Here is a 115,343-nt window from a genome sequence, read left to right as displayed (position 1 = left end):
GACAATCCCTCATCAAGATAATCAATTGACCCGATGGAGTCAACTGAACAGTACCTGGTAAAACTGGAGATGTTAACATGGAATCCAAATCATTTTCTAACAACTCATCCAAAGGAATTGCCATGCGATTTCGATCCCTAGAAATTGTAAAATCCATATGCAATAAATCACTCTGCTGTCTTTCTGATAAGAGATCAAAATCCGGTCCTTCGAAAGCATGAATCACTTTAGATTTATTCCAAAAAACAGACTGATTAACCGAAGTATATCTTGTCGAAAAATCAACCCTCTTTTTATAGGGAATGACATCATTTTTTTGAAGTCTAGATGAAGCAGTAATCATTTTATATTGAGATCTACTTTTTAATACTACTTCGGATTGAAATCCAAATTTTATTCCTACAAAACCACATACTCCATTTGTGATATTTTTAAGCTTTAAAACATCACCTTTTTTGATCTGCAATTGACAATTCATTTTCTTTTCTTCGTTATTCAAAAACGGAATACAAACTGCACCGGTAATTGAAATAATTGTGTTTTCATAAAATTTCAAAACTGGAGGTATCATCGTCCATTCTATAACAGCACAATTTTCATCATTATTCAAAATTGCATTTGCTAAAAAAAAGGATTGGCGATCCATCACCCCACTTCTTGGAACTCCAAATTCAGAAAAACCCTGACGACCACCATCTTGAATGGTAGTATATAAACCTGAAGAAATTACTTCTAAACTACCTATCATAAAATATCGCTTTCAAGTATATAATCACCTATTTTAAGTAAATTACTTATGTCGTTATATTCATTTTCTTTAATCGATATAAACTGAACTTTATCTCCGGATAAGGCAAAGCAAGGTTCTTCTGCATTAAGGTCAAAAAAATCAATGGGTGTCTTACCAATTACATGCCAACCTCCAGGACTATCACATGGGTAAATCCCTGTTTGATTTCCACCTATAGCAACAGATCCTTTTTCCAACTTTAAGCTTGGGGTAGATTTCCTAGGAGTAACCAACTTATCATCCAATCCACCTAGGTACAAAAACCCAGGAAGAAAACCGATAAAATAAACAATATATAACGGAATAGTGTGTAATGAAATCACTTCATCAATATTCATAGATTTTTTCGCAGCAAAAGAAGGGAGTTCTGGAGCGAGAGCATTAGAATAACAAACCGGTATTTTCCACAAACGTTTTTTTCTAGTTAAAACTTTAGCATCATTATAAAACAGTGATTTTAATGTTAAAATCTCACCATAGACATCTTCTATAGTAGATTCGTAATAAATTAATAGCGAGTTATATGATAGAATTACTTCAACAATTAGTTTATCATAAAATTTTTCAATGGATTTTTTGTAAAAAAGTAACGATTCTAATAGAATTTCATCAATTATAGACGGTCCTTGAATCAAAATTGCATTCTCGTTGAAGGGTTTGTATTGAAATTGAGTTTCTAAATTCTTCATTTCATCATAAAATTTAGTCTTAAAAACTCACTATATATATTCTCCAAAATTTGAACTGATTTTGGGTTATCGCCATGCACACAAATCGTATCAAAAAAAACTTGTATCTCCTCTCCTTTTATTGTTTTCACTTTTCCATCAGAAACCATTCTCCAGACATGATCGAAAACTTTTTTCGGATCCGTTAATACTGCCTCTTCCTTTGAACGTGAAACCAAGGTCAAATCATTATTATAATTCCGGTCTGCAAAAACCTCATGTTTTAGCTCCATATCTCCTTCACAAATATAAGAAATTAATGAATCTTTTGGAGTTATTATTGATAAACTTTTATCGATATTTATTACAGATTGAAGTATTGCTTTTGCTACTTGTTTATTTTTCATAGCTTCATTATACAAAGCCCCATGTGCTTTTACATGATGCAGTTGACCACCAGCTTCTTCTGTAAGAGATTTTACTTTTTGGATTTGATCCGTCAAAGTCAAGACGAGATGATCATATGAAATATCCATAACCACTCTTCCGAAATTTTCACGATCAGGATATGAAGGATGTGCTCCGATTTCTACTTGATGTTTCAACGCTAAATCAATCGTTTCTCTAATCACTTGATCATTGCCTGCATGAACTCCACAAGCGATATTACACCATGAAATATACGGCATGATTTGCTCATCAAAACCAGCCTCTTCTCCTACATCAGAATTTAATAGTATCCTTTTCAAAACTCCTACTTTTAATAAAGATTTTTCTTACAAATTTTCAATTACTTTCCACACACCTCTAAATCCTAAAAAACAAGTAATAAGCACTATCAAAAAACCAAGTACATTTTGCTTTAAAGAATTAGTAAAATTCCCCAAAATATTTTTCCGATTCATAACCCATAAAAGGAAGATTGCAATGATGGGTAAAAGAAGCCCATTGGCTATTTGTGCAAATCGAATAATTACTATTGATTTTATTCCTAAAGATGAAAACAAGACACCTAAAAAAAGTATGAACATCCATACAGATCTAAATGATGTACTCTTCAACCCATCGTTCCAACCCAGACATCCTTTTACTACATAGGCAGCTGCCAAAGGTGCTGTGATTGCAGAAGTGATTCCGGCTGCAAATAATCCCAATGACAATACATATTTTGCCATTGATCCAAAAACCGGTTCAAGTCCTTTTGCCAGATCAGCTGCATTATTAACTTCTGTTTGCTGTATGGCAGCTCCAGCAATTATTATTGCCATAGAAACCAATCCACCTAATACTATGGCTACAATAGTATCTTTTCTTGCTTCCGGTAGATCTTCTTTAGATTTCCATTTTTCACTTACGATAGATGCGTGAAGAAAAAGATTATAAGGTACCACTGTGGTTCCTATCAACCCAACAATTGTAAGTATTTTATCAGCTGACAGATCAGGCACAAAACCTTTAAAAAGCGGAGAAAGATCCGGTTTGGTAACAATTGCCGTTACGATAAACGCGATACTCATGAATAATACGAGTACTATTAAACTGCGTTCTAAGACTTTATAATTTCCAATATACAGTAGCACAAAGGCTATTACTCCAATAGTAAGGCTCATGTAATTAACCGAAATAGCACCTATCTTCACTATTGGTGACCCTAAAATGGTAGACAATCCTAATACTCCTCCACTAATATTACCTGCTTCGTATGCAGCATTTCCTATAAAAATAGCGGACAATATCAATACTATCAGTACCCATCTTACTATTTTATTGTCAAATTGAGATTTTAATACTTCACTTAATCCTTTTTGTGTCACTATTCCCAAGCGTGCTGCCATTTCCTGTAAAACAATACAGGCCACTATGGATAGTGCCAAAGCCCAAAGAAGTGAATATCCAAATTGAACTCCTGCCAATGTACAGACGGTAACTGTCCCAGGACCAATAAAGGCTGCAGTAACTAATGTTCCCGGGCCTATCTTAAAAATATTTTTCATCCAAAGAGTAAAATAATATTAGTATCAAAACTATGGATCGAAAAAGGCGTTAATACAACCTTTTTAATAAAAAAATCTTGGGAGATTAAACAAGATCCATTCTAAAGTATTGATTTCTCTATGGATATACATGGAATTGTTGATAAGATGATAAAATAGTTTATAAACTCTTATATCGTTACCATTTTACTTCTTTCGGGTATTCATTTTTAATACCATCTAGCAGTGTATAAAGTTGAATTTCTTTATACTTAGCAGCACTTGTTTTAAGGCAGGTAAATTGTACTTCATGCTATTTTATGATGTTTTTATAAATGATATAAACATCCTTTAACTATCATTATTCTTTTTATACTAAAGATTCAATAGAAAACACATCTATCTTGGATCTTCTAAAGCTTCTGGTTCTTTTCATAACGGCTACCCCATTTCTAGAACCTAGATGATTGGTATTCCCTTCTATCGTTTCTATTACATCTCCTTCAACCGCTGTTATTATACCGGTATGTGTCCAATCCAGACGCGATTTCTGAATTAGAAAAATATCACCTTGTTTTATTAAAGTTGGATCTATTCTAATTTTTTGGTACCTGGATAATAAACCTTTTTCTAAACCCGTATTACCAACGGTATCGCAACTGTAAGTTAATGGCATTAAGGTTTTAAAGTTTTTACCCAAAGCACTCGAAGCCTGATCAAGTACTGCTTGTGCAAAGCCCATACACCAGAACCAAGGTGATCCATCATGACCATCCATATAGCTTCGTACCCAAGGACCGCTATTAGATTGTCCTTGTATTTCCAACTCAAAGGGATGTTGTTTTAAATGATTTTCTGCAACTTCCACCATCAAATCTCTTAAATTATTATTGACTAATGGTTTTTCAAAAGCTTCTTTTAGATTGGATGATAATATATCAAATAGCTGTTGATCAACAGTTCCTGTTTTTGTTAGGTTATTAAATCCCTGAAAGTTTTTTACAGCTCTCTCTGTAGCCGGACCAAAATCTCCATCAATACCGGTTGCAGTTCCGCTACTAGGATTCTGCATAGAAAATAGCGTTAACCAAGATTGAATTTTCATAACATCCTTTTTGTTATTATTCGTTCCTCTTCTTTTTTGAGTGGCTTTAATAACAAGTTCTTTCTGATATGCTGTTTTTTTCATCCCATTCTGATTTAGAACCTAAATTTACTCTTATTTAACTGGTTTTCAGTGGGGTAAAAAACTAATCTTTTTAGGGGTATTTTCCTATAATCTTATTTCATTGCAAATTCAAAGTATAACTGGCATAATTACTCAATTCGATGCTAAGGAGTTGTTGAAGAACTTTTTACAGGTAATGAGATGTTTAATTTTTCCCAAGGCACAGGATCTCCTACATAAGATACATCTGGATTTGCATAAGCTGGATTTGTCATTTCCGAATCTTTTTTAAAACTATCCTGTCCTAACTTAAATATTACCCAACGCATCATGGTCCATACATTTTCATAGTACCTAAAACTAAACTTATTAGTAATATTTTTATTTCCTGTTTGTTTTATGGTATCTAATTCCTTGAAATAATCAATAGTTACATTAGTCAATATTTTATAAGGGTCGTATAGTTCTAAAACTTTCTTAATAGCATCAGTCTTAAACGCTGCATCATTTTTATCATCAAGAAGATTAAATTTTGTTTTCAATTCTCTCATCAGTTGAATGGTCTTAAGATGATTAACCCTTGTCACCTTATTTAAGGACAAGTATATCTTTTTTAGTTCTTTTGCTTTTTCATCCGCCTTATCTTTTTTACTCTTACTTAAAGTATGATAATTTTTTGGAAGAAATAATGTATTCGGAGTGGCTCTGTAATTTTTATACAGTCCTTTTTCACTAAAATCATCAATCTTTTTTATATCGAAAGCAGTAAAAGTTGTGTAATTTGCTAAAATTACACTAGGACCGATTCCTATAGCGGTAATATCTTGATCTATCTTACTAATGAAATTATTGTTTACTGACCAACCATATTTTAAATCTCTATCAATAATCCCTAAATATACATGATTTGGTACCCACACGAAATAAAAGTCAATATTTGCTTTAGTTCTTATTAGTGATAATTCGTACGCTGTTTGCATCGCAAAAATCCCACAATCTTTGAGTGCTTGTCCGGTAATCGATTCTGGATAATCACCACTAATAATATCTTTTTTAGTATCGGGAATATTATAAAACGTATGAATAGAAAATGCTCTTAGATAGTTTTTAATATCATCAATCAGAACTTGTATAGCATCTTCTTTACTAGATTTATTGGTTATTAGATGATCATATTTTAAATTCCAAAAAAGCTTTCTATCTGATATATTATGAATGTCTGGAGTTCTACTATGTTTGGTTTTAAATAATTCAACAATAGTTTTATCTCGTTCATAAAAATCAACCAAATTGGTTATTTGATTGGTTTTTACATTCATCATATCATGTATTCTTTGCATTCTATCCTTGAAAGGATTTGGATTCAAAATTAAGTCCATAGGACTTTGACCTGTATCATAATCCGTGACTTTCATTGATTTTGTAGCATCATTAGCATCCTGATACCTAGCAATAGTTGGATCATTGCTATCCTGATCCACCTTCGCTATTATAAAATTTTGATTGTTAAATCTTAGAAGTGCCGTTTCAATTCTTTTCATCCACTTTTTAACCAACTCAATTTTTGTAGTAGCATTAGCTCCACCAGATTTTAAATCAACTTCCACATCATTTATAAAGTGATCTATTATTTTTAACATACCATGCATGGCTTCATAAAATAATCCATCTATATCAGTTCTCTTATGTAGAAAACTAGAAAAGTCTTTCTTATTAATTTCTTCTTTATTAGCTTCAATCCATAAAAAGGCAAGATTAAAAATTGAAAAGGCATTTTCTATATCTTTTGATGTAATAGCTTCATTTCCTTTTTCTATCAAATGCTTAATTGTCTTATATCCATACGTGACCCCACTATTGTAAGACGGTTTGTAGTCTTTTGCCCCATCAACCAGTATTTCACTGGCAGAGGTCACATCACCTAATCTAATAAAAGCACTGGAAGCGTATATTGCGTATTTATCGGTTATCTTAGAATTTAGAATTAATTGTTTTACTTTTTCTAAGGATGTTGTTTGCTTTGCGATATCGCCATTTACTTTATGAAACTCAGGGATAGATATTAAGGCGTCAACGACTTTTGGATACATCTTGCTTGTAAAATGCTCCATATGGTTTGCATAATAAGTGCCAATCAACTCATTACGATCCATCCATTTAATAAGCCTTTCAAACAACTCAAAACTATGATCAATCTTATTGACCGCAAAAGCTTTTTTACCTTCTTCATAAATTAATGTAGCAGATTCCTGTGAAGGTCTTCCTCTGGAAGAAGTACCAAAATATGCACTTGAATACGCATCTAATATTTTAATTGCCTCATCGGTCATATCTAATCTAAAAAGTGCTTTTGCGGCTTCTAGCCCATACATCTGGCTTAATGCTCCTGTAGCATATGAAATTATTTTAGGAGTTAAAAGTTTTGCTTCTTTGGTTCTTCCATTATCCATATGATCATGAAGTTCTGATATATATCGCTTTAAGGTATATTGTACAGATTCAAATTGTTTTTTAGGAAGCGGAGCGCGTTGTATTATTTCATTATTACTTCGTTGCTGTACCACATGTGTCAGTTCATGTGCTAATAAATGTTTCCCTTCAGAACTTTGAGGGTTATATTTTCCTTGGTTAAAGTAAACATCCGAACCATTGGTAAATGCTTTGGCATTTAATTGTTGATTCATCTGTACGGCATTCGTATCAGTATGAATCTTAACATTAGAAAAATCTGCTCCTATACCTTGATTCATTTGCAATTGTGTGGATTCATCCATATACTGCCCGCTTCCTTTACTTTGTTGAAGTGAAGATTCTAAGTTTGAAACGGAACTACTTTCGTCCCTATACCCTTTCATTTGCAATATTTCCTCTTCTTCATCTTCCTGTTTCCGAACAATTGGAGTAATGGCAGTCTCTAAAGATTTAATTTGTAACTCTTCTTCTTCGCAAGCTTCACATTTTCGTTGAACAGAAGGTATTTGAGTTACAGGCATTCTCATCACGTGATCGGCCACCTGATCGGCTTCTTGTTCAAACCTATCATTAGGATGACCAATTTTGAGTTTGGGTTGGATGATATCTTTATGTCCTGAATTAAACATATTCCTAACTTTTATTCAACCATAATTTTTTTCGAATCAATTTTCTAAAATCAACATATACCATAACACATTCTATCTTAGAGAACCAAAACTTATGCTTTTTTTCTTCATCTTCTTTATAATTCCAAATGGTATTCATCATTCTTTAGAACAACGATATTATTAATCTTGCTAAAGCTTCCAACCCTGATTGTATAGCCGATGTTAATTGTCTTATTATTCTTTGCAAAGCAACCAATCCTGCCCGTATCGCATCTACAATAAGCTCTATTAAAAGGCAGATTATCCTAATAGCAACCTGTATTAGTAATACTACAGTTTCTAAAGCAACCTGAACCAAACCCAAAATTGTATTAACACTACCAATCAATACTGGTTTTAGAAACGATGGAATCCAGCTGCTTCCTTGTATTAGAGTATTTATATCATATCTCCTTGATGTAATAAAAGCAGGTATTCCTTCATGAACAATACCTCCTGTATCACAAACAATATGCATAAGTGTATCATAAGGTGTTGACAGCCCTCCATGTCCATCATATTGATCTGGAGTACCTCTGCAACCCGCATAAGGGTGGTTTGCATCAACCAAAACACCTGAATGATCATAGACGCATTCGTTCATAGGATCACTTGGTGTAGGTGCCCTGTTTTCAAGAATTGTTCTAAATCCACAATGAAACCATGATGTTGAATTGGGGTATGGCCTCCAATCAGTTGAAGGCATCTGTGGATAATTTGAAGGGCAAGCGAGCATGCGCTGTATCATTTTACCTTGTATAGTATTATTCTGCTGCACCACGTGCGTTAACTCGTGCGCTAATAAATGTTTTCCTTCAGAACTTTGAGGATTATATTGCCCTTGGTTAAAGTAAACATCCGAACCATTGGTAAATGCTTTGGCATTTAATTGCTGATTCATATGTATGGCATTTGTATCGGTATGGATCTTAACATTAGAAAAATCTGCTCCTATACCTTGATTCATTTGCAATTGTGTAGACGCATCCATATGATATCCACCTCCTTTACTCTGCTGTAGTGATGATTCTAGGTTTGAAACAGAACTGCTTTCATCCCTATATCCTTTCATTTGAAGTATTTCTTCTTCCTCTTCTTGTTTCTGAACAATTGGAGTAATGGTATTCTCCAAAGGTTTCATTTGCACTTCTTCTTCCTCGCATTTAGCACATTTACATTGAATTGGTGGAATTTGAGTTGTAGACATTCTCATCACTTGATCAGCCACTTGATCCGCTTCTTTCTCAAACTTGTCATTTGGTTGACCGATTTTGAGTTTTGTCTGGACGATATTTCTACTTGTTAGCTCAAACATATTTTTCTATTTAAACCCCCATTTTTTCGGAAGCAATTTTCCTACATTAACACCAATCATTACTTGTTCCACCTTAGGGGCATTATCGGGAGCTGAAGGAACAATTTTTTTCATATCCATACTAGTATATGTAACTGATACTGGTGTTCCTGGGATTGGAATTGCTACACCACTTAAAGGGTCTAATAAGGATAATCTATCTTCTCTTGGCATTGCCAGCAATCCCGCTACAGTACCTCCTGCTAGGGTTACGGCACCACTAATAACGCCTACTTTACCTCCTGTCGATAGTCCATTATAGGTGTCTTCTGCATATTTTTCTGCAGTTGCTTTTATCTCATCTAGTTTAGTTTTAATGACAGGAATTCCCATAATAGCTTTTACGATATCTCCTGGACTTCCTTTTCTTGGTTTTACTGCTTTTGGTTCTGGTTTTTTGGGAGTTGTTATGGGCGGTATATTGGGGATTAGCGATGGCCTATTAGCTTGTGGCGGCAGCAATTGAGGATTATAAGCTGGCGGCAATTGAGGACCATATATCATATTAATTTTTGGAGCTTGTTGCTTAAGAAGATCTATGGATAACATTCTTCTTATTTCCATCATCTTTATTTCGAATTCAATTTTAGGATCTAATTTTAATTCAGGAATACCGAAGCTAAGATTAGGTTTATAGGATAAACTACTTCCTATTTGTGGCATTGTTAATTGATACGGATTATCTTCTTCATATTCATCTTCATCTTGTTTTTGAATCATTACATCAGTAGTTTTCTGTATAGGTTTCATTTGTAATTCATCATCACATTCATTACACTTTCTCTGAATAGAGCTTTCCCCGGATGAATTTACTTTTACTACGTTATCAATAACTTGATCAGCTTGCTTTTCAAGCAGGTCATTGGATGCCCCAACCTTTAATTTTGATTGCAGTTTCTTTTCTTTTTTTAATATTAAAGTTGGTGATGCCATTTCTTTTTTATTGAATTTTAATGATTCGATATATGTTCACGCAGGTTTATTTTTAATACTGATTATTATATATATCGATTTTTAGCTTTGCCTCAAAAAATTCTTTCAAATTATCTAGCTATGTTATACATATGAAAATAAAGTATCGGTATAATTATTACATAAAAATAGTGTCACTATCTAGAGCTTCTCCTCCTTTTATCAAAATACCTTCAGGGGATTTAATCCAAGCTTCACTCTTAGGAAAAACACAAAACGATATTAACGTATCTTCTATATCTAAGTCAAAACGAATCTGAATACAATCATCCATTAAATAGAATAATGAGCTATTGCCACTTCCTCCATGGTATACCCAGGCACGATCTCTTGCCAACAAACCAATAGATTTTTCTATTTCAGTGAGGCTTGAGTTCGTGTGTTTTTCCTCTAGGTATGTTACCCACATAGCAATTACTTTGGCAATTTCTGGAGAAATCATAGTTTTATTAATTTTGTTCGACATTCACAAATTCTTTAGTTAATTAAGATGTTGCAACCATATCGCAATCACAGCAAAATGTTAACCTAACGATTTCTCGATTTGGATTTAACGTATGTGGATACGCGTCATGAAGACTTTGTAAAGGGTCTTGAATATTGGTCACCCGTTCTCTTCTATCCATTTTTGATTCCCAAGCCTGTGGTAAAGATGAACAATCTCTACCAATCATATGAAAATCACTCTGAAATACTGTTACATTTGTACCGCGAACTCTACCTATTGGCCATCTGTACAAGAAGACAATAATCTCTCGTTCTGAAGACGAACAATATGTCGAATTAACTCCAACTCCTCTCGAGCTAACGTATGTACAACCTGTAGGTATAAAATATCTTGCTCGATTCCAATTACCATTAAACCCTGGTCCATACGATCTACCATCAGAAGCCTCTCTGCCTAAGTTAGGCCAATTAACCCATTCGGTTCGATTACATAAAGATACACCGGCGCAATTTTGACTCGTTCCTTCTGTATCGGGTATAATGGTACCTCCTGGACTCGATGTTGTTGGAAGCCTAGAAGAACTATCTCCTCTTCTTATGTCTCTGCGAGCTTGAGCATAGCACTTATCATCCTTACCCTCTAAAGTATCTCTCTGAATTTTATTATTAACATTGGGAGATCCTATATGAGCTCCCTGTTGCACAACATGAGTCAATTCGTGGGCCAACAAATGTTTTCCATCAGAACTTTTCGGATTGTATTGTCCTTTATTAAAATAGACATCATTACCATTAGTGAATGCTTTTGCTCCAAGAGACTGATTCATCTGTATCGCCCTACTATCTGTATGAATCTTTACATTCGAAAAATCTGCTCCAATTCCTTTATTCATAAAAGACTTTGTAGTATTATCCATCTTTTGTCCACTACCTTTACTCTTTGCTAAAGATTTAGAAATAGTTGAGGATGCCATTCCTCCATTTGATTGTTTTTGGACAATAGGTGAAATTGAATCACTCAAAGGCTTCATTTGCAATTCTTCTTCCTCACACTGATCACACTTACGCTGGATCGAAGTATCTTGATGAGCAGACATTTTCATAACCTGGTTTGCTACTGCATCGGCCTCCTGCTCATATACGTCATTGGGCTGACCAATAGTTAGCTTAGGTTGAATAGTATCTTTATATATTCCTTTAATCATTTCAAACGTTCTTTTCTAGTATTAATTCAATAGTGTCTGTACCAATTTCTCCAGTCCAAACCTCTCATAGCTTCTCTTTTTATTTCTCTAAAAGGTTCCATCGCCTGATCTACTACCGCCGGAACAAAATCTACAGCTGTATGTTCTGCAACGCAATATGAGTTCCAATTGCACGAACCATCTGATTCTTTAGCTTCTGCAAGACTTGAACGATCTGGACTATCTTCACAATTTCCATCAGTATCAAAACAAACATGTTCTCCTGCGGGACAGGAGAAATAAGAATCTCTTGATGGAATTTGTCTATAGCATGTTTTTCCAGGATGGGTAGACGTACTAAAAGTATCATCTCTACAATAATTTGATGATGCACTATAATAGGATTCCTCTCGACAACTTCTTTGTACCATCTCTCCAGACCCTCCTTGTTGCACCACGTGAGTCAACTCATGTGCTAATAAATGTTTTCCTTCAGAACTTTGAGGATTGTATTGTCCTTTATTAAAATAGATATCATTACCATTAGTGAATGCTTTTGCTCTAAGAGACTGATTCATCTGTATCGCATTACTATCGGTATGAATCTTTACATTCGAAAAATCTGCTCCAATTCCTTTATTCATAAAAGACTTTGTAGTATTATCCATCTTTTGTCCACTACCTTTACTCTTTGCCAAAGATTTAGAAATAGTTGAGGATCCCATTCCTCCATTCGATTGTTTTTGAACAATAGGTGAAATTGAATTACTCAAAGGCTTCATTTGCAATTCTTCTTCCTCACACTGATCACACTTACGCTGGATCAAAGTATCTTGATGAGTAGACATTTTCATAACCTGATTTGCTACTGCATCGGCTTCCTGTTCGTATACGTCATTGGGTTGACCAATAGTTAGCTTTGTCTGTACAATCGGCGTATTATTTTCAACTGAAGATCTTGTAAAAACCATGACTTTTCTTTTTGTTATATACTTATATTGTTCTACCGTTTTTATGATATTCTCTTTTTATACCTTGCAAAATATCTCCCATCATAATTTCATTACTTGCTTTGTCTAATGTCATTAAGGATGCATATTGAACTGCATTAATAATAGAGCCACCAGCTAATTCATATGTATAGGCAAGTTCACATAGATCCACTTTTTTTTCTAACTTACATTTTTCTGAAAAGGCCTTCTGCCATAAATCATGTCTTTCTTTTGCTGAAGGAACTGGAAAACGAACCACCGTCTGAAACCTTCTTAAAAAAGCATCATCAATATTACTTTTAAGATTGGATGCTAAAATGACCAATCCATCATATTCTTCAATTCTCTGTAATAAATAAGATACTTGTTGATTAGCGTATCTATCATGAGCATCTTTTGTTGCTGTTCTTTTACCAAAAAGCGCATCTGCTTCATCAAAAAATAAAATCCAATTTTTACTTTCTGCTTTATCGAAAACTTTAGCTAAGTTTTTTTCGGTTTCTCCGATAAACTTAGAAACCGTCTGAGATAAATCGATTCTATAAACGTCAAAACCCAATTTCTTTCCCAATAAACTAGCGGTTAGAGTTTTTCCGGTTCCCGGAGGTCCATAAAAAAGTGTTTTATAACCAGGTTTTAATTTCCTTTTCATATTCCAATCCATCATCAATTGATGATGGTGTTTTAACCATATTTCAATTTCTTTAAGTTGAAATAGTGTTTTTTGCTCTAGTATCAGATCATCCCATTTCATATTTGTTTCTAAAAGTCTTGCCGGAAATTCACTACTAAAAATGGGTTTTTTAACTTCTCCAGTTGTAATCAGATCCAACACTTCTTGTGATATGCATAGTTGTCCATTTAAAAAACTTACTTGATTAGAAACTTCTGTTAACCATACTATTTGCTTTTTTGCAAATGGATGATCTCCTTCAAAAGGTTTTATTAAGGCAAATCTTCTTGCTAAATCATTGGCCGCCAAAATGAACATTACGGTTTCTCCAGTAGGTAAAAAACCTGAATGTTGCTCACTGATTTTCCCTCCAAATTCTGTATACAACTGATTTGTCGTCTTATTCTTTTGGATAAACACATCTAAGAGTTCAGGTTTTATGTAAGGAACAGCAGAAAGAATAATAATAAAACGTTCGACAAAATCAAATTCATGATCCCTAATTAACTGAGCGTATCCAGATGTACTCTCTGATATATCTGGAGGAATAATATCAAAAACATCTTTCACTGAAACCTTCTCATTAGCATTAAGAGCGGATCGGACCTTCAGGATTTGCTTTAACCAATTCAGTTCATTAGTTATATCAATTGCGTTTATACTTATTTTTTCTGTTACCATTCTGTATGAATCATATAATTGTTCCAGGGTAATTTAATTACCGAAATAGCCCACGTTAACCTGTCCAGTAAAATATCAAATGCTTTTCTTTCTATTTTCAACATCCATCCATTATCATTTTTCATTAACAAACCTTCTCGCATTAAGAAAGTCTTTCTTAGACTGTCTGGACTTGTCTTTTTTAATGCTGACCAATTATTAATGAGGGCTTTTAATAAGTTATCGCATTCCTCTTTCTCTATGCCACTTAGCTCCATTTTTTCGGGAACAAAATCGATTATTTCTACACCGCATAAAAGCTTATTAAGTACCCATTCAGTTTCATTACTTTCCTCTGTCTGAAAAACTAAATAATGTAATAAATGGATTGCTTTGGCGGTTTTCTGATCATCCAGAAATGTTTTTTCCTGCATAAGATCAAGTCCCGTAAAAAATGATTGTAGGTATGGCCAAACCAAAACTAGTCCTGCATTTTTAATGACTATACTTTCACCAATCTCTAAACTTTGTTTTAAACTTATCTCTTTTGATTTTATCTTTTCTTCAGAAGTACTTATATTGCTTTTTATGTTTACTATTTTTTGAGCATTCTTTTCTTTTCTTAAATTTTCTACAAACAAAAGTTCATCTTTATTAAATTTATTCAGCTTTTCCCATTCTATATTTTTAAAAAGAGCTTGTATTTTCTGATAATACTTTTTTGGCAATACTTCAATCAGGTATGTTGTTTTTTCTAAAAAAATAACAGATGATGAATCATTAGAATAAACTGAATCAACCAATTGTCTTATCATTTTATCATACACTTTATTTTTTGGTTTGCATATTTCTAAAAGAGGCTTAATATTGGCAGAAATTGATCTATTTTTAATAGGAACATTTGCAATACTATTTAGGGTACTCAATATCTTTTTCAAAAGAACAAACTCGGTCAAAACATTCTTTTTCTCATAACTCAATTTTTCCATAAGAAAGGAATGCAATTTTTCTTCTTCAAAAAAATGAATAGCTCTGGTTATACTAATTGCATTACTAAAAACCTGAACAAGTTCATAAGAGGTATTAATTTTTTTATTAGAAAATTCTGATTTCAGTTTTATAAAATTACCATCGTAATACCAAGGAATCAAACCTGTACGCAAATATTCTAACAGAGCATTTTCTTTATTCTCATGATCTTTTATTCTTTTAACGGAACCATTAGATCGAACAATTTCATCTCTGACTTCTTTATAAAGGGCTTCTTTTATAGATTTCCTAACAGCTTTTGGAAAATCCAAAGCTAACCTATCATATCTTAAACGACCAATATCTATAACTAAAGAATCAATTTTAACTACTCTATCAGCAGGGATCATCTCGTTACATATTTCCTCTAAAATACCCTCTATATTGCGTTTATAAATTTCGGAAACGACATGAGATGTGTCTTCCTGATCTTTTAAATTAGAAATGGTAAGATCAAGAACCTGTTGTTTAATAATATGTTTGGTGGTATCTATCAATTATTATATTTTAAAATTGTTTCTAATAGTATTGGTAATCTTATTACCCATTAATTTATCCTTAGTTGTAAACCATTTTTTCATTTCACCTTTCATCCCTACATTATTGGATTTAATCAACTTAGCTGTTTCACTTAACGTCTTTTTACTTATGGTACTTAACCCTTTAGGTTCTGTAAGAATCAATCGATCTAAATAGGCGGTAGTCATTGTTTTAAGACCTTCTGTTTTATTTTTTTTAGATGCCCCGGTTGCTACCTTTATTTCTGCCAATAAATTATCTCTGGTCTTAGAGAAAACTGTATTCATTTCATTAACAGTGAGACTACTATCTTTAGAGAACATAGAAAGTGCTTCCTCTACTTTAATTAAAGAAGATCGACGATCTCCTTCTTTCTCTATTAGTTCTTTTATCTTTTCTCTATTAGCAAGATCAGTTGTTCTAAAATCATTTACTAAGGCAATAGTACTATCAGCATTAACATCTGCCTCAATAACATTAATAAAATCTGTAAAAATTGGTGTAAAGATTATAATAGGAACTAGCTCTACAGTAACAAATGGAATATTATTATTAATAGTTACCGGAATTGTCTTAGGAAAATATCCATTAGCAAAAACGGTAATATCATGTATTCCATTCGGAAGAATATTAGATAAAGTAGTAATTGTAAAGTCACCGCTGTCTACAGAGGATGTTTTAAGATCCGGAAATTTATCAAATGCCACTGTAGCCTCCGAAATTCCTATTAAAACACCATCTGATCTTGTAATAACTCTTCCTGTTACTCCAACTTTTATTCCTTGCGTTCTAATTTCTATTATCGGAACTAAAATTGTGATCACAGATGAGTCAATTACTTCACCTGTTTGTTGGTGAATAATTTCATAAGTAAATTCGTCTATTAGATAAGCATCTTCAGAATTGTTTGCTACGGCTGCAACCTTATTTACATCAACAACATAATTTAAATATTGAATGTTCACATTTACATTTAAATCAGAGGGAGTATATTCTATGGATGCATCACCATATTTGGCTGAAGATGTAAGATTTGCTTTGTACCGATCTACTTCATACACCTCATGAAACAATTTTTCTTTTACAATATCATATTCAAAAAACACTATACCATTAGTAGGGTCAGTATCAACTTGTCTTATTGGCACTGTTTCGATAATAGGAGGAGCAAAAGGATCTAATTGCGCAGGTTGACTATCTATCTGATCGCAAGGAGAACAACACAGATATGGTAGTTGAAAATCGCCCAACACCTTACCTAAATTTTCTTTATCTATCTGATCAATTTGTCTTATAACATCACTACTAACTTCCTGCTCTTCTAGATATGCTACAATTTTGGGAAGTATAGACTTTCTATACTCATCCGAAAATTCTGTTTGATATAGCAATATATATGTCTGCCCTGGAGGAGTTCCCGCTTTATGTACAGTACCAGGATTTTGTTTTACGAAATTTGAAAACTCGTTTGACTCATTATACGTATCAATTTTAACTTTTAGTGTATTATATAAAATACGAATATCTATATATGGAAAAATTGCAAGATTTCTTATAAGTCCATGTAACTGACAAAACAATAAAAAATATGTGTTTAATTGAACATTTACTTGGCCTCTTTGATATCTTGTACTTAATAACTTTAGTATTTCTACATATATATTTAAAGGGCATTTATACAGTTCGAGCCATTTTTCAAAATCAAATGTTTTAAAGTCCTCTGGTGTATTTTCTCGCAATTGAATCATACAATTTTCTAGTTCCTGAAAAAGACCTGAAATCGTTTGTCTTCCAACTGCTAACGAAACCTGGTTTAGGTTTTCAGACACCCTATTTATGTTTTCTCGCTTATTCAAAGAAGAGGTTTTATGCAATACTTCTTCGACTACCATTGACCAATTATCTCTATTGATTTTTGTGCTAAAATTTTTAATTTTATTCAAATCATCATTTGAGAAAGCCGCTCTTCTTGCTTGATTTGTTTCGAAAGAATCATTAACTGCTACAAGATTATCGCCATTGGTTGCTGCAAATCTGGAAATATCAGTTAGTTTAGATAAACCAACCAGACAATAAATAAATTTATTTCTCCAGATTTCATAAATAGGTTGTAAATCATTGTAAATACAGTTTGGTCTAATTTTATGATCTTCTTCTAATACATCTCCAATATGAACTACTCGTACATCGTAAGACAAGTTTTTGAGTCTTTTTATTTTTTGAACAAAACTGTACGCATCACCCATATCTTTACCTAAAAGACCTTCAATTCTTAAAAAATTAAATTGATCTATATCAAAATCTAAAGGTGTGGTCAATGGAGTAATACGAAACTCCTTACTATTGTTGTTATCATAAGAAATATTGAGAGCATTGTTCTCTTTGTCTTCTATCTGACACTGTTTATAGTTCCTTTCATAACTCCATTCTAACTCAAGGTTTTCTAATTTCTCAAACTTACTTTTGCTTTTAGAATTATAATAAAATGGTATGCTTCTTAATGACAATTTTGATTTCTTTTCACAACTTGGTGTGACCTTCATTTCCAATTTTTCTGCATTTGCCAGTTTCTCGAAAGAGAATTTCTCTAACATTAATACTATTCTTTTGTGTAATGAAATTGTTTTGGCTAGTAAATAATTTTGATGATTATAAATCGGAGGCTGGGTAAAAGTATGCCTGTATATATCTATTTCACATTTATCTCTTTGCTCTGCAATTGCTTTACCTAACATTAAATGACGAGGAAACCTTGTCATATCCGGACAACATTGTAGCATCAAATCATATGCGCAATCTTTAAATTCTTTATACGCTAAAATGAGATCCTTGAAAAAGTCATATAAATATTGTATTCCCCTCCAGGCAGGTTTAAAACCTCCATCAAAATACTCTCCAAACATTTTATAAGCATCTTGTATTATGGGTGATTCAAATGGGTTGCCATCATAAATATCTTTTAAAATTGGCTCATAAACCACATAGGTTTCATTTAATAGTTTTCCCAATTCCGGGCCAATTTCATCTATAGCTTTTGCGTAGGAATTGGCAAGCGGCAAATAATGTAAAGTACTTATGTTATCAAAAAAAACTCTGGGTATGCTTATATCTTTGAGGTTATATTTTTTAATAAATAAGTCATCTTGTCTCCCTCCATTTGAACGCTTGTTTACTTTCTCAAGATCCGTAACATTTATCAATAACTTTCTTAAAGTAAATATCCTATCCACACCCAATTCGTCACAACTCTTTCCTAAACATGATTTTAGGTCTTTATCCAGGCATTCCAGAAATAACAGAACTACTTTATCGTTTAAAAATTCCTCTGTAAGAGGTGTTATTATATCTTCTTCATCCGTTTGGGCATTCGCTGTAAGCAATTCATGAAGCTCAATATCCTGCACAAATAATTCATCCTGAAATGGCGTATATACTATATTATTAGGTAACGTATATGGACGATATTGAACAGTGGTACACGATCTTGCTTCTGGACATAGTTTTATTAAAAAACCTTCGGAACTAATACCAATTCCTTCTTTAATAATGATAGCTGTACCTTCTCCTGTACTTACTTCTAGCTCCAGTCCGCAGGCGATTCCCATACCTATTAAGCAAGAACGAGTAAGTCTTGTTTGCTCATCAAGATATTTATTTAATTGATTGAGCTGCCCACTGGTGAGTACCTGGTTGTCTTCGAAAATTGGATAGTTGTTTATTAGAATACTCATGATTTTATTTTTAGGTTCCTAAGACGGAATTATTTAATATAATGGCACTTTCTAGCGATTCATCTTCATCACAACTGTGTAAAGTACCGGTTGGGTATACATTTCTACTAGCTGTTAACGCTTGTATAAATTCACTTAATGCTATAGATAAATTAGGTTTGTTCCATATGGGTTTGTTGATTTCAAAAAGCCATGCTTTATATTTTTGTTCAAAAGTTTCCATTTGTTCGCAATTGATCCAACATATATTAAGCATCACATGAGCTGGAGCTTCGAGTCTGATTGTCTTCTCTATAAATTTTCTAAAATCTAGATTTATAAAACGATCAGCCCAGTAAGGTAAAATAACTGTAGCAATACAAGAATAGACATCACTTAACTGGCATGATTTGCAATCTTGATCTAAATAAACAGGTAATAATTCATCCTGTACCCATTGTAACTTAGACATCAATCTTATATCCTGATTAAGATCAATTTCCTTAATCGTCTTAACAATAAAAATCCCGTCGTTTTCTTTGTTTTCCGGATTTTTAACTATCACTTCATCTCCTTCTTTGATTACTAATACTTGTGTATCACTAACTGTTATTGTATTTGTAACAGGTTTGATTTTCACAACGTCTGTTTGGCTTTTATACCTTACGGATCCATTATCGAATGGAGGATTCGGTAAATTGAACTTCAAATCTTCATTTAAGTGAATTCTCGATTTTCCTGCTTGTGTTGTTATCTTTTTAATTGTAAACTCTTGGCCGTTATAAGGTCCTTCTTCGATATAGATAATATTCCCACTGATTTCTGCTTTTATATTGTCAGAAACCAATATGGTATTGTTAGTAGCATTAGCACTTTGAATCTCGGTTCGTTTAGGAAAAACTAACTGAGCAGAACTTCCTCCTAAAGACACCAAATGTTTTGATTCTAAATCAACAAACAGCTCTTCATTAATCCTTGGTCTAAGTAAGGTATGTTCTATTAAATGCATACCTTCTTTTTTAATGAACTTATCTTGTACAAAATCAATTAATTGCTGAATGGCTTTTTCATCTTCTCCTGCTTTTACAGTTAATACAGTAAGATTAATAGCTACCATATCGAAAACGTGTTGATCTACAATTTCTCCATCTATTTCATCTGTTGGAATAGGTTCCCAAAATTTTAATATTGTTTTCCCTCCATCATTATCAATACTCCTTATAGTATATAAACCATCATTACTTGTAGAATTTCTTATTTCGAATACATCATTCACTAAAAAATTAGTACTAATATCCGAAGTGGCTTTTACCCATCTCTCTTCTATATTTATTTCCTGAATACTAAAAGCTTCTTCCCAAATAGCTTTCCCATCGAATATAGGAGAAGGTATATTACTAGTTAATTCGATTTCGATATTGGGACCTTTAGCTTCTGCAGTACTAATGGTATAATTTCCATCATTAGCAGAAGATTCAATTATCTGAAGTGTATTAGCACTACTGGTTTTGATTTGATCTGCCAATATTACATTGAAGTTTTCAGCCACACTACTTCCTATTACTTGTCCTTTTGAACTGCATAATTGAAAACGATATGGAGTCAGGTTTACATCCAATATATACTGACGTCTGTCTATAGCGTTATATATAATATCCCAAAACAATTTCTGGATTTTAGCTTCTCCTTTTTTAAGTACTTGTTCTTCTGTTAATGGTAATGTTTCGGTTTCTTCCAATACAATTTCTTCGGTAATTTCACCTTCCAGGATTTTGAACTCATCTGTAAACTGAAACGCTTTCGAATACATCACATACTTAAAAGTATATGTTGGTAAATCAGGAGGAACAGGCATAATATCAGCTGTTAGCTCATAGGTAAAGTAATTATTAAACGGACACGACAAATTCCTTCTATTCGATTCATGGTTATCAAAATACTCTCTTTTTAAAACTTTAATGAGTTCAAAAATTGCAGTATCCGTATCTCCTCCCGGCAGGTCTGAGTTATAATCGACTTTTGAACTAATTCCTAATATTTGGTCTTCACAAATTAATCGAAAAGAAAAATTACCTGCTTCTTCTAAAGCTATTTCATAATTACTTCTACATAAACCAGTCATTATAATACGCTCCAGTAATTCTTTTACCTCAATATCACTTTCTAAATTGTCCTTTTGTACTAGTAAAGGAACACTTAAGTCATCCAAGATTGTAAAACCAGCTATTGCAGGATCAATTAAAAAGTTATTACTAAAATTAAGAGCCGAAACCTCTCTTTCTTCGATTCCCGTTAAAAAAGAAACACGTTGTTCTACTCCTGAAACGTTATGGATATGCCACTGATAGCAATCTTGCAAATAATTAAATCCTTTTCCTCTTTCCGCACTTATAGCTGGATAGCGATCTAAAAACTGTAGTTTATCTTCAATAAGATCTAGTCCTGCTTTTTCTTTATCAATCTTGTGAGCAAGTATGGCATAATCAGTAAAAGTTTCTGCAAATCTACCTAACAAATGATCTAAAAACTTATTTCTTCTTTGGATATAGAGGTTTTCATCCTCTACTATTTTTTTTAGACTTACTAAATGTCCAGCCTGATCAACATATAACTCTGAACCGTTAGGAATTACATCATACAATACTTTTGAAAAGTATGTACGATCAATTTTATATTCTCCAAATTCATTTTTCTCTCCATTCATAGAGAAAAGATCTTTTACCTTATTTAATTGAGCCAATTCATTGACGATCAATTGATCAAAAAACGTAAGAAAGCCTTTTAGCTGTTTTACTTTTCCTTCTCGCTCAGCTTTTTTCAATCCTTCTAAAGAAGATAAATCTGGAATACCTGAAGAACCTACGCCATAGATATCCGGAAACTCTTCTTGCAATGAGACATAGTTTTCGATATCTTTAAACGCTCCTAATGGTGGATCAATATCCATTTTAGGATACCGAATTTTTTGTGGTCTATCGGTAGCTTCAAGTGCTTCAATTAATATATTAACCTCATCATCATCAGCTAAAAATGGCAATTGATCTTTATAGTAAGTAATCTTTGAATCACTTAGATTCAGTCTGGGAACATACTTATACTTCCAGGCTAGTTCTAAACACCATTTTACACTTTTCTCATCTATACCATCGTCATTATCTTGTGGTCTATTAGCAATTTGTATATTACGCACAGCTTTTACTCCTTCGATATCCATGATAATTCTGATCAAATCAGAAACATGAATAACTTTAGTTAGTTGAGCAGCTTCGAGCTCTTTCTCATCAATAAACCCATGTTTTAATTTTGGGCCTTCAAAAACCTCATCAACTGTTTTACAGAGGTTTTCATCAATTCTTCCCACAAATAAGATAGTATCTTCAGAGAAAGTATCTGAGATGATTTCTTCATCTATATGAATATCCGTAAAAGCAGGATTAAGATCATTTTCTTTTATACAATTAACTGTATATTCTCCAGAAATAGTTTCATCACCCGAAATAGAAACAGTGTCTTCACTACCTACATCTTCTTTTAGCTTCGTATTAATGGTTATTATTTTTTCTCCCAGGCTGATCGCCTCAATTGTATATTTATTTTCGATAGCGCACTTATTCAGCATTTCATCTAACGTATAGAAATATACTGTTGGAGAAAGAAAATTGGAAATTGCATAAAAAATTGCAGCTTCAGTCTCTTCTACATCCGCTTGATTATCAAGTTCTATATCAGTACATAGAATGATATCTTCAACTTTTAATGCACTAAAACGGAAAAAATCGTCACATAAATTTCTGTTTTTATGCAATTGAGTTTTTACCTCTTCTACTATTTGATGAATGATCACAATTTTCTCAACATATTTTACAATTAACCCTTCAATAGGATCATACATAAAATTGTTTATTTGGGTGATCAGATTTGCTAAGTCCGGAACAGGTTTTGAATTGGTATCTTCTACAAGAATTACTTGTTTATCATTAGACAGGTCATAATTAAAACCATAACCATCTGCTACATTCAAAAATTTTAGAGTAACATCACTCACAGAATCACGGACTTCATCATAATTAGACCAATCAATATCATCATCCCAATTTGGAAATGTAATCTTGATAGCAATTTTCAATCCTTGTAACTCTTCTAATGCAGGGAATTCGTATAAAACGAAATCTCCTTCGATAGTATTTTCATTTAAGTCTCCATACTTCTCATTTTTATCAAACTCTAATAGTACATCATATAGCGTTTTTACATAAAACATATTTTCTTCAGAAGAATTTGGTAATGGAGAAAGACTCAATTCACTTTTCTTCTTGTTTACATAGATAGCATGTTCGGCATCTGGAGATTTATCTATCCAAGCATTCTTTACACCGTAATATTGTGTCTCCTCTTCTGTATCATCTACTATTTCTACATCCATCATAATCTCCCGAAAATCATTAAAAGTCACAGGACAAACGGGTAATATTTCGCAAGCAGTATAGAAGTTCTTAATATCATAATAATCTGGACTCCCTAGTTTCTGTGCAAGAATATCTTTTATATCGTAGTTGATTCTATATCCGATATCAGTTAGCATATAGCTTAGCACTTCTAAAATGGTAATTCCAGGATCATGTGTATTATAATCTGTCCATAATGAGCCTGCAAGTTCCTGAATACGTTGAATACCTAATTCTCGCAACGTTTCATATTGCATGCTCTTTAAAGCTGGTAATTGTTTCGATATGGTTTGTGATTCATTCATTCAAACATTTTTTTAGCAATTATCAATTGCAGTCAACTCTTCTGTACTTAATATGATATTATCATCGCACTTACACTGATCAGCTTCACTGGCAGCAATTTCTTCTATGGTATGTGTTCTTGCTGAACCAATAATGGATACAGAGGTTTGTGCTAAGGCCTCATCTACTTCCGTAATGGATACATTGGAATCGTCTTTTATGATGTGAAACATTTTAAAACACGTTACATAATCTACATAAGATCTTTCTTCTACAAAGTTTAGAATAACAGACTTGTGTATTCTACCTCCAAATACAATATCGGTGGCACAGTCAGAGGACCAAGGAGAAAGGAAATGTCTAATTTCTTCTACTAATTTAGATATGTAATAGCCTGCGTCAATTCCCTGATTAAATTTCACTTTAAAATCTACTTTTATTTCTTCATAAATTGGGTTCTTCACATGCAGTATTACACAAGGAGGTTTTATCTTATCTATAAAAGATGCAATCTCACTAAGTTGGTCTAAACTAGCCAATGGACGTAATGGATCAACTGCATTTTTATTCTGAACATTAGCGATGACAACTACAGAAACATGTCCAGGTGCTGTCTCACTATAATCTGTTATGGTGCCATCAAAACTTGTATGATTCACACATTTTACTTTATAAACTTTTGGAAATTCCTCTAAGATTAAATGTTCATAATCCCAAATGGTAATTGCTCTGTTTTTATGTCGTAAACGTTCACTAACTCTTGTATAAAATGCTTTTTCTTTTTCTGGTGGTTTACCATCAGAAGAAGCATAAGGTTGTTCTATTTTTTTGACAGAGGCATCTGCATCAAGAAGCTTAGAAATGGTTCCAGCTTCTAATGCATTCTCAAGAAATTTTGGATCATTATCCTGATCTACAAAAGAAGCACTAATTGCCTGTGCTTTTATATCAATAATATCACAAACTGCATCAGAATATTTAGCTACACTAGCCTTTAGCCAATATAAATCTGGAGATAATCGAGAATTACCAATAGAAATAGTACGCTGAATATCTAATTTAATAATTCCGGAAGTGAGCAAACCATTGGTGCCATCACTCAATAAGGTATATTGGTCAAATGGTAGCCAATTATTCTCTGATAAATAATACCATGTTACTTCTTGCTTTTCTTTTTTAGGATTTGCGCTTCCTTCGGCTACCTGAATTAATAATGAAAGTGTTTGTGGAGAGTTTAAGTTTTCTAATCCTATAAATAAATTACCTTCTTCTTCAATTGTAGGAAATATGGTTTTGGAAACTTTCGTTTTAACTACCTCATAATTACCAAAAGGCTCTAAATGAAAAAATTGTTCGACTTCATTAGAAACAGGATTATTAAGATTAAACTCTACACTTGATTTATAATAAATAGAGAGTCCTTCAATTGTCGGAACATAAGGTGGATTTGGTAAGGTCCAATCAAAACCATTGGCTATTTTAATGGCATGATAAGAGTAAGAGTTTTGAAAATCTTTATGTCCGAATTCCGTTCCCTTTAATGAAAATCGCATAAAGCCCTTGGTTAGACTAGCATCAAATTCCTCGAAATCTTCGATTTCAGGGTATCTATTAATTTTACTTAAATTAATTTCAGAATTAGTGATTTTACTTTTTGATTCTGAAGATGGTAATAGTGTATTATCTGTAATATCTGTACCACTAGCATCTGTAAAAAGTTGTGCGTCACTAGAAACTGTTTCCCATTCTTTTTTTGTTAATACTTCGGTTTTTATTTTAAAAGTAGAATTATTTCTACTATTAGTTACTCCTGGATAATGATAATGCAAATAATAATCACTAAAACCTGCCGCGTCTTGAGGTAAATCTACCCATTGAAATTTTAAAGAGATGTAGTCTAACTTCTTTTGAAAAACTTCTTTAGAACCTATATAAAATTTACTTCCTAAATGAGGTTGACCTCCAAATATTTGTAAAGGTTTAGTAGGATCTAAAACTGACTGGTCGTTTTGAGCAATAAAATTTTGAACACCTGGTATATTATCTATTTCTCCATCAATTTCTACAGTAAGATTTATAGTGTCTACTGAAACATTAATCAGTTCTTTATAAAGTGATTCTTCTGTGGGATCTTCTGAGTTAATAAGTAACTTGAGGACAGGCCATTTTGTATTGATATTTTCTTCATAGACTTCATTATTATAAGCTAAAACAGCTGGTTGATCAACTTTTAAATGTGTTGTGATCATCATTTTCCATACTCCATCAATAAATTTTATGATAGCTTTATCACCTGGTAGAAACATTGTTTCAATCCATTCTTCTTTCCCAGATAACAATATCTGAATCTTATTTTGAATATCTATTTCATTATTTTCATCACCTTTAAAATCTATAACTACCTCCAAATCAATTTTTCTTTGTCCTTCTGCTAAAAACAGAATTGGGCTGGCAATAGCGAAACCAATTTCTCCTTGTTTTCTATCGGCAATTTTTAAACCCGTAGGATTGTCTTCATTATCTACAAATAAAGGTCGTCCAAACACTCTCCAATCTTTTTCTTCAGTTTCGATTTCTGCTCCCAGACCATCCGCAGAGTTTGCTATTGGTGAACTATAAACTCTATGATTAGTTGTTGGATACCTTGATTCACTTGCCCATTGGTCTGCTAAATTTGTGAATTGTGCTTTAATCTCTGCTACTTGTGCTTTATTAATTACAGTATCTTCATTAAGCTTATAAGTCACATTTGCCCCTGTATTATCTTTCCCAGCCTTTAATGCAGTTCCTGCTTTTAGCAAATGACTCTCCACGTGCTTAGCTAGTTCGAAAATGATAGAAACCTTATCTGGTTCTGCAGCTTTCTCTTCTAATTGTAATACTTCTTTATAATAAAAATCCAGATGTCTCTCTGTAATTGTATTTATGTCCTCCTGAACAATCTTAAACATGTATAAGAAACCAAAGAAAAGCGCTAAATGTGGTTTTGTAAATTGATCAATTTTTAATTGCTCCAAATATGCTTCTAATGAAAAAGAAGCCCAGTCCTCGTCTGTAATTTTAAAGAAATCCGCCCAATGACCATCTATCGCATTCGTGTCATCATAAAATCGGATTTCTTCTCCAAAAGCGTGAATAAATTCCATCACATCTTTCATGCTTCTTTCATCGACTGCAACATAAGACGGAAGCAACGTATTTAACGTTCGTTGCTGTTGGCTAGTGCCATCTCTTCTCAGTGGGTTACTATGTAAACAGTTCTCGCTCATTTTATAATGTTTGTTCCTTCATTTAAATAGAATGGAAATACCAAATTGGATCTGGTATTACTAGAAATAATAGTATAATCAATGGACACTTGTAAAGTACCATTTAACGATTCCTGAACTGCTTCAACTTTATCTACAAAAACCCTTGGTTCATGTATTAAAATTGATTTCTTAATTTCTTCTGAAATATATGTGGCTGTATTAGTATCAAGGGGTTCAAAAATCAAAGTTCTAACACTTGTTCCATAACTAGGTCGCAAAAGTCTACTTCCTCTAATCGTGGTTAACAGAATAATGAGACTTTCTTTTATGTCTTCTTCATGTTGTACCAATGAGACACTGTCATTGCCTCTGGTAAATTGAACAGGGAATTTCCATCCTCTTCCGAGAAATCCTTTATTATCAATTGTATTGTTATTTTCTTTAGTCATAATTTATCCTATTAAAACTGTTGGCTCTCCTACCACTGCAGAAGCTCCGCAGATACATGCATCACCAACTCTAATTGCAGGTTTACCACCTATTAAAACTGTTGTACTCCCCATAGGAAAAGGGGACACTGTGGGTTGGTGTGAAACTGGTGGTAGTACACAAGCGTGGTTGTCACCAAGTACTGCAGCTGGCATACCACCTATTAATACTGTAGGTTCTCCAGGACCGATAATCGTTCCTCCGTGATTAGTAGTATCTAATATTCTTGCTGCTGCTGCCATAATCATTAATTTATTTGAACTATTGAACCTTTTATTGTCGTTGAAGCACTTGAAGATACTTCTGCTCCTGAAGATCCTTCTGCTTTAAAAGCAGATTGTGCCTTAATATTTATATTGGCTCCTTCAATATTTACATCTCCACTAGCTTTTATGTTTACATCTCCTTTACTATCTAATAAAATCCCATCACCATCCAGTGTTACTTTATGACCATTTTCGTCCTCTATTTGAATGGCAGCTTCATCTTCGGATAGTAAAATTTTATTTCCATTTGGGGTTTCTAAAAGAATATGATTTTTACCATCATCAAAAACCAATTTCATTTCACTTCTGGTAACAATTCCTTTTTCGTCATTCTCTTCTGTTGCCTCAAAGGGAGGAGTTTTAGCACTGCTATGTAACATTCCGATTATTATTGGATTCCTGGGATCATCATTCAAAAAACCAACGATAACCTCATCATCAATTTCAGGTAGAAAGAAACTTCCTCTATTCTCACCAGCATCCAACGTTGCTATCCTCGCCCATGTTCCTTCTTCTTCTGTACTTATAAGTGGTAATTTTATTTTGATTCGATTTTCTCCTAAAGGGTCGTCATGAATAGCACTCACTTTAGCTATATGCAAACCACTAATAGCAGGTAATAATGATGAAGATGGAATTGCCTGTACATCATCATAGCATTCGGTTAAAAATTTTTGACTTAACCCTATCTGTAAATGTGTATTCCAATTAGATGCAAAAGAATGACTTACACTGGCCACGAAAGCTGTTCCGCTAAAGCGCTCACCTAATCCATCAATGGTTATTAAGTTTCCGGGCTTAATTTCATTATTTCCCAAAATTTTAATCCTTCCCATGATTTTTGACAATTGACTTCTAAGCATTCTTGCATTCGTCCAGGACTGTAATTCTTCTGGGTTTAACAAACCTGTATGTTGAAAATTTAAAGGATTTAACCCTATGGTATCCGAAAGGTCCGAAGATGTTATATTTCCTAATTCTGTTATATTTTGGGGTTGATTACTACTCGTTATTACTTCTTGATTACTGATATCCCAAGATCTTGTTTCGATTGTTGAGAACTGATTTCTCGCATCCATTTCGAAATCAAATTCTAAAATATTATGACCATATGCTAAACTCGCTACCGGTTCTTGAGCGTAATCAGGAGCCCCGGTTTTTATGGTAGCATCATCTACCGTGATAAGATGTCCGTTTGCCTCTGCTCGTGTAACTAAAAAATCCCAATCGGAACAATAATATTGAACCATTTGCTCTTGAGTATTAGTAGTTGCTTCTATTTCTATTGATATATCACTATAATCTCCTAAAATTGTTTCTATCATCTCACTATCGGTAACTTCAGAAAAATATCTATTTTTCCTCCCTACAGTGGTTTTTATTGCAAGATCCTTGGCTTCAATTATTAATAATGAGTTGGCATTAGTTCCTACCGTTTTAATTCCATGTTTTATAATAATTCCTTTAAAAACAGTTTCTTCATCTCCCTGATATCCCATTTTTATCTCCATTTCATTTCCCGGAATTAGGATATCTTCATTGCTGGATGTAAAATCTGCTGTAGCAACATTACCATCAAGTAGTTCTATATGAGCGGTCGGAATCTTATTGATGGCTTTAGTAGTAGCAATACTTCTTACGGTAAATGCTCCTTCTAACTCAGTCCCATCTACTAGAATTCTATACGTCGCTAACTCGGTACCCTGTGGAGTATTTAGATCAATTAATGCCATTTAATTATTTTGTTTTTCGACAGGTGGTAATATTATTTCTTGTCCTGGTTTGATATTTCTAAAATTCAATAAGTTGTTTGCTTTTGCTATCTGGATATAATATGATGGATTGCCATATACTTTATTAGCAATTAAAGGAAGGGTTTCTCCTGCCTTTACAATATGTACTTTAGTTAAATCAGATGAAAACAGCTTACTAAGTGCTGCGCGAAGTATTCTAAATTCATGTCCAATAAATGTTGCAGTGACCGTTGCTCTTAAGGGTCTTCCTATAGAACTGAATAGCGTATAATTTACTTGGGCACTTTTTAATTTGCAATTAAAAATGAATGTACCCCAAACCAAAGTTAAAACTCTGGGTTTGTGCTCTTCGGGATCCGGATTCATCAATTCTAAAAACAATTCTATTTCCAGATCGACTCCTCCTATGGCTTTTGCTACTTCTCCATTTATAGAATTTATCGACGTTCCTGTGGCATCAAAAAAGAACTCGAAAGTTACTTCGCCACTCTGATTACTATGATAACTCTGTTCCTGACCATTGTCTCCAGGTACGCATTGTGATTGATAGTTTACCGAAACATTTTTAGAGAATTTTTCTGGATTATACATCACAGGATATGGTATAGGAATACCTTTAGGCAATCCATTATCATCTGCATGAAAAGAAAAGATCATCATCTTTAATAATATGCCATCTAACAATCCCATTATCTCTCGTTTTTATTTTTCATCATTCGTAACACTTCATCTAGCTGTATCTGATTACTCTCAGAAGGTGAAGGAGTAGCGCAGTCTTCACTTGAAGAGCTATTCCTTTCAGGTTCATTTTGATTATCAATAGTAGTTCTAATGATTAATTCTTTTATTTCGACTGGCATAATGATTGTATTTAACTTGCTTCTAATCTTCTAAAATATTGAAAGCTTAATTCGATCGTTTCAATAACAATTTCGTTTTGTTGTGCATTAAAACTGGATACGGACCACTTTACTGGATATGCTTTCACAAAACTCCAGGATTCTAATGGCTCATGGTCTGCATTTAGCAAGGTGACCATTACGTCCTTAGGATCGAATGAAAAGGACTCTACTGCATCTTTAAACCAGGCTATTAGTTTTGACCCTATTAATAAGCCTCTTTTTAGAATAAGCTTTTCATATGTAACACGATCTGCTAACCGGTGAACGAATCGATTTTCTCCTCCTTCATTATAGGTGAATTCACCAACACTTGCATTTAATCCAGATACCTCTTGAAAACGAATATCGATTCCATCTGAAGTAATTCCATCAATATCAACACGAAAATGAAAACCGACTGGTGGATAGTAATCAGCCATAATTTCTATACAAATTCTATATTAAGACCTTCATGACATAACTCTATAGTTTCTACCGATACTTCGTTACCAGTAGAATTAAGAGATGGACCTTCTACTTTACACGGCCATGCTGATTTTATTTTCCAAACAGTAACTGGCTCATGATCTTCGTTTAATAGACTCACTGTAATATCTCTTCTATCAATAGAATTAAGAGAAACTGTATTAAGCCATTGAAAGAATTCGTTATCATCTCTAAACATTCCTCTTTTTAGCGTAATGTTAGAGAATTGTGGTATACCCGGCATTTTTGTTACTTGATATTCTGCTGCATTACCTTCTCTATAATCTATAGATTGTAATTCTACAGTTAAACCAGATACTTCTGTAAATCCAATACGTGTTCCGCCCCATTCTACCTGAAAATGAAAAACCGAAACGGGATAATTAATTGCCATAATATGTATTTTTAAAAGTTAATTTTATATGATTATTTTATGTGAATTAAGATTCTTGAAGTTTATGAGAAAACTTAAGGATGATGAATTCTGCTGGTCTAACAGCTGCTAACCCAATCTCTACATTCATTCTTCCTTCTAAAATATCTTGTGCAGTCATAGTTTCTCCTAAACCTACTTTCACAAAGAATGCTTGTTCAGGTTTTGCTCCAGCTAGTGCTCCATCTCTCCATAATCCTGTAAGGAAATTTTCGATCATAGCTTTTGTTCGTACCCAGGTTAATTTACTATTGGGTTCAAAAACGACAAATTCTGTTGCTTTCTTAATAGATTCTTCTACAAAAATGTATAACCTTCTCACAGGAACATATCGCCACTCATTGTCATTACCAGCTAATGTTCTGGCTCCCCAAATCAGAATACCCTTACCAGAAAAAGTTCGGATCGCATTAATAGATTTACCTGTAGACGGATCAACATTAAGGTTATCTTGCATTTCATTGGTAACCATTACCGTAGGTGCTAAAACAGAGTTCAACCCAACATTTGCCGGTGCTTTCCAAACACCTCTGTCTGCATCTACTCTTGCATATGCCCCGGCAACTGCTGGAGAAGCTGGAAGATCTATATATACTTTTCCTATTGCCGCAATAATAGATCGATATGCACTAGGGTTAGCTGTATTTATATCATCTATAGCTACTGCATTAAATTCTGGAGCTGGTGGAGCTGTCCCACCGCTATTAGTATGTGTCACTGTTACTGTAGTATTGTCATACCCATAATTTAAAGTAGTCTTTAACTCCGGGCCATAACTGGCTCCATACTTTAGATTATTCATACCTAATTCAGAACGGTAATTTAATACATCCGCATTATCTGTAATATCGCCGTGATAATCGGCAATAGTAAACCGATCTTGCACCTTAGCACATGATATTAATGCAGCTACTACTACAGAACCATAGTTACTCTGACTAGAAAGTTTACTTGCTTCTGGAAAAACTATTAAAGTGGGTTCATCAACTTTCTCAATAGCAGAGATACCGCCAGTTAACCCTCCTGCAATAGAACTCACAGAGCCATCTCCGACAATTACCGGATCATTATCACTTCCTACTGAGACGATATAACAAGGTCCTCCTCCATTAGCAAAATATAGACTTAAACTATGATACAGAATATAATCAGATGCTGTAGCCGTTGCACTATATTCTCTGGTTAATAAATCATCATCTACGTTATAAGTATCTACAATCGAAACTGCGATCGCATCATTCTTTGCTCCTCCAAATAATTCTACGTATTCTAGCATAGAAGTTATTCTTTGAGGTTTAAACTTTAGATCAACTCCATCTTCATCAGCAGTCAATTTAGTATAACCGATAAATGCTGGTATTGCGGTTGCAACTGGTGCAATGGAGGCTGGCAGTGTTGAAATCTCTTCTATATAGACTCCTGGTGTATTATATGTTGGCATAACTTATATTTTTTAAAGATTATGTATTATGATTCTTGTAACTTATGTGAGAATTTAAGAATGATAAATTCTGCAGGACGCACAGCAGCGACTCCTATTTCAATATTCATTCTACCTTCTAAAATGTCTATTGCTGTCATGGTTTCACCCAAGCCTATTTTTACAAAAAAAGCATGTTCAGGTTTCGCTCCGGCTAAGGCACCTTCTCTCCAAAGTCCTGTCAGGAAATTCTCTATCATGGCTTTGGTTCGTACCCAAGTGGGTTTGCTGTTTGGTTCAAAAATGACAAACTCTGTAGCTTTCTTTATCGATTCTTCCATGAAGTTATAAAACCTACGTACGGGTACATATCTCCATTCATTATCATTTCCTGCTAGTGTTCTGGCTCCCCAAATAATAGTACCCTTTCCGCTAAATAATCGGATCGCATTGATAGATTTTCCTGTAGTTGCATCTACATTTAAATTCGCTTGCTCTTCGGTTGTTATTGCTATACTTGGTTCATTGACCAAATTAACACTTACATTAGCCGGTGCTTTCCATACTCCGCGATCCCTATCCACTGATGCATATATACCTGCTATAGCACCACATGGATATAGGGTCACTTTATGTTTTTTTAATTCTTTTATAATTCGATTGTAGAGATTCGTATCTATGTATCGATCAACACCTCCGCTTAACTCAGAACCTGAAACAACAGCACCAATATTGGCTCCAACAGCGGTATATTGTAAAGGTATCCCATTACCTGCTGCTCCATCTGCAATTGCCGAAAGAGTAAGTATGTTATTGTCTATAGTAGCAGTTACACCTGTACTTCCTAATGCATTAATCGCTACTCTTAGATTCTCCGCAGAATCATTATTGGTTGCTCCTGCAGAAAATTCGTTAGGGTTTCCTGGTGCCGCGACTACAGTCAGCGTCTCAGGACCAATCAAAAAAGTATCTCCATCACTAATGTTAACAGTTTCAATTATTATTGTTGCTGATGCTACAAAAGGAATATCTACTTCAGTTGATGTTTGCCCAGTATGAATAGCTCCTAATCCTTGATCATTCCATATAGCACCATTGGCGCCTGTGGTAGTATCACTTATTAAAACACTTCTATCACTAAATGAAAATTCTATTTGGGTTTCTAACGATGGATAATAGGCTGCCCCGTATTTTAAATAATCTGGACCGATATTATCATTTCTAAAATCGTTACCGTCATCAAAAACTGTAGATGTTATATCTGCTTCTACATCGAATACAGCGAATCTATCTTGTAATTTATCGCATTGGATAAGCATAGCATCATACAATGTTTTTCGATTACCATCTGAAACCTCCATAGCTTCCGGAATAGTGAGTATCGTAATCTCATCAATTTCTTCGCAAGCATTAAGCCCTGCTTGTAGCGCACTATGATCGATACTTATTGAGTCGATATCTGCCTGAATAGTAGTTGCATCAGTTTCATCAATGTCACTGTAAGTTCCTACCGAAACCACATAACACGTACCGCCTCCATTGGCATAAAACATTCGAATTTGATAGTAAAGATGATAAGGTGTTTGGCTGGTTCCTATGCTACTCACATTGATAGCAGCATCAGATTCACCGGTGCCGGGATCACTTACTGCTACATCATAATACTCTTGAAAAGGTCCTCCAAAATGATCTATAAAATCAAGCATAGATGTAATTCTTACTGGAATTCTACTTGTTGAAGGGTCAATTGTCTCATTATCTACAATTGCTTTTTCTGTGTATCCAACAAAAGCTGGTACTGCTGTGGCTACAGGAGCTACTGATGCTGGAAGCGTATTTATCTCTTCGATGTATACGCCTGGTGTTTTGTAATCTGCCATGATCTTTTTTCTCTTTATATGAATACAAATATTTCTTTCTCTATATCGCCTCCATTTTCTTTTTCTACTGTATTGAAAGGAGGGTTAGGAAGGTGTTCTACTAATACTTTATCGTCTGGTGTTAATCGTAACTCTACATTAAGTTTAGGGTCTTCAAAAATCGGAATGGTATCATCTGATTTAAAAATTACAGTATCATATCCCTTTATCTTGGTTGTCGCATGAGGTTCATCACCTTCTCTAATGAAATTAACATTAGAATATGCCGCTCCTCCACCTGATATGGAGTCTTCAATGCTTAGACTGGTAGCTGGAATTGAAAGATCAATATTATTGGATTTATTGATTATAAAATATTTCCAAAAAGTACTTTTCCTATCGAATTGCAGTTTGTAAAATTCAGTATCTCCATAAATATGATTAAAAGCTGTATCATACTTAATATCTAAAATTCCGAGTATACTCTGATTGAAAGCTTCATTATCAATCAATACGGTCTCTTCTCTCAATGGAGGAATATCACCAGCCATATTTTTTATAACAATCTTATAAATTCCAGACGGTTTATTTCTTAGATCGATTTGTTGACTAAATACTTTTAAATTATCTCTGGTAAGCTCTATTGTTGTTGGCAAGTCATTACCATCAGTATCTTTTCCTATAGAAACTAATTGACCTTGATTATCTTCAACTTCTAATTTTGTTTTTATATGATTTGTAGATAGAGAAAAAGAATACGTAAATAACTTTCCAAATGCTTTATCAACAAGCGTATGATTTATTATTTCTGGAGCATCTTTATCCGATGAAGCCATTACAGGATCATTTGAAAAATAAAGTTTGTTCCCTGCTTCGTACTTTTTACCAGTCTCTAATTTTGTAATATTTAAAAACTCATCACTTCTATCGACGATTATATAGAATCTAAAATTAACATCCTTTCCTAAATCTATAAAAGGAGAAATATGATCACTCATTGTTTTATATAATACAATGAAACTGTTGCCAAGTGTTTTGAATAATAATTTCCCATTAGCCAAGAGTTCTTTTGTTTTAGAATCTGGCTTCAATTTTATATCCTCATTTATACCACTTTTATAATACTCATGGGTTATTGAAAGGTTAAACAATCTGTTATATTTAATATTCACAACTCTTTAGTTTTTGATAATAAATCAATTTCTTCTATTGGTAAAGCATCACTAATTAGTTCTTCTTCCTGTACTCTTAACAATCTTACTTTATATAAAACTGACGGAAGATATTTCGTGCCTAACACACTCCAGAAATTATACATTTGTTCAAATGAATAAGAATAAAGTTCTAATATGAGTTTTTTAATATTTGGATTCTCACTAGCCATAGAAGGAGTATTATCATTGGTAAATACATTCTTGGATTGAAAGAATGAAATGACATAAGATAATTGTTTTAACCCCTCGTAATAATCATCAGATGGGTCATCTATATCCTTATTCTGATAGTTTGCAGAAATCAAAATATATAAGTTCAATTTTAGTTCTGGATTCCTATATTCTACCGAACCATTTGCATTAATGAATGCTGTATTTTGTTCTTTGAATATCTTTTCTTCTTCAATATTAACTAAAGACAACCCAAGTGATTTATCCGGAATTGCAACACCAGATTCATCCGAAACATGTGTAAGGAAGATTTTATTTTCATCAAGACCATTTCTCATAATTAAATAATCATTGATGGTTCTAGTTAAAAATCTAAGAGATGAATGAATCATAATTCAATGTTTAAAATTTCATGCAAATCCCCACATAATATATATTACCTAAATACCACGGGATTAGTCATATGCCTACTAAAAATTGTTTACATCTAATAATTATTCCTATTTAAAAGGAATCTAAAATTATAATGGGGAGTGATTTTTTTAATCTATTTAAAGGGAAATTATATCTTAGATTAGGATGATATAAAGTTATGTCTTAGATACATAATTTGGTATAGCTAAAACACGGAATCTATACAGGAAAATAACTTTTGGGTAAAGGGTTAAATACCCCTAAGAAATTACTGTTTTATTGTACCTTGATTAATTAGGAGGTATAAATAACATGAATTAGAAGTCTCAATAGTTTCATTCCCTGAAAACAGTGAACACATTTTCACTATATGAGGTGTAATAAAAATCTGTTTTATTCTAAATCTTTGTAAGGATTAAAACCAAAAGCACTTTTATTATGAAAAAGATACTCTTTACACTACTGTCATTTTTAAATCTATTTTTCTTTACAAACGCTAACGCTCAGGAATTGGCACTTCTAACTAATAAAATTACTGATAGCACTTATTCAAATACCGGTAAACAGAAAAACATACAGAATACATTTTATTATAATAATGGTTCAATTAAAGAAATAAGGGAAACAACGGGTAGCAAACTAAATGGATCCTGGAAATACTTTTACACTAACGGAAAATTAAAAAAGGAAGGGGTGTTTAAAAATGATAAAACTCAGGGGCAGTGGAAAATCTATAATAAAAATGGAGCCTTAATCTTTATTGAAAACTATAACAATGGCAAAGAACACGGTACTTGGAAAGCTTTTTATTCTGATGGAAAGATAAAAATTGAAGGCGCATTTGTGAAAGGTAAACGACAAGGTCCATGGAAAGTATATAATCAATTAGGAGCGTTAGAAAAAATTGTAACGTTTGAAAATGATATAGAAAAAAGTGAATTAATTTTAGATCACCAACCAATGGATCTAAACTTCTTTTCTGTGAGTCAATCTATAGGTAATTACTAGGTCATCCATAAACTTCACAAAATCATGATAGCAATTATTTTATTGATCATACTCATCTCTATTATAGTAGTATACTATCAATCTTACTGGGCGAAAATTGAACGACATTATGAATGTATCAATTATGAAAACTATTCACTAATTAAAGAATCTCCTTTTTCTAAAGAGTGCAGCTCATATGAAATTCTACAGAAAGAAAACGAGATTTGGTTTAAGCGAGATGGGTATTCCTTGTTTTATATTCAGTTAACGTCGGGAGATTCAAAAAACGTAGAGTTAATTGGCCTAGATGGTTATGGGATTCGAAACATGGAATTCAAAAAATATGTTTGTAAACTGGTGCAAAAAATAAAAATAAAACATAATAGTATCTAAAAATAAAATAAGGGAGAAATTTAAATTTCTCCCTTATTTTATTTAAATATCAGAACGATGTAATGCTTACATCTTTACATCGGACAACTTCACTTCTTTAGCATCTTTATCTAACATTAATACCTCATCAAAACCAGCATTCTTAAATTGCTCAAATTGAGTGGCAGCATCGCCAATAACTAAATAAGCCATTTTGGACTCATCAAGATATTTGTTTGCTAATGCTTTATGTTGTTCAAGGGTCATTCCTTCAATAATTGCCTCTTCTTTAGCTATATAATCAGGAGCAAGATCGTATCGTCCCATTTCCTGTAATATTCCTAATAATGCCCCTTGAGTTTCAAATTTACGTGCATTTGATTTGATCAAAGCATTTTTAGTGAATTCTAAGTCTTCTTCAGAAATTCCACTTTTATATTTTTCGATCTCATCTTTAAATATTTTCACAGACTCAAAAGTGGTATTCGTACGCACGCTGGAAGAAGCTGTAAAAGTACCAGGAATTTTACTACCATTAAATCCTGATCTAGCACCATAAGTATATCCCTTTTCTTCTCTAAGGATTAGATTTACATTTCCGGAGAAAGATCCACCTAACTTGTAATTCATTACCGTAGCCGGGAAATAATCCTCATCTGTACGAGCCATAGAAAGATAACCAATATTGATAACAGATTGTTTTGCATTAGGAATATCTACAAAATATAAAGAAGATTTATCTCTGTTATTTACAATTTCATATTCTGGAATAGTCACTTCTTTACTTGCCCATTTACTTTCTAAATTTTTAAGGGCAGCAAGTGCCTTATCTTGATTTAAATCTCCTACAATCTGAAATTTACTCACAGAAGGAGAGAAATTATTCGTATAAAATTGTTTTAAATCATCAATAGTAATCGATTCTACAGATGCAACGGTTCCGATTGTAGGATATGCAAACATATGCTTGTCGCCATAAAGTACTTTATTATATACATTTCTAGCTACAACATTAGGATTAGCGGCAGATCTTTTAATATCATTAATCGTTTTTGTCTTAATTCTACTAAACTCCTCTTCATCCCATCTTGGCTCTAAAAGAATTTCTTCTACCAAATCCATAGTCTTCTCCAAGTTACGAACTAGCGTGTTTCCACTAATCACAATAGCTTCTCTTGTCGTATACATATTAATAGAAGCGCCTAATAATTCTATTTCTTCTTCTAATTGCTCTGGAGTTTTAGTAGCTGTACCTTCCATTAAGATATCCGTCATAAGGTTAGCAACACCTACTTTATCAAAAGAGTCTAGTAAGTGTCCGCCTGAGATTACCAAACTGAAATTAGCCAACGGAAGTTCATTTTGCTCAATACCGTAAATTTTCATTCCATTAGCTAGTGTAGTATTCCAAGAAGTAGGTATATTTAATTTAGGCGATTCTCCTTCTTTTGGCGCTACAGATCGGTCAAAGGCAGAAGGTGTTTTCTCTATTTCTTCTTTAGTTTCAGCCACAGCAGTTTCTACATTTTCCTTAATTTCTTCCTCTACCACAGCTGCTTTCACAGAATCATTTGCTGCTAAATCGGTCTTTCCTTTAGGTACAAAACTAGTAATTACATAAGGCCTATCCTTGATGTATGTATTATAAACTCTAATTACATCTTCTTTAGTAACCGCTTTGATGTTTTCTATATCCTCTGTAATAAATCCAGGATCTCCAGCAAATACGTTATACTGAGCTAATTGAAACGATTTTCCTAACACACTACTGATTCCATTATAGAATTGTGTTTCCAAACCTGCTTTGATGCGCTCAATATCTGTATCAGTGATTCCTTCTTCTTCGAATTTCTTAAATGCTTCAAAAACTCCAGCTTCTATATCTGCAAGGCTTTTACCATCATTAGCAGTTATATTAACTCTAAATTTTCCTGCAATCTCCATTGAACGGTTCCACGCATTTGTATCGGATGTTAATTCTTTTTCTTTTACTAATACTTTATATAAGGGTGCTTTTTTTCCTTCGGCCAATAACTCTCCTAAAAAATCCAATGCATATGCATCTTTAGTATATTGCTCTACAGTAGGCCAAACCATATTAAGCTGTGCAGTTGTAGCAAAATTATCCTCGTGCATAAACCTCTTCGTTTCTGATAAGGTTACATTCTGAACTTTAAGCTTTTCTACAGTTTGCCTTTTTTTAATCTCACCAAAATATTTTTCGATCATTGCTTTAGCATCTGCAGTTTCAAAATCTCCTGCTAGTACTAAAGTTGCATTGTTTGGACCATAATACTTATCATAAAACTCCTTTACATCTTCTACTGTTGCATTCTGAAGATCTACTAATTCGCCAATTACCTGCCAATTATATGGATGTCCTTCCGGGAAAATATTTTTATCAATAACCCAACTTGTATGTCCATAAGGGTTATTGTCTACACGCTGTCTTTTTTCATTCTGAACAACTTCTTGTTGATTCTTAAATGCACTTTCTGTAACCGTATTGATTAAGAATCCCATTCTATCAGATTCTAACCACATTACTGTCTCCATAGCATTTTTAGGCACTACTTCATAATATATAGTTCCATCCTGCCAGGTTCCTCCATTAAGCGTTCCTCCAACATCTTGAATTTTTTTGAAGAACTGATCCTGAGGTACATTCTCTGATTCCTGGAATAACATATGTTCAAACAAATGAGCAAATCCAGTTCTTCCTGTTTTTTCGCGATTAGATCCTACCCCATACTGAATCGCTACAGAAACAATAGGGTCTGACTTATCCTGGTGTAAAACAACCTGGAGGCCATTTTCTAATTCGTACTTTTCGAAATCGATAGACAACTTACCAACTTCTTCACTTTCTGATTGTCCTTGTACTTCTGTTTCTTTCTTACAAGAAACGACTACAAAAAATAAAAAGGACATTGCTACAAGGAGCATCCTAGATATCTGATTTTTCATGGTTTAGTTTTTTGATTAAGTGATAAAAGTAATTGAACACGATGAGTAAATGCGTTGATGGATTATTAAAAAAAAGTTAAAAAGACTACACAACTCATAATCATACCTTGATTTTTTAAAAAAAAATTACGAATTCATCATAAGATTCAGAGTTATCATAATAGTTGCCAAAAATAGTTTACTGATATAAATCATTTTTTATCTGTTTTAGTTTATTCAACTTCGAAGAGAATAAATGGAGCTATTTTTTATACAAATGCTAGTAAACATACAAAATGGGTGAACATTCGATTGATACAATAAATCATAGAGATAGACGAGCAGCATTCATTAGAAATCTGCTTGACGATATTAAAGCTTTAGAATTAATGCTCGAACAAAACTTAATCGAAGATGATATTGTTCGTATTGGTTCAGAGCAAGAATTTTGTCTTGTTACTGATTCTTGGCGTCCAGCTATAAACGCCGAAGAGGTTTTAAAATCAATCAATGATCTTCACTTTACAACAGAACTCGCAAAATATAATTTAGAAATAAACCTTGACCCTGTAGAATTAAAAAATAATTGTTTCGATCAGGTTGAAAATCAATTATCAACATTACTAAAAAAAGCATCATTACACGCTGAAAAATTAAATACAAAAGTATTATTGACCGGTATTTTACCTACGATTAGTAAAAACCAGTTAAGCTTTGATTATATGACACCTAGTCCAAGGTATTGGGAGTTGAATAAAAAACTAAGAGAATTACGAGATGCTGATTTCAGGTTGCATTTAAGAGGAGTTGACGAACTAACTACAGATCATGATTCTGTACTTTTTGAAGCATGTAATACTAGTTTTCAATTACATCTTCAAATTCCTCCTAAAGATTTTGTCTCAAGTTATAATTGGGCACAAGCAATTTCTGCTCCGGTTCTTGGAATCTGTACCAATTCGCCCTTATTACTTGGACGAGAGCTCTGGAGTGAAACCAGGATAGCCTTATTTCGTCAAAGTCTCGATACTCGTAGTTCTTCATATGCTTTAAAGGATCAAACTGCTAGGGTTTCGTTCGGAGATAATTGGGCTTCTGGATCTATTGTAGAAGTATACAAAAATGACATCGCAAACCACAAAATACTTTTGGCCAAAGATATTGATAAGAATTCCTTGGAAGAACTGCGCAAAGGTAATATACCAAAGTTACCTGCACTTTCTTTACACAACAGTACAATATACAGATGGAATAGACCTTGTTATGGAGTTGGAAATGGAAAAGCTCATATAAGAATCGAAAATCGTTATATACCTTCAGGGCCAACCGTTAAAGACGAGATGGCCAATTTTGCATTTTGGGTGGGTTTAATGGTTGGCAGACCTGCTAAGTTTGACCAAATATCCGATTATATGGAATTTAAAGATGCAAAAGCAAACTTTATCAAAACTGCCAGAATGGGAAAAGATTCCATTTTGCATTGGATGGGAAAACAAATCTCAGTACAGGATTTAGTAATAAAAGAATTATTACCAATTGCATATTCAGGTTTAGAAAAAATGAAGATTGATAAACAGGACATAGAAAAACTACTAGGGATTATTGAAAGTAGAACTAAAGGAATTTCTGGATCAGAATGGCAAATTAAAAATTATCGCAAACTCTGTAAAAACTATAAACAAGATGAGGCATTAAGAATATTAACGAAAGTAATGTATCAAAATCAACAAAGTGATTCTCCCGTGCATCAATGGCAAGGAATAGAAAACAAATCTGAAGTATGTAATACTTCACCTCATCTCGTAGGACATATCATGTCTACCCGCTTGTTTACCGTAAATCAAAACGATATCGCCAGTCTTGCAACCAGTATAATGAAATGGAAAGATATTCATCACGTTCCGGTAGAAGACAATGCCGGAAAATTATGCGGCCTACTTACCTGGACACATGTTAAAAATCACCAGAAGTATACTCAGGATAATAAAGATCAAATTGTAGCAGATATTATGACGAAGGAAGTAATTACCATACCTCCAAAAACTACGATCGTAGAAGCTATAAGAATTATGAAAACAAATGAAATAGGATGTGTTCCTATTGTGCAAGAAAACGATTTGGTAGGTATTATAACAATTAAAGATGTAATCAAATTTGATAATGGTCAAAATATATAGTAAGGCATTAGATCAATCTATTGATATTGAGCGCCTCATTGGTCACTATAAAGGTAATCAACCTGGTCCAACACTAATTTTTTTTGGAGGTATTCACGGTAATGAGCCAGCAGGAGTATTTGCTCTAAAAAAGGTTTTTGAAAATTTAGAAAATTCAGAAACGCCAATGTCGGGAAATATGTATGGAATCAGTGGGAACTTATGGGCTTTAGAAAACGGTGTCCGGTACCAAAAAAAAGATCTAAATCGATTGTGGACTAACGATACTCTAAAAGATTTATATACAAATAAACCTCATCATGATAATAAAGATAGTATCCAGCAATTAGATATTTATAACACTTTAAAAAAAATTCTTGATAAAGAAAAAGGACCTTTCTATTTTTTTGATCTGCACACTACTTCTAGTAAAACAATACCATTCCTAACGGTTAATGATAGTATGCTAAACAGGAAGTTTACTATGCAATATCCTATACCCATGATTTTGGGTATTGAAGAATACTTAGATGGTCCACTATTAAGCTATATCAATGAACGTGGATATGTTTCTTTTGGATTTGAAGCGGGTCAGCATGATGATCCGAATTCGGTAAAAAACCATATTTCTTTTATTTATCTCACCATGGTTTTCGCGGGAAACGTTCTTAAAAATGATGTGAATTTTGAAGAACATTATAAATTTCTGCGCAGTACCTTAAAAAAGTCTCATAAAACCTATGAAATCTTCTACCTCTATAAAATTAAAGAAGGTGAAGAGTTTAGCATGAAAGATGGTTTTATCAATTTTCAGAAAATTGACAAAGGGCAAAACCTAGCTATTAGTAATGGTAAAAACATTGTAGCTAAAAGCAAAGGAAGGATATTTATGCCGCTGTATCAAGGAAAAGGTAATGATGGTTTTTTCATTATAAAAAAGACACCCTATTTCTTTTTGTATCTATCCGCAATTTTACGAAAAATAAGGTTTGATCACATTTTACCTGCACTTCCTGGAATACATTGGATATCCGAAAAAAAAGATGCTTTAATGGTAAATTTAAAAGTTGCTAGGTTCTTTACAAAGCAATTCTTTCATCTACTTGGGTATCGAAGTAAAGAAATAGATAAAACACATCTTATCATAAAAAATCGTGAAACTGCCTCCAGAAAAGAAGACTATAAAAATGCTTTTTGGAATAGGAGATGAATATTGTTATTCAATTATGGTTCTTTTTTTTATAAATTATATCGAGAATATATTGAAGAAAAATGGAGGTTTTTATCCCGAATAAGTTTCTTATATAAAACAAAAATCGAAATCATATCCCTAAACGTTTTAAAAAACCCTTCTTATAACTTTCACCAATAGGAATTCTTACTGTATCAATTAGTATTCTATTTCTTTGAACTGAATCAATATAATTTATATTTATAATAAATGATCTGTGAACTCTCAAAAAAACATCCAAAGGTAGTTTAGTTTCAATGTCTTTAAAACTCATTAAAGTAAGTATGGGTTTTCCTGTAGAAATATGAATTTTCAAATAATCTTTAAGACCTTCAATATATTTTATCAACTCTAACTCTATTTTTATATTTTCATATTCTGATTTCACAAAAATAAACTGATCAGGAGCTGTAATTGATTGCGTAGGTTTCTTTATTGTATTGGGTGTTGTTAAATTGTCTTTTTTTAATTCAAAAATTTCTTTTGCCCTATTGACTGCTTTTATAAACCTTGGAAAAGGTATGGGTTTCACCAAATAATCTATTGCATTTAGTTCAAATCCTTCTATAGCATATTGGGAATAAGCAGTAGTAAAAATGAAAAGAGGTTTGCGGTCTAAAGCTTTCATAAAATCAATCCCATTGATTTGAGGCATTTCGATATCAGAAAAAACTAGATCAACGTTGGTATTATTAATAATATCTAATGCTTCTAATGCATTTGTAAATGTTCCAATAACTTCTAGAGTACCTAAATCCTCACAATAGGATTTTATAATATTAAGTGCCAGTGGCTCATCATCAATTATAATACACTTCATTCTATTTAAGTGTTAATGTTAAATCAACTTTATAAAAGTCCTCGTCTTCCTTTATAGTAAGAGTATAGGCATCTTTATATAAAAGTTCTAAACGATTCTTAATATTGCTAAGACCAATACCCGAAGAATCTTCATTCTTCTTATAAGCTCCGATGATATTACTTATGCTCATCATAAGTTTACTTTCGGTGACTTCAATCGTTATGTCTATAATGGTATTTCCTTTAAAATCCGTACCATATTTAAAAGCATTTTCAATAAAAGAAATCAATAAAAGAGGATAGATTTTTTTGTCCTCATAGTTTCCTTTAATCAGTAATTTTACTTGTTCACTATTAGCTAGTCTTAGTCGCTGTAGAGATACATAATTTTTTATATAATCAATTTCTTTTTTAAGAAACACTATTTCTTGATTAGCCTCATACAACATATATCTCATTAATTCGGATAATGTAATTACTGCTTCTGGAGCTTCATTAGACTTGTTACGTACTAATGAATATACGCTGTTCAATGAATTAAACAAGAAATGTGGATTTAATTGAGTTTTTAGAAATCGAAGCTCCGTTTCCGTTCGTTTTACCTCTATTTCTTTAGCAATTTGATCTCTTTTATAAAAATCCACAATAAGACTAAAGATGCCTCCTAAAAGAAAAAAGACAAAAGAGAAAATTGCAGGAACGATATATTTCAAATTTTTTATCGGACGGAATTCATTTTCTAATTCCAAATATTTATCTAAACTCTCTAATGGTGGGATTGGATAAAAATTTCTAAGAAGGTAATTAAAAGAAACCAAAACACTAATTGAAAGTATGATGTATAGAAGGATTCTTTTCTTTAGAAGTAACCTGGGAACTAATAATAAATAATTAATATAAAATAGACCTGCACTACTAAATCCCCTATAAAAAAAATCTAATCGTATTTGATCTAATTCTGGAATCGCGATTATTATAGGTAATGTAAAAAAACACAACCAGATAATTACGTGAATCCAGATCTCTTTAATTTGAAAGCTTTTTTTCAAAGCAACTACTTTTTTATATGGATCAAGATAGTTATTTTTTGAAAGTGATATCATACTTCTTTAGTTCATTTAATGATATCATTGGCATGTTTCCAGATTTTAATTTAGTAATTACCAACGTTCCAATTTTTCTGGCCTCTTCTTTCGATTTAAAATGTTGTATACCAGAAACTCCCGGAATAGTTTCTTGCTTTATAATTAATTTAGAATCTGAATACACTTCATAATACCATTCTTTTTCTGCACGTTCATTGATCTTCAGCGTATATACGTCATCATTTTTTAATGTTTCCTTTTGGAGAAAGAAACTCAATACTAAAACACCTGTGACGATTGTTATAAAGACAATTGTATATTTAAGAAACTCTTTCATAGTGGTTTAAAATAGATCAGACAGTATTTATGGAGGGAGATTTTGGAAAAAAGAAGAATACTGCCTGATCGTAGCTAATAATTATTAATCATCTTCATCTTCGGTTTCAAATGGGAAAAACTCTCTATTATCGTCCAGATATAAAGTTCCGCTTCTACCCAATCCAACAAAAGCGCGTGATCCATTATAAAAGGCAATAGCATCTTCTCTGGATATACCTTCGTATTCTGTTTTCTCTACCCAAAGATCAGTTGCAGGATTATATTCCCATATTGAGGTCGATGGACCAAGACCACTATTTCCGCAGGCAACATACCCTCTGTTTCCTATACTAAAGCCTACAGCATTATTTCTTGTAATTGTATAGTCATCATTATCATCCAGATCCCTTAGTACGCTCCAGATTTCTGTTGTAGTATCAAACACCCAAAAATCTTCCTGATTTATACCGTTAGAAATACCCGTTCCCAGATATACTTTATCTCCGATGGAAAAGGTCATCGCATCTCGTCTTTTATCTCCCCCAAAACCGACTAACTCTGTCCACTCATCAGAAACAGGATTGTATTTCCAGAAATCCTTTTTGTCATTATCACCATCAAAACCGGTCCCTACGTATCCAGAAGAATCAGAATTAAATGCAATAGCACCTCGCCTGTTCCCTCCTGTAAAATCAGCAATAGGAGACCACATATTTGTTGAAGAATTATAAAGGTAAAAATCATTTAATTCATTGTCGCCGTCAAAACCGGTACCTACATATGCATCACTGCCAATTGTAAATCCCACGGCAGCACTGCGTTCTACTCCAGGAAAATCTGCCAATTGACTCCAGAAATTCCCTTCTAGATCATATTTCCAGAAATCCTTTAGATAATCATCGCCATCAAATCCCGTACCCATATATCCTGTATTATTAATAGTAAATGCTACAGCACTGCTTCTGGGAGTTCCATCAAAAACGGATCGTTCCACCCAATTTCCTAATAGGTCATCATCATCATCATCAGAACAACTAGTGATGACAACTACCATTAGTGATGCCAACAATATTTTTTGTAATTGGAATGGATTTATTAAAAATGGATTATTTTTTGTTTTCATTTATTGTTTTATTTAAGTTAAACTTTAATCCCATAGATATATAAAAGGAACTATCTGATCCTATATCATATAGCTCGTTATTGTCATTGTCTAGTATTTTTAATTGGTTCCAAGGTGTATAACCCAGACTAATGGTAGTTGTCCAATTGGGTTGTATTCTATAATTATATTGGATCCCGGTATTCAGTGAATTATATTGTAATTTTGTGTTTGTTTGTAAACTACTATCAGGTAAAATAGCAGATGAAGAGGCATTTCCGAAAAGACCATTAAAAGTTGCTTTCCCCGAAAAAGTATGTCGCTCTCCGTGATTATAATTTATACTTGTTTCTGGAATACCTAATATGTAATTCCAATTAGAATTTATTTTTTTCCTAAAAGAAATAGCAGGAAAAAATTGAGGTTCACCAAATGGGGTTCCAAAACCTAATCCGAATGTTAGTATTGAAAAAGTTTCATTATTACCCCATCTTTTGGATACAGAAAGTATAGAGTTTATGATGAGATCATTACTGCTTAAACTTCCTTCTAAGTTGGAGGATATAACAGGCGAAAACATAATATTTCCTGACCAGGAATCATTAATCATATACCTATAAAACAACCGGAATCGTATATTATGAATCCTTTCATAAGGAGCTAGATCAAAATCGATAAAAGAATCCTTCTTATATAAAAAGTCATAAAGAGTATAGGAAACACCAAAACCTACCATACCTTTTCCTAGTCTAGTTCCAAAATTTAGATTTGCAGTGTATTTATCTATCTGGGTATCGCCAATATCAGGAATAACCGAATATTCAAAACCTCCTATTTCTCCTTGTGGATTCTGACTCCATAATGTATTAGCTATTCCTGAAAGCATTATTATTAATGTAAAATGACACCTCATTTCATACGAGTTTTGAGTAAAAATAGCATAGCATAAAAGCATCAAAAAAAAAGATATACCGGTATCCCTTTTTTATATACCAAAATAGGGTTTACCTCGATGAAACTTTGTTTATTAGATTGGTAGAGCGAAAACAGGAACTGGTATAGAGGTACTTGTAATTAGTAGATTATAGTTTTCTAATTCTGAAAAGTCTCTTTGTTTTGTTATTCAAATAATAAAACAAATGAGGGAACTATCAGGTTTATTAATAATAATATTGTCTATAATTTCTTGTTCCGATCGAGAAGGAGATATTCCTACACTAGAGGTAGGACAAGATTTTACAGATTCTAATGTTCGTATTATATCCATTGATACTTTTGCTGTCGAATTATCAACATTTAAGTTTGATAGTATTAATAGTTCAAGTAGTAATAGATTATTATTAGGACAATACAAAGATGAGTTTTTTGGTACAGTACGTGCTTCTAACTATTTCGAGTTAACAGCATTTGGCTACAGTCTTCCAGATGACGCCGAGCTAGATAGCATTGCATTAATTTTAGGATATGATCGATATTTTTATAGCGATACCACTAAGGTTGCGCAGGTAAATATTCATGTCCTTACAGATGAAGTTAATCCAGAAGACGATGTGTTTTATAATACCAGTTTACTCCCTTTTGAAACTACACCAATAGTTACACGAAACTATATTCCCGAACCATTTGATGAAGATTCTTTGCATATATCCTTACCAATTGAATTTGGTCAAACATTATTTGATTTGATACGTGATGGAGATATTAATGATGATGATGAGTTAATAAGAAAATTCAAGGGATTTACTTTACAACCTGGAGATGATGATGATGCTTCTGTTTTAGGCTTTTCAAAAAATAGTGGAAATACGTATCTCCGTTTTTTTTATTCTGTTCCAGGAGAATTTGGAGACGATGAAGAAACGTTCGATTTATCTATAAATTCTGCTACAGTTACCCCTAAATCCTTTAATAATATTAGAAGCAATGTAACCGGTACTTTTCTTGAACCATTGATTGATCAAGAAATTAACTTGTTGTCCAAAGACAGTGAAAATAGAAGCTATATTCAAGCGGGCATTGGTTATGCTACTCGTATTCAGTTTCCCACTATTCGTAAAATATATGATATCTCTGGTACCGGAACTATTCTTAACGCAACGCTACAAATAAAACCACCTCCACAAGTTTTTAGTGATGTGCTTCCTATTAGAGATTCACTTTTTGTTGATATAGCAGATCAAAATAATGAACTGGTCGATAGATTGTTCAACGGACAAGGAAATGTTTTTGCAATCATTAATGAAGAAAACATAGAGTTTAACGAAGTTATATATGAAATACCTATTGGGTTTTATTTAGAGCAGGAACTAGAAGAAGCTCCAATTATAGATAATGCCTTAGTACTTTTTTCACAAAACTTTAATCAAACCGTAGATCGCTTTATACTGGAAGGCGAAAGTAGCACTGACTTTAGAGCTCGGTTAATATTGACGTATGCCATTTATGATGAATAATAATTATTTAAAAATATTAGGAGTGTTATTTTTTTGGATATCTACCATAAAAGCACAAACCAATTCTTTAACAGGGTCTCCATATTCTTTGTTTGGGTTAGGTGTACAAACCAATTCTAATATCGGAAGAAATAGTGCTCTAGGAAAAGGAGGAATTGCTTTAGAAAGTAATTACTTATTAAATACACTAAATCCAGCATCTTTTACAGGTATTCCTGAAAAGAGTTTTTTATTGGATATAGGTTTTCTAGGAGAGCTAAATAATGTTTCTACTAATGATAAAGATGAAAACAGGTTTTCGTCTAACTTTTCTAATCTGGCAATGGGATTTAGTATTAATGAGAGATCTGGTATGGGTATATCTATAGTTCCCTTTACGGACGTCGGATACGCTTTAATCGGAATTGCAACTAACATTGAAGGATCTCAGGATCAATTTATTAGCAACATCATAGGTTCTGGTGGTCTCAATGACTTAAGCTTACATTATGGATACAGAATATATGACAATCTAAGTTTAGGTATGAAAGCTTCATTTTTATTTGGTGTTATTGATCAGACAGAGAACATCATTTTTGAAGAAACCTTTCTAAATATAGCGGAGGAGAATTATTACAACGGTTTCAGACTAGGATTTGGACTGCAATATAAGATAGATGACCAATATACTTTGGGCTTTACAACTGATTTCCCTACATCCCTAAGTGGATCACAGGACAGAAGTGTTTTCAAAAGTCTTGACTTTATTCCTACCGAGGTAGAAGATGAAAATGATCTAGCTATCGATAGTTTTGAACTACCACTGGAATTAGGTTTTGGAGCTAGTGCCAGATTTTTCAACTCACTTACTGTTAATCTTGACTATAAGGGCAATCTATGGGGATTTACGAAACAAAGTGATGACATTGGTGATTATGTAGACCAAAGTATTATTAGCCTTGGAGCTCAATATAGAGCGAAAGAGATAGGACTAAAATATTGGGAAAATATAGAATTCAGAGCCGGGTTTAATTATGATTCAGGATATCTAAAAGTGAACGACCAGACAATTAACAATTACAGCGTAACGGCAGGAATAGGTTTTCCAATTAGCATTAGAGGAGGTTCTATGATTAATATTTCATATGCGACCGGTCAACGCGGAACTGTTTCGGGTATTCTAGTAGAAGAAAAATTTAATATGATTAATGTAAACATAAGTCTTAAAGATATATGGTTTAGGAAACTAAAGTTTAACTAAAAACAAATAGATGAGAAATAACATTCTAACGGTAATAATAATTCTTGTTTGTAACATCAGCACTTTTGCACAACAAAAAATGAATGCAACCGAAATGGCTGATTATCAAACACAGCAAATGGTTGAGGAGTTAAACCTTAATAAAGAGCAAGCCGAAAAAGTAGAAGTAATCAATCTAAAGTATACAGAGAGAATGGTTGTTTTGATGGAAGCAGAAGGAAGTATGTTTGGTAAAATTGGAGAGATGAATGAAATAAAAAAAGGAAAATTTTCTGAACTGGAAAAAGTATTGTCTCAGGAACAATTAGAAAAGTATGAGGACGATGTAGCTCCAAATATCAAAAAACATCTGAGAAAAAACATGAAAATGTAGACCAAAATGAGAAAATATGTTAGCATTATTATAGGAGTTTCAATCATGATTCTAGGCATTTTGGCTTTTAATTTATTGAATACCGAAGACAACGAAAAAAAGGAAGAAGTCATAGCCGAGACATCTAAAAAAGTAATTAAAGTAAAACGAGTAGAATTAACTAATGTTCCTTATGCTATTGAAGCGACAGGTATACTTCATGCAAAAGAGAAAATAGAATTATATAGTGAAGTGCAAGGTGTAATTCGAAAAACAAATACAGCTTTTAAAATCGGTAATAGGTTTAGGAAAGGACAAGCTCTAATTGTTATGGATAGCAAAGAACATACCGCTCAAATTAAATCTGCCAGAAGTGATTTAATGAATCAAATTGCTACTATGCTGCCAGATATGGAAATAGATTATCCTAATATTTACAAAAAATGGGAAGTTTATTTAGAAAACCTTAGTGTGAATTCAAAAACTCCGGAACTACCAAATTTTAGTACTAATGAAGAGAAACTTTTTGTATCCGGAAAGAATATTTATAGTGCGTATTACAACATTATAAATTTAGAAGAACGTTTGAGTAAATACTATATCAATGCCCCTTTTAATGGAATAGTCACAGAGTCTACTGTAAATGTTGGGACTTTAATTAGAAGTGGCCAAAAAATTGGCGAGTTTACAGATGATTCCAATTTTGAACTCAATCTTTCGATACCCGCGTCCGATAATAAATATCTTAAAAAAGGAATTACCGTTCATCTTAAAACAATGGATGATTCTCAGTCATTTATTGGACAAATAACACGAATAAACGGAAAAATAAATCAGGATACACAGAGTGTTAACGTCATTGTAGAGGTTAGTAATGGAGACCTAAAGGATGGTCAATACCTAAAAGCCCAAATAGATGGCGGCGATTTAATAGACGCCTTTAAAATAGATAATGCGCTCATTCTAGAAAACAATATGGTCTATGTTGTAAAAGACAATCTGTTAGAATTGAAGCCAATAAATATTGTCAATTATCAAGGTAATACTTCTGTTATAACTGGTCTGGAAGCAGAAACTCTTATTGTAAACCAAAGCATTGCGAATGCTTACCCAGGTATGCCAGTAGAAATTTTAGAATAATTATGAAAAACTTTCTTGGTTACTTTATAAAATACCCAGTTGCTGTAAATATTTTTATAGTAGGCTTTTTAATTTTTGGCTTTCTAGGATATCAAAAAATGAATTCCTCATTTTTTCCTTTATCTGATGCTAAAACCATACAGATTACAGTTACTTATCCGGGAGCCTCTCCTGAAGAAGTTGAAGAAGGTATCGTCGAAAAAATTGAACGAAACCTTAAAGGTATTATAGGTATTGACAGAGTAAGTTCTGTTTCGCAAGAAAATAGTGCATCTGTAACAATTGAAATTCTGTCTGGTTTTGACATCAATTTGGTATTAGATGAAGTAAAAAACGCAGTCGACAGAATTCCTTCATTTCCAAAAACTATCGAACCTCCGGTCATAGAAACAATTAAACCAACACGACCTGCTATTTCATTCATTATTACCGGTAAAAATATTCCTTTGCGAATTTTAAAGGAGTATGCACAAGATATAGAAAATGACTTACTTAGGATTGATGGAATTTCGCAAATTTCACTAACAGGTTTTCCTGATGAAGAAATAGAAATTTCTATTTCCGAAGCTAAACTTAGAAATTATAACCTGACATTCGAAGAAGTTGCAAAGTCTATTGCAGAAGCTAATATTAGTATTTCCGGAGGATCCATAAAAACTAAGGATGAAGAATTTTTAATTAGGGCAAATAACAAAGAGTATTTTGCAGACAACCTTAAGGATGTAGTTATAAAATCCTCTATTGATGGATCAAAAGTATACCTTAGAGATATTGCCAAATTAAATGACACCTTTAGTGAAAACCCTGATAAACTCTTTTATAATGGAGAACAAGCAATTCAAATCGACTTAAAAAACACGAATTCTGAAGACTTAATTAGTAGTGTCGAAAGTGTAAAAAACTATATAAAAGAGTTTAATGCTACAAATAAAAATATTGAATTAAAATCAACTTTCAACACCGCAGACCTTATAGAAGATAGGATCTCGCTATTACTAGAAAATGCCCTCGTAGGGATGTTACTAGTTTTAATACTTTTATCTTTCTTTTTAAGACCTAGTGTAGCATTTTGGGTAGCTTTTGGATTACCAATATCTTTCTTCGGAATGTTTATTCTTTTACCTAATTATGGAGTTACTCTAAATATGCTTTCCATGTTTGGGATGATTCTGGTTATAGGTATACTCGTTGATGACGGTATTGTAATTGCCGAAAACATCTATAGTCGACGAGAAAAAGGAGAGTCTCCAATACAAGCCGCTGTAAATGGTACATTAGAAGTACTAAAACCTATCCTTTCTGCCATTGCCACTACAATATTGGCATTTTCGGTATTCTTCTTTTTAGACGGTCAAATAGGTGACTTTTTTGGAGATATTGCTCTTGTAGTTACATTAACGTTACTTGTATCTCTAATCGAAGCTTTATTAATTCTTCCGGCGCATTTAGCACATTCTAAAGATATTAAGAACATCGGTAAAGTAAGCAAGTTTAATAAACTGGGGGAACGATTCATGGATTATTTACGGGATAAAATATACAGTCCTGTTTATAAAAAATGTCTACAGAACAAGTTTTTGTCTTTTGCTATCATATTATTCTTGTTCATAATCACAATTGGTGCTTTTACAAGTGGTATCATAAAATTAACATTTTTTCCTACGAACGCAAGTGATCAAATTGTTGCAACAATAAACACACCCAAAGGAACAAGTGAACGTGTTACAGATTCGATTGCCACTTACATAGAAAATAATGTTTGGAAAATCAATAAAGATTTAGGTCCAAACGAGATAAACGAATCTCATATTACCGGTACCGTGAAGCGTATAGGTCCAAGTAGTTCATCCAGCAGTATTACAATAAATCTATCCCCTAGCGAAACACGTTCTATTTCTTCTATAGAAATTACAGATAAAATTCGAGCTTCTGTAGGTAATATTCCGATTCTCGAAAAACTATCCTTTAATTCTGGTGCTAATGTTGGTGGAGCGCCTATCTCGGTATCCTTACAAGGCGAAAATATTGAACAGATTAATAAAGCCAAGGAGATCATATACTCCGAATTAAAGAAGAACCCTAATGTTAAGGATATTGTGGATTCAAGTCCTAAAGGTATCAAAGAGATTAATTTGAAACTGAAGGATAACGCACAACTGTTAGGTTTAAGTTATAATAGTTTAATGACACAAGTTAGAAACGCTTTCTATGGAAATGAAGTACAGCGAATTCAGCGAGGTCAGGACGAAGTAAAAATCTGGGTACGATACGATAAACAGAACAGATCAACAATCAATAACATTAATACAATTGAAATCAGTACGTCAAATGGACGGATTCCTCTATCAGAAGTAGCGTCCTATACTATTGAAAGAGGCGAAGTAGCCATTAATCATTTAAACGGAATTCGAGAGGTAACTGTAGAAGCGGATGTTGATAATGCTAAAGCCAGTGCTGCAGATATCATGATAGATTTACAAACAAGAGTTGCTAAACAAATAGAAGATAAATACCCTGAAGTTACAGTTTCTGCAGAAGGTCAAAATCGAGAAGTTAATAAAATTGCAGACTCAGCAACTGCAGTTTTCCCTGCCATTATTTTTCTGATATATGTAGTTATAGTATTCACTTTTAGATCATTCAGTCAGCCATTTATATTGCTAGCACTTATACCCTTTAGTATTATAGGTGTGGCTTGGGGACATTACTTACACGGCTTTCCTATGAGTATTTTATCGTATTTAGGTATTGTTGGTTTAATAGGTATTGTAGTAAACGATGGTCTGGTATTTACTAATAAGTTTAATTCATTTTTAAAAGAAGGATTGAAATTTGAAGAAGCTCTTTACGAAACCGGGAGAGCACGTTTTAGAGCCATTTTCCTGACTTCGATAACTACTATAGCTGGTCTTGCTCCTTTGATGTTAGAAAGAAGCCTTCAGGCACAGTTTTTAATACCAATGGCCATTGCTATTTCTTATGGAATAGCGATTGCAACCATATTAACACTATTCATTCTTCCCGTTTTTCTTTCGTTTTCAAATACAGTTAAAGTCTATATAAAATATGTAAGAACAGGTAAAAAACCAACCAGAGAAGAAGTAGAACGTGCAATCATAGAACAAAAAGTAGCAAATGAAAAATTTTAAAACTTTAACAATACTATTAGCTATTCTTATTATTTCTCCAGCAGTCTCACAAAATGTACTTACTGTGGATGAAGCTATAAAAATTGCGGTAGAAAAGAACTATGACGTGCGCATTGCAAAAAATAATACAAAAGTTTCTGATATTGAAAAAAGAGTATTAAATAGTGGTTATCTGCCTACAGTTTCACTTTCGGGTGGTATAAACTATTCCGATGAAGCTCAAAATGTAACTTTTTCTGATGGTAGTAACACTAATATAACCAATGCAATAACAGAATCCTATAATGCTTCCGTTACTGCAGAGTATACAATTTTTGATGGATTGGAACGTAAATTCAACAATGAAAAAAACAGTGAAAATTTCAATCTTAAAAAAATTGAAGAGCGACAATTAATAGAGAATACTATTGTCTCATTATATGATACTTATTATAATGTAGCATATCAAAAACAGATTACTGAGAACCTCCTTCTAAATATTAAAAACTCTAAAGATCGTCTAGAACGTACAAAAAAGAAATTAAAATATGGACAAGGCTCAAAATTGGATGAACTAAACGCACAAGTAGATCTTAATAATGATAGTATTTCATACGCTTCTGCGTACAAAGATTTTAAAAACCTAAAGCGCAACCTAAACCTACTATTAGGTAGAGATATTATCACTGAATATGCTGTAGACACCACGGTAGTTTTTTTAAAAACACTTAATGAAGATAGCATCTTACAAAATGCAATTAATAATAATGTAACCTCTTTACTGAATAGGCAAAACATATTATTGAGCGAGTTAGATATTAAAATAAATAAAGCTAAATTTCTTCCTAAAGTTAATGGTAGTGCAAGTTATAATTGGAATGAAAGTATGAACCCTGTAACCTCATTCGCGCTTAATAACGAAACGTACGGTGTTAATTTAGGACTGAATTTGTCCTGGAATTTATTTGATGGAGGAAAAAGTAAAACGAAAGTTCGAACATCTAAAATAACAAAACAAAATCGAGAAATTGAACTTTATAAGGCTCAAGAAGAATTAAAAACAGAAGTTTATAACGCCTATGAAGACTACTTAAATAAGCAATTTACTCTTAAAGCTGAAAATCATAATATAGTAACAAACCAACTGAATTTTAATCGTACACAAAAGCAATTTAGTCTTGGTCAGGTATCTGCAGTCGAATTTAGGCAAGCACAAATCAATTTATTCAATGCCTTAAATAATAATGCAAAAGCAAAATATGATTTAAAGATTGCTGAGATTACTTTACTTCAATTAGGAGGAATCTTGTTAGAATAATAAATGATTTGTTTGTTTCGGTAGATTTATAGTGTGATTTTTATAACTAATTTATGCTCACTAGTTTTTCAGATCAATCTCTATAAATCTAAGTTAGCCCGTAGTTTTGTATTACGGGCTTTTTTTATTTTATGAGTTAAAAAATATATAAAAACTGGAAGAAAATTAAAAAATAAGCAAAACGTCATTGCACTAAACCAGAAAACTTTGCACCACGGAAACCTTCTCTTTTTCTACCCCAACCTACCCCAACCATCCATCACGATCCAGGCTACGATATTGTATTGCTTCAGAAATATGATCTCCTTTAATCGATTCTGCTCCTTCGAGATCAGCAATGGTTCTGGAAACTTTTAGAATTCTATCATACGCTCTGGCAGAAAGATTTAATCGTTCCATAGCTGTTTTTAATAACTCTTTAGAAGCCTCATCTAATGCACAATATTTTCGGATTTGTTTAACTCCCATCTGAGCGTTGTAGTGAATTTTTTGAGATTCAGAAAATCGAGCAGTTTGAATATCTCTTGCTATAGTTACCCTTTTTCTAATATCCACACTACTTTCTCCTCTTCTTTCTTCACTCAATTTATCAAAAGGTACAGGAGTTACTTCGATATGAATATCAATACGGTCTAACAGAGGCCCTGAGATCTTACTAAGATATCGTTGCATCTCTGCTGGAGAAGAGGTCACTGGTGCATCAGGGTCATTAAAATATCCTCCTGGACTAGGGTTCATGCTTGCTACTAACATAAAACTCGATGGATAGGTCACAGTAAACTTTGCTCTTGATATTGTTACCTCTCGATCCTCTAATGGTTGACGCATCACTTCCAATACTTCTCTTTTAAATTCTGGGAGCTCATCCAGAAACAAAACTCCATTATGTGATAATGAGATTTCTCCTGGTTGCGGATAACTACCTCCGCCTACTAATGCAACATTTGTTATATTACTAAATGTGGAGGTTATAATTTAATTTATTATTTACATCGCAAAATTTAGTTTAATATATCTAAACACCTATCCATAACTTCCTCATTGTTAATAACTACAATACTTAATTTCTTTCTTGTTCGTGTCATAATTTGTGACAACATTTTTGTTGGATGATAATACGATTGATATCCTTTAGTTGATAATTGATTTGTAGAGTCATAGAAAAAATAAGAGTCTATAACCGCCACTACAGCATCATACTCTTGACCAACCACCTCGTGAGTACTATCTTCACCCAATATTTTGTAACTATCATAAGGCAAAATATATATTGATGGTGTATAATTAACAATTTTCCATCCCTCGACTCCCAATTGTTCGATGTAAATACTTGCATCTTTAGTATTACTAAAATAATTTAATTCAATGTTAGAAGTGTTACTTTTATAGTTAACCCCCTTATCTAATAAAGAAATAATGAATGCAGCGATTTCTTTATTAGTTCGAATTTTTTTAGTTAACTTGAACACTTTAGAAGCTGTTTTGTCTTCAATTTGCTTTTCAATATCGTTATTTATTTCCCATTGGTGTAAACATTGAGATTTGTCATAAGAGAAAACACAAACTGAGTTATTAGCTTTAGCATTATCGATTATATTTTCTAATTGTGTTGGGTATATCCTTTGAGTTTCATCTACAACAACAATATCATAATTCTTTAAATCATAATCCCTTAAGTGTTTTGCAGGAATAATTCCCCATTTATATTTATCATTTAGAACTTTATGTCCTCTATTCAAATTGCCACAATGAACCAATAAAACTCTCTCTTTATTTTCTATTAAATATTTTACAATATCATAAGTAACTAAAGTCTTTCCAGTTCCTGCTTTACCACTAATTGAGATAAATGAAGCCTTCTTTTTACTTAAAGCTTTTATAGATTCCTTTTTGATTTGTTCTTGCTGATTGGTCAAAAAGTATTTGTTTTTTATAAACTTTTCTGTAGAGTTAAATGGAGATACTAAGTAGTTTGAAGGATTAAATAAACTATCTACATTAGAGATTTGTTTTAAAATTTGATTTTCTAAAAGATGTACTAATTCTTTTAAATCTCTAACCACTAAATTATCGGAATCATCTAAAGTATAAAGTTTCTTTTCGCTTGAAACAAAAGTATAATAATGAGTATCTGTTCTCAAAAAACCTAAATAATACTTATTTCTTTTTAGTTGATTAATTATTTTTACCCCAGTATTTTTACTTTTTAATTCAACATTTATATTGTAGTTTTCTCCAAACCTTAACAAGTCGAATTCTTTTCCAATTTGCGGAATGTTGTAACCAAAATAATAATCTTTTAAGTTTTCAATATTATTATCAACCTTAAACAAATGTGACACAAATAATTTTAAATCATCTAATTCGGTAGATTTAGGTTTGACATTGAAATAATCAAAATATTTAATGTATAACGGTCGATTAAGTTTATTGTAAGCTTGGATAATGGATATTAAATTTACTTTTTTCAATATGGTTCGTTTTTAGTTTTTGAATATAATATCAAAATTAACGTTTTGATTAGAACTGTAAATACAATTGAGTAAATAGGATGTCTATCATAAAGTATTTAGTAAGTTCAAATAGATATATTATTTTTAACCATTTTAATTTTTAAAATTAATTTTGTGTCAGTTTTACGGAACTACCATTGTCAAGACCCCATTGAATTCCAAATAATACTACACTATTACCTTCACTCTTAAAGTTTTCCCCAAATCCACCATTAAGAGTAAAAGCATCATTTATTTTGTATCGGATAGAACCAATTGAACGTGATTCATCGTTATTTTCACTATCACGGGTTATGTATTCATATGCGAATGATAACCTTTTAATTTCAAATTCTATTTTCCCTCCATAATCCGTTTTATCTTCCGAAAATAATTCATTCGTTTCTTCATTTAAATTTATCCCATCTTTTAAAAATCTGAAAATCCCATAAAAATGAAGGTAACTTCCTTTACTAATATCAGAAGTCTTTAAAGCAAAATCACCTGACAACCATATTCCAAATCTACCAAAAGTATCATCAAATTCCTGTTCTTCATCTCCTAAGAAATAGCTATATGCAATCGCCATATCTAAAACAAAAATAGGTTTCTCTTTAAACAAATCATCAAAATTATCACCTATAGTCTTATATGTTGGTAGATTAGCTATTTGTTCATTCCTTTGCTCATTTGTTAAACTGCGTTTTGCTAAAATATCTTGTACAGCTTGAGTATTTATAAATTGAGAATGTCGTTGATACAATGACTTCATTTTAGTTTTATAACTGTTTAATTGTGATTTCGTTCTTATAGAAATTAGCCTTGTACGTGCTCCAACTGAAATATACGATTGGGGTTGATTGAAAACTTCGAAATCTCCATTTAACAAAGCTAAAGAGAATGAAGCTCTTTTCCATAAATCTCCAAATATGTCATAACCGTCATAATCATCTGCATTTGTAGGTGATGGATTACTACTAGTTAAGTTATTGTATTTAAAAAAATTCATGTTTTTTCTTGTAACATACCAATAAGGCTGGAATTCTATAGCATAATTATTGTTGGATAGACCATTATTAGTATTTCCAGAAAAAGCATTTAAAGTTTGAATAGAGAAAGACTGAATGTTTTCTGGTACAATAATATTTGATGGAGTAACATCCATTAGAACAAAAGCTGGTGAGTTAGGAGGCGCTAAATTTTTTAAAGAGACACTTGGCTCATTAACCTGAGAATAAACATTAAACCAAAAGAATATTACTAAAAATATCAATAAAAGTTTTTTCATAACAGTATTTTTAAATTAATTTTAGTTCACTTTCCACAAAACAAGTCTTGGTTGAATAGAATGATTCTACGGTAACTTCCGTTTTATATGGTGATGGATTTCCTCCTTTAACTTCTGAAGTATAGGTATTCTTAATTTGCTCTATTGCCAAGTTAAAAGTTTCCTCATTTGATATATTATTATAGAATTTGAAATAAGTTATAACTCTGAAAATTTTGTCCTTAACTACATTTCCCTTATCTAACAATTTCCAACCAGGATTTAATGTAGGGTCGAAAGGAGAAATGTTTGAATAAGGAGTTTCATCTTCAGATGAATTATACAAAAAACCAGAAGTCATAGATATTGCTTCGGTTTGTACAGATACTTTTAATTTTATTGGTGTATTATCCCCAACATTTAGATTATCCATATGTGCTAAATTTTAAATTAATAAATATATCATCCCTAATGAAACACAAAAAAATGCTCAAAATAGAGAATACAATTCTTCTAGATAAAAATACGGTGGGGTAAAAAATTCTTTTCGGGGGAAATTATAATTAGGGGTAAGAAATTTATTTATAGCAATTTACAAAAAAATAAATAACAGCACAAATAAACAGGGAAAATACCTCCTTATTATTCGTGCTATAAAATATTAACTCTATTTTAGATTAATAACTTGTAGAATTAAAAGCCATATCTTTTGACCTGCTTCTCAGTATGAACTGCTCCACAACCTTTGCTACATATAAAAGATTGATATGGAGATTGTGTTAGTACCCATAAGCCTGTTTGTTTTTCTTCATAACCTCTACCTACAAATCGTCTACCACAGATGTTACAAGTATTCTTAACAGATTCACCATTTGAAGCAACTGAGTTATTAGAATATTCTTCAATCTTTTCATCTAGAAAAACAAGCACCTCATCATTATAGCGATTCGCAAAACCTCTTGATTCCAGTAATGCTTTATATTCTAACGTTTGTTTTCGTTGTTGTTTTAAATCGTGTAATATTTTTTTAGAATTACGATAAGTAGAATTTTCTTCTTTATTAAGAATTCGTTGCATATTACTATTCAAAGAACGTTTAGCAAATTCAATATCATTTGGTAATTTTTCTTTACCACATCCAATTGTTAGGGTAATAATAAAAATTAAATAAATTATTTTTCTCATAATATCTTATAGTTTTTCTTCAACTGTAAATAATATAGCATCGCTTGCATTGTCTCCATCCTCTGGAAAATATACTCCGAAAAAGATTGTGCGTTTTCCTGATATTATTTCTATTAATCCTGCATCAGTAATATTACCATCACCTTGATAACATAAATCAGTGCATTCATCTAGTATGATTACATCTTCAAAGGATTTACCAGTCAACACTATATCAGGCTCAATATTAGCTCCTGTAATTCTAACATTAAACATTCTGTTTGATTCAGAAATAGTTACTTCGACAGGAACACCATTTTGTATACCTGCATCCATTACTGCGGAGAAACTACCTGTAAACTGATTTGAATTAACTGAATTACTACTATCATCAGAACTACAAGAGTTTATAGTAACAACACAACTAACTAGAAGAATTATTTTTTTCATTTTTATAATGTTTTAAAGTTTTTTCAAATATAATAAATTTTGCCGAGCAAACAATCCCTTACTTGCACGGATGAATACCTAGTTTACTACCAGTAAATAATTAATAATGGCACGAACTAGAAAAACACCAATACCCGAAGTAGTACTTGAATTTGGAAAGAGAATAAATAAATTAAGATTAGATAGAAAAATGTCTCAAATGGACGTAGGTGCAGCTTTAGGAATAGATAGAGAAAATGTACGGAAATATGAGAAAGGGTTACAAGAACCCAAATTGTCTACAATAATAAAGTTTGCTGAGGTATTTGAAATATCTATAGATGAATTATTAGGTATTAATATTGGTGAATCTAAATAGTTATAGATTCATATAAATATTATCTAATTCGGCTTGTCTTATACCTAAATAGGTTCTAGTAACCTTTGATGATGAATGATTAAATAATTCTGATAAATAAATTAAACTTCTTTCACTTTCACTATCATTAGCCCAGACTCTTCTACCAAATGACTTTCTTAAACTATGGGAACTTACCTTACCCTTAAAATATTTTTTAATTAATCTATTTACGTGTTGAATACTATAAACAGTACCTTTTTGACTTTTGAAAGCTCTACCTTTTATATCACTATCAAAATAATTTAACGCAGTTTGTATATGTTCATTAATAACTAGGCTACGTTTCTTTTTAGTTTTACCTTCAATAATCTCTATTTTCTCTTGTCTCAGGTCATCAAAAGATAATTTTAATAAATCATCAATTCGTAAACCTAAATTAACACCTACCACTATTAAAAGACCAAATGAAGGATTTTCATTTGATTTAATAAGTTTCATTCCTTTATTAAGTGCTTTATCAAAATCTATATAAGTAGAACCTGTCATAATTATTTGCATTAGAACATAAATATAATGTTCATTTATGAGTTTTAAAAATATAAATGAACTTATTTTATATAATTACACTTGAAAACCCTTGTAAATACTAGAAATGTTCATTTAGTATATAAATGAACATTATTATAGTACTTTATTACTCTATTATTATATTAATTTCTATTGTTAGAATCCCTTCTGGTACTATTATCTTTACTTTTAAAAATTAAAACCTATTTATATATGATAGAAATAACTAAAATAACAGAAGAAAATATTACTACAGATGGTGATTTAAACATTTCTCTTCTAGTAAATGAAATAAACAATAGATTGGGAAATTTAGATAAAAACATAAATTCTGTTAATACCAAATATGTAAATTTAAGAAAGGCTTTTGTTAAACTTAAAGAAGATATTGCTGAGCAGTTTGAACAAACTAATCAAAATATAACTAAACAAATAGAAGATATAATTAAAGAACATTTTGATGAGGAAAAGTAATAACTATAATAACAGTATTAACATTAATAATATTAGAAGTATTAAAACTAACACTAATAATATTAGGAAATTTAACAGGGAGTTAAAGTAAAACTTAAAATATAGTTACTATATTTGTATAAATAATTAAACAATTATAAAATAAAAATCCCCTATACAAAGTATAAGGGATTAAAATAAAGTAGAGTCTGCGGTGGGATTCGAACCCACGAACAACGACATGCAACATCGAGACCTTAAACCACTCGGACACGCAGACCCTTAATAATAATCGGATATCATTGGCGTGATGTCCGATTTTGTTTTACAAATATACGAAATTAATCAGCACCCTCATTTTACAATTACCTTGCACTTATTAACAATACATACCGAGTTATTGACCTCCTTTCTGTAGATAAATCATCTTTTTTAAGTGACAATTAAAAACTAATAATCCTAACTATTATACATTTTTTTGCAAAGGTGGTTTTATTAAAATAATGATTGAATCCAATTTTCCCATATACCCCAAAGAACAATAATAACTATAGCAATACGAATAACCCATTTACCAATTGGGTGATAAAATATCCACATTCTAGGGTCATTCTTTTTATAATTCTTCATACTTATCTAAATAAAATAATAAGAGCCGTAAAACACGACTCTTATTATTAATACCTTAATTTATAGTAAATTAATTAGCTTTCAAATACTACCGATTCTTCACCAAAGATTTTTACAATAAACTCTTTTAATGATGGTGCTAATATTTTATACATTCCTAATTTATCCTCTGGTATGTCTTTTTCGGAAACAGTAAGAAAATATAGAATACCTTGAGGTACTCCTAAAACTTCACAAATTTTCTCCATTGTGTCTGGATTAGGTTTATGCACCCCTTTAACTATATGAGATAAAGATGTTGGGCTTTTACCAATTCTTTTAGCAACTTCCAACTGAGTTAAACCTCTTTTTTTGATTAGCAAACCTATTATCTGTCCTATTTCCATAATGTATGATTTATCCAGAATCACCGCCTAAATCAGTAAGTAAACTGATAATTTTAATAATTTTAATAAAAGTATCAAAATACTCTACCTCTGTTTTAGCTTTAGAAAGCTCCTGTTTTATTTCTTTTAGTAATTCTTTGTTTTCAGAAGAAGTATCTTCTTTTGAGATAGCTTCATCAATTCTTTTTAATAATGTGTTTTTTTCTAACATTACCTTGATTTTTAATTAAACTAATTTTTAATATCAAGGCTTAATAATATTAAACCCTAATAACTTATGGTGATAGTGTTAACTAAAGTCAAAGGGTGGTAGTCATCTAAATTTTTAAAGTGAAAACTATGTGTTTTGGTGAATGCTTCTCTTAAATTTCTTAATCTTTTTTTAATACCATTAAGAACAAAATCAATTTGTTTCTTTAATACTTGAACAAGCTTATACTGTTTCTTAACTTCTTTAAGCTCTTCCAAAAGTTCAAGTAAGTCAATTTCATCTGAAGGATTATAGTATCTATATTTTTCAATCCTGATATTATCAGTTAATCTCTTTACTCTTTTAAATAAAGTCTCAAAATTAACATCTAAAATTGAAGCTTTCTCATCTACTGTAGGGATTCTGCATTCAATTCTAGAAAAAGGTTTTCTTTCCAATACATCTTCTAAAACCTCTGCACTTAAATCATATTCTGAAATCTTTCTCGAAAGGGAAGATATTTTCTTTGCTAAGTTATTCTCCTCTCTATTCTTTATTTCAATTAAATAACTAACAGGTCGGTTATGCGAGATAGTTAAATTGGAAAAACTACTATTAATTTGATTAGAATATTTAGAAATCTCTTTAGCTTGTTTAACAACAGCCATATCATAACTAAGCACAGGCATACTATTGGTAACAGCATCAGCAATTTTAGCCATAGCCAAATCAGCACCATTTATAGGTAGTTTATCAATTTTTTTCTGCCATTTGATAAGGTTATCAATTGACTTACTATTAACTATTGATGCTGGAGGTTTTATTTTGGCTGCCATAAATATTACAATTACATTACAAATTTAAGTATAACTTAAATAATATCCAAATTTATCAAAAATTTTATTAGAGTTAAGCTTATACCTCAATATCAGAAGCCTCTACCGTATCGTCCTCTACTTTTATATCAAGATGTTTGAATAATAAATCAAATTTATTGGTCACATTATCTTCAAGCTCTGTTAATCTATTATCCAATAAATTTTCAATATCAGTTTTAACTTCATTAACATCTGATTTTGTAGCATAATCATTTTTAATATCCAATATATGACCATGTAAAGTTTCAACCCTTTTCTCAACACTATCTATTGAAAATGAGGTGCTTTTAAATCCTTTATTTATCTCTTTTATTAAATCTTCCATTATTTCTATTTTCTTTTTATCTACTATAATTGTTTTCATATAAATATTTCTTTTTTCCTAAATGTTATTATTTATTATCCTGTACAATTCTGTGAACCGTGTTAATTCATCCATAGAATCAAATAAATTATGTTCAAAATTGTTCGACCTATCGGATAGTAAGACTACCAATGGGATTTTTTCTTTATTCTCCACTTCACCATAAAACTCATAACCCCATATTTCATTGGGGTTAATGAGCATATTTTTTAAAATATCTGATGTTCGAACTCCATCGACTTTTTCATCAAAATTTTGGTTACTCTTATTGGTATCTTCTAAAATTAGTTTTTCTTTAAAAACTTTGATTAAACTAAAAATAGGGTTGATTTTAGGTGCTTTTAGTGTGTTCGATTCTTTATCGTACCAAATTCCATCAGGAAAGACTAATTGTTGTAGTTTGACCTTAAATTTATAATCACAACTTGACCATATTGAAGATAAATCACTAATTAAATTAAGTGCTTTTAAGGTATTATTTTTAATTTCATCTATACCAACCCTAACATCTCCCAGTTGTTCCTTTAAATCGGTTAACTTATCATCACAATCAACAATTAATTCTTTATATAATGATTTATCCTCTGGATAAGAGTTCATATTTTTTATTGCGGAGAATCTTTCTTTTTCGGTTTTGTTTATTGAAGTTGTGATACTTCTTTTCAATAAGGTATTTGATTTATTTACAGCTTTAAAAACCTCATCTAATGTATTTTTAAGTTGAGGTATATAACTTTTATTAAATGATAATGTATCTAATAGCTCATTATATGATTTATGTACAATCTCATTTTTAATATTAACATTGCATCCTTTACTACGGCATTTATAATAAAATAATTCTTTTCTTTTGGAAGCTGGATAACCTGTTAGTTTTCTATTACATTTTGAACAAAGCAGATGTCTTCTTAATGGTAGTTGGTCAATTTCGTTTCTTTTAATTTGTTTTTTTCTTGCTCCACCTATATCATTAATAATTTTATGTTCTTTCCAAGTTATTAATTTTGGGTGGCGACCTTTTGCAACACCATTAGATTCGATTAACCTTTTGTCCTTTATATAACCAAAGTAATAAGGGTTTTTAAATGCTCTACCAAGTGCCTTGTAATGTATATCTAGTCCTCTAGATTTCATTATTTCAGCAATCGCAACATTACTATAATTGTACTCTAATTTTAATTTAAAAGCCTCCTTTAATAACTTACCTTCTTCTGTAATTATAATTTTTTGTTCTTTATTTCTACCTCTACCATTATTAATAAGTTTATAACCTCTAGGCGGTTTACGCATTGTATAACCTTGTCTAAGCTTTTCTAAGATAGTTGCATTAATAAATTTCTTTCTAGTTACATTATCTTCTTCTGCATCATAAAATGCTTCTATTTGTCTTAATCTACCTGTTTCGGTGAAAATATCATTAGGGTTATTTAAATCTATAAATCCAACCCCTCTTGCTATTATCTCATCTAAAAACTGTGCTCCAAATATTCCATCTCTTGTAAATCTATTGGAATGAAACACAACTATTGCGTATATTTTATGCTCAGTTTTATCAATATATTCAAGCATTTCATCAACCGAAGGTCTTGTAGCACCTCTTTTGCTACTTTCTCCCAGAACTTCAAAATCTTTTACAATTTTAAATTCATTATTTATACCAAATCTTTTAGCATTATTCAATTGCATTTCAGTAGAATCATTTTCTATCTGTTTCTTATCTGATACTCTACAGTATGCAATAATGTTTTTACTGTCATTTTGTTTTATGACCTTATTTGTTTCTCCTACGTAGTGTTGTATTTCTTCAAATTCTTCATTTTTTTTATTCGACATTGTTTTCTTTAATCATTAAGTATTCATACAGGATATGAGCAAATCGTTTTAGTGATTCTTTGACATATTGTTGCTCATCATCAGGTACGTTATTTTTATTTTGGATAGCCCCCATAATTATTTGTGTGTTTAATATTTGCACCAAAAAAGTGCTTATTGGTTAACACGATAAAATCTAGATAAAATTGAAATACTTGTAAATGATAAAACATAAAATACTTGTAAGAAGATTCTTCCCCCCCTTCCTTACGGGGGAAGGAGGGCGCAAACACCCTCCCTATGTCTTTGAAAATCAATTTATTGGATTGCGGTCACCTTTCTTATAAATGGGAAAAATAATTTTTCAAAAAAAGTACTTCGGATTGATTAAAAAATTTTTGGCAATTTTTCCCATGAAAAACAGGGTACTTATTTAATAATTGAAACAGAAGTAATAATAAAGGAAGAAAAGTTTTTATTAAAGAATAAGTCCATATTACTGTAAAAGTTTTGTAAACGAATAGTACACAAATAGTATATAGTTTGTAAACATTTTGTTTATAAATAAAGTTTTATTCTAAAATAAATGTTTGTTTAAAAGAACATAAACATATAATTTTGTTATAACAAAATAAGAAAAAGGAGATGCTCTAACACCTCCTTTTAATTGATGAGAATTTAAAAACTCTAATGTGATTTTTAAATTGCCGTAATATTTATTTGTTACAGCATGCCATCTACACATCTTAATGAAGAAATCTAATAAGGCTGCCTCTGGTAGCCTTATCCGTTAATGATAAATCAAAGATAATCTTTGTTGTAAGAAAGCTCACAAAAAGGTTGCAAACGTTTTCAACAAAGTTTTCAACACGGAGAGAATTAACAGTAAAAATTGTGGTTATTCAAAATTATCATAAACATATGATTACCAGATAATTAAGAAGCTTTAGAAAGATATAAACATTGTTGTTAGTAACCTCGGAAACTCTACTACCATATGACCTTTACAGATATTCTTACATACTAATTTTTTCACTTATAAAACACAATTTTTACGGTAAAACCATTGTCGGATAATATTGATTTTTTTAACATTTATTAACACTTAATTCAAATAAGTATTTAAAATTCTACGAAACATAGAACCTTAAAGTTGAAGATAAAGGTCATTGTTTAGTCGAATTCTATTAAATCTTGCTTTTCTAATACTATAATACCTTGTTCTGATTCTAATAAACTTGAGCCATTAAAATCTTTCTTTTTAGGGTATTCTAAAAGTTCTTGAGAACTCATATCATCATTCAATTGGGTGGTTATCCATTTCCATTTTATCAACTTATTATCTGTGATATACAATGATGAAGTACCTAAATCTTTAAAATCAATAACTACACTATAGAATCCTTTTTGTTTACTAGCCCCTTCACTAATAAAAAGTACACGTACGTTTTCATTTATTTGCCTAACTTGAGATTGAATTGTTTTAAAATTATTTTCTACCGAAAAATTATTTATTAATCCCTCTAAAACTCCTAATCTATCCGTATTTTTTTCTGTTTCAATCTTATTTTTAAGATTCTTTATTTTAAGACTTATAGCAGTTAGTTTTCCTTTGGTTGAGGTATAATCATTAATCAAACGCTTATCTTCTTCTAATGCTTCGTTAAGTAGTAATTTATATAACTTGTCTTCCTTTTTCTTTATTTGTTTTTGTTCTACCTCAAATGCTTCAAGTTGGTTCTCCATTTTTTTTAATGCATCACCGTTTTTTATTTGTTCTGCTAGATATTGAATATGACCAGAATAAAACATTAGTTTAATAATGAAGCTTTCAATTTTAGTTATATTAATACCTCTATTACCACAAGTTTCGTAACCTTTTCGGATGCTACTACATTTATATACATGGTCTTGTCTATATGCTCTACCTTCCTTTGGCATTCTACTTCTACCAGCATAGTTTCTACCACATTTACCACACCTTATTAAGCCTTTCAATAAATATTTATGTTCAACACGTTTACCGCTATTATTTCTATTCTTAGGTAGGTTTTTATTTACCTTTTCCCAATGATAAGGTTCTATTATAATTGGATATGGGTAAGCTTTTCTTTCTTCTTTCTTTCCTAAATACTTAATTCCTTTGTAACACTCATTTTTTATTATACCGCGTATGGTGGCACCTGCCCACTTAATGTCTTTTTTCTTAACAGTTCTTTTCTTTTTAGTGTCCTTATGAGTGAAGGTTATAGTACCATCCATTTTACTGTACCTAGTTGGTACATTCTCTTTATTTAGGATTTCGGCTATTTGAGTTGTACCAATACCTTCTAATGATAAATCATAGATTCTTTTAATAACCTCAGCTTCATTGCTATCAATAATTATATAACCCTTTTCATCTTTACTATAACCATAAGGCATAATACCTCCACGGGTTCTACCTTCTTTTAAATTACCGTGCAGTGCTTTTTTTGTAGCTACACCTTGTTCTATGCGTTTTTTAGTATTATATAGACTATCTAATGATGTTCTAAAGAATGTATCAGGGTCATTATAATCAATCAATTTATCTGCTATATAAATCGATATGTGCTTTTGCTGCACAAGGTCTACAAAGAAATGAAAGGTTAATTGATTACGTTCTAATCTATTTTGGTCACGAAACCATACAGTAGTTATTTTGCTTTTTATAATATCTTCTATAAGTTCAGAAAACTTGGGTCTATCTTCAATTTTTGCTCCACCACTTATCCCCTGTCCTTCATCATAGATTTTATAATCTTTAAATTTGTTTTTTTTAGCAAATTCTTTACCTTCTCTTTTTTGATTGTAGATACTGTTATTTGCTTCATCTTCTCTACTAAGCCGTGTATATATTGCTAACATAGTTGGTGTATTTAGTTTAAATTTAGTAATTTAAATACACCTCCACAACTTAATATATTACATTAGATATTGTATGGTGCGGACTACGAAATGGTCTTTGAGCCATAAGCCCTACATTATCTTTAATTCTACCCACTACACTATGAATTTTGGTAGTTTCCAGCGCTTCTTGTAGAGACATTGGTGGCAAAATACTAGGCAAACGCTTACTAAGCATGGTTTTACCGCTTCCAGGAGGCCCTACTAAAATGATATTATGTCCTCCTGCTGCAGCAATCTCCATACACCTTTTTATGCTTTCTTGTCCTTTTACATCTGCAAAATCAAACTCTGGATTATCCAATTCTTTGAAGAACTCTTCTCTGGTATCCACAATCGTTTGTTCCAATGTTCCTTTTCCATCAAAAAAGTCAATGACTTCTTTAATGTTTTCGACACCATATACCAGAAGATTATCTACTATCGCTGCTTCTTTGGCGTTTTGTTTAGGTAAAATAAAACCCTTAAACCCTTCTTCTCTTGCTTTGATAGCAATTGGCAATGCTCCTTTTATAGGTTGAAGACCACCATCCAGGGAAAGTTCTCCCATAATTAAGTAATCAGAAATACTTTCTCCTTTGATCTGTGAGCTGGCCGCTAGAATTCCTAGAGCCAATGTTAAATCATATGCAGATCCTTCTTTTCTAAGATCCGCAGGAGCCATATTAATCGTGATTTTCTTGCCCGGAAGTTTATACCCGTTATTCTGCAATGCTGCTGCAATCCGGAAACTACTTTCTTTAATAGCATTGTCTGGTAACCCAACCAAGTGATACCCTATTCCCTTATCTATATTAACTTCTACTGTAATTGTTGTCGCCTCAACACCAAAAACTGCACTTCCAAAGACTTTAATAAGCATATTCTCTTTTTTAATTAAAGCTGTAGCATTATCTTTCTTGTATGTAATACTACTGTCATTAGTACGTGTTTGTTATTGGATACATGTTACCTCTAAATAGATGATTTTTTTAATAAATTTTAAAAACCCTAAAAAACGACATTACTACTTCATCGTTTTAATAGTATGGAATGGATATAAATCTGTAAGTAATAGGCTATTGTAAATAGTTGCCTGAGATTAGAAATAGATAATTGGAAATAAAAAAGGAAAAAAGTGATTTCTAAAAGAAAATCTTCACTGTGGTATCATTAAAAGAATTTATTGAAACACAAAAAGTTTAATAAAGGTAACTGCAACAATCGAATAAAAAACAAATAAAACAATTTCTAAACGATATTTTTCTACAATTCTCTTTAACATGATAACGAGTTTATGTTTCTATATATAAAACAATTAATTCAAGATATACCCTATATTTCTTAAAAAAATCCCAACATGTTTATCTGTTGGGATTTAATAAAAATAAAAATTTTAATCGTAGTGGAGTTTTTTACTGACTATAGAAGTTAATAAGTATTGCCTAAGTGCTCTCACTTTTTACTCATCGTGTACAACAAACAATTTAAAGAACTACTTCCTGATGAGTAAGAAACAATTTCTCATTTAAAAACCTAAGGGTTGGTATTTTGTCTTTTGTTTCTACAAGAATCGAAATATTATTATTACTTCCTCCATAAGAAATCATTCTAACCGGTATATAATTTAATATTTCAAAAAGCTTATGGGAGTTTTTATCATTAATAACGGATTCGCCGACAACACAGATGATACTATGATTTTGCTCTACTGTTACTTCTGCATACCCTTCTATTTCCTTTACAATATCATCTATATATGTAGTATCATCTATAGTTAAAGAAATGGCAATTTCTGAGGTAGTAATCATATCAATTGAGGTATGATAATTATCAAACACTTCAAAAATTCTTCTAAGATATCCATGCGCCATCAACATCCTATTTGATTTAATCTTAATGGCGGTAATACCGTCTTTTGCAGATATTGCCTTTAAACCTTTTCTATATGTTTTATTCGAAATAATAGTACCGGAAGCTTCTGGATCAAATGTGTTTTTTAATAATACAGGAATATCCATATCAACAACAGGTGATACCGTCTGTGGATGTAAAATTTTTGCTCCAAAATAAGCTAATTCCGCTGCCTCATTATAAGTAAGATGAGATATAGGGTTTGTCCCTTCTACATATCTAGGATCGTTATTATGTAATCCGTCAATATCAGTCCAAATCTGTATCTCATTTGCATTTAATGCTGCTCCAATTATAGTGGCTGTATAATCGCTTCCTCCTCTTTTTAGTGTACTTAGCTGATTCAAATGATCCTTACAAACAAATCCTTGAGTAATATATATTTCAGAAGGATTGGTATCTAATATTTTATTAAGCTTTTCAGAAACTTTCTGAATATTAGGATTATCTACGTTATCCACATACATGAACTCCTTAGCACTAATCAACTTGTTAGCAACTCCAGTAGCATTTAAAAAGTTTGAAAAAATATAAGTCAACAATGTTTCTCCAAAAGTTAGCACTGTAGCGTTTAAAACTTCAGAGTACCCTTGATTCGATAATTCTAACATCTCAGTGATCATAGACGATATTCCATCCTTAAGGTCATTTCTTAATTCAGTATCTTCGATCAATTCATCGATAACATCTATGTGCTTATTTTCTAATTTATGTAGATTTCTGGTAATTGCTTCTGCATCCTTTAACTTGATATAGGCTACTAAATTTACTAACTGATCAGTCACTCCTGACATTGCAGAACATACCACAATTTTTTGGTCATTATCACTAATAAGAATATCTTTTACTCTGTATAAATTCACTACAGATCCAACAGACGTTCCTCCAAACTTTAAAATCTTCATTACATTATCTTTTTTAACGGTACATAATTAAACAATAGTGCATAAAGAATAAATATTTTCATGAAAAAAGTATATATTTACACAATATGTTAAATATCTAACAAAATGAAAACTATAACAGATTGTGTTCATAATATATTAAGGCATCAACCATTTTTAGAAGATGCATTATCCAGAGATATCATTAATTTTAGTTCTCTTGCTACCGACTTATTACCTCAGGTAGAAAAAGAAATGCGAAAACCTGTAAAACCAGGATCTATTGTGATGGCACTACGTAGATACCATCCCAAAAGGATTAAACACTCTGAAAATCTTGGTAGTTTAGGAGATATAGTAGTGCGATCCGGAATTACTGAATATACTTTTCTAAATTCTAATACGATTCTTACCAGTCAATCTAATCTATTAAATACTGTAAAAGATAAGACAAAAACCTATTTTACGTATTCGAGTAATTTCCAAGAAAGTAATATACTAGTATCTTCATCCTTAAAAGAAATTGTAGAAGATCATTTTAAAGATGAAACTTGTATTTCTGTGGCCGACAATTTATCCTCTATGTCGATTGCACTGCCTGATGATAGTTCTAGATCTATTGGACTATACTTTTATATTTTTAAGCTTTTGGCTTATGAAGGTATTCCGGTTTTTGAAATTATATCAACTTCTAATTATTTTACATTATTTCTGGAAAAAGAATATGTAAACGATGCTTTTTTATTGATGAACGAAATAAAAGAAAATTAAGAACAAGTATAAAAAAGCCCTGTTTCCAGGGCTTTTTACTATTCTTACTTATCGGTAATTTACCAAATATTCACTCGTTTCTCTGGAGCTAAATACATTTTATCTCCTTCTTTAATATCAAAAGCATCATAAAACGACTGAACGTTTAACAAAGGCTGTATAGCTCTTGTTGTCCCTGGAGAATGAGGGTCCGTCTTAATCTGCGTTCTTAATGCATCTTCTCTAATTTTTGTTCTCCATACGGTAGCCCAAGACATAAAGAATCGTTGCTCTGGAGTAAATCCGTCAATATCCTCCGGTCGACCATTTTCAGCTAAATGCATTTGCAATCCATCATATGCTCCCAATACTCCACCTAGATCTCCAATATTTTCTCCAAGTGTGAATTTTCCATTGATAAATACACTATCTAATACTTCTATAGCACTATATTGCTCTGCAAGTGCTCCACCTCTTTCTGTAAACTGTTTAAGATCATCATCGGTCCACCAGTTAGAAAGGTTACCTTCTGCATCAAAACGAGCACCGGAATCATCAAAAGCATGTGATATCTCATGACCTATTACAGCACCAATTCCACCGTAATTCACCGCTTCATCTGCTGTATAGTTATAAAATGGAGGTTGTAATATTGCAGCTGGGAATACAATCTCATTAAACAGTGGATTAAAATATGCGTTTACTGTTTGCGGAGACATTCCCCATTCAGTTTTATCTACAGGCTCTCCAATTTCATTTATATTTTTCTTGAATCCCCATTCTGAAACGGCCATCATGTTTTCAAAATATGAGTTTCCATCTTTTACAGCTAAAGTAGAATAATCTTCCCACTCATCCGGATATCCAATTTTTACTGTGAACTTATCCAATTTCTGAATAGCCTTGATTTTAGTACTATCACTCATCCAATCCAGTACTTCTATTCGTTTTTGGTATGCTTTGATTACATTAGCAATCATCTTCTCCGCTTTTGCTTTTGCTTCTGGTGGAAACTTGGCATCTACATATAATTGTCCGATTGCTTCTCCTACAGAACCATTAACTCTTGCTAAAGCTCTTTCTTCCATAGGCCTTTGCTTAATTGCGCCATTCAGTGTTTTGCTATAAAAATCCCAATTTGCTTTTTCGATTTCTGTAGAAAGAGCTCCTGCAGCATCATTTAATGTAGCCCAACGCATTACCGTTTTAAGATCTTCAATATTAGTTCCTGTAAGAACATTTTGTAGTTCTTTCATGTATTTAGGTTGCATCACAATTACAGAATCTAATTGCTTTTTTACACCTATATCTTTCATCAATTTATTCCAATCAATAGCCGAAGTTATTTCTGAAAGTTGTTCCATTGATCTCGGGTTATTAAAGTTTCTAGTATCTCTACTCTGAACTTTGTCTAATCGTGGTTCTGCTAACTTAGTTTCTATTACCAAAATAGTTTCTGCATTTTTACGAGCCTGTTTCTCAGTTTCTCCTATATACTGAAGCATTCTGGTAATATGATCAACATATTGACCTCTGATTTCGACAGATTTTTCATCCTTATCTAAATAATAATCACGATCTGGTAACCCTAATCCTCCGGTAGCGATATATGGAGCATTGATCTCACTGTTACTTAAGTTAGGAAAAGAAACTAATCCTGCAAATGGAGCTGAAGCTCCTATTTCTGTAGCCAAAACTGTTTGTAAGTCACTTAAATTCTTTATTCCTGCTATTTTATCCAAAGTAGGTTGTAATGGGGTCACACCTGCTTTATCTCTTGCCACAGTATCCATAATAGATTCATAAATCAATAAAGCTTTATATTGATCTGTTCCTGCAGCATATTTACCACTAGACTTTGCTTTTTCCAGAATCTCGAGTACATCATAGTCTGTCTTTTTTCTTAATACACCAAAACCTCCCCATCGAGTTCTATCTTCTGGAATTTCTGTATTTTTCATCCAACTACCATTAACATAGTTGTAAAAATCTACTTTTGGACTAATAGTAGTGTCCATGTTATCTAAAACAATACCTGGTACTTTTTCCACCTTTGCTATTGTTTCAGTTTGATTTTCACCATCTTTCTTGGCTTCATTCTTGCAACTGACAAATGCAATTATGAATGTTGCCAAAAAATACACTTTTCTCATTTTTTTAATCATTTTATTAGTAAATTAAGTTTAGTTCTTTTGAATATGACATATAAATTGAGGATTCGTTACTCATACTCAACCCGGCAAGATATATAAATTGCAAAAATGTAGGAAATTCTTTATAAAAATTTAACTTATAATGACTTAGAGAACAAACTCAAGCTACTGATTCACAATACTTAACATATGTCTAAACTTTATTGATTAACAAAACATTAAGCTTAAATCATTAAAGGAACGAGGTAATTCTATTGTATAAACTGATATTCATAACCTTAATTCAAATATTAAATTATCAATAAACTCCAAAATCTACTTTAGGAGACGAGTATCAAAACTAAAAGGTTCTATTTCGATCAGTTTTACCAAATTAAAATCAGGGTGCAAAGGATTAATAAGAAGATTTTGCTCTCTGGGTACTATAATACTAGGCACCTTTAATCCTAATTGAGTATTCTCTGATATCCAATTCATTGCAAAATGTTGAATACCTGTGGATGGAGGGATTTTATTCCAGTCCTTTGGTAATTCTTTAATATCGATTGTAGAAGTCAATTCATCCGGTAATTCTATCGTAGCGATTGCCATATTATCAGGAAAATATGCTGCTGGAAGGTGGGCCAGTACTTCGAGAATGGAAAGCGCAACAGTAGTACTAGTGTATAAAACCGCAACTCCCTTGGGATTCCATCTACCACCAACGGTTTTTGCTCCAATACCAGTTAAGTCTTTTATATACTTTTGTTTAGCAATTCTATATACCAGCATTATGCGAAAATTCCGTGCTCAATACGAACTAACTCTTCATTCAATAACTGAAATCCAAATGTAGTGTCAAGAAGTTCTTTGGGTTTTTTGGTTGCTAATGCTATATTGGGATGTTCCATCCATCGCTTGAAACGGTCTAAATCACCAAAAATATTCTCGCCTTTAGAATAAAGCTTAGCTAATTGTAGTGCTTTGGCACTTGCCTCTGTACTCAATTTTTTGTTTAATTCATAGCGTTGTATCGTGCGCTCAGACAAATGCAATACGTGTGCTAATTCACTCAGATCAAAATCGATCGTTTTTGCAAGATGTACTAATGCTCTTTTATCTATACCATTACGAGATAATTCTATAAAATCGTAAATATTATGTAAAGGAATATCCAAATTAAGATACCTCAACAAACCTTCACTTTCTAAACCATCGTAATCTAATGGGGTTACTGCGCTCATAATTCAAATGAATTTGTTACGACAAAAATACAAAAAAAAATGACAAATGACTTTATTCTTCTATAATTAAATCCAATTCTCCTCTAACCTCATCTAATCGAGCCTCCATTGACCGAATTGCAATGGTAGATAAATACCGTCCAAGAGGTAAAACCGGTTTAATAGCTAATTCTTCTTTATCTCTATCATTAGATAATAAAGACGCCGAATGCGGTGTTATCATAGTTTGCTTTAAGTTAATAATATAATCACTTTCCAATCTCTTCAAAATTTCCTGAGTATGTCCATATCGTACATTTCTTAATGTAGTTAATGGAGCTTCAAGTTGTGTACTTGTTTTGGCGATTTTACGCTCTTCTTCATTAGCTATAACTAAATGTTTAATTTTCACTTTTTCTTTTAGATCAGGAAAAGAATCATTTAATACCTTTTTTAACACCTCTTCTATGCCTCTGGATACTCTACCTCCAATATTGTCATAATATCCGGCATCCGCATATTGGTCAGACTTTAATTCATCCGTTTCTGTAATTTTTCTAACCTCACCTACCGGTGTTATATAAGGGAAACTGGCATTAATACGCATAGCCGTAGAGAGCGTGATAGAATTATTAGGATAGCTGGATTGCACATTATCCAAAAAATCATTCATCCCTGTTAATGGCCTTAAATGGGAATACCTTACCGGACTGATAATATTATAATTTCCTGTTTGTGTATGTGTTGTATTAATTAATAACAATGGTGGAATTTGCTGACTGGTATTATCTATAGTATCACTTGGAATATTTTCATAAAAAGATAAAAACTCTTTATCAAGAATATTTTGACCTTTTTGATCATAAAAATACTTTTCATGAGCCTGGATCCATTGTTCTTCCAATAGCTGTCCTCTATTTTTAAAGTTAAACAGGCTGGTAACCTCTTTAAACAAATCTCTTCCTAATAAAGAAAGTAATGCTACTGATAGGTAGTTTTCTTTATATATGATACTAGCCTTATATTTAAGATCAGGATATGCTATATCTTCATTAATCCTGAAATTAGACTTTTTATTATCAAGACTGGTATTTCTCGCTTCTGCAAAAAACATAGAATTGCCTACACTACCGCCCGAAGCACCTGTTAATGAAAGTAAATTTTCTTCGAAATAAGCTCCATTAGACTTTTCATACAAATAACTATGTACCAAAAATGACCAAAGCCCGGCTCTCGATCCTCCTCCTTCTGCAGAAACCATTATAATAGGAAAAGCTTTGTCATTATTTTTAATAATCTCCTCCCTACTCTTTAACCAATGATAAATATAAGTGTCTAATGGTGGCCTAAGGACCGTAGTTTCTTTTAAGTTAAGCTGATAATGATCCGATGTATCAGAAAAAAATCTAGCAGAAAAAACACAGAACACGGTAACAATAGAAAGAAGCGGGAGCTTAATCTTTTTTCCCATTAAAATTAATACGAAACAAATCATAAAAAGGCTTAGCAGAGAAAGAATCAAGATAGATAAGGGATTTACTCCACTCGCCAGATTAGGATAGAAATTCAGAATTAAAAATGTAGCTAACAGTATAAACCCAGATGATATAATCATTCCATAAAACAGTTTCTTAGGAAAACCATTAAGAAATCTGTAGCTGTTAAATGATAAGGTAGAAAACAACAGTGCCAAAGCACAATTAGAAAGAAATAGATTACCTAAATCTTTCTCAGCTTGTGTATTTAAGGTTCCTAATGATATAATTAAAAGCACTAATCCAATGGATACACCAAAAAAAACAATCGTTGTTTTAGAACTTTGATTAAGAAAACCTTTTAGTACTTTATAAAGTTTAGGTTCAGATAATAACAACAATAAAAATATAACCAGTATTAAAGAATTTGTTGGATCTAGAAACTTTGTATAGGTGTTTTCTAACCCAAATAACTCCATTGCATTAAGAATACTAAGTGCTGATATTACTAATAATAAGATAGCCAGAATTCTTGGCAGTGTTTTTCTCATATGAATTCTCGTCATATAGGGATAACTGGCGGATTCACTTCTATCCTGAAATTTATAATGTTGATTAGGAATAAAACCTATAAGATTAGAAAGAGAAATATCTTTATAATTATGAAAATAAAAGTATTTAGGAGCATTCCATATTAAGAAGGCAGCGATTATAAGTAAACTAAAATATAAAGGAACTTCTAATAAAAAAGTATCCGCCTGATTAAGAATCAACAATAGATCTACCGTTTGAGGAAAATGCCATAGTGCCAGATAAACAGCCCCAATAAAAAAAATACTAATCATATTATTAGTTAATTCTCTTAAAAGGTTTTTAAACCAAACACTGAATCCTTGGAAAAATAATAATAGTTTGATGATCATTATAATCAAATTTAGAGCTAAATATCCTTAAATCATTATTCAATCTAAAAATAACAACTAAAAAAATAGATCATTGCTATTTTCTATGGTTTGAACCAAAAAAGCAATAAACTAATAATCAATATGTTAATGAAAATATAAAATTTAACATTTGTCTAAACACCTGTATTTATAGGTCTGACGAGGTTTTTTGAAAAATTAATGTTATAAAAATCAATATTTAAACTAAAAAAATACGGTTTTAACATAAAAAAAATGTATCTTGTCGTTGATTATGTGTTTTACAACGATAAAAACACTCTTAACGTAAGATAATACTTACTTTTTTAATTACAGTTTAACCCAAAAACTGAACCTTATGAAAAAACTATTACCCCTATTAACATTACTTTTTGCAAGTGTAACATTTGCAAACGTAAAAATCGACATTTCTTATAAATTAATGTCTGTGACCGAGAATACCGTAATTAACGGATTAGATGAAAATACTGAAGAAGGCGTAATTTTTATAACAGAAAGTTTACATATTGAGAACGGAGTTCGTATTAAGATTAGAAATGCTTGTTTAATCATCTTAGGAGATATTTCTGGAAATGGAATTCTGGATGTAGATGAAACAGCAACCGTTACTTTAGAAGGAGAGAAAAAAGGAAGAGTTACCTTTATCGATAGATTTCTAGCAGACTCAACTTGCCAGCAAGATACTGGAAATAAAATTTTTAAACATGTAAGAGAAATACCAACTGGTACTAAATATAGCCTTTATACACTTTCTGGAAGATTGTTAGATAGTGGTATAATTGATGAATACATTCATAATTATGTGGATCCTAAAACATATCTTATTAAAGTAGAAGGGTATAAACTAAGAAAAATAGTTTTTAAAAATTAAATCAATCATAAAAAGTAAGGTTTTATGATAGCACGGCAGTAATTGCCGTGCTTTTTTTATACTACACTTCAAACTTCTTTTTTGTGCAATCTAAAATTTAGGTTTCTTCCAAACAAAGCAATATTTTTGAAACAAAATAATTGCATATGATTTCTGTATCGACGGCGTTATCCATAATTTCAAAAATATCCTATAGCCCAACCATCAAAACTGTAGCGTTAAAAGATGCAAACGGATTACTTCTTGGTGAGGATATCATCTCTCACATTCACATGCCTCCCTTTAGACAATCTGCAATGGATGGCTATGCATTATTACTTCATGATAAAAATTCTTATCAGATTATCGGTGAAGTAAAAGCAGGAGATGCAGATAATTACTCCTTAGAACCAGGACAAGGTGTTCGTATTTTTACCGGAGCCAGAGTTCCGGATAATGCAAATACCGTAGTAATTCAGGAAAAAGTAAATAGATCAGAAAACACCATAACCATTGATAGCGAAATACATCCAAATCAAAATATTAGAGCGGTAGGAGAACAAATAAAAAAAGGAGACACTGCGTTAACCAAAGGAACAAAATTAACTCCTGCTGGCATTGGGTTTCTGGCCGGATTAGGAGTAACTAACGTAAAGGTTAACGTTCCTCCTCGTGTCGCAATTATTACTACTGGTAATGAACTCATCACTCCTGGAGAAAAACTTACCAAAGGAAAGATTTATGAAAGTAATTCTATACAATTAGAGACTGTACTACAACAATTACATATCAAACAGATTACTAATTATATCGTACAGGATGAGTATGAAAGTACTAAAGAAACCATACGGCAAGCTATAGAAAATAATGATCTGGTATTAATCAGTGGTGGTATTTCTGTGGGAGATTATGATTTTGTAAAAGAAGCTTTATCAGAACTACATACCGAAGAATTATTTTATAAGATTAAACAAAAACCAGGAAAACCATTGTTTTTTGGCACTAATAATAAAACTATGATTTTTGCCTTACCTGGTAATCCTGCTTCTTCACTTACTTGTTTTTATATCTATGTGCTGCCAATTATCCAAAAAATGATGGGAATTACTACAATAGGCCTTAGCAGAACCACAAAACTTATAGCTAAAGACTTCGTTAAGAAGGGAGATAGAGCACAGTTTCTTAAAGCAAAAGTATCTGGCGAAACCGTAGAAATTCTGGAAGGTCAAAGTTCAGCCATGTTATATACCTATGCCATTGCCAATGCATTGGTGTATATCCCAGAACATGTAGGTAGTATTGAAAAGGGAAATGCAGCTGAAACTATTTTATTACCTCAGTAACTTTTTCTCTTTTTCAAAAAGAATACAGCATTAATTTCTGTTTAAATCATTACGCTCTTTTATTTTTGAAGAAATCATAAAAATTTCTGAAAGAGTTTATTCTTTACTTTTTTCGTTATATCTTGCAAGAAACAACGCTTTCATGTATCATATAAAAAGTAGAATCTGGATAGAAGGAGAAGAAGGGGTTTTTCTTGGAGAAGGACGAATTAAAGTTTTGAAGGCAATTATGATAGAAGGCTCTCTTTCTAAAGCTGCTAAATCTCTGGGAATGTCATATAAAAAAGCTTGGAATTTAGTTGATTCTATTAACAAAAATGCCTCAACTCCTGTAATTATTACTAATACTGGTGGTAGCGGTGGCGGTGGAACAGAAATCACAGCGTACGGAATAAAAATGATTACTGCTTTCGAAAACATTAATAAAAACTGTTGGGATTTTCTGGATCAACAACTAAAAGAGCTACAGCTATGACTTTAGGAAAAGATCAGGATATAACGGGAATTATACTCGCTGGTGGAAAAAGCAGCCGAATGGGTCAGGATAAAGGGTTGAAACTTCATAATGGAAAGCCTTTTATACAACATATCATACAGGCAATAGAGACGATTACTAATAAAATTCTAATTATTACGGGTAGTGCCGACTACCAAACATTTGGCTATCCCTGCGTTCCTGACATTATTCCTGATCAAGGTCCTGTCGGCGGTATTTATACTGGTCTAAAGCATACTAAAACAACACAGAATTTAGTTCTGAGTTGCGATGTCCCTTTTGTTAAATCTCTTGTTCTTAATAATCTTATTTCCGAATATGAGCCCAATTATGATGTCATAACCTATGAAGATATCCCTCTTATTACCTTATATGATAAGTCGGCAGAAAGAACCTTTTTCGAAAGTATTCAAAAGCGACGTCTTAGTCTCAGAAAGACGCTTTCGGCATTAAAAGTAAAAAGTATACCTATTGAAGAAAGTATAGCTCCATACGTAAAAAACATTAATACACATCAGCAGTACAAAGAAGCAAGTCAATGGAATTGAAAGTTTTATATTTCGGCATGATTGCAGAAGCTACAGGTCGTAAGGAAGAAGTTATTTTATTGCAGTCCGGCAGTACTATAGATCAACTAGAAAACCTGTTAAAAGATAAATATGAAAATTTGCAGCATTTGTCATTTAAAGTAGCAATTGACAAAGAAATTTCGGCAAATGACACCTTGCTCAATCCTCATAACGAAATAGCATTATTACCACCTTTTTCTGGCGGTTAAAAAAATAAAACAATGAATAAAAGAAAAACAGTTTTTATAGAAGGTCCCATTACCCCTTCTTTTATAGCGAATTCTATAGAGAAACATCAGACCAAAACTACGATTGGTGCTCACGATATATTTTTAGGCCAAGTACGAGCAGATGAAATCGATGGTAAAATTGTTCAGGCAATTGAATATTCGGCTTATACTGAAATGGCAGAAAATAAATTTCATGAAATTCGCGAAGCTACTTTTAGCAAATATGATCTTACCTGTATGCATATATATCATAGCTTAGGTAAAGTAAAAACTGGTGAAATTTGTCTTTTCGTATTCGTTTCTGCTCCACATAGAAAAGTTGCTTTTGAAGCATTAGAATTTTTAGTGGAAGAAATAAAAAAAGACGTGCCTGTATTCGGAAAAGAAGTTTTTGAAGATGAAACACACGTTTGGAAAGTAAACAAAGTCTAATATATTTAGAAGTGGAATTGTTAAAAAAGTTTAACTGTAAATTAATAAAGGGTAATACCTAAAAACAACATGTATATCTTTTCATTTGAAAAACTTAATAGTTGGAAGGAATTAGGTTTTATTGATGACACAGTATTTAATGAAGTTAGAAAACGAATAGAAAAATTAGCAAACATGCTAAATGCATTGAAAAAATCACAATTGCAATCCCAATAAACGATTAAACAAAAAAACGAGTAAACAAAAAACAATTGAACGATTAAACATTATAATGGTAGACATTACACATAAAAATAATACTCTTCGTACAGCAGTAGCGCAAGCGATCGTTAAGGTTGGAAGCACAGAAACCATCGAAGCTATTGTATCCAAAAACATCCCAAAAGGTGATGTTTTTGAAATGGCAAAAACTGCTGGATTATTTGCTGTAAAAAGAACCAGTGATATGATTCCAGATTGCCATCCATTGCCTATTGAATATACAGCCATAGATTATAAAATCAATAATCTCGAAATCACAATTGAGATGACCGTAAAAACAATCTATAAAACTGGTGTAGAAGTTGAAGCAATGCATGGTGCATCAGTTGTTGCACTAACAATGTATGATATGCTTAAACCTGTAGATAAGAACGTAGAAATACAACATATCAAACTACTACGTAAACAAGGTGGTAAATCCAGTTATAAGGATAGCGGAGAACCTTTTACTGCAGGAGTAATAGTCTGTTCGGATTCTATAGCAGCAGGTCATAAAGAAGATAAAGCAGGTAAAGCTATCATAACTAAGCTGGAAGAATGTGGAGTTACTATCAACACCTATACAATTATTCCAGATGAAACAGATCAGATCCAACAGCAAGTAAAACAATTAGAAAAAGCTGGTAATGATCTCATAATTTTTACTGGTGGTACAGGATTATCGCCTCGTGATGTAACACCAGAAGCTATTTTACCTTTAATCGAACGTCGCATTCCAGGGATCGAAGAAGCCATTCGTAATTATGGACAGAATCGTATGCCATATGCCATGCTCTCCAGAAGTGTAGCCGGAGTGATTGGAGAATCAGTAGTGCTCGCTTTGCCAGGTTCTACTAATGGTGCCAGAGAATCCATGGAAGCAGTTTTTCCAGCTGTACTACACACCTTCAGAATTCTGAAAGGTGCAAAACACGATGGAAACTAAAAACAATTATGTAAACATAAAAAAACAGCGCATGCTCACAGATAATTTTGGTCGTAAACACACGTATCTTAGGATTTCATTGACAGAAAAATGTAATCTTAGATGTACGTATTGCATGCCTGCTAACGGGATTCCTCTAAGTCCAAAATCACATCTGATGTCTGCAGATGAAATCTATACGATTGCCAAAGAATTTGTAGGATTTGGGGTTAACAAAATCAGATTAACTGGTGGGGAACCAATGGTAAGAAAAGATTTCCCTTTGATATTAGAAAAGCTAGCTAGTTTACCTGTCGAATTAGGAATTACAACCAATGGAGTATTAGCAGACCGTTTTATCCCACTCTTGAAAGATAATGGAGTAAAGACAATTACAATCAGTATAGATTCACTTCACAAAGATAAGTTTGAGAAAATTACACGCCGTAATGAATTCGAAAAAGTTTGGAGTACGATACAGCTTTTTCAAAAAGAAGGTTTTAAAGTCAAACTAAATATCGTTTTAATAAAAAACTTTAATGAGGATGAAATTATTGATTTCATTAATCTGACCAAAGATCGAAATCTTGTCATTCGTTTTATAGAATTTATGCCATTTGATGGAAATCAATGGAATATGGATAAACTTGTAACACAACAAGAAATCTTAGATAAGGTAAATTATACTTTTCCGTTACAACTAAAACGATTAGACGACGCTCCTAATGATACTTCTAGAAACTATAAAATTACTGGATATATTGGTAGTTTTGCAATTATTAGCTCTGTTACCAATCCTTTTTGTGACACCTGTAATCGTATCCGTATCACGGCTGATGGTAAATTAAAAAATTGCTTGTTCTCCGGTAAGGAATTCTCATTATTAAAACCACTAAGAGCCGGACAACCTATATTTCCTGTTATACAATCTGCATTAGAACATAAGTTTGCTACCAGAGGAGGAATGGATACTCCCGAAAAATTAAAAAACCCTGAATTACATTCTAAAAACAGGAGTATGACTAGTATCGGTGGTTAATTTCTGAATATTCTTTTAGCATACATTTCCAAAAAACCATTATATTTAGACTTATATCCCAATAAGGCCCCAAAATAACCTTATCTGAAGATTAACTAACGTAAGATCTTAGTACAAAAAATAATCTATGAATAGAAAATCATGGTTAAAATCTGAAGCTGCTACATACACACTATATGGAGTATTATTTGGATGTATGTTTCCTATTTTGGCTACTAGTATAGATATTTCCAAATTAGGATTAGATTTTTCGTGGGACTCTGTCATGCTCGTACAAAAACAATATCCAATTCATTACATTATTGATACCGCTCCCATATTTCTTGGTCTGTTTGCTATGTTTGGAGGACGTAACCTGGACAAACTCAAAGAGAGGAACAAGCAAATCCTACAAGCTTCAAAATTTAAACAGGATTTCTTGGCTAATATGAGTCACGAAATTAGAACACCTATGGTGGGTGTAATAGGTATGATTGATTTGCTTTTTAAAAATACGGAGTTAAATGATTTACAAAAAGAGTATGTAACCACAATTCATCAATCTTCACAGAACTTATTAGATATTTTAAATCAAATTCTTGATTTATCTAAGATCGAGGCGGGAAAGTTTACGCTATCGCCCAAAGGAATTAATCTTAAAAAATTGATCAATCAAAATGTAGATCTATTTCTTGCGAATAGTAAAGCAAAAGGAATTGATCTGATTTCTGAATATCCTGATACGCTGCCAGAACATATTTATGCAGATGATAACAGGTTGACACAAATATTATCCAATCTTATCGGTAATGCCATCAAATTTACCAATGAGGGTACCATTACCATAAAATCATCTTTAGTTTCCAAAAAAAATGAAGAGCTAACCATTAAAATAGAAGTGATTGATTCTGGAATTGGTATTAGCAAACAAGATCAGGAATCCCTTTTTAATCGATTTAGTCAAGTACATAACGATGCTATTCTAATTGGAGAAGGAAGTGGACTAGGACTTACTATCAGTAAAAAGTTAGTGGATTTAATGAATGGAAAATTAGGTGTAAATAGTGAAGTAGGAAAAGGAAGTAATTTTTGGTTTACTTTCAAAACTAAAATATCTGAAGCTGTCGCACCAACAATTGATAAGGTTTTTGATAAAAGTAGAGATCAAAAGTTTGATCTTCATGTTTTATTGGTAGAAGATTCTGACACAAACATCCTTGTTTCTAAGCAAATCCTTAAATATCTGGGCTGCACAGCTGATGTTGCCAAAAACGGGAGAAAGGCTGTAGAAATGTTTGAAGAAGATGTCTATGACCTTATTTTGATGGATATAAATCTTCCGGAATTAGATGGTGTAGAAACCTGTAAATTGATACGTAAAGGCTATAAAAAAGTACCTCCTGTTATTGCAATTACCTCTAATGCCTTACCTGGTGATGCAGAACGATTTATTGCAAAAGGACTGGATGATTATATAACCAAACCTTTTACTACAGAAATACTTAATATAAAACTTAGAAATTGGTTTGGTGATCACAGTGGATATCATTGACATTAAAAAAACCTTTCTTCAGTATAAAAGAAAACACATATTACAAACACAATCGTTTTAAAACATCTTATTAAGGAAACATAATATTTCTTTATAAAGAACAAAAAGACTACCATATTAGTTCATTTTTAACTATTGTATTCTAAAAATCATCTGTAATTTTAGTATCTTGTATAATCGACATTCTACCTCAAAAATTAAAGAATGCAATTATTAACTGAATGAATCTGATATGGACAAAAAAAGTATTTTTTTACGTAAAAATGGTATCACATTTTTATTCTGTATATTTCTAATTATTGGATACTCCAATAATCTGCAAGCATTTAGCTTTTTTCAAGACACCGATATCCAGAATGGTGTAAATTATGATGAATATAAAGGAATTGTAGTAGATATAGTCTCTAATGACCCATTAGTATCTGCAACAATTTTATTGAATGGAACCAACATCTCGACGATCACCAATAGCGAAGGTGAGTTTTTGTTAAAAGTGCCGAAAACTGCTGCAGATGATAAAATCACTGTGTCTTTTCTGGGATACAAAGATCAAGTGGTTTCACTTTCTTCGTTAAAAGGTAATAAAACAAAAATTAAATTAAGTGCAACGATAACAGAACTATCAGAAGTAAATATCGATCCCACCGACCCAGAAGCTCTTATCAAAGCCGTTATGAAACGACGTGGTGCAAACTACCAAAATGATAATACCATCATGACCGCTTTTTATCGCGAAACTATAAAAAGAAGGAGAACTTACGTATCACTTTCTGAGGCCGTAGTTGATGTATATAAAAAGCCTTATGTTTCTGGTAAAACTGATATTATTAAGTTATACAAAGCTAGAAAAAGTGCGGATTATAAAAAGTTGGATACACTGACTTTAAAGCTTCAAGGAGGACCATCAAGTACATTATTTATTGATGTGATGAAAAACCCCGATCTTCTTTTCACAGAAGATATTTTAAAAATATATGAGTTTAGTATTGATAAATCCACTAAAATTAATGATCGATATATTTACGTTCTTAATTTTAAGCAACGTCCCAATATAAAAGATCTTTATTATTATGGAAAATTATATATCGATTCTGAAACATTGGCATTAACAAAAGCGGTTTTTAGTTTAAATCTAGAAGACAGAGATAAGGCCAGTAGATTATTTGTTAGGAAAAAACCAACTAGAGCCAAAGTATATCCTACCGTGGCTACCTATAATATGAATTATAGAGAATCAAATGGTAAATGGTACTATGGTTATGGAAAAATTGATTTGGTTTTTAAAGTAAATTGGAAAAAGAAATTATTTAATTCTACTTACAAGTTAAATATCGAAATGGCTATCACCGATTGGAAAAAGAACCCAAATAACGAAAATGTAAGACCAAAGGATCGTTTGAAATCCTCTGTCGTTATTAGTGATGAGGCTTCAGGGTTTTCTGATCCAGAATTTTGGGGAGAATACAATGTAATAGAACCTGATAAACCTATAGAATCTGCGATTCGCAAAATAAAGAAACAATTACGAAAATTGAATTAATCATATTTCAATAAAATTCGAAAAAACAGGTGCTACGAAAAGCACCTGTTTTTTTGTTGTTAATAATAACTACTTACCGCTAATTTATTACATTTACATCTCAAAAAAACAAGGGGTTGTAACATCTTTTCTTATAAAAAGTCTTTATAGATTATATATTAATAATTATCACATGAATCGCATTTTGTGTATTGTATTTTCGCTCATCATATCCACTACGCTATTTGCTCAGAAAAATCTATCGCTGGAAAAGGCACAAGAAGATTTTAAAATATTTGAAAACGTATTAAAAAAAGGACATCCTTCACTTTATGAATATATTAGTGAAAGTGATCTGGATTCTGTTTTAGGTGTTACCAAAGAATCAATAACAGAAGAGATTTCTGATATCGAATTATTTAAGAAAATGCAAGAGGTTACTGACCAGATTAGAGATGGGCATCTGTTACTTTTTGCACCTAATACACTTAATACTACGCAGTATTATTTTCCGCTGATTATGAAGATCATACAAGCAGAATTTTATATAGATACGGATGATTTTGGGATACCTATAGGTTCGAAAATTATCAAAATACAAGGTAAATCTACAGTACAAATTCTGGAAGCTCTAAAAAAATACACTCCTACTGATGGCTATAATCTTACCAGAAAATACAGAGATATCGAACTAAAATTCGGCCTGTTTTATACGTATGAGTATGGTCTACAAAAAGAATATACCATTGATTATATAGAACCAGATGGTACGGAGAAAACAATCACACTGGCAGCAGAATCTTTCGTCAATGCAAAACACCGAAATATTAACCGAAACTCTTATTTTTCAAAATATCATCAGGAAAGAGATAAAGTAGCTTTTTTTTCAAAACATATCAATACGAAAGAACCCTTTGTATACTATAAAAAAGATCTTAAAACTGCGGTTTTGGTTGTCAACTCTTTTGGAGTAGATATTAGAGCATTTAAAGCTCGTTTGATTAAACTCTTTAAGGAAATTAATAAAAAGAAAATAAAGCATCTCATTATTGATATACGAAACAACGACGGTGGTTTTAGACCTAATTCTGTACATCTTTTTTCTTTTGTTACTAACAAATTATATAAACAAAGAACCAGTGCTTTTGTTTCATCACTAGAAGTTCCAGAACGAAAATATGTGACCAGAACATATGGCGAGAAAGAGTTTTTAAAAGATAAGTTCTACAATCATCCCAAATATGATGGATGGAAACTGGATTTTGATGATTTAGAAACCATGATGGTTCCCAATAGAGATAGATTTCATGGTAAAGTGTATGTATTAGCTGATGGAACAACTTTTTCTGCAGGTTCTGCCTTAGCATTATTAGCTAAAAACGATCCAGATATTCTTTTGGTAGGAGAAGAAACTGGTGGTGGTTATTATTTTCATACAGGTCAATTTCCAGTCTATTATGAGTTACCTGGTAGTAAGATTATTATGGTAATGTCTATGGAAAAAATAACACATTATGTTAAAGACAAAACCGTTTCCAAAGGCTCTGGTGTTATTCCGGATCGCACAGTACTGCTTTCTGTAGAAGATCTGATGCAAGGAAAAGATAGTCAGCTGGATTATATTCTAAAATTGATCAAAGGATAGAAACTATCCCAGAGCATCTAACATTTGCTCATAATCATATTGTAGATCTTCGTGCAGAGTAGTTATGTTTTTTTTAATACTAGCTATTTGACGTTCATAAATCCCTAGCAATACGTTGTTATTTCTAATAGAAGGACGCATATTTTTTAATTCTGAACAGAAATGAAGTAATATTTCTACCTCTGTTTCTTTTTTGCCAGAATATCGGATATACTTTTTACTGATACGTAGAATTTTACGAACACTTTTTTTTATGTAGTAATAACTACTGGTATTAATAAGACCGAACTCTTTGGTAATTTCTTGTCGTACTTCTGCTATATAATGGTCTTCATCAGATGCTTCGTAAAGCAAGTAGGTAAGTAATTCTTTATTTTCCTTTTTGAACTTAGATAATCGTAAACAAAGTGTTACCAATTCCTGTTGAGAACAATTGTTTAGTTCTAGTTTTAATTCTCTTACTGTAGCTGCTTTCATCGCAATGTAACAAGTTAATTGTGTATTGCGAACTTAGGGATAAATATTAAAAAGATATCAATGTTTGTATGATAAACAATTATCATTTTAGTTATAGCATACTGAGCAGCGGTAACCCATAACAGGAAACGGCAAGGTAATACATTACTTTAACAATCTTTCAGCTTCTTTTAAGATGGGAACAATTTTTGATGCGAATGAATCATCAATTTTATATTATGAAAAAACACTATCCAACATTGTTATTAGCTTTAGTTATTATTGTAACATCCTCCTGTTCTAAGAGCAATAAAGAACCTTATCAAATTCCTGAAAATTCTACCGAGCTTATTGCAGGAACATCGGGTAAAACCTGGAAAATAGCAAAAAGACATAATGATGGTACACGAATGAATATGGCAGGCTGCTTTTTATCATACAGAACTACCTATAATCCCGATATGACTATGAAAGATAATAATGGTGAACAACACGATTGTGGCCCATCTCTTATTGCCAATTGGGAAATCACACAAAGTAAAAAAGGGCATTACTTCATCAAACTACAAAGTGATCAACTACCTAAAATGATGAATATAGAAAAGAATTATAAGTCTTTTCAGATTACGTATCTAAGTAAAGACAGCCTACAATTACGCTACAGACATGCTCAGTTTTCTGGTCAGGTTCGTACGATTGTTGATTTATATGTTCAAGAAGATGTTATAGCTCCTAATCGAGATTTTCATAATAAATAACAGCTTATAAAGAACAATAGTACTTAAACTATCTCTAAGGTCATTTTCTCAAATCTATCTTTAGAAGATTCACACAATGCACATTGATAAGTTTCTGGTAAATCTTCAAACTCAGTTCCTGCTGAAATATTTGACACTGGATCGCCTATAGATGGATCGTATATCGTCTGGCAATCTTTGCATTGAAATACTTCGATCTCTGTTTTCTCATTTTTAGCTGGAATCCCTGCAAAACTTTCTTCGTCTCCTTCTCCCAAATTCTGGAAATAAGCTTTTGTCAATTCTAATAATATTGCGGGCAAATCCATTTGGTCTATATCCTGTGCATATACAATATAATTTCGTGTATTAGGGTCAAATTTCTTAGCATATAGAACATTATAGGTAGGTCTGATGACAAAATCTTTTATGGCCTCGGGTGTTTTATTTTCTTCTATAACAACCGATGTGAAATATCTTTTTTGATTACGCCTAATACTTATCGTAAAAGTCATACCGTAGGTACTAATATCATTTTGGTCAAAATTCATAACCAAGAATTTTTTTAGATCCAGTGCCTTCTGACTGGCTACCGGCAAATGCCAATTTAGCTCTAATGCAGAATGACGAACATTAATCCCAAACTGTCCCAAAAGTTTTTCCAGAGGTAATTTACATTCCTTCGGAATTCCTTTTATGATAAAGGATTTCCAAGGGGTTAAACATATTTTACCTATTCGATATTCGATACAAAATTCACAAAGTGCTTTAAGGAATTTTAGATCATATTGATTATTTCTCCAATACAGTCCCAACCAATATTGATTGATCCCCATTTTATTCATTCCTTCATAATACGGAAATGGTTTAAAACTAACACTTAGTGATTTTTCTATAACTCGATTATTAGTATCGATACTCTCATTTAGAAACTGAAAAAGTTCATCAACATTATTCACTTTCTGATATATTCTTTCGATTTCCTGAGCTACTTTTGCGATATCCCAGGTAAATATCAAAACCGGATAAAACACTTCTTCCCAACCTGGTAATTTTAGGAATAAATACCAATAATCTTCGTTTGCAGATGCAATAAAATTAAGATCTCCTGAGAATAAAGATACCATTTGTTGTTGTGGATCCGAAATATTAATTTTTAGCTTAGGTTTATATCTAAACTGTTCCAAAATGTATAAATATGTCGTACCACGTAACCAAACAGTAGAGTTAAAAATATCTATAGAAACGTAAGAACAGCTTATATTCTGTTCTGTTTCCGGAGCGAAAAAATCAGTATTGAATGATTCGTGTTCAGTGACTATATTTCCTTTAGCATCTTTGGATGGAAATATGATGTCTTGTCTGGATCCAAAATGAAAAGTTTCTAATCCTAGATCTTCTGCATACATAATGATTCGTTGCAATTCACTAGGTGATAAAATTCCACCTTTGATATTTACTCTATGCATAAATTCTTCCATACCTAAGCTAATTGCATTACGTTATTCAACACTTCTTTTACTTCGGGCTTACAACTACCACAACCTAATCCTGCTCCTGTTTTAATACACAGTTCTGAGAAATCTTCGCAGCCAGATTTTATAGCTTCTTCTAGATTACCTTCGCCCACCTGACTGCAGGAACAAATCAGTTTACCAAGTACAGGTTCATCGGGTTGTGATGATCTAAGTAATTCTTCTCTCTTTTCTGATAATTCTATTTTCTCTTCGATCAGCCTTTTAAAATCTGCAAACTCACTCTTATCTCCCATCAAAATTGCTCCTACTAACCAATCGTTTTTAACAATACATCGCTTATAAAATCGCTTGCCTACATCCATGAAAATAACTTCTTCGTAGGTGGGATCATCTTTTGGCATATCAATATTACCAATACTACAAAGATCCAAATCTTCAAATTTCAGAATATTCATAAATACAGACCCTCTATAAATTGCACTAAAATCTCCTAAAAGATACTTTGCTACCACATCAGCTTGTTGTTCTGCTGCAGCAGTAATTCCGAATAAATTACCTTCGAATTCGGCAATCTCTCCTACTGCAAAAATGTCTGGATCACTAGATTGTAAATATTGATTTACTACAATTCCACGACGACAAGTGACACCTTCAGCTTTCGCTAAATCAATATTAGGAATGGTACCAATAGAATAAACTACAGCATTACAAGTAAATGATTTACCTGATTTCAGGTTTACTAATAATGATCCGGAATCCTTATTAAATACGGTATCCACCTCATTATCAAAATGAATTTGTATCCCTTTTTCGCGTACATCCTCTGCCAACAAACGACTGGCTACAATATCTAGCTGGCGTTCCATCAATCGATTTCCTCGTTGTATAATAGTAATTTTCACTTCCTTTTTACGAAGTGCTGCTGCCAGTTCCAGACCTAATAGTCCGCCTCCCACAATAGTTACATGTTGTTCCTTTTCGGGCAAACCGGTATCATCGAGATATGTCTTTAGTTTATCCGCATCACCACGATCTCTCATAGTAAATCTCCCTGGCAAATGGATGGGTACTTCTTTTGGCACAAAAGCACGACTACCTGTAGCCATTAGCACCATATCATACTGATGTTTTTCTCCTTTGCTATCTACAAGATACTTTTCTTCTCTATTAATCTCAGCAACTGGATTACTTGTAGATAAAGTTACATTAAGAGATTCCATGCTACCTTCTCGCATCTTTTGTAATTGCTCCCAAGTAAGTTCTTCACTCACATATTCTGGTAGCAAAACACGGTTATAAAAAGGATACGGTTCTTTAGAAAATACGGTAATCTCATCTTCCATATTATGCTCTCTATACGTTTGTATAAAACGATATGCAGCAGTACCCGCTCCAATAATACAAATCTTCTGTTTTTCTTTTACAAATTTTGAAACCTGAACTGCAGAGAACTTAAAATCAGGTTCTTTGGAAATAGGATCAACAATACTGGTTGTTAGATTATTAGCTCTTCCATAATCATTTCCTAATACTTTACCCCAATGCATTGGTAAGAATACCACTCCCTTGCCAATAGTATCGCTGACCTTTACCTTAACCTGTACTTTTCCTCGTTTACTTTCTACTACAGCAATATCACCATCTTTCATCTTTCTGAGAAAAGCATCTACTTGATTCATTTCCAGGAAAGGATGTGGGATATGTGTTAATAATCTATTTACCTTACCCGTTTTGGTTCTAGTATGCCATTGATCACGAACTCTACCCGTTGTTAAGATCAATGGATGTTTCTCCGTTAATAATTCTGAAGTTGGTTTGGTAAATCTTGGCACTATAAACTTTGCATTACCTGTATCCGTATAAAAACGCTTATCCTCGAATAAACGTGCAGTTCCTAAATGATTGCTTTCTGGTACTGGCCACTGAAAACTACCTTCGCTTTTTAGTCGATCATAATTCAACCCAGTAATATCAATATTCGTACCCTTAGTCAATCGACAATGTTCTTTGTACACCTCTTCTACCGATGTGTAATCAAATCCGCGGTATCCCATTCGTTGTGCAAACTTCCAAAGAATTTCTGAATCCGGTAACGCTTCTCCAGGAGGATCAACTACCTTATTCAAATACGTAATACGGCGCTCACTATTGGTCATCGTTCCTTCTTTTTCCGCCCAACCTGCAGCGGGCAAAACTAAATCAGCATATTCTAAGGTTTCTGAACGATGTGAAATATCCTGAACCACGACAAACTTGGCATTTTGTAAAGCTTTTTCTACCTTATTGGCATTAGGTAGACTTACTAACGGATTTGTACAAATAATCCATACTGCTTTTAGCTTTCCACTTTCCAGAGCATCAAACATCTCTGTAGCTGTTAATCCAGGTTTCTCAGAAATTTCTTTTCCTCCCCAAAAATTAGCAACTTCTGTTCTATGTTCTTTATTACCTAAATCTTTATGGGCTGCCAGTAGGTTCGCCATTCCTCCTACTTCTCTACCTCCCATCGCATTAGGCTGACCTGTTAATGAAAATGGACCAGATCCTGGTTTTCCGATATGACCCGTAAGTAGGGATAAATTTAAAAGCGCATTATTTTTATTGACTCCTATGGAACTCTGGTTTAATCCCATCGCCCAAAGTGTTATAAACCCTTTAGCATTGCTTATGTAAGAAGCTGCTTTCTTAATATCAGCTACAGTAATTCCACAAACTTTTGCGGCTTCTGTTAATGAAGTGGACTGCAAAGACTCTTTTAGCAATTCGTAATTATCTGTGTGGTTTGCTATAAAATTTTTATCAATTTTTCTTCGATCGATTAATCGTTTAGCAATGGCATTATATAATACAACGTCTGTACCAGGTATGATTTGTAAATGTAAATCCGCAATATCGCAAGATTGCGTTTTTCTTGGATCCACTACAATGATTTTAGTATCCGGATTTTGTTCTTTATGTGCTTCAATTCTTCTGTATAAAATTGGGTGGCACCAAGCAGGATTAGCTCCAGCAATCATAAAACAATCCGCTAATTCTATATCATCATACGCAATCGGAACGCTATCTTCGCCTAACGCCTGTTTGTATCCCACAACCGCAGAACTCATGCATAATCTAGAATTAGTATCTACATTATTAGTCCCAATAAATCCTTTGGTCAGTTTGTTTACCAGATAATACTCTTCGGTAAGACATTGTCCAGAAACATAAAACCCTACACTATCAGGTCCATATTTATCAATAATAGTATTAAAAACTGCCGTTGCACGATCAAAAGCCTGATCCCAGGATACTCGCTGACGCTCATGTCCTTTACTCCATCGCATTTCTGGATACAAAATCCTATCACTCTTATCCTGAACTACATGATGCAAGTTCATTCCTTTAGAACATAACATTCCTTTGTTCACAGGATGATCGGGATCTCCCTCTACGGTAATCACCCCCTTAGCATCCTTTTTAGCTATTATTCCACAACCAACACCACAATACGAACAGGTAGTCTTATAAGATTTAAATGCCATAAAAGAGTTTTGTTACAATTAAACACAATCACAAAATTAAGTATTATTACTTAAAACTAAACCAAATTATAGGAGAAGACTTCAAATAGCGTGGTGAATTATGAAATCCATAAAAGAATATATCAAAAAAACACTTTTCGAAAAAAAGTAGCATAATGATTCACTAATATTTAAAATTAAAAACCAACTCAAAGCACTGTATTATATATAAAAAACAAATGACTACAATCTTTCGCCCAGGTTTAATCTCATGTATTCCGCAAGGCCTATATGTTGCGTATAATTATCATTTTTGCAAAAAAAGAACAGAATAAAACGATTATCACAAAACGTACAAATTAAGTTCAAATACGTATTTTTAAGAGTAATGTAACATCGCAAATTTAAAATTGATTTATTATCAATAAAAAAGTTAAATAAACTAATTATAGTCAATATATATAATTTTTATAGACAAAAAATAGACTTTAAAACATTTTTATTGAATATTTCATATTTGTGTTTTACTAACTATTCGAATATATTTGAAACAAAATTAAGTATAAGTACTTAATTTTGTTTCACTTTTAAAAAACGTAATTATGGAAAAACGCACAATTGAATTGGTACAAACATCCTTTAGTAAAGTTGCACCTATTGCGGAGGTTGCCGCAGGAATTTTTTACGATAAACTTTTCGAATTGGATCCTGAATTAAAAAAGATATTCCCAGCTGACGATGCAGAAGCGATGAAAGGACAAGGAAACAAATTAATGACTATGCTTTCTTCTGCAGTAGCAGGGCTAAGTAATATAGATAGACTTATACCGATATTACAAGATTTAGGAAAAAGACATGTTGATTACAAAGTAGAATCTTCTCATTATGACACAGTAGGCGCTGCATTACTAAGTACTTTGGAAACTGGACTTGGAGAAGATTTTACACCAGAAGTAGAAACGGCCTGGGCTGATACCTATGGCGTTATGGCATCTGTTATGAAAACCGCTGCATATGGAGAGGTTGCATAGAAATATTAATAAAAGTAATTAACATAAAACACAACAAAATGAATCATCTAAAAGCAAAGGGAATATTTTTATTACTAGTAACAGGATATTCTGTTATTCTTCAATCCTGTGGCGGCGTACCAGAAGAAATGGCATCTAATGAATCATCAGACAAAGTACTAGCTGTTGCAGATGTACTTACGTTAGTTTCAGAAGAAAATGATATCACAAGAACATTATACACTAAAGGAATTGTAGGAGCTGGAAAAAAACAAGGATTAAAATTCGATGAAGACTGGCAGGATGACGAAGTAGAAGCTGGTCCGCTTCCTGCGTTATTTTTAAGAGGAATTTCTTCTGATATTCGAAAAAGTGATGTACCGCTAGGACTATACTTAGGTTCTGATTTCCCTATTAATGCGTCAAACAAATTTCAAGGAAAGCAAGCAGAGCTATTTGCTAAAATAAAGACGGATCAAAAACCACAACATTTCTACGAAGAAGATCAGAAATTATACACTTCTATGTTTGCAGATCTTGCTGTAGCTGCTCCTTGTGTTAACTGCCACAACGATCATAAAAGCACCACAAAAACCGATTGGAAACTAGGTGACGTCATGGGAGCAACAACCTGGCAATACCCTTCTGACTCTTTATCATACAAAGAAGCTATAGGGGTTATAAACGCATACAGAAATGGCACAAAAGCTATCTACAATGCCTATCTCGAAGAAATAGCTGCTTTTAAAAACGATAGCACAAAACCACAAATCGGTAATAAATGGCCTTCTAAAGGTTTCTATCTACCAACAGCAGAAGTATTTATTGACAGTGTAAGAAAATTAGCTTCCTATCATAGTCTTGAGAAATTATTGCTTGCTGACAACAAGAAAACAACCAAAACAAAAGACTTAGCTTCTAATTAAAAATGAATAGTTCGGATAGAGTGAAAAAATCATATAGTTTTTTGTTTATTGGATGTAGTCTATTTGTGTTTTATATCCTCCAATACCTTTTAGATCTAAAGTGGCAATGGTTATACGATCTACAACTCGATGAAGAATACAAACGATGGTCTGGAGTATTTGTTGGAGCATTCATACTGTTTCAATGGATACTTACCCTGACCAGAGTTTCCAAAAAATTAAGAAAACATGCTATCCGTTTTACAACCTTACACAAGTGGATTGGGGTCGTTTCACCAATATTTTTCTATATACACGCATTAGAGTTTGGATATGGATATCTGGCGCTGTTATCCTATATATTTTTCATTAATATGATTTTAGGCACAGTCAATCTCGATATTATTAAAAGTCAGAAAGAATGGATCTTTAAATCCTGGATGGTCACCCATGTACTACTCTCTGTAGTAATTACATTTTTAGTAGTTTTTCATATTGGTGTTGTGTTTTATTACGAATAAAAAAAACAAAGTATTATGCTGTTAACTGTCAAAGAGATAATTCACGAAACCGAAGATGCCGTTAGTGTTATTCTTAACAAAGGTGGATTCTTTAACAAAATCAAATACAAACCAGGGCAATTTCTTACTGTAAAAATCCCAATTGAAAATAAAATTGAAAAAAGAGCCTACTCTTTTAGCAGTAGTCCATTCACAGATAAATTTCTAAGAATAACTGTCAAGAAAGTACAAAAAGGATTAGTTTCTAATTACATCTGTGAAAAATTAACAGCAGGACAAAAAATAGAAATTGAAAAACCCGCAGGTAGTTTTTACATAGAACCTGATAAAAAAGCAAAACACAACTATGTCTTTTTTGCTGGAGGAAGTGGTATAACACCAATATTTTCTATTATTAAAACTGTTTTAGAAAAAGAACCTCTATCCAAAATCGTTTTGATTTACGCCAATAAAAATGAGGAATCTATCATATTCAAAAAAGCACTTGAAGATCTTGAAGAAAAGTATCCAGAACGCTTAAGCACTCAACACGTACTAGAAAAAAACAACTCTAACAAATCAAACTACCATCAAGATTTGTTAAATGAAGAGCTTATTACGGAAATTATGGAGACACATATGCTAAACTACGCTGATGGGAAATACATGATGTGTGGCCCACAAGGTTTTATGGATAAAGCCAAAGAAATATTAGCAAACAATGGTATTACTAGAAATCAAATTAAACTAGAAGCCTTTAGTGCCAATTTTGTAACATCCAGTGATGCTAAAGACTTAATAAGCAATGTAGTTATCTACCAGGAAAAAAAGAAGCATCAGATAAGTGTTCCGGGAGACAAAACAATCCTGCAAGCGGCAATGTCAGAAAACATTATGCTACCCTACTCTTGTAGATCAGGTATGTGTAGCAGCTGTAAAGCAAAATGTGTAAAAGGAAAAGTAAAAATGATAGATGGTCACTTTTTATCAGAAGAAGAAGTTGCTAACGGAGATATTTTAACCTGCATAAGCTTTCCAGCTTCTAGCAACGTTAGCATCAGCTTCCTAAACGACTAAAAACTATATGTTTAGCAAAAATCCACTACGAAAAAGACAACGGATTGGCTCTATAATTGGAATCACCATCGGTATCATTATATATATTGTTTTACCACTAAAACAAACAGAAGACTTTTTAAGCTTGGGTCCACTTAATACAGGTCATGAAGGCTTGTCTTGTAACGCGTGCCATACCGATGCAAAAGGAAATTTAATGCAACAATTACAATCTAATATAGCTTACACATTCGGAATGCGTAAAACCAAAGCTGATTTCGGAACTGAAAATGTGGACAACAAAAAATGTCTGGAATGTCACGACAGGCCTAATGACCGCCACCCTACGCATCGTTTTCTGGAACCTAGATTTAAAGAAGCAATTGCCAATATAAACGCTACAGAATGCGAAACCTGTCACAGAGAACATAATGACACCAGAATAGTTCTTAAAAATGCAGCATTTTGTGTCAATTGCCACTACGACTTAGAAGTAAAGAATGATCCTATCGATACACCGCACGAAGAACTGATTGCCAATAAACAATGGAATACTTGCTTACAGTGTCACGATTTTCATGGGAATCACATTTATAAAGTAGCAGAAAAAATGAAAGATACCATTCCTTTAGAGAAAATTCAGGAATACCTAAAAGGAGGAGTTGATCCTTTTTCTAACAAAAAGAAACATCAACCATTAAGTGAAGAAGAATGGTTAAAAATGAAAAAGAAATACTCCGTCAAATGACGCCCTAAAACATTTGAACCAAAAAAAACACAACATGAACTCAACTGACATAATCAAACTAACATTCATATTAGCACTGTTTATTACTTTTTCCTCTTGTAACGGAGAACCAAAACAACAGTGCAATATCCCTAAAAATACAACTTACAAAGAACAAATAGCATCACTAATTGAAGTTCATTGTTTTAAATGTCACGCTCCGGATGTCTATAAAGAAAAGGCCTCAAGAAATAAAATTTTTGACTACCAGAGCTTAAAAAAAATGGGAGAAAGCGGACAATTGATAGGGTCTATTACCCACGCCCAAGGATTCATTCCTATGCCTTATCGAAAAGGATTTAAAATCGATAGCTGTGCGATAGAAGTGATCAAAAAATGGGTTGAACTAGGCATGCAAGAATAATGCTATTGATATCAAGAACAGAAGGAAGAGATTAAAAGATCATAGGATATAAAAAAACCACTATTGAAACACGTATTAAACATACTTTTTTCTAATCGCACAAGCGGAATATTATTGATTGTATTTGCAATTACAATGGCTTCAGCAACCTTCATAGAGAATGACTACGGAACCGAAACCGCCAAAGCACTGGTTTACAATGCAAAATGGTTTGAAATATTAGTACTTCTTCTTGCTTTTAACTTTATAGGTAATATTACTAAATACAATCTTTTTAGCTGGGAAAAAGCCCCTGTCTTTTTATTCCATATAGCATTCATTATAATAATTCTAGGTTCTGGAATCACTAGATACAGAGGTTATGAAGCATTAATGACCATAAAAGAAGAAACTGCCAGCAACAGGATGATCTCAATAGATAGTTACCTGCAACTGGAGGCAGGTAATGGTTCACTTAACAAGAATTTTACCAGCAACCCGATTTTTATGAGTGAACTTGGGTTTAATAATATTAGTGAGCATTACGATTTTGAAAATAAGAATATTAAGGTAAACCTAAAGAAATATATCCCCAGAGCACATTACAGCCTCAAAGATACTACTCAAGGAGCAACTTATCTACACATTGTAATTGCAGACAGTGATGAGCGAAAAGATTTTTACGTCAAAAAAGGAACACGAGAAACCATTTATGGAATCCCAATCGCTTTTGAAAGCTCACATAAATCAAAGAATGATATTTTTATCACTAAAAAGAATGACACTTGGTTAGCATCATTTCCAGAAGACACGAATTACTTTTCTATGACATTAAACAAAGCCAGTTTTTATCCCAAAGACACTCTTGTACCATTACAATTTAAAGCACTTAGCGAAATCAACAATACACCCATAGTTTTCAACCAAATATCGGAAAACAAATATTTAGAAATCATTTCAAAGGAAAAAGATTCAGAAATTAAAAACCCGGAAGCCGCTATCATAGTATCCTTAGAATCGGGTAAAGAAACAAAGGAAATTACATTATTTGGAGGTCCTGGATACATGAATCCCTATAGCACCTTATTTATAAATGGTATTCATATAAACCTGCGATATGGTTCCAAACCCATTAAACTCCCTTTCTCTATTTTTCTAAAAGACTTTATACTAGAACGGTACCCAGGATCTAATAGCCCATCAGCTTTTTATAGTAATGTAGAAATTCAAGAAAAAAACAGATTTTTTGATTACACTATTTTTATGAATAATGTCCTGAATCATAAAGGATATCGCTTTTTTCAATCTGCTTATCTTCCTGATGAAAGCGGTACTATTCTTTCTGTAAACCGCGATTATTGGGGAACGTTCACTACCTATCTTGGTTACGCATTATTAGCTCTGGGAATGCTACTAAGTCTATGCTGGAAAAGTTCTCATTTCGGATTAACACTAAAACTATTAAGTTGAAAAAAAACGTCCTATTTAGTGTTTTAAGCCTTCTACTGCTTTTTGTAAACCAAACACAAGCACAACAATTACATTACTTAGAACCCTATGAATTAATTAGCAGACAACTCATTAAAACTACCCATACAGAAAAATTTGCCACTGTTCAGGTTCAAGATTTCCAAGGAAGAATAAAACCAATTAGTACATTATCATTAGAATTGATCAGAAAAATCCATGGCAAAAGCAGCTTCAGTTATATTGATAAAGAAAACAAAAAACAACAACTTACCCCTACGCAAATATTCTTAGGAATGCAGTATAAGCCAGATTCCTGGCAATTGATAGAGTTTATTAAAATTGAAAAAAAAGCAATTAACGAGCTAAAAGAATTAATAGCCATCAATACCTTAGGGTATACAAGTGCTTCACAGTTTTTTGATTTTCAGGGCAACTATAAACTTGAATCTCTGGTTAATAAAGCCTATGCAAAAGCTCCGGGGAAACGTTCAGTTTTTGACAAAGATATTATTAAAATCGACGAACGCATCAACATTATTTGGGGGATCTTCAATGGGCAATTTCTTAAGATTTTTCCTAAAAAAAATGACGCATCCTTGAAATGGTATGCGCCGACAGATAAAGAAGTAACATTCCATGAAGATGATCACCTTTTTTATTCAAAAATCATCCCTACCTACTTTACAAATCTTACGATTGGTATTAAAAATGGAGATTGGCAAAAAGCAGATGAAACTATTGAGTTAATCAAAAGCTTTCAGAAAAATAACGGAACAACAGTTATAGTATCAGAGACAAAAGTAAATTTAGAGATCTGGCTTAACAACAACCCTATATTTTTATGGTGTCTTATCGGATATTCTTGCCTGGGAATAGTATTGATACTTCTTAGCTTTGTAGCAATATTTAAACCTAACAACAACCCACTCAAAAAAATCATTGACTGTGCACTCTTTTTGATATTTATTCTATTCATCTTACAAGGCTTAGGTATCATGCTACGTTGGTATGTTTCAGGACATGCACCATGGAGCAATGGTTACGAAGCAAGTATATTCATTGCATGGATAGGAATGCTTGCAGGATTCATTTTTTACAAAAAAAGCTCATTTGCTCCAGCTGCATCATCCATATTAGCTATCTGCTTAATTGGTATTGCCCACGGAAGCTTAATGAATCCAGAAATCACTAATTTAGTTCCTGTGCTAAAATCATATTGGCTGCTAATTCACGTGGCGATCATAACCGGTAGTTATGGTTTTTTAGCTCTGGGATCTCTTCTTTCATTAATTTCTCTGCTACTAATGTGCATTAACACCTTTTCTGACCGTACGGAGACAGAAAATACAATAAAGAAACTTACCAATATTAATCAAATCACTAGTACAATTGGTTTATACATGTTAACTATCGGTACTTTTCTGGGAGGTATTTGGGCAAATGAATCATGGGGAAGATATTGGGGTTGGGACCCAAAAGAAACCTGGGCTCTGATAAGTATTATTATCTATTCATTTGTACTTCATATAAGAATCATGATTCCTAAAAACTACATATATATCTACAATGTATGTAGCTTATTCGCTTTAGGAAGTCTTATCATGACTTTTTTTGGGGTAAACTATTACTTATCGGGATTACATTCTTATGCAAAAGGAGATCCTTTTCCCATCCCTTATTGGATATATATTATCATACCTGTAGCTTGTATTATTTCGATAATACCATTAATCAAAAAAAAAAAAAAGTATTATAAAAAAAGCCGGTTACAACTTCTCATAACCGGCAACACAAGAAACACTTAAAGCTACTAGTCTTTAAGGTTTCAAACACTAAATCATTTAGGATAAATCCTATATATTTTTTATAAATACTAACGTACGTATTGTTTTATCAAATAAGCAAAAGTTGTTTCTTTACAGAAGGTATTTCCCATTCTTTAATGAGTACAAAAAAACCATATCCAAAGAAAATAAGCTCTGCTTGTTTCAATATTAGACTAAATATACCAATATTCCACAAACAGAGCTTATAACTTATTCCTTTTTGGAAAAATTTATGAACTATAACGTTACAGCTTAAGCAGCTTTTTCAATTTTTCTCAATAAACCGATTTCTATATACTCTTTTATCTTATCGGCTTTTTTAATTTTTCCAGTATCGATCGGCAACCATCCATCTATTTTAATCATGTCATTAGGATTACTACTAAAAAACATTTCATACTCATACGCATCCGAATTATTATTTACTCCATATGACTCTGGACTATTTTTGACTTTATTAGTGATCCGTTTTTTTACGATTTCTATTTTTGATGCAAAATTCAGATTACCAGTATCTCTGCTTACTTCTACTTCTAAAAACTCTGTAATAGCTTCGGTGATTAATTCATTTACTTTCATTATTCATCTCATTTTTGGGTTAAACTTTATTTAATCATGAAATTGGTTAAGCACACTATTTTATTAACGAAAATTTAATAACTAATGTTTGTTAGCTTAAGGAGCTTCCGATCCTTCTTAGTAATCCAATTTCTATATATTCGTCTATTTTATCAGCTTTTTCAATCCTACTAGTATCAATAGGAATCCATCCATCAATTTTAATCATATCATTAGGATTACTGCTAAAAAACATTTCATATTCATATCCCTCGAAACCGCTCACCATTCCATAAGCATCTGGGCTATTTTTGACTTTATTAGTAATACGCTTTTTTACGATTTCTATTTTGGAAGAGAAATCAAGATTTCCAGTATCCCTATGTACCTCAACATCTAAAAACTCCGTAATTGATACCATTATCAACTCTTCTATATTCATACTCCTTCTTTTTTATTTTTCCTAAACAACTATCCCTAATTTTTATAGGGTATTTTTGATAAAAATTAAACTTAACAGCAATATACCCCTATAAATATGATACAAATCTATACATAAAACACATAAAAAAACAAATGACCCCTAAAAAATTAGGGGTATACTATAAATTATTGCGTTTTAACAAAAAAACATTTAGTTAAATTATTTTTTCTGCAATTTGAATAAGTGAAATTTTGAGATTTAGTAAGCGTAGTAGTTATAATACAAGCTTATTTAAGCATTACTAACATAAAATGGTAAATAAAAAACACCTTATACTGTCATTTATGCCTAAACAACAATATAAGGTGTATACTAAGAATTGAATTTTTTTTTACAAAACCCTAATGCTCTAGAAAATTTATCAAATGTTCCCTATATTTATAATAGTCAGGATGCTCTAAAACATCTTTTCTTAAACGAGGGCGCTCAAAATCGATTTCCAGTATATCCCCAACTTTTGCTCTTGGACCACTTGTCATCATAATTACCCGATCTGCTAAAAAAATAGACTCATCAACATCATGAGTAATCATAATAGCCGTAATTTTTTCCTGATTCCAAACCTCTATCAACACATCTTGCAATTCTCCTCTAGTAAGAGAATCTAACATCCCGAATGGCTCATCTAACAACAAAACCTTTGGCTTTAGTGCAAATGCCCGAGCAATTCCAACACGTTGCTGCATCCCTTGAGACAGTTCCTTTGCCTTCTTATGCATAGCGTCTTCCAAACCTACTTTTGATAGATAATATTTTACAATATCATCTCTATCTTTTTTCGTTCCATGTCCAAATACCTGTTTAACACCCAACATCACATTATCATATGCGGTCATCCAAGGCAACAAACTAGGAGACTGAAATATAACTCCCCGATCGGGACCAGGACCTCTAATTGTTTGATTATCCGCTACAATTGTTCCTCTAGAAATAGGATTAAGCCCAGCAATCATAGTAAGTAATGTAGATTTACCGCAACCTGAGTGACCAATTATAGAGATAAACTCCTCATGTTTTACTTTTAAATCAAGATCGTCTAAAACTACATAATCTCCTTTAGGTGTTGGGTAGATTTTAGTTAACTGAGAAATATCCAACATATACTTATCCTCAAACAATCCGTTATGTGATCTTCTTACCTCTTTTAATTCTTTTAATGTTTCCATTTTACTCTATTTTAGCTAAAACTTATTCTCCTAAAAGGTGTGATTTTAACTCTGGGTTTGATATCAGGCAACACATGATTGCTTTCTTTTTTAGAAGCTCTTTGTTCTCCTATTTGAATAAGATATTCCATAATACCATTACGGAGTTGCTTATAGTCTTCATTATGATTAAGTGCTGCTTTATCTCTGGGCCGCTCCAGATTGATTTTATACTCAGGCCCGAGTGTAGCTTTAGGTCCAGGCTTTAACGGAATGATCCGATCTGCCATTAAAATCCCTTCATCCACATCATTAGTAATCAATAAAGCCGTCTTCTTATCCTTGTTCCAGATATTAAGAATTTCCTCTTGCAGATTCCCTCTAGTTAAAGCGTCTAATGCACTTAATGGCTCATCCATCAAAATCACATCAGGACTCATAGACAAGGCTCTAGTAACAGATACACGTTGTCGCATACCCCCAGAAAGTTCTTTTGGCAATTTACCAATAGCAGGAGAAAGATTTACCATCTCGACATAATCCTCTACACGTTTACTTCTATCTTTTTTAGACATTTTCTTAAAAGCCTCCTTCACTGCCATACCCACATTATTGCGGACGTTCAACCAAGGTAATAATGAGTAATTCTGAAAAATAACTCCTCTCTCATGACTCGGTCCTGTTACTGATTCTCCTTTAAATAAAACCTGACCTTCATCAGGCATTAACAAACCGGATATAAGATTTATCAAAGTAGTCTTTCCACTACCAGTAAAACCGACAATGGCAACAAATTCTCCTTCTTCAATCTCTAAATTAATATTAGACAGCACTTGTGTACGATCTTTTCCGGTTCCAAAAGATTTAGATACATTTCTTAATTCTATATACGCCATAATCTATGTTTTAAGCAGTTTCTTCAGTAAAAGTGACAAACTTTTGTATCGTTAACATGATGCGATCCAATAGAAATCCTATAATACCAATTACAAACATTGCTACGATAATTTTAGAGTTAGAGTCATTCGCTCCATTCTGAAATTCCTCCCAAACAAAAGATCCTAATCCCGGACTTTGTGCTAATAATTCTATAGCAATTAATACCATCCAGGCTACGGATAAAGTAATTCTTAATCCTGTAAATATTAAAGGAAATGAAGATGGTAAAATAATCTTAAACACTTTTTGAGCAACACTTAACTGAAGCACCTTAGCTACATTTATATAATCTTTATCAACAGAAGACACTCCCATACTTGTGTTCACTAAAGTCGCCCACATGGAACACAATCCAACACTTATAAATGAAATAATAAAGGAACTATCAGAATCAGAACCACGAGTTAATGTTTTTACAATCATAAACACCAATAATAACCAAACAACAGGAGAAACCGGTTTAAAAATCTGAATTAGCCAGTTTACTGATGATCTTAGTGTTTTACTTAATCCCAACATAATACCGATAGGAACCGCAATGAATAATGCTAATAAAAACCCTGCAAACACCGTCTTGAGACTTGTAAGTATCTGATCTACAAATGATGGTCTTCCGGTATATGTAATTGGAGCTAACCCTTGCGCTTCTCTTTGAGCATTTGTTACAGCTACTTTTTCAGCAAAAGCCGTCTTTTTATCAGATATAACCATATGATCTGCCAAAAGTGACTCATAAGCAGTCCAAACTTGGGCCGGTGATGGCAATGTATTAGGCTGACAACTTATATCGCCTGATTCAATACAAGTACGCATCTCTAATGCTGCTGCTGCTCCTTGATCGGTTAAAGCCTTTTCGATTCGCGCATCTTTTTCAACATTATAAAGATACGTAGCACCAGAATGCCATAACAGCAAAAACAATCCTACTGATAATAACGGTAATAATACTTTTTTAAATAAAGCAATTAAATTCTTCTTTATTTCCTCGCCAGTAGCCAACCGTATGGCCGGTTCAAAAAAACCTAATCCCACAAAATTGAGAATATGTATAGACCTATCTTTCATTTTATTTTATTTAAAACTTACTTCTCTTTCATTATTTCACTAATGCTATATCATATTCTGCACTAGAGTTCATTTGATTCTTTTGTATGGAAGAGAAATAAAAAGGGAGATCCCTTTTTATTTCTCAATGCTTGAAACACCTTCCACATTCTCTTTATTTCCAATACCAAAACTATTGATGTATCCTATTGGATCTTTTGCATCATATTTATTACCATCAATAAAATCAGTAGTAGCAGGCTTATAACCATCCGTTTTAGGTAATTCTGAAGCCTCAAGATGACCTTCATCAACTAAGAGCTTAGCCGCTTTTGTCCAGATATCAGGACGATAGATATCTTTAATGGTTTTATCATACCATGCCGCAGGTTTACTATCAGGAATTTGCCCCCATCGTCTCATTTGAGTCAGAAACCATATACCATCAGAGAAGAAAGGATATGTAGCATCGTGCCTGTAGAACACATTAAAGTCTGGCATCTCTCTCTTATCTCCTTTTTCGAACTCAAAAGTCCCAGTCATAGAATTCGCCAATACCACTTCATCTGCTCCAACATATTCTGGCATTGATAATATTTTTACAGCTTCTGGACGGTTACCTGGAGTATCCAACCATTTACCTGCTCTAATCAACGCCTTAGTTACAGCGGTTGCAGTATTAGGATACTGCTCTACAAACTTCTTAGTCATCACAAACACTTTCTCCGGATTGTTTTTCCAGATATCATAATTGGTAACTACAGGAACGCCAATTCCTTTAAAAACAGCTTGTTGGTTCCAAGGCTCTCCCACACAGTATCCATATATTGTACCTGCCTCAAGTGTTGCAGGCATTTGTGGTGGCGGAGTTACAGAAAGTAATACATCTGCATCAATTTGCCCTTGAATATTATCTTTAGAATACATACCAGGATTGATCCCTGCTGCAGCTAACCAGTACCTTATTTCATAGTTATGTGTAGATACCGGAAACACCATTCCCATCTTAAAAGCCTTTCCATCATTTTTATAAGATTCTATTACAGGCTTCAATGCGTCGGCAGAAATAGGATGGATAGGTTTTCCGTCTTCACCTTTCGGTACATTAGGTTTCATTTTAGACCAAACATCATTAGATACCGTTATACCATTACCGTTTAAATCCATGGAAAAAGGAGTTACTAATTCTGCTTGTCTACCAAAACCTGCACCAGCTGCTATAGGCTGTCCAGCTAACATATGAGAACCATCCAGCTGCCCATCGATAACACGATCCAATACATTTTTCCAGTTTGACTGGGCCTCTACAGAAACAAACAATCCTTCATCTTCAAAAAAGCCTTTTTCTTTAGCTATTGCCAAAGGAGCCATATCCGTTAGCTTTATAAAACCAAAAGTTAATTGTGGTTTTTCTATAGTCAGCTTGGATGCTTCTTCTTCTAAACTCGCATCACTTGATGCAATTTCTTTTTTCTTTTCTCCTGCACAGGACATCAATGTAAAAACGGCGAGTACTGCTATAATTTTAAAATTAAGTTTAATCATAATTTGTTGTTTTTATTATTCAGCTAATAGAACAAAACAAAATTAAGTATAAATACTTAATTTAATATATAAAAAATACGTATTTAACTAAGTATTCCATATTTACAAAAATTATTAGTCAAATATTATTTTCTATAAAAAATTATCCGTCTATTTCTGAGAGAATCGCAATACGCTCAAAACAAACCTTAACAAAAACCTTAAAAACCAATACACTATAAAACCTCAATCATAGAAAAAAAGTCAAAAAACAACTAATACCATTCATTAGTATCTACTATAAATAATTAAAATATTCTTTAGAATTATTAATAACCTATACACTACACGCGTTTTGATTCTGTGTTGATTTGAATTAATTAAGTTTCGTCGAATTTAATTCGGCATTGTTATAACCAGAACAAAAGGCTTTTATATAGATGAGAAAATCATCTACATAAAAGCCTTTTTCATTTAACACTTAACTATATAGAAACCTTAGCTTGGCACAGCAACACCTTTTATCTCATGCTCTATAGCTTTTTCATCTTCAGTAGAAAATTTTATTGTTAAAGAAACAATTGCTGTTAGAACCACAAAACCTCCTATTAAAAAATATCCTTCAGACACAGCTTCTGAAGAAGCAATTGCCTGAGCTGCATCCATCGCTTCTTGTCCTAGATTCTGGTTTTTTGAAATGGCTAATTTCTCAGCTACTGCAGATTTAGATTTCAATACCATCGCAGCAACAAAAGCCCCTACATTTCCTCCAGCTCCAACAATTCCAGAAATAGATCCTATTGCCTTTTTATTAATAAAAGGAACGACGGAAAACGTAGCTCCTTCTGCCATCTGAACGGTTAAACTAAAACCTACCAAAAAGATAATACCAAATGCTAATCCATTCATTCCTGAAAACAAGGAAAGCATAAGCCCTTCTACCGCAAGAATAACTGCTAAAAATAATACACGCCCGCGTAATCCTTTTAGTTTTCCAAATTTATCTCCAAAAAAACCTCCTAATGTTCTTGCAAAAATATTCATTAAAGCAAAAGAAAGAACTAAATTCCCTGCTGTAGTCCTCTCTAATCCAAAAGTATTCTGAAGATAATCATCCATAGTACCATAAACAGTTAACTCCATACCAAAACAAGCAGCATACACTACAAAAAGAATCCAAACTCTATAATCCTTAATAGCGGACAAAAAACTAATTTCATCTTTTTTTGATTGAGGCAAAGCTCCTTTAGCTTTTAATTCTTTATAATTTCCGTTTGGAGTATCCTGTGTAAAAAAGTAATACACAATCCCCATTAAAAAACAAACAATACCAGCAACCACCATACAATATCTCCAGGCTTCGGTCTCTGCCACACCAAAACTCACCACAGCAGCTGCTATAAGAGGCATACCTAATCTATTTGCTCCACCACCAAGATTACCCCATCCGGCAGAAGTTGCATTAGCCGTACCCACTATATTCGAAGCGAACATAATAGATGTATGAAATTGTGTTATTACGAATGATGCACCTATAAAACCAATAAACAACCTACATATAATAAACTGTAACGGAGTTTGCACCAAACCCAATAAGATTACAGGAATGGCACCTAGCATTAATAACCAAGTATAACAGATACGAGGTCCATATTTATCACATAATTTACCTATCAAAAGCCTGGCGAAAACCGTTCCAGTAACAGCCACAATAATAGAGTTCCATTTTTGATCCGGTGTTAAACCCAAATCTCTAATCACATCAGGCATAAAAGGAACAATACCAAACCAAGCAAAAAAGCATAAGAAAAAAGCTATTGAAGTTATCCAGAAAGTCCGAATAGGTAGACTCTTTAAGTTTAAAAGTTTTAGTGTTGTAGACCTTCCTAAGACATCCATATTTAAATTATTTTGATGTTAAAATTTTTTATTAATTATAAATTGCACATCAAAACTAAGTATAAACACGTACTAAAAATAAATTTTAATCAAAAAAGTAAGTATTTAAAATTTTAATTACGTATTTGTTAATTTTAGAACTAGATAATTACAAGATTAATAATAAAATCTTCTAGAATCACAAATCCCATCTTAAACAATTATCAAACAGATTGATAACTTTTTAAACATACTATAATTATGGCTTTACCATATATCGATTAAAAGACAAAAAGTTCGTTGAAAAACTAAGTATCAAATATTTGGTTTTGTCAAAAAAAAATAAGTATTTTGGGAAAAAGACCCCTTTTAAACGTAGATATTTTCCCTCATAATAAACTAGTATTAAACCCAATTTAATACTGTCAATCCCTATAAATAATTCAATTAAAATGTAAAAACTTACTTATGAAAAAGAAGAAAACTAAAATTCTATTAACTATTTGTGTCATCCTTTTTACTTGTAACCTTGTATTCTCGCAATCCAACAACTACGGCGCTATTACTTACGGAAAAGCAATAAACATATCCGGGAAGCAACGAATGTTATCCCAGAAAATGTCTAAAGCTTATTTGTTAATTGCGAAAGGAATAAGTGATGCAGCGATAAAGAAAGAATTAAATTCTAGTAAATTTATTTTTGAAAAACAATTACAAATATTGACGAAAAATGCAACAAGCTCTTCAGTTAAGTTATCCATAAAAAAAGTGGAGCAATTATGGGGAGTTTTCAAAGAAGTTATTACAAGCACACCAAGTCCTCAAAATTGCTTAAGAATAATGAAAATGAATACATCACTATTAAAAGCATGTAATGATGTCGTTGTCAGTATTGAAAACAATTTCAGCTACAATAATCAATTTTTCCAAAATAAAAACAAGGAATTGGTAAACACAATAAATGTGTCAGGAAAGCAACGAATGCTTTCTCAAAGATTATGTTTATACTACACAGCCTCTACAATGTTTACACAGGAAGGCCCTGAATATAGAAAAGTATTAACTAGCGTATATACCGAATTTGATACTGTAATAGGAAATTTATTAATTAGTAGTTATAACAGTACTGAAATCGAGGAAGAACTAGGATCTATTATGGCTTTATGGGAGAAATTCCAAACAAATCCAAAGGGTTTACTTAATGGAGAGTTTCAGCTACAAGAAATATTTGCAACCACTAACCAGCTAACCAAATCATTTAATAAAATCACTGGTTTGTACGAAGGTATTTCTAATAATTAAATACAAAATAATACGGTCAGGAAATCATATTGTATTTTCTGGCCGTATTACTTAGCTCCAGTACATTTTTAACACCCATTTTTTTCATCAAGTTAAAGCGATGCACTTCTGTAGTTCTTTTACTTATATCTAGTTCTGCTGCAATATCCTTATTAGTCATACCAGAAACGGCTAACTTTAGTATTTGACTTTCTCTTTTTGTAAGATCAAACGGATTCTGATTTACGTTCTTGCTCTCTACAGTTAATTGAACTATTTCCTCTTCACTCTTATTGTCTAAACCCTTAAGCAAATTCTTAACCAATATTGAGGACACATCTCCACTAAAATACTTATTCCCTTTACTTACGGTCGATAATGCTTTAAGAAACTCTTCTTTACCAGCATCCTTCAACAAATAACCATCAGCTCCGGCGTTTATAGATTGTAGAATATATTCATCAGAATCATGCATAGACAACATGATAGTTTTAGATGACACCGACAGCGCTGTAAGTTGCTCTACTGTTTCAATACCAGACATTTCTGGCATTCTTATATCACAGATTACTATATCCGGTTGTAAGGATTGAACCAAATCTATAGCTTCTCGCCCATCAGATGCCTCCCCAATCACCTCATATTGTTTTTCATCTTCCAAAAGCGAACGAATACCATCTCTTACTAAAAAATGATCATCTACCAATACAATACTAACCATATTTCTTAATACCTAATTAAACTGATCTTTTTCGCCAAAGTTGTTAATCCATCAAATATATGAATAATTCAAAAATAGCTTCACAAAATTAATAATCTTAAAATTATAATTAAGTATTTTTATCTAATAAAAACTTAAAAAATAAGTATTAATACTTAGATTTGTTGCTCAATTAATGTATCAGCTAATAGAATTAATTGAAAAGAATATACCAATAGTGTGGGTAGCACGCTCATGCAACAAACGAAAAACTTAAGAGATGAAAAACAAGTTACATTATACTATACTACTATTATTAGTATTAGTATCTAAGGGGAAAGCTCAGGAATTAAGTATTGATTTAGATTTTAGAGATCGATTTGAATATCGTCATGGATTCAATAGTCTGGTTCCCCA

General features: G+C 32.4%; 97 protein-coding genes, 1 tRNA gene and 2 pseudogenes (1 of these 100 running past the window's edge). 35 read left to right on the top strand and 65 right to left on the bottom strand.

From position 1 onward, the window contains the following. From Q0910_RS23695 to Q0910_RS23565, 27 genes are all read right to left on the bottom strand, one after another. On the bottom strand, positions 1 to 748 hold the 5' portion of the coding sequence (locus tag Q0910_RS23695; protein ID WP_299222292.1) for a biotin-dependent carboxyltransferase family protein. 107 nt of this gene lie to the left of the window's left edge; 748 of the gene's 855 nt are visible here — the first part of the coding sequence; its start codon is at positions 746 to 748; its stop codon lies beyond the left edge, outside the window. After that, the gene (gene pxpB, locus Q0910_RS23690) at positions 745 to 1,479 is read right to left on the bottom strand and encodes a 5-oxoprolinase subunit PxpB (RefSeq protein WP_299222290.1); all 735 of its coding nucleotides are present in this window, start codon (positions 1,477 to 1,479) and stop codon (positions 745 to 747) included. Before pxpB ends, Q0910_RS23695 begins: the two co-directional genes overlap by 4 nt. Further along, positions 1,476 to 2,207 (bottom strand): 5-oxoprolinase subunit PxpA, encoded by a 732-nt coding sequence (gene pxpA / locus Q0910_RS23685; RefSeq protein WP_299222288.1) that lies wholly within the window; start codon positions 2,205 to 2,207, stop codon positions 1,476 to 1,478. The genes pxpB and pxpA overlap by 4 nt, the downstream gene beginning before the upstream one ends. A gap of 27 nt (positions 2,208 to 2,234) precedes the next feature. After that, positions 2,235 to 3,452 (bottom strand): Nramp family divalent metal transporter, encoded by a 1,218-nt coding sequence (locus Q0910_RS23680; RefSeq protein ID WP_299222286.1) that lies wholly within the window; start codon positions 3,450 to 3,452, stop codon positions 2,235 to 2,237. Between the two features lie 349 nt (positions 3,453 to 3,801). Further along, positions 3,802 to 4,620: a peptidoglycan-binding protein gene (locus Q0910_RS23675; RefSeq protein ID WP_299222284.1), complete on the bottom strand. Its 819-nt coding sequence runs from the start codon at positions 4,618 to 4,620 to the stop codon at positions 3,802 to 3,804. Between the two features lie 143 nt (positions 4,621 to 4,763). Continuing rightward, the gene (locus Q0910_RS23670; protein ID WP_299222282.1) at positions 4,764 to 7,700 is read right to left on the bottom strand and encodes a DUF4157 domain-containing protein; all 2,937 of its coding nucleotides are present in this window, start codon (positions 7,698 to 7,700) and stop codon (positions 4,764 to 4,766) included. Positions 7,701 to 7,845: 145 nt separating this feature from the next. After that, positions 7,846 to 9,036 carry a DUF4157 domain-containing protein gene (locus tag Q0910_RS23665; RefSeq protein ID WP_299222280.1) on the bottom strand — a complete coding sequence of 397 codons (1,191 nt, stop codon included), beginning with the start codon at positions 9,034 to 9,036 and terminating at the stop codon, positions 7,846 to 7,848. Between the two features lie 6 nt (positions 9,037 to 9,042). Then, the gene (locus Q0910_RS23660) at positions 9,043 to 10,008 is read right to left on the bottom strand and encodes a hypothetical protein (protein ID WP_299222278.1); all 966 of its coding nucleotides are present in this window, start codon (positions 10,006 to 10,008) and stop codon (positions 9,043 to 9,045) included. A gap of 157 nt (positions 10,009 to 10,165) precedes the next feature. Further along, positions 10,166 to 10,513 carry a hypothetical protein gene (locus Q0910_RS23655; RefSeq protein WP_299222276.1) on the bottom strand — a complete coding sequence of 116 codons (348 nt, stop codon included), beginning with the start codon at positions 10,511 to 10,513 and terminating at the stop codon, positions 10,166 to 10,168. Between the two features lie 19 nt (positions 10,514 to 10,532). Next, complete coding sequence (locus Q0910_RS23650; RefSeq protein WP_299222275.1) at positions 10,533 to 11,699, bottom strand: DUF4157 domain-containing protein; 1,167 nt, start codon at positions 11,697 to 11,699, stop codon at positions 10,533 to 10,535. A 26-nt stretch (positions 11,700 to 11,725) separates the two neighbouring features. Next, positions 11,726 to 12,649: a DUF4157 domain-containing protein gene (locus tag Q0910_RS23645; RefSeq protein WP_299222274.1), complete on the bottom strand. Its 924-nt coding sequence runs from the start codon at positions 12,647 to 12,649 to the stop codon at positions 11,726 to 11,728. 22 nt (positions 12,650 to 12,671) lie between these two features. After that, the gene (locus tag Q0910_RS23640) at positions 12,672 to 14,024 is read right to left on the bottom strand and encodes an ATP-binding protein (protein WP_299222273.1); all 1,353 of its coding nucleotides are present in this window, start codon (positions 14,022 to 14,024) and stop codon (positions 12,672 to 12,674) included. Then, positions 14,018 to 15,529, bottom strand: coding sequence for a contractile injection system tape measure protein (locus Q0910_RS23635; protein ID WP_299222271.1), 1,512 nt, complete (start codon positions 15,527 to 15,529; stop codon positions 14,018 to 14,020). Before Q0910_RS23635 ends, Q0910_RS23640 begins: the two co-directional genes overlap by 7 nt. A gap of 3 nt (positions 15,530 to 15,532) precedes the next feature. Next, positions 15,533 to 19,282, bottom strand: coding sequence for a hypothetical protein (locus Q0910_RS23630; RefSeq protein ID WP_299222269.1), 3,750 nt, complete (start codon positions 19,280 to 19,282; stop codon positions 15,533 to 15,535). Positions 19,283 to 19,292: 10 nt separating this feature from the next. After that, positions 19,293 to 24,011: a hypothetical protein gene (locus Q0910_RS23625; protein WP_299222267.1), complete on the bottom strand. Its 4,719-nt coding sequence runs from the start codon at positions 24,009 to 24,011 to the stop codon at positions 19,293 to 19,295. A 12-nt stretch (positions 24,012 to 24,023) separates the two neighbouring features. Continuing rightward, entirely contained in the window at positions 24,024 to 27,260 is a 3,237-nt protein-coding gene (locus Q0910_RS23620; protein ID WP_299222266.1) for a baseplate J/gp47 family protein, read from the bottom strand. Beyond that, the gene (locus Q0910_RS23615; RefSeq protein WP_299222264.1) at positions 27,257 to 27,691 is read right to left on the bottom strand and encodes a GPW/gp25 family protein; all 435 of its coding nucleotides are present in this window, start codon (positions 27,689 to 27,691) and stop codon (positions 27,257 to 27,259) included. The genes Q0910_RS23620 and Q0910_RS23615 overlap by 4 nt, the downstream gene beginning before the upstream one ends. Positions 27,692 to 27,694: 3 nt before the next feature. Further along, entirely contained in the window at positions 27,695 to 27,973 is a 279-nt protein-coding gene (locus tag Q0910_RS23610; protein ID WP_299222262.1) for a PAAR domain-containing protein, read from the bottom strand. 5 nt (positions 27,974 to 27,978) lie between these two features. Continuing rightward, a complete protein-coding gene (vgrG, locus tag Q0910_RS23605; RefSeq protein ID WP_299222260.1) occupies positions 27,979 to 29,730 on the bottom strand; it encodes a type VI secretion system tip protein VgrG in 1,752 nt (583 codons plus the stop codon). Next, the gene (locus Q0910_RS23600; RefSeq protein ID WP_299222258.1) at positions 29,731 to 30,441 is read right to left on the bottom strand and encodes a LysM peptidoglycan-binding domain-containing protein; all 711 of its coding nucleotides are present in this window, start codon (positions 30,439 to 30,441) and stop codon (positions 29,731 to 29,733) included. Further along, on the bottom strand, positions 30,441 to 30,611 hold the full coding sequence (locus Q0910_RS23595) for a DUF5908 family protein (protein ID WP_299222256.1): 171 nt from the start codon (positions 30,609 to 30,611) through the stop codon (positions 30,441 to 30,443). The genes Q0910_RS23600 and Q0910_RS23595 overlap by 1 nt, the downstream gene beginning before the upstream one ends. Positions 30,612 to 30,622: 11 nt before the next feature. Further along, positions 30,623 to 31,072, bottom strand: coding sequence for a phage tail protein (locus tag Q0910_RS23590; RefSeq protein ID WP_118462376.1), 450 nt, complete (start codon positions 31,070 to 31,072; stop codon positions 30,623 to 30,625). Positions 31,073 to 31,077: 5 nt separating this feature from the next. Beyond that, positions 31,078 to 31,512, bottom strand: a complete 435-nt coding sequence (locus tag Q0910_RS23585) for a phage tail protein (RefSeq protein WP_299222254.1) — start codon at positions 31,510 to 31,512, stop codon at positions 31,078 to 31,080. Positions 31,513 to 31,558: 46 nt separating this feature from the next. Then, positions 31,559 to 32,992: a phage tail sheath C-terminal domain-containing protein gene (locus tag Q0910_RS23580; protein WP_299222253.1), complete on the bottom strand. Its 1,434-nt coding sequence runs from the start codon at positions 32,990 to 32,992 to the stop codon at positions 31,559 to 31,561. Between the two features lie 26 nt (positions 32,993 to 33,018). Next, complete coding sequence (locus tag Q0910_RS23575; RefSeq protein ID WP_299222251.1) at positions 33,019 to 34,851, bottom strand: phage tail sheath C-terminal domain-containing protein; 1,833 nt, start codon at positions 34,849 to 34,851, stop codon at positions 33,019 to 33,021. 14 nt (positions 34,852 to 34,865) lie between these two features. Then, the gene (locus tag Q0910_RS23570; RefSeq protein ID WP_299222249.1) at positions 34,866 to 36,002 is read right to left on the bottom strand and encodes a hypothetical protein; all 1,137 of its coding nucleotides are present in this window, start codon (positions 36,000 to 36,002) and stop codon (positions 34,866 to 34,868) included. Beyond that, positions 35,999 to 36,607, bottom strand: a complete 609-nt coding sequence (locus tag Q0910_RS23565; RefSeq protein ID WP_299222247.1) for a DUF4255 domain-containing protein — start codon at positions 36,605 to 36,607, stop codon at positions 35,999 to 36,001. The genes Q0910_RS23570 and Q0910_RS23565 overlap by 4 nt, the downstream gene beginning before the upstream one ends. A gap of 460 nt (positions 36,608 to 37,067) precedes the next feature. Between Q0910_RS23565 and Q0910_RS23560 the strand changes: the two genes are divergently transcribed. Together Q0910_RS23560 and Q0910_RS23555 are read left to right on the top strand one after the other, a co-directional pair. After that, entirely contained in the window at positions 37,068 to 37,637 is a 570-nt protein-coding gene (locus tag Q0910_RS23560; RefSeq protein WP_299222245.1) for a hypothetical protein, read from the top strand. A gap of 24 nt (positions 37,638 to 37,661) precedes the next feature. Next, complete coding sequence (locus tag Q0910_RS23555; protein WP_299222243.1) at positions 37,662 to 38,012, top strand: hypothetical protein; 351 nt, start codon at positions 37,662 to 37,664, stop codon at positions 38,010 to 38,012. Positions 38,013 to 38,078: 66 nt separating this feature from the next. Here Q0910_RS23555 and Q0910_RS23550 read toward each other — a convergent pair whose 3' ends face one another. Then, on the bottom strand, positions 38,079 to 40,958 hold the full coding sequence (locus Q0910_RS23550; RefSeq protein ID WP_299222241.1) for a pitrilysin family protein: 2,880 nt from the start codon (positions 40,956 to 40,958) through the stop codon (positions 38,079 to 38,081). Between the two features lie 275 nt (positions 40,959 to 41,233). Here Q0910_RS23550 and Q0910_RS23545 point away from each other — a divergent pair, with 275 nt between their 5' ends. Together Q0910_RS23545 and Q0910_RS23540 are read left to right on the top strand one after the other, a co-directional pair. Continuing rightward, positions 41,234 to 43,114: a CBS domain-containing protein gene (locus tag Q0910_RS23545; RefSeq protein WP_299222240.1), complete on the top strand. Its 1,881-nt coding sequence runs from the start codon at positions 41,234 to 41,236 to the stop codon at positions 43,112 to 43,114. Further along, positions 43,098 to 44,303, top strand: a complete 1,206-nt coding sequence (locus tag Q0910_RS23540) for a succinylglutamate desuccinylase/aspartoacylase family protein (protein WP_299222238.1) — start codon at positions 43,098 to 43,100, stop codon at positions 44,301 to 44,303. The genes Q0910_RS23545 and Q0910_RS23540 overlap by 17 nt, the downstream gene beginning before the upstream one ends. A 112-nt stretch (positions 44,304 to 44,415) precedes the next feature. Here the strand turns inward: Q0910_RS23540 and Q0910_RS23535 are convergent, their stop codons facing one another. The 5 genes from Q0910_RS23535 to Q0910_RS23515 form a co-directional block, all read right to left on the bottom strand. After that, positions 44,416 to 45,144, bottom strand: a complete 729-nt coding sequence (locus Q0910_RS23535) for a LytTR family DNA-binding domain-containing protein (protein ID WP_299222236.1) — start codon at positions 45,142 to 45,144, stop codon at positions 44,416 to 44,418. Position 45,145: 1 nt separating this feature from the next. Further along, entirely contained in the window at positions 45,146 to 46,228 is a 1,083-nt protein-coding gene (locus tag Q0910_RS23530) for a histidine kinase (protein WP_299222234.1), read from the bottom strand. Continuing rightward, complete coding sequence (locus Q0910_RS23525) at positions 46,206 to 46,547, bottom strand: DUF4907 domain-containing protein (RefSeq protein WP_299222232.1); 342 nt, start codon at positions 46,545 to 46,547, stop codon at positions 46,206 to 46,208. Before Q0910_RS23525 ends, Q0910_RS23530 begins: the two co-directional genes overlap by 23 nt. A gap of 84 nt (positions 46,548 to 46,631) precedes the next feature. Further along, entirely contained in the window at positions 46,632 to 47,651 is a 1,020-nt protein-coding gene (locus Q0910_RS23520) for a kelch repeat-containing protein (RefSeq protein WP_299222230.1), read from the bottom strand. Further along, positions 47,635 to 48,543 carry a DUF6268 family outer membrane beta-barrel protein gene (locus Q0910_RS23515; protein ID WP_299222228.1) on the bottom strand — a complete coding sequence of 303 codons (909 nt, stop codon included), beginning with the start codon at positions 48,541 to 48,543 and terminating at the stop codon, positions 47,635 to 47,637. Before Q0910_RS23515 ends, Q0910_RS23520 begins: the two co-directional genes overlap by 17 nt. A gap of 226 nt (positions 48,544 to 48,769) precedes the next feature. Here Q0910_RS23515 and Q0910_RS23510 point away from each other — a divergent pair, with 226 nt between their 5' ends. Genes Q0910_RS23510 through Q0910_RS23485 form a run of 6 tightly spaced genes read left to right on the top strand, consistent with a single transcriptional unit; the run spans position 48,770 to position 57,261 of the window. Then, complete coding sequence (locus Q0910_RS23510) at positions 48,770 to 50,083, top strand: DUF4270 family protein (protein ID WP_299222226.1); 1,314 nt, start codon at positions 48,770 to 48,772, stop codon at positions 50,081 to 50,083. Further along, positions 50,064 to 51,323, top strand: a complete 1,260-nt coding sequence (locus Q0910_RS23505) for a hypothetical protein (RefSeq protein ID WP_299222224.1) — start codon at positions 50,064 to 50,066, stop codon at positions 51,321 to 51,323. The genes Q0910_RS23510 and Q0910_RS23505 overlap by 20 nt, the downstream gene beginning before the upstream one ends. A gap of 10 nt (positions 51,324 to 51,333) precedes the next feature. Continuing rightward, positions 51,334 to 51,696: a hypothetical protein gene (locus Q0910_RS23500; RefSeq protein ID WP_299222222.1), complete on the top strand. Its 363-nt coding sequence runs from the start codon at positions 51,334 to 51,336 to the stop codon at positions 51,694 to 51,696. Between the two features lie 6 nt (positions 51,697 to 51,702). Next, a complete protein-coding gene (locus Q0910_RS23495) occupies positions 51,703 to 52,815 on the top strand; it encodes an efflux RND transporter periplasmic adaptor subunit (RefSeq protein ID WP_299222220.1) in 1,113 nt (370 codons plus the stop codon). A gap of 2 nt (positions 52,816 to 52,817) precedes the next feature. Continuing rightward, a complete protein-coding gene (locus Q0910_RS23490) occupies positions 52,818 to 55,964 on the top strand; it encodes an efflux RND transporter permease subunit (protein ID WP_299222218.1) in 3,147 nt (1,048 codons plus the stop codon). Then, positions 55,951 to 57,261 carry a TolC family protein gene (locus Q0910_RS23485; RefSeq protein ID WP_299222216.1) on the top strand — a complete coding sequence of 437 codons (1,311 nt, stop codon included), beginning with the start codon at positions 55,951 to 55,953 and terminating at the stop codon, positions 57,259 to 57,261. Before Q0910_RS23490 ends, Q0910_RS23485 begins: the two co-directional genes overlap by 14 nt. Before the next feature lie 243 nt (positions 57,262 to 57,504). Here Q0910_RS23485 and Q0910_RS23480 read toward each other — a convergent pair. The 6 genes and pseudogenes from Q0910_RS23480 to Q0910_RS23455 all read right to left on the bottom strand — a co-directional run. After that, a pseudogene (locus Q0910_RS23480) lies at positions 57,505 to 58,212 on the bottom strand (ATP-binding protein); the annotation flags it as partial. Positions 58,213 to 58,262: 50 nt separating this feature from the next. Beyond that, positions 58,263 to 59,732: an ATP-binding protein gene (locus Q0910_RS23475; RefSeq protein ID WP_299222214.1), complete on the bottom strand. Its 1,470-nt coding sequence runs from the start codon at positions 59,730 to 59,732 to the stop codon at positions 58,263 to 58,265. Positions 59,733 to 59,880: 148 nt separating this feature from the next. Beyond that, on the bottom strand, positions 59,881 to 61,041 hold the full coding sequence (locus Q0910_RS23470) for a hypothetical protein (RefSeq protein WP_299222212.1): 1,161 nt from the start codon (positions 61,039 to 61,041) through the stop codon (positions 59,881 to 59,883). Positions 61,042 to 61,051: 10 nt separating this feature from the next. Next, positions 61,052 to 61,453: a hypothetical protein gene (locus tag Q0910_RS23465; protein ID WP_299222210.1), complete on the bottom strand. Its 402-nt coding sequence runs from the start codon at positions 61,451 to 61,453 to the stop codon at positions 61,052 to 61,054. Positions 61,454 to 61,713: 260 nt separating this feature from the next. Then, entirely contained in the window at positions 61,714 to 62,205 is a 492-nt protein-coding gene (locus tag Q0910_RS23460; RefSeq protein WP_299222208.1) for a hypothetical protein, read from the bottom strand. Positions 62,206 to 62,211: 6 nt separating this feature from the next. Further along, positions 62,212 to 62,634: a hypothetical protein gene (locus Q0910_RS23455; protein WP_299222206.1), complete on the bottom strand. Its 423-nt coding sequence runs from the start codon at positions 62,632 to 62,634 to the stop codon at positions 62,212 to 62,214. A 106-nt stretch (positions 62,635 to 62,740) separates the two neighbouring features. Between Q0910_RS23455 and Q0910_RS23450 the strand changes: the two genes are divergently transcribed. Next, positions 62,741 to 62,992, top strand: a complete 252-nt coding sequence (locus Q0910_RS23450; protein ID WP_299222204.1) for a helix-turn-helix transcriptional regulator — start codon at positions 62,741 to 62,743, stop codon at positions 62,990 to 62,992. Here Q0910_RS23450 and Q0910_RS23445 read toward each other — a convergent pair whose 3' ends face one another. Continuing rightward, positions 62,993 to 63,532 (bottom strand): tyrosine-type recombinase/integrase, encoded by a 540-nt coding sequence (locus Q0910_RS23445; protein ID WP_299222202.1) that lies wholly within the window; start codon positions 63,530 to 63,532, stop codon positions 62,993 to 62,995. It abuts the gene before it with no gap. A gap of 222 nt (positions 63,533 to 63,754) precedes the next feature. On the opposite strand from Q0910_RS23445, the gene Q0910_RS23440 reads away from it, so the two are divergent. Next, a complete protein-coding gene (locus Q0910_RS23440) occupies positions 63,755 to 64,015 on the top strand; it encodes a hypothetical protein (RefSeq protein WP_299222201.1) in 261 nt (86 codons plus the stop codon). A gap of 185 nt (positions 64,016 to 64,200) precedes the next feature. On the opposite strand, the gene Q0910_RS23435 is transcribed toward Q0910_RS23440, so the two are convergent. The 10 genes and pseudogenes from Q0910_RS23435 to Q0910_RS23390 all read right to left on the bottom strand — a co-directional run bounded on the left by Q0910_RS23435 (position 64,201) and on the right by Q0910_RS23390 (position 73,980). Further along, a tRNA-Ala gene (locus tag Q0910_RS23435) sits at positions 64,201 to 64,274 on the bottom strand. 424 nt (positions 64,275 to 64,698) lie between these two features. Further along, positions 64,699 to 65,010 (bottom strand): helix-turn-helix transcriptional regulator, encoded by a 312-nt coding sequence (locus Q0910_RS23430; protein ID WP_299222199.1) that lies wholly within the window; start codon positions 65,008 to 65,010, stop codon positions 64,699 to 64,701. Between the two features lie 10 nt (positions 65,011 to 65,020). After that, entirely contained in the window at positions 65,021 to 65,221 is a 201-nt protein-coding gene (locus Q0910_RS23425) for a hypothetical protein (protein ID WP_299222197.1), read from the bottom strand. A gap of 56 nt (positions 65,222 to 65,277) precedes the next feature. Further along, positions 65,278 to 66,036, bottom strand: a complete 759-nt coding sequence (locus Q0910_RS23420; RefSeq protein WP_299222195.1) for a hypothetical protein — start codon at positions 66,034 to 66,036, stop codon at positions 65,278 to 65,280. Positions 66,037 to 66,115: 79 nt separating this feature from the next. Then, positions 66,116 to 66,442: a hypothetical protein gene (locus Q0910_RS23415; protein WP_299222193.1), complete on the bottom strand. Its 327-nt coding sequence runs from the start codon at positions 66,440 to 66,442 to the stop codon at positions 66,116 to 66,118. An 18-nt stretch (positions 66,443 to 66,460) separates the two neighbouring features. Further along, entirely contained in the window at positions 66,461 to 68,275 is a 1,815-nt protein-coding gene (locus Q0910_RS23410) for a recombinase family protein (RefSeq protein ID WP_299222191.1), read from the bottom strand. Continuing rightward, on the bottom strand, positions 68,265 to 68,390 hold the full coding sequence (locus Q0910_RS23405; protein WP_299222189.1) for a hypothetical protein: 126 nt from the start codon (positions 68,388 to 68,390) through the stop codon (positions 68,265 to 68,267). The genes Q0910_RS23410 and Q0910_RS23405 overlap by 11 nt, the downstream gene beginning before the upstream one ends. Before the next feature lie 1,037 nt (positions 68,391 to 69,427). Beyond that, positions 69,428 to 71,143, bottom strand: a complete 1,716-nt coding sequence (locus tag Q0910_RS23400) for a recombinase family protein (protein WP_299222187.1) — start codon at positions 71,141 to 71,143, stop codon at positions 69,428 to 69,430. 58 nt (positions 71,144 to 71,201) lie between these two features. Further along, positions 71,202 to 72,044 (bottom strand): annotated as a pseudogene (locus Q0910_RS23395) (magnesium chelatase domain-containing protein); the annotation flags it as partial. A 604-nt stretch (positions 72,045 to 72,648) separates the two neighbouring features. Further along, a complete protein-coding gene (locus tag Q0910_RS23390; RefSeq protein ID WP_299222185.1) occupies positions 72,649 to 73,980 on the bottom strand; it encodes an aspartate kinase in 1,332 nt (443 codons plus the stop codon). 105 nt (positions 73,981 to 74,085) lie between these two features. Here Q0910_RS23390 and Q0910_RS23385 point away from each other — a divergent pair, with 105 nt between their 5' ends. Continuing rightward, positions 74,086 to 74,730: a hypothetical protein gene (locus Q0910_RS23385; RefSeq protein ID WP_299222183.1), complete on the top strand. Its 645-nt coding sequence runs from the start codon at positions 74,086 to 74,088 to the stop codon at positions 74,728 to 74,730. Between the two features lie 59 nt (positions 74,731 to 74,789). On the opposite strand, the gene Q0910_RS23380 is transcribed toward Q0910_RS23385, so the two are convergent. The 4 genes from Q0910_RS23380 to Q0910_RS23365 all read right to left on the bottom strand — a co-directional run bounded on the left by Q0910_RS23380 (position 74,790) and on the right by Q0910_RS23365 (position 80,462). Beyond that, positions 74,790 to 76,862 carry a M13 family metallopeptidase gene (locus tag Q0910_RS23380; protein WP_299222181.1) on the bottom strand — a complete coding sequence of 691 codons (2,073 nt, stop codon included), beginning with the start codon at positions 76,860 to 76,862 and terminating at the stop codon, positions 74,790 to 74,792. A 315-nt stretch (positions 76,863 to 77,177) separates the two neighbouring features. Next, positions 77,178 to 77,633, bottom strand: a complete 456-nt coding sequence (locus Q0910_RS23375) for an RES family NAD+ phosphorylase (RefSeq protein WP_299222179.1) — start codon at positions 77,631 to 77,633, stop codon at positions 77,178 to 77,180. Beyond that, positions 77,633 to 78,085: an antitoxin Xre/MbcA/ParS toxin-binding domain-containing protein gene (locus Q0910_RS23370; protein WP_299222177.1), complete on the bottom strand. Its 453-nt coding sequence runs from the start codon at positions 78,083 to 78,085 to the stop codon at positions 77,633 to 77,635. The genes Q0910_RS23375 and Q0910_RS23370 overlap by 1 nt, the downstream gene beginning before the upstream one ends. A gap of 52 nt (positions 78,086 to 78,137) precedes the next feature. Continuing rightward, positions 78,138 to 80,462 (bottom strand): hypothetical protein, encoded by a 2,325-nt coding sequence (locus Q0910_RS23365; protein WP_299222175.1) that lies wholly within the window; start codon positions 80,460 to 80,462, stop codon positions 78,138 to 78,140. A 358-nt stretch (positions 80,463 to 80,820) separates the two neighbouring features. Here Q0910_RS23365 and Q0910_RS23360 point away from each other — a divergent pair, with 358 nt between their 5' ends. The 12 genes from Q0910_RS23360 (at position 80,821) to Q0910_RS23305 (ending at position 91,302) form a co-directional block, all read left to right on the top strand. Further along, positions 80,821 to 81,354 carry a hypothetical protein gene (locus Q0910_RS23360; RefSeq protein WP_299222173.1) on the top strand — a complete coding sequence of 178 codons (534 nt, stop codon included), beginning with the start codon at positions 80,821 to 80,823 and terminating at the stop codon, positions 81,352 to 81,354. A gap of 146 nt (positions 81,355 to 81,500) precedes the next feature. Then, positions 81,501 to 82,676: a gephyrin-like molybdotransferase Glp gene (glp, locus tag Q0910_RS23355; RefSeq protein WP_299222171.1), complete on the top strand. Its 1,176-nt coding sequence runs from the start codon at positions 81,501 to 81,503 to the stop codon at positions 82,674 to 82,676. 142 nt (positions 82,677 to 82,818) lie between these two features. Next, a complete protein-coding gene (locus Q0910_RS23350; protein WP_299222169.1) occupies positions 82,819 to 83,151 on the top strand; it encodes a LysR family transcriptional regulator in 333 nt (110 codons plus the stop codon). After that, the gene (locus Q0910_RS23345; RefSeq protein ID WP_299222167.1) at positions 83,148 to 83,720 is read left to right on the top strand and encodes a molybdenum cofactor guanylyltransferase; all 573 of its coding nucleotides are present in this window, start codon (positions 83,148 to 83,150) and stop codon (positions 83,718 to 83,720) included. Before Q0910_RS23350 ends, Q0910_RS23345 begins: the two co-directional genes overlap by 4 nt. After that, the gene (locus Q0910_RS23340) at positions 83,711 to 83,950 is read left to right on the top strand and encodes a MoaD/ThiS family protein (protein ID WP_299222165.1); all 240 of its coding nucleotides are present in this window, start codon (positions 83,711 to 83,713) and stop codon (positions 83,948 to 83,950) included. The genes Q0910_RS23345 and Q0910_RS23340 overlap by 10 nt, the downstream gene beginning before the upstream one ends. 12 nt (positions 83,951 to 83,962) lie before the next feature. Then, positions 83,963 to 84,403 carry a molybdenum cofactor biosynthesis protein MoaE gene (locus Q0910_RS23335; RefSeq protein WP_299222164.1) on the top strand — a complete coding sequence of 147 codons (441 nt, stop codon included), beginning with the start codon at positions 83,963 to 83,965 and terminating at the stop codon, positions 84,401 to 84,403. Positions 84,404 to 84,472: 69 nt separating this feature from the next. Further along, positions 84,473 to 84,619: a hypothetical protein gene (locus tag Q0910_RS23330; RefSeq protein WP_299222162.1), complete on the top strand. Its 147-nt coding sequence runs from the start codon at positions 84,473 to 84,475 to the stop codon at positions 84,617 to 84,619. A gap of 55 nt (positions 84,620 to 84,674) precedes the next feature. Next, entirely contained in the window at positions 84,675 to 85,589 is a 915-nt protein-coding gene (gene moaCB, locus Q0910_RS23325) for a bifunctional molybdenum cofactor biosynthesis protein MoaC/MoaB (protein WP_299222160.1), read from the top strand. Beyond that, positions 85,579 to 86,607, top strand: coding sequence for a GTP 3',8-cyclase MoaA (gene moaA, locus Q0910_RS23320; RefSeq protein ID WP_299222159.1), 1,029 nt, complete (start codon positions 85,579 to 85,581; stop codon positions 86,605 to 86,607). Before moaCB ends, moaA begins: the two co-directional genes overlap by 11 nt. 127 nt (positions 86,608 to 86,734) lie before the next feature. After that, a complete protein-coding gene (locus Q0910_RS23315; RefSeq protein WP_299222157.1) occupies positions 86,735 to 88,138 on the top strand; it encodes an ATP-binding protein in 1,404 nt (467 codons plus the stop codon). A gap of 232 nt (positions 88,139 to 88,370) precedes the next feature. Then, complete coding sequence (locus tag Q0910_RS23310; protein WP_299222155.1) at positions 88,371 to 89,678, top strand: carboxypeptidase-like regulatory domain-containing protein; 1,308 nt, start codon at positions 88,371 to 88,373, stop codon at positions 89,676 to 89,678. Between the two features lie 172 nt (positions 89,679 to 89,850). Then, positions 89,851 to 91,302 carry a S41 family peptidase gene (locus Q0910_RS23305; RefSeq protein ID WP_299222153.1) on the top strand — a complete coding sequence of 484 codons (1,452 nt, stop codon included), beginning with the start codon at positions 89,851 to 89,853 and terminating at the stop codon, positions 91,300 to 91,302. A gap of 3 nt (positions 91,303 to 91,305) precedes the next feature. Here Q0910_RS23305 and Q0910_RS23300 read toward each other — a convergent pair whose 3' ends face one another. Further along, positions 91,306 to 91,779 (bottom strand): hypothetical protein, encoded by a 474-nt coding sequence (locus tag Q0910_RS23300; protein WP_299222151.1) that lies wholly within the window; start codon positions 91,777 to 91,779, stop codon positions 91,306 to 91,308. A 218-nt stretch (positions 91,780 to 91,997) separates the two neighbouring features. Between Q0910_RS23300 and Q0910_RS23295 the strand changes: the two genes are divergently transcribed. Further along, positions 91,998 to 92,516 (top strand): lipocalin family protein, encoded by a 519-nt coding sequence (locus Q0910_RS23295; RefSeq protein WP_299222149.1) that lies wholly within the window; start codon positions 91,998 to 92,000, stop codon positions 92,514 to 92,516. Positions 92,517 to 92,539: 23 nt separating this feature from the next. On the opposite strand, the gene Q0910_RS23290 is transcribed toward Q0910_RS23295, so the two are convergent. Continuing rightward, positions 92,540 to 93,976 carry a rubredoxin gene (locus Q0910_RS23290; RefSeq protein ID WP_299222147.1) on the bottom strand — a complete coding sequence of 479 codons (1,437 nt, stop codon included), beginning with the start codon at positions 93,974 to 93,976 and terminating at the stop codon, positions 92,540 to 92,542. Between the two features lie 2 nt (positions 93,977 to 93,978). Then, entirely contained in the window at positions 93,979 to 97,497 is a 3,519-nt protein-coding gene (locus Q0910_RS23285; RefSeq protein WP_299222146.1) for a nitrate reductase, read from the bottom strand. Between the two features lie 581 nt (positions 97,498 to 98,078). Here Q0910_RS23285 and Q0910_RS23280 point away from each other — a divergent pair. The 8 genes from Q0910_RS23280 (at position 98,079) to ccsA (ending at position 105,352) form a co-directional block, all read left to right on the top strand. Continuing rightward, complete coding sequence (locus Q0910_RS23280) at positions 98,079 to 98,507, top strand: globin family protein (RefSeq protein ID WP_299222145.1); 429 nt, start codon at positions 98,079 to 98,081, stop codon at positions 98,505 to 98,507. Between the two features lie 38 nt (positions 98,508 to 98,545). Then, the gene (locus Q0910_RS23275) at positions 98,546 to 99,412 is read left to right on the top strand and encodes a DUF3365 domain-containing protein (protein ID WP_299222144.1); all 867 of its coding nucleotides are present in this window, start codon (positions 98,546 to 98,548) and stop codon (positions 99,410 to 99,412) included. 2 nt (positions 99,413 to 99,414) lie between these two features. Continuing rightward, entirely contained in the window at positions 99,415 to 99,912 is a 498-nt protein-coding gene (locus Q0910_RS23270) for a hypothetical protein (protein WP_299222142.1), read from the top strand. 15 nt (positions 99,913 to 99,927) lie between these two features. Continuing rightward, a complete protein-coding gene (locus Q0910_RS23265) occupies positions 99,928 to 100,968 on the top strand; it encodes a ferredoxin--NADP reductase (RefSeq protein ID WP_299222141.1) in 1,041 nt (346 codons plus the stop codon). 7 nt (positions 100,969 to 100,975) lie between these two features. Then, complete coding sequence (locus tag Q0910_RS23260; protein WP_299222139.1) at positions 100,976 to 101,695, top strand: cytochrome c3 family protein; 720 nt, start codon at positions 100,976 to 100,978, stop codon at positions 101,693 to 101,695. 34 nt (positions 101,696 to 101,729) lie between these two features. Next, positions 101,730 to 102,098: a hypothetical protein gene (locus tag Q0910_RS23255; RefSeq protein ID WP_299222138.1), complete on the top strand. Its 369-nt coding sequence runs from the start codon at positions 101,730 to 101,732 to the stop codon at positions 102,096 to 102,098. Positions 102,099 to 102,161: 63 nt separating this feature from the next. Further along, positions 102,162 to 103,547: a cytochrome c biogenesis protein ResB gene (locus Q0910_RS23250; RefSeq protein WP_299222136.1), complete on the top strand. Its 1,386-nt coding sequence runs from the start codon at positions 102,162 to 102,164 to the stop codon at positions 103,545 to 103,547. Then, positions 103,544 to 105,352 (top strand): cytochrome c biogenesis protein CcsA, encoded by a 1,809-nt coding sequence (ccsA, locus tag Q0910_RS23245; protein WP_299222134.1) that lies wholly within the window; start codon positions 103,544 to 103,546, stop codon positions 105,350 to 105,352. The genes Q0910_RS23250 and ccsA overlap by 4 nt, the downstream gene beginning before the upstream one ends. Positions 105,353 to 105,625: 273 nt before the next feature. On the opposite strand, the gene Q0910_RS23240 is transcribed toward ccsA, so the two are convergent. The 7 genes from Q0910_RS23240 to Q0910_RS23210 all read right to left on the bottom strand — a co-directional run bounded on the left by Q0910_RS23240 (position 105,626) and on the right by Q0910_RS23210 (position 112,966). Then, a complete protein-coding gene (locus Q0910_RS23240; RefSeq protein ID WP_299222133.1) occupies positions 105,626 to 105,952 on the bottom strand; it encodes a hypothetical protein in 327 nt (108 codons plus the stop codon). 91 nt (positions 105,953 to 106,043) lie between these two features. Then, complete coding sequence (locus Q0910_RS23235) at positions 106,044 to 106,373, bottom strand: hypothetical protein (RefSeq protein WP_298547782.1); 330 nt, start codon at positions 106,371 to 106,373, stop codon at positions 106,044 to 106,046. A 383-nt stretch (positions 106,374 to 106,756) separates the two neighbouring features. Continuing rightward, entirely contained in the window at positions 106,757 to 107,581 is an 825-nt protein-coding gene (locus tag Q0910_RS23230) for an ABC transporter ATP-binding protein (RefSeq protein ID WP_299222131.1), read from the bottom strand. A gap of 11 nt (positions 107,582 to 107,592) precedes the next feature. Further along, a complete protein-coding gene (locus Q0910_RS23225; RefSeq protein WP_299222129.1) occupies positions 107,593 to 108,456 on the bottom strand; it encodes an ABC transporter ATP-binding protein in 864 nt (287 codons plus the stop codon). 10 nt (positions 108,457 to 108,466) lie between these two features. Continuing rightward, entirely contained in the window at positions 108,467 to 109,564 is a 1,098-nt protein-coding gene (locus Q0910_RS23220) for an ABC transporter permease (protein ID WP_299222127.1), read from the bottom strand. Positions 109,565 to 109,681: 117 nt separating this feature from the next. Further along, positions 109,682 to 111,088 carry a CmpA/NrtA family ABC transporter substrate-binding protein gene (locus tag Q0910_RS23215; protein WP_299222125.1) on the bottom strand — a complete coding sequence of 469 codons (1,407 nt, stop codon included), beginning with the start codon at positions 111,086 to 111,088 and terminating at the stop codon, positions 109,682 to 109,684. A gap of 477 nt (positions 111,089 to 111,565) precedes the next feature. Continuing rightward, complete coding sequence (locus Q0910_RS23210) at positions 111,566 to 112,966, bottom strand: MFS transporter (protein WP_299222124.1); 1,401 nt, start codon at positions 112,964 to 112,966, stop codon at positions 111,566 to 111,568. Positions 112,967 to 113,413: 447 nt separating this feature from the next. Here Q0910_RS23210 and Q0910_RS23205 point away from each other — a divergent pair, with 447 nt between their 5' ends. Continuing rightward, entirely contained in the window at positions 113,414 to 114,247 is an 834-nt protein-coding gene (locus Q0910_RS23205; RefSeq protein WP_299222123.1) for a type IV pili methyl-accepting chemotaxis transducer N-terminal domain-containing protein, read from the top strand. Between the two features lie 16 nt (positions 114,248 to 114,263). Here Q0910_RS23205 and Q0910_RS23200 read toward each other — a convergent pair whose 3' ends face one another. Further along, positions 114,264 to 114,947 (bottom strand): response regulator transcription factor, encoded by a 684-nt coding sequence (locus Q0910_RS23200; RefSeq protein WP_299222121.1) that lies wholly within the window; start codon positions 114,945 to 114,947, stop codon positions 114,264 to 114,266. Between the last annotated feature and the right edge of the window lie 396 nt (positions 114,948 to 115,343).

Source organism: uncultured Aquimarina sp., assembly GCF_947495315.1.
In the GTDB taxonomy this organism is placed as follows: domain Bacteria; phylum Bacteroidota; class Bacteroidia; order Flavobacteriales; family Flavobacteriaceae; genus Aquimarina.
This window is presented reverse-complemented; position numbering and strand designations above follow the sequence as displayed.

What these genes read in the sequence shown, in the direction of transcription:
- Q0910_RS23595 (WP_299222256.1), bottom strand. Translation starts at nt 30,611, where the DNA reads ATGCCAGTCGAAATAAAAGAATTAATCATTAGAACTACTATTGATAAT.
- Q0910_RS23645 (WP_299222274.1), bottom strand. Translation starts at nt 12,649, where the DNA reads ATGGTTTTTACAAGATCTTCAGTTGAAAATAATACGCCGATTGTACAG.
- Q0910_RS23625 (WP_299222267.1), bottom strand. Translation starts at nt 24,011, where the DNA reads ATGAATGAATCACAAACCATATCGAAACAATTACCAGCTTTAAAGAGC.
- Q0910_RS23430 (WP_299222199.1), bottom strand. Translation starts at nt 65,010, where the DNA reads ATGGAAATAGGACAGATAATAGGTTTGCTAATCAAAAAAAGAGGTTTA.
- Q0910_RS23365 (WP_299222175.1), bottom strand. Translation starts at nt 80,462, where the DNA reads ATGATCATCAAACTATTATTATTTTTCCAAGGATTCAGTGTTTGGTTT.
- Q0910_RS23350 (WP_299222169.1), top strand. Translation starts at nt 82,819, where the DNA reads ATGTATCATATAAAAAGTAGAATCTGGATAGAAGGAGAAGAAGGGGTT.
- moaA (WP_299222159.1), top strand. Translation starts at nt 85,579, where the DNA reads ATGGAAACTAAAAACAATTATGTAAACATAAAAAAACAGCGCATGCTC.
- Q0910_RS23565 (WP_299222247.1), bottom strand. Translation starts at nt 36,607, where the DNA reads ATGATTCATTCATCTCTTAGATTTTTAACTAGAACCATCAATGATTAT.
- Q0910_RS23360 (WP_299222173.1), top strand. Translation starts at nt 80,821, where the DNA reads ATGAAAAAACTATTACCCCTATTAACATTACTTTTTGCAAGTGTAACA.
- Q0910_RS23285 (WP_299222146.1), bottom strand. Translation starts at nt 97,497, where the DNA reads ATGGCATTTAAATCTTATAAGACTACCTGTTCGTATTGTGGTGTTGGT.
- Q0910_RS23220 (WP_299222127.1), bottom strand. Translation starts at nt 109,564, where the DNA reads ATGAAAGATAGGTCTATACATATTCTCAATTTTGTGGGATTAGGTTTT.
- Q0910_RS23400 (WP_299222187.1), bottom strand. Translation starts at nt 71,143, where the DNA reads ATGTTAGCAATATATACACGGCTTAGTAGAGAAGATGAAGCAAATAAC.
- Q0910_RS23275 (WP_299222144.1), top strand. Translation starts at nt 98,546, where the DNA reads ATGAATCATCTAAAAGCAAAGGGAATATTTTTATTACTAGTAACAGGA.
- Q0910_RS23515 (WP_299222228.1), bottom strand. Translation starts at nt 48,543, where the DNA reads ATGAGGTGTCATTTTACATTAATAATAATGCTTTCAGGAATAGCTAAT.
- Q0910_RS23555 (WP_299222243.1), top strand. Translation starts at nt 37,662, where the DNA reads ATGATAGCAATTATTTTATTGATCATACTCATCTCTATTATAGTAGTA.
- Q0910_RS23230 (WP_299222131.1), bottom strand. Translation starts at nt 107,581, where the DNA reads ATGGAAACATTAAAAGAATTAAAAGAGGTAAGAAGATCACATAACGGA.
- Q0910_RS23340 (WP_299222165.1), top strand. Translation starts at nt 83,711, where the DNA reads ATGGAATTGAAAGTTTTATATTTCGGCATGATTGCAGAAGCTACAGGT.
- Q0910_RS23260 (WP_299222139.1), top strand. Translation starts at nt 100,976, where the DNA reads ATGTTTAGCAAAAATCCACTACGAAAAAGACAACGGATTGGCTCTATA.
- Q0910_RS23410 (WP_299222191.1), bottom strand. Translation starts at nt 68,275, where the DNA reads ATGTCGAATAAAAAAAATGAAGAATTTGAAGAAATACAACACTACGTA.
- Q0910_RS23465 (WP_299222210.1), bottom strand. Translation starts at nt 61,453, where the DNA reads ATGGATAATCTAAATGTTGGGGATAATACACCAATAAAATTAAAAGTA.
- Q0910_RS23640 (WP_299222273.1), bottom strand. Translation starts at nt 14,024, where the DNA reads ATGGTAACAGAAAAAATAAGTATAAACGCAATTGATATAACTAATGAA.
- Q0910_RS23405 (WP_299222189.1), bottom strand. Translation starts at nt 68,390, where the DNA reads ATGGGGGCTATCCAAAATAAAAATAACGTACCTGATGATGAGCAACAA.
- Q0910_RS23510 (WP_299222226.1), top strand. Translation starts at nt 48,770, where the DNA reads ATGAGGGAACTATCAGGTTTATTAATAATAATATTGTCTATAATTTCT.
- Q0910_RS23660 (WP_299222278.1), bottom strand. Translation starts at nt 10,008, where the DNA reads ATGGCATCACCAACTTTAATATTAAAAAAAGAAAAGAAACTGCAATCA.
- Q0910_RS23670 (WP_299222282.1), bottom strand. Translation starts at nt 7,700, where the DNA reads ATGTTTAATTCAGGACATAAAGATATCATCCAACCCAAACTCAAAATT.
- Q0910_RS23600 (WP_299222258.1), bottom strand. Translation starts at nt 30,441, where the DNA reads ATGGGATTGTTAGATGGCATATTATTAAAGATGATGATCTTTTCTTTT.
- Q0910_RS23305 (WP_299222153.1), top strand. Translation starts at nt 89,851, where the DNA reads ATGAATCGCATTTTGTGTATTGTATTTTCGCTCATCATATCCACTACG.
- Q0910_RS23590 (WP_118462376.1), bottom strand. Translation starts at nt 31,072, where the DNA reads ATGGCTGATTACTATCCACCAGTCGGTTTTCATTTTCGTGTTGATATT.
- Q0910_RS23290 (WP_299222147.1), bottom strand. Translation starts at nt 93,976, where the DNA reads ATGGAAGAATTTATGCATAGAGTAAATATCAAAGGTGGAATTTTATCA.
- Q0910_RS23300 (WP_299222151.1), bottom strand. Translation starts at nt 91,779, where the DNA reads ATGAAAGCAGCTACAGTAAGAGAATTAAAACTAGAACTAAACAATTGT.
- Q0910_RS23375 (WP_299222179.1), bottom strand. Translation starts at nt 77,633, where the DNA reads ATGCTGGTATATAGAATTGCTAAACAAAAGTATATAAAAGACTTAACT.
- Q0910_RS23545 (WP_299222240.1), top strand. Translation starts at nt 41,234, where the DNA reads ATGGGTGAACATTCGATTGATACAATAAATCATAGAGATAGACGAGCA.
- Q0910_RS23235 (WP_298547782.1), bottom strand. Translation starts at nt 106,373, where the DNA reads ATGAATATAGAAGAGTTGATAATGGTATCAATTACGGAGTTTTTAGAT.
- Q0910_RS23240 (WP_299222133.1), bottom strand. Translation starts at nt 105,952, where the DNA reads ATGAAAGTAAATGAATTAATCACCGAAGCTATTACAGAGTTTTTAGAA.
- Q0910_RS23330 (WP_299222162.1), top strand. Translation starts at nt 84,473, where the DNA reads ATGTATATCTTTTCATTTGAAAAACTTAATAGTTGGAAGGAATTAGGT.
- Q0910_RS23315 (WP_299222157.1), top strand. Translation starts at nt 86,735, where the DNA reads ATGAATAGAAAATCATGGTTAAAATCTGAAGCTGCTACATACACACTA.
- Q0910_RS23580 (WP_299222253.1), bottom strand. Translation starts at nt 32,992, where the DNA reads ATGCCAACATATAATACACCAGGAGTCTATATAGAAGAGATTTCAACA.
- Q0910_RS23495 (WP_299222220.1), top strand. Translation starts at nt 51,703, where the DNA reads ATGAGAAAATATGTTAGCATTATTATAGGAGTTTCAATCATGATTCTA.
- Q0910_RS23470 (WP_299222212.1), bottom strand. Translation starts at nt 61,041, where the DNA reads ATGAAAAAACTTTTATTGATATTTTTAGTAATATTCTTTTGGTTTAAT.
- Q0910_RS23345 (WP_299222167.1), top strand. Translation starts at nt 83,148, where the DNA reads ATGACTTTAGGAAAAGATCAGGATATAACGGGAATTATACTCGCTGGT.
- Q0910_RS23255 (WP_299222138.1), top strand. Translation starts at nt 101,730, where the DNA reads ATGAACTCAACTGACATAATCAAACTAACATTCATATTAGCACTGTTT.
- Q0910_RS23500 (WP_299222222.1), top strand. Translation starts at nt 51,334, where the DNA reads ATGAGAAATAACATTCTAACGGTAATAATAATTCTTGTTTGTAACATC.
- Q0910_RS23215 (WP_299222125.1), bottom strand. Translation starts at nt 111,088, where the DNA reads ATGATTAAACTTAATTTTAAAATTATAGCAGTACTCGCCGTTTTTACA.
- Q0910_RS23450 (WP_299222204.1), top strand. Translation starts at nt 62,741, where the DNA reads ATGGCACGAACTAGAAAAACACCAATACCCGAAGTAGTACTTGAATTT.
- Q0910_RS23560 (WP_299222245.1), top strand. Translation starts at nt 37,068, where the DNA reads ATGAAAAAGATACTCTTTACACTACTGTCATTTTTAAATCTATTTTTC.
- vgrG (WP_299222260.1), bottom strand. Translation starts at nt 29,730, where the DNA reads ATGGCATTAATTGATCTAAATACTCCACAGGGTACCGAGTTAGCGACG.
- Q0910_RS23485 (WP_299222216.1), top strand. Translation starts at nt 55,951, where the DNA reads ATGAAAAATTTTAAAACTTTAACAATACTATTAGCTATTCTTATTATT.
- Q0910_RS23415 (WP_299222193.1), bottom strand. Translation starts at nt 66,442, where the DNA reads ATGAAAACAATTATAGTAGATAAAAAGAAAATAGAAATAATGGAAGAT.
- Q0910_RS23680 (WP_299222286.1), bottom strand. Translation starts at nt 3,452, where the DNA reads ATGAAAAATATTTTTAAGATAGGCCCGGGAACATTAGTTACTGCAGCC.
- Q0910_RS23550 (WP_299222241.1), bottom strand. Translation starts at nt 40,958, where the DNA reads ATGAAAAATCAGATATCTAGGATGCTCCTTGTAGCAATGTCCTTTTTA.
- Q0910_RS23490 (WP_299222218.1), top strand. Translation starts at nt 52,818, where the DNA reads ATGAAAAACTTTCTTGGTTACTTTATAAAATACCCAGTTGCTGTAAAT.
- Q0910_RS23440 (WP_299222201.1), top strand. Translation starts at nt 63,755, where the DNA reads ATGATAGAAATAACTAAAATAACAGAAGAAAATATTACTACAGATGGT.
- moaCB (WP_299222160.1), top strand. Translation starts at nt 84,675, where the DNA reads ATGGTAGACATTACACATAAAAATAATACTCTTCGTACAGCAGTAGCG.
- Q0910_RS23505 (WP_299222224.1), top strand. Translation starts at nt 50,064, where the DNA reads ATGCCATTTATGATGAATAATAATTATTTAAAAATATTAGGAGTGTTA.
- Q0910_RS23530 (WP_299222234.1), bottom strand. Translation starts at nt 46,228, where the DNA reads ATGATATCACTTTCAAAAAATAACTATCTTGATCCATATAAAAAAGTA.
- Q0910_RS23205 (WP_299222123.1), top strand. Translation starts at nt 113,414, where the DNA reads ATGAAAAAGAAGAAAACTAAAATTCTATTAACTATTTGTGTCATCCTT.
- Q0910_RS23335 (WP_299222164.1), top strand. Translation starts at nt 83,963, where the DNA reads ATGAATAAAAGAAAAACAGTTTTTATAGAAGGTCCCATTACCCCTTCT.
- Q0910_RS23620 (WP_299222266.1), bottom strand. Translation starts at nt 27,260, where the DNA reads ATGAGCGAGAACTGTTTACATAGTAACCCACTGAGAAGAGATGGCACT.
- Q0910_RS23445 (WP_299222202.1), bottom strand. Translation starts at nt 63,532, where the DNA reads ATGCAAATAATTATGACAGGTTCTACTTATATAGATTTTGATAAAGCA.
- Q0910_RS23390 (WP_299222185.1), bottom strand. Translation starts at nt 73,980, where the DNA reads ATGAAGATTTTAAAGTTTGGAGGAACGTCTGTTGGATCTGTAGTGAAT.
- Q0910_RS23655 (WP_299222276.1), bottom strand. Translation starts at nt 10,513, where the DNA reads ATGTCGAACAAAATTAATAAAACTATGATTTCTCCAGAAATTGCCAAA.
- Q0910_RS23200 (WP_299222121.1), bottom strand. Translation starts at nt 114,947, where the DNA reads ATGGTTAGTATTGTATTGGTAGATGATCATTTTTTAGTAAGAGATGGT.
- Q0910_RS23425 (WP_299222197.1), bottom strand. Translation starts at nt 65,221, where the DNA reads ATGTTAGAAAAAAACACATTATTAAAAAGAATTGATGAAGCTATCTCA.
- Q0910_RS23585 (WP_299222254.1), bottom strand. Translation starts at nt 31,512, where the DNA reads ATGGCAATTAATTATCCCGTTTCGGTTTTTCATTTTCAGGTAGAATGG.
- Q0910_RS23615 (WP_299222264.1), bottom strand. Translation starts at nt 27,691, where the DNA reads ATGACTAAAGAAAATAACAATACAATTGATAATAAAGGATTTCTCGGA.
- Q0910_RS23225 (WP_299222129.1), bottom strand. Translation starts at nt 108,456, where the DNA reads ATGGCGTATATAGAATTAAGAAATGTATCTAAATCTTTTGGAACCGGA.
- Q0910_RS23280 (WP_299222145.1), top strand. Translation starts at nt 98,079, where the DNA reads ATGGAAAAACGCACAATTGAATTGGTACAAACATCCTTTAGTAAAGTT.
- Q0910_RS23575 (WP_299222251.1), bottom strand. Translation starts at nt 34,851, where the DNA reads ATGGCAGATTACAAAACACCAGGCGTATACATCGAAGAGATAAATACG.
- Q0910_RS23675 (WP_299222284.1), bottom strand. Translation starts at nt 4,620, where the DNA reads ATGAAAAAAACAGCATATCAGAAAGAACTTGTTATTAAAGCCACTCAA.
- Q0910_RS23380 (WP_299222181.1), bottom strand. Translation starts at nt 76,862, where the DNA reads ATGAGAAAAGTGTATTTTTTGGCAACATTCATAATTGCATTTGTCAGT.
- Q0910_RS23460 (WP_299222208.1), bottom strand. Translation starts at nt 62,205, where the DNA reads ATGAGAAAAATAATTTATTTAATTTTTATTATTACCCTAACAATTGGA.
- Q0910_RS23525 (WP_299222232.1), bottom strand. Translation starts at nt 46,547, where the DNA reads ATGAAAGAGTTTCTTAAATATACAATTGTCTTTATAACAATCGTCACA.
- Q0910_RS23370 (WP_299222177.1), bottom strand. Translation starts at nt 78,085, where the DNA reads ATGAGCGCAGTAACCCCATTAGATTACGATGGTTTAGAAAGTGAAGGT.
- Q0910_RS23455 (WP_299222206.1), bottom strand. Translation starts at nt 62,634, where the DNA reads ATGAAAAAAATAATTCTTCTAGTTAGTTGTGTTGTTACTATAAACTCT.
- glp (WP_299222171.1), top strand. Translation starts at nt 81,501, where the DNA reads ATGATTTCTGTATCGACGGCGTTATCCATAATTTCAAAAATATCCTAT.
- Q0910_RS23610 (WP_299222262.1), bottom strand. Translation starts at nt 27,973, where the DNA reads ATGGCAGCAGCAGCAAGAATATTAGATACTACTAATCACGGAGGAACG.
- Q0910_RS23310 (WP_299222155.1), top strand. Translation starts at nt 88,371, where the DNA reads ATGGACAAAAAAAGTATTTTTTTACGTAAAAATGGTATCACATTTTTA.
- Q0910_RS23295 (WP_299222149.1), top strand. Translation starts at nt 91,998, where the DNA reads ATGAAAAAACACTATCCAACATTGTTATTAGCTTTAGTTATTATTGTA.
- Q0910_RS23520 (WP_299222230.1), bottom strand. Translation starts at nt 47,651, where the DNA reads ATGAAAACAAAAAATAATCCATTTTTAATAAATCCATTCCAATTACAA.
- Q0910_RS23385 (WP_299222183.1), top strand. Translation starts at nt 74,086, where the DNA reads ATGAAAACTATAACAGATTGTGTTCATAATATATTAAGGCATCAACCA.
- Q0910_RS23265 (WP_299222141.1), top strand. Translation starts at nt 99,928, where the DNA reads ATGCTGTTAACTGTCAAAGAGATAATTCACGAAACCGAAGATGCCGTT.
- pxpB (WP_299222290.1), bottom strand. Translation starts at nt 1,479, where the DNA reads ATGAAGAATTTAGAAACTCAATTTCAATACAAACCCTTCAACGAGAAT.
- Q0910_RS23535 (WP_299222236.1), bottom strand. Translation starts at nt 45,144, where the DNA reads ATGAAGTGTATTATAATTGATGATGAGCCACTGGCACTTAATATTATA.
- Q0910_RS23270 (WP_299222142.1), top strand. Translation starts at nt 99,415, where the DNA reads ATGAATAGTTCGGATAGAGTGAAAAAATCATATAGTTTTTTGTTTATT.
- Q0910_RS23540 (WP_299222238.1), top strand. Translation starts at nt 43,098, where the DNA reads ATGGTCAAAATATATAGTAAGGCATTAGATCAATCTATTGATATTGAG.
- Q0910_RS23665 (WP_299222280.1), bottom strand. Translation starts at nt 9,036, where the DNA reads ATGTTTGAGCTAACAAGTAGAAATATCGTCCAGACAAAACTCAAAATC.
- Q0910_RS23420 (WP_299222195.1), bottom strand. Translation starts at nt 66,036, where the DNA reads ATGGCAGCCAAAATAAAACCTCCAGCATCAATAGTTAATAGTAAGTCA.
- Q0910_RS23630 (WP_299222269.1), bottom strand. Translation starts at nt 19,282, where the DNA reads ATGAGTATTCTAATAAACAACTATCCAATTTTCGAAGACAACCAGGTA.
- Q0910_RS23650 (WP_299222275.1), bottom strand. Translation starts at nt 11,699, where the DNA reads ATGATTAAAGGAATATATAAAGATACTATTCAACCTAAGCTAACTATT.
- Q0910_RS23210 (WP_299222124.1), bottom strand. Translation starts at nt 112,966, where the DNA reads ATGGATGTCTTAGGAAGGTCTACAACACTAAAACTTTTAAACTTAAAG.